This is a genomic window from Streptomyces marokkonensis, from assembly GCF_008312835.1.
Lineage (GTDB): Bacteria > Actinomycetota > Actinomycetes > Streptomycetales > Streptomycetaceae > Streptomyces > Streptomyces marokkonensis_A.
Genome location: NZ_VSKS01000018.1, coordinates 54,408 through 169,132 on the forward strand (window position 1 = coordinate 54,408; position 114,725 = coordinate 169,132).

Genomic DNA, 114,725 nt, shown 5'->3' on the forward strand with positions numbered 1-114,725 from the left:
ACGCGCCGACGTCGTCGGTGATTGCCGTGCGTGCTTCGCCTGAACGGGGGTAGACGCGAGTAGCCGGTGCCCGGAGCGGGGCCGATCGAAAGGGAGGGCTAACAGTGACGTCGACGATGGCACGGACGGACCGAGCTCGTAGCGTGACCGAGCTGCCGGAGGTCGCCGATCCCGGCCAGGTCGCGCCGCAGGACGCCCGGGAGCTGTCCAAGCAGTTCTTCCGCCGGCTGACGGAGCTGGAGGAGGGCACCCACGAGTACCAGTACGCGCGCAACACGCTGATCGAGATGAACATGTCCCTCGTCCGCTACGCGGCGGGCCGGTTCCGCAGCCGCGGTCCGGAGGAGATGGAGGACATCGTCCAGGTCGGCATGATCGGGCTGATCAAGGCGATCGACCGGTTCGAGCTCTCCCGTGAGGTGGAGTTCACCTCCTTCGCGATTCCCTACATCGTCGGCGAGATCAAGCGGTTCTTCCGGGACACCTCCTGGTCCGTGCATGTGCCGCGCCGCCTCCAGGAGGCCCGGGTGCAGCTCGCCCGCGCCACGGAGGAACTGCGCAGCCGGCTGGGCCGCACGCCCACGACCGCCGAGCTCGCGCAGCTGATGAGCCTGACCGAGGAAGAGGTCAACGAGGCCCGGATCGCGTCCAACGGCTACAACTCCGCGTCGCTCGACGCCGCCATCGGCAGCGAGCCGGACGGCGAGAGCGTGCTCGCGGACTTCATCGGCACCGAGGACGCCGCGCTGGGACTGGTCGAGGACTTCCACGCGCTCGCCCCGATGATCGCCGACCTCGACGAGCGCGAGCGCAAGATCGTGCACTGGCGGTTCGTGGAGGAGCTGACGCAGGCGGAGATCGGTGAGCGCCTCGGCTGCTCCCAGATGCACGTGTCGCGCCTGCTCTCCCGCACGCTGAAGCGGCTGCGGGCGGGCATGCTCAGCACGAACTGACGACGGGTTTCACGGCGGGTGAGGTGGTGCGGGGTGCGGCCGGGGGCCGCACCCCGCACGCGTGTCCGCTAGCAGATCGACTGGCTGCTGTTCACCAGACGGTTGTTGCGGAACGTGGTGTTCTCGCCGCAGGGGCTCTCGCGGATCGAGGAGTTCGTCACCGTGAGGTTCTGGACGGTGATGTCCCGGTTGTTCGGGAATTCCGAGCGCGCCGCGAGGCGGATCTCGCCGCCGCCCGTGACCGTGCCGCTCTGGGCGGCGAGGTTCACGTTGTAGCAGTTCTCGATGAGGATCGCGTTGTTGCCGGTGCCGGAGAGCGTGACCCTGTCGATCGTCGCGCCGCCGCTCTCGGAGACGCAGAACACACCCCGCCCGCCGCCGCGCGCGACGACCTCGCCCACGCGGATGTTGGTGGGGTAGGAGCTGCCGATCCGGCCGTTGCGGTTGGCCATGCGGAAGGCGGCGTACCCGGTGCCGGTGCCCGCGTTCTCCGCGTCCACCCGGGAGACGGTGGCGTTGACCGTCTGGTTCAGCAGCAGGCCGGACTCGCCGACGTTGCGGGCGGTCACCGTGCCGATGGTCAGGCCGTCGACGCCGTAGGTCTCCACGGCGTGGCTGGACGCGCCGGAGACGTACACGTTGTCGATGCGCACGTTGCGCGTCCACTGGCTGGTGTCGCCGCGGTTGTCGATGCGGACGCCGAGGCCGCGACTCAGGCGCATGTCGATCTGGCCGAGGACCACGTTCTGCACGTTGCGCAGGAAGACGCCGTACAGCGGGGAGCCGATGACGTTGAGGTGCTGCACCTCGACGTCCCGGGTGCCGCGGGAGTAGACCGGGGCCTGGTCGCCGGAACCGCTGCCGGTGACGTTGATGGTGCCGCACACGTCGAGCACCGTGTAGCTCGGCAGGGAGATGCGGGAACCGGCGGAGACCGAGCCCGAGCCGCGGACCACGACCCGCTCCTTGCTCGTGCGGCCGGAGGACAGGCTGCCGATCGCGGCCTGGACGGCCGCGCGCATGTCGGTGCCGGTGTACACGGTGCTGCTGCCGCGCCGGGCGGTCCAGGTGCTGCCGTTCAGTACCGCCTCGGCCTGGTACGAGCCGTCGCCGCAGGCGGCGGCTCGGGCGGGGGCCGGGGGCGCGGTCGTGGTGGCCGTGGCGGGGGCGGCGACGGCGGGGGCCGTGATGGTGCCCGCGGCGGTGAGGAGTGCGGTGGCGCCCGCTGCTGCGAGGAGTGCGGCTCTGCGTCCCATGGGTCCTCTGCTCCTGTTGTCATCTGTCGTCGAACCGATTCGACTGAATCGATTCATACGGTGGGGGGCGGAGAGTTTGGCAAGGGCATGGCAATGCGTCAAGCGGGCGGCCGCTCGGTTACGGGAACCGGCCCCGCCCGTACGGGAGACTCGGACGCATGCGGACTGCGTACAGCGTGGAGACGGTCAGGACGGCGGAGCGGGAACTGATGGCACGGCTGCCGGAGGGGGCGCTGATGCAACGCGCCGCCGCCGGACTCGCCGCGGCCTGCGCGGACGTGCTGGGGCGGGTGTACGGCAGCAGGGTCGTCCTGCTCGTCGGCAGCGGGGACAACGGCGGCGACGCCCTGTACGCCGGTGCCCGCCTGGCCCGGCGCGGCGCGGGCGTGAGCGCGGTGCTGCTGGCACCGGAACGCGCCCACGCGGGCGGGCTCGGGGCGCTGCGCCGGGCGGGCGGACGGGCGGTGGGGACGGACGGGGCCCGGGAGCTGATCGAACGGTCGGACCTCGTCGTCGACGGCATCGTCGGGATCGGCGGCACGGGCGGGCTGCGCCCGGAGGCGGTCCCGCTCGCCGAGGCCGCCGAGCGGGCGCGGGCGGCCGTGGTCGCCGTCGACCTGCCGAGCGGGGTCGACGCCGACACCGGGGAGGTGCGGGGGAGGGCGGTCCGCGCCGACCTCACGGTGACCTTCGGCACGCACAAACCGGGGCTGCTGATCGATCCGGCGCGGGAGTACGCGGGGACCGTGCGGCTGGTCGACATCGGGCTGTCGCTGCCCGAGGAGCCGGAGCTGGAGGCACTGCAGCACGCGGACGTGGCGCGCCTGCTGCCGGTGCCGCGCGCCGAGAGCGACAAGTACCGGCGGGGTGTCGTCGGCATCGCCGCCGGGTCCGCCCGCTATCCGGGCGCCGCGGTGCTCGCGGTGGCGGGGGCGCTGCGGGGCGGTGCGGGGGCGGTGCGGTACGTCGGTCCCGCCGGGGAGGCGGTGATCGCCCGCTTCCCGGAGACGCTGGTGTCGGACCGCGGGCCGAAGCACGCGGGCCGGGTGCAGGCGTGGGTGGTCGGACCCGGGGCCGGTGACGACGTGGCGACGGTCGCGGAGGTGCTGGCGGCGGACGTGCCCGTGCTGATCGACGCGGACGGGCTGCGGCTGGCGGAGGCGTCCGCGGTACGGGACCGCCGGGCGCCGACACTGATGACCCCGCACGCGGGGGAGGCCGCCGCGCTGCTCGGCGTCGAACGGGAGCAGGTCGAGGGCGGCCGGCTGTCCGCGGTGCGGGAACTCGCCGGGCTGTACGGGGCGACCGTGCTGTTGAAGGGGTCCACGACTCTGGTCGCGGGTGCGGGCGGCGGGCCCGTACGGGTGAACCCGACGGGGACGTCGTGGCTGGCCACGGCGGGCAGCGGTGACGTTCTGTCGGGGCTCGGGGGCTCGCTGCTGGCGGCGGGGCTTCCGGCGGTGGACGCGGCGAGCGCGGCGGCGTACCTGCACGGGCTGGCGGGGCGGTTCGCGGCGGACGGGGCGCCGGTGGGGGCGCGGGATGTGGCGGAGCGGATCGCGGGGGCGTGGCGGAGCGTGGTGCGGGGGTGAGGGGGCGGGGGGTGCGGGGCGGAGCCTGAGGGTCTTTCGCCCCGGCCGCCCCTTCCCTTCCCGTCCCGGGGGCCGCGCCCCGGACCCCCTTCGGCCCTGACGGGCCTCGTCCTCGAGCGCCGGACGGGCTGATCGGAGGGGGCGGCGGAGGGCTCTGAGACACTGGGGCGGATGAGAGAGACAGTTGCCCCGGGGGGCGCGGAGCTGCGGGCCCGCGCGGAGATCGACCTCGCTGCCGTGCGGGCCAATGTGCGGGCCCTGCGGGAGCGCGCGCCCGGCGCCGCCCTCATGGCCGTCGTCAAGGCCGACGGGTACGGGCACGGCGCGGCCGCCTGCGCCCGGGCGGCCGTCGAGGCCGGGGCGACCTGGCTGGGCACCGCCACCCCGCAGGAGGCCCTCGCGCTGCGCGCGCCCGGTGCCGGGGTGCCGGACCACGTACGGATCATGTGCTGGCTGTGGACGCCCGGCGGACCCTGGCGGGAGGCGGTCGAGGCCGGTCTCGACGTGTCCCTGAGCGGCACGTGGGCGCTGGACGAGGTGACCAGGGCCGCCCGTCTCGCCGGGCGGCCCGCGCGGGTGCAGCTCAAGGCCGACACCGGGCTCGGGCGCGGCGGCTGCCAGCCCGGCGACTGGGCGGAGCTGGTCGCGGGCGCGCTGCGCGCCGAGGCCGAGGGGCTGCTGCGGATCACGGGCCTGTGGTCCCACTTCGCCTGTGCCGACGAGCCGGGGCATCCCTCCGTCACCGCCCAGCTGACCCGCTTCCGGGAGATGGTGGCGTACGCGGAGGGGCAGGGCGTCGACCCCGAGGTGCGCCACATCGCCAACTCTCCCGCCACCCTCACCCTCCCCGAGAGCCACTTCGACCTCGTCCGTCCCGGCATCGCGATGTACGGCGTCTCACCCAGCCCCGAGATCGGCACCCCCGCCGACTTCGGACTGCGCCCGGTGATGACCCTGTCCGCCTCGCTCGCGCTGGTGAAGCGCGTTCCCGGGGGCCACGGCGTCGGCTACGGCCACCACTACGTCACGCCGGGCCCGACCACCCTCGGCCTGGTCCCGCTCGGCTACGCGGACGGCATCCCGCGCCACGCCTCCTCGACCGGGCCCGTCCTGGTCGAGGGCAAGTGGCGCACGGTCGCGGGGCGGGTGGCGATGGACCAGTTCGTCCTCGACCTGGGCGGCGACGACCCGGGCCCGGGCGCCGAGGCCGTCCTCTTCGGCCCCGGTGACCGCGGCGAGCCGACGGCCGAGGACTGGGCGCAGGCGGCCGGGACCATCGCGTACGAGATCGTCACCCGGATCGGAACGCGCGTTCCGCGCGTCCATGTGAACGAGGGGCCGGATCCGGACGGCGGCCCGGACAGGGGGAGCGGTACGTGAGCGAGACCATCGCGGAGGCCGCCGCCTCCGCAGCCGACGTGACCCGCGGGGGCTGGCGCCGGGCCACGGGCGTCGCGGGCCTCGCGATAGGCGTGCTCGCCACCGGAGCCGCCGCGGGCGTCGCCATAGAGCGGATGACGGTCGGCCGGGGCATGCGCAGGAAGGCCAGGCTCGTCCTCGACTCCGCGGGACCGTACGGCGGGCTGCGCGGCACACCCGGCAAGGCGTACGCCGACGACGGCACCGAGCTGTACTACGAGGTCGACGACCCCGACCCCGACCCGGAGGCGACGCCCGCGCGGCGGCGCCGGCTGTTCGGCCGCAGGTCCCCGGCTCAGGTGACCGTCGTCTTCAGCCACGGCTACTGCCTCAACCAGGACTCCTGGCACTTCCAGCGGGCCGCGCTCAGGGGCGTCGTGCGCACCGTCTACTGGGACCAGCGCAGCCACGGCCGCTCGGCGCGGGGCGCGGCGCAGACGGAGCGCGGCGAGCCGGTCACCATCGAGCAGCTGGGGCGCGATCTGAAGGCCGTCATCGACGCGGCGGCGCCCGAGGGGCCGGTCGTGCTGGTCGGTCACTCCATGGGCGGCATGACGGTGATGGCCTTCGCCGACCAGTACCCGGAGCTGATCCGGGAGCGGTGCGTGGGTGTCGCCCTGGTCGGCACGTCGTCGGGGCGGCTCGGGGAGGTCAACTTCGGGCTGCCGGTGGCCGGTGTCAACGCGGTGCGGCGGGTCCTGCCGGGGGTGCTGAAGGCGCTCGGGCAACGGGCCGAGCTCGTGGAGAAGGGGCGCCGGGCCACCGCCGACCTGTTCGCCTCGATCATCAAGCGGTACTCGTTCGCGACCCGGGACGTGGACCCGGCCGTCGCCCGGTTCGCCGAGCGCATGATCGAGGGCACGCCCATCGACGTGGTCGCCGAGTACTACCCGGCGTTCAACGACCACGACAAGACCGAGGCGATCGCCCACCTCGCCGGTCTGCCCGTGCTGGTGCTGGCCGGGGTGGAGGACCTGGTGACGCCCAGCGAGCACAGCGAGGCGATCGCCGATCTGCTCCCCGGCGCGGAACTGGTGCTGGTCCCGGACGCCGGGCACCTGGTGATGCTGGAGCACCCGGAGGTGGTCACCGACCGCCTCGCCGACCTGCTCGCCCGCGCCGGAGCGGTGCCCGCGGCGGCTACCGTTGGTGGCTATGGAAGCAGCAGCACCGCAGAACCCGGCTGAACCGCCACCGGCGGCGAACTCCGTCGAGCTGACCGTCACCTCCGCCGAGCAGATGCGCGAACTGGGGCGCAGGCTCGCCAAGCTGGTGCGGGCGGGCGACCTCCTCCTGCTCTCGGGCGAGCTGGGCGCCGGCAAGACGACCCTGACCCGGGGGCTCGGCGAAGGGCTCGGGGTACGGGGCGCGGTCACCTCACCGACGTTCGTGATCGCCCGCGTGCACCCGTCGCTGGGGGACGGCCCGCCGCTGGTCCACGTCGACGCGTACCGCCTCTCCGGCGGCCTGGAGGAGATGGAGGACCTGGACCTCGACGTCTCGCTGCCGGAGTCGGTGATCGCCGTGGAGTGGGGCGAGGGGAAGGTCGAGGAGCTGACCGACGACCGCCTCCGGATCGTCATCCACCGGGCGGTCGGCGACACCAGCGACGAGGTGCGGCGGGTGACCGTGACCGGTCTCGGGGAGCGCTGGGCGGGCACCGGCCTCAGCGCGCTGACCGCCTGACGCGCCGTTCCGTTTCCGGAGGGGGCACCGTCGCGCCGTGCTTTCCGACAGGACGTCGGCAAACTGTTGCGTTCGGGGTCTCCGGCGTGGTCACATGGTATCCAGTTCGTAGTTAGGTCTACCTAACTACGTCCGCCCCCGGCCCACAGGAGGCGCCCATGCCGGCCACCCAGAGCTCTGGTGAGTCCACGGCGCAGCCGCGGCAGCTCCCCGAGGTGCCCATGCGTGATCTGCTGGCCGCCTGCGCCGCGGCCGCGGCGGTCTCCACCCCGCCCCGCGCCCCCGAGCAGCCCCGGCACGCCGGGCGGGTGCGGGGCCACCGCGAGGCGGCGTAGCGCCTCACGGCACGACGACGACCGTCCGCCCGATCGTCGCGAACGTCCACATCGCCGCGCCGTCCGCGCGCGTCTCGCGGATGCCGCCCGTCCGCTCCCGCGGGTCGAGCGCCGGCGCCGAGCCGTCCACCGCCGCGCTGAACCCGATCGAGGTGCCGTCGACGGTGGCGAAGCGCACGACGTGCTCGACCGGAACGCCGTCCGATCCGGTGACCGCCCCGGACCGGGAGGTGACCCGGTAGGTGCCGGGAGCCGGGTCCACCGTGCTGGGGCTGACCCCGAAGGTGCGCCGCACCTCGCCGCTCTCCTCCACCAGCCACACCCGGTCGGCGTCCAGGGAGTACACGACCCGTGTGCCGAGTCCCGACCGGGCGGGCAGGGCCGTGCCGCGGTCCTTGTGCGGGGGCGTCCCACGCACGGCCCCCGCGGGCCCGGCGGCCGGGTGGCGAAGGTCGGCCGGGACGGTCACCGCCGCCCGGTGGCCGAGGAAGCCGACCGTCGCGAGGGCGGCCGCGGTCAGCCCCGCCACGATCACCGAGCTGGTGCCTGCCACCACCGTCACCTCTGTCCTGATCTGTACCGCTATACCCCGTCATGTGCGTACGTCGACGTGACCGTAGCAGTCCGTGACCGTCCGGCCCGTGCGGCCGTGGCCGGGGCGCGGGAGCCGTAGGCTGTTTGCGTGCTCTTGCTCGCTCTGGATACCGCCACCCCCGCCGTCACCGTCGCGCTGCACGACGGCCACGACGTCATCGCCTCGTCGAGCCAGGTGGACGCCCGCCGGCACGGCGAGCTGCTGCTCCCGGCGATCGACCGGGTCCTCGCCGAGGCAGGCCTGCGGCTGGACGCCGTCACCGGCATCGTCGTCGGCGTCGGCCCCGGCCCGTACACCGGGCTGCGGGTCGGCCTGATGACCGCGGACACCTTCGGGCTCGCGCTCGGCGTGCCCGTGCACGGTCTGTGCACGCTGGACGGCCTGGCCTACGCGGCCGACCTGGAGGGCCCCTTCGTCGTGGCGACCGACGCCCGCCGCAAGGAGGTCTACTGGGCCCGCTACGCCGACTCCCGCACCCGCCTCACCGAGCCCGCCGTGGACCGGCCCGCCGACATCGCCGGCCAGGTCGCGGGCCTGCCCGCGGTCGGCGCCGGCGCCCTGCTCTACCCGGACACCTTCCCCAAGGCCCACGAGCCCGAGCACGTGACCGCCGCCGCCCTGGCCCGGCTGGCCGCGGAGCGGCTCGCGGCGGGCCGGGAACTGCCCGCGCCGCGGCCGCTGTACCTGCGCCGGCCCGATGCCCAGGTCCCCAAGAACTACAAGGTGGTCACCCCCAAGTGACGGGAACCGAGACGGCCGTGCTGCGCGAGATGCGCTGGTGGGACATCGACTCCGTACTGGAGCTGGAGCGGGACCTGTTTCCCGAGGACGCCTGGTCGCGCGGGATGTTCTGGTCCGAGCTGGCCCACGCGCGCGGGCCCGGGGCCACCCGGCGCTACGTCGTCGCCGAGGAGGGCGACCGGATCGTCGGCTACGCGGGCCTGACCACCTCCGGCGCGGAGTCCGACGAGGGGCCCACCGCGAGCGCCGACATCCAGACCATCGCCGTCACCCGGGACCACTGGGGAACGGGCCTGGGCTCGCGGCTGCTGACCGAGCTGCTGCGGGCGGCGACCGCCTTCGAGTGCACCGACGTGATGCTGGAGTGCCGGGTGGACAACGTCCGCGCCCAGAAGCTCTACGAGCGCTTCGGCTTCGAGGTCATCGGTGTCAGGCGCGGCTACTACCAGCCGGGGAACGTGGACGCCCTGGTGATGCGGCTGACCGACCCGTCCACCTCTGTGAACCCGGGGACTTCCGGGAACGGCGTACAAGGAACCGAGATCCATGGCTGACGAACCCCTGGTACTGGGGATCGAGACCTCCTGCGACGAGACCGGTGTCGGCATCGTGCGCGGGACCACCCTGCTGGCGGACGCCGTCGCCTCCAGCGTCGACGAGCACGCCCGCTTCGGCGGCGTCGTCCCGGAGGTGGCGAGCCGCGCCCACCTGGAGGCGATGGTCCCCACCATCGAACGCGCGCTGAAGGAGGCGGGCGTGAGCGCCCGCGACCTCGACGGCATCGCCGTCACCGCCGGCCCAGGACTCGCCGGCGCCCTGCTGGTCGGCGTCACGGCGGCCAAGGCGTACGCCTACGCCCTCGGCAAGCCGCTCTACGGGGTCAACCACCTCGCCTCCCACATCTGCGTCGACCAGCTGGAGCACGGCGCCCTGCCCGAGCCGACGATGGCCCTCCTGGTCTCCGGCGGGCACTCCTCCCTCCTGCTGTCCACGGACATCACCTCCGACGTCCGCCCCCTCGGCGCGACCATCGACGACGCGGCCGGCGAGGCCTTCGACAAGATCGCGCGCGTGCTGAACCTGGGCTTCCCCGGCGGACCGGTCATCGACCGCTACGCCCGCGAGGGCGACCCGGACGCGATCGCGTTCCCGCGCGGACTGACCGGCCCCCGCGACCCGGCGTACGACTTCTCCTTCTCCGGGCTGAAGACGGCCGTGGCCCGCTGGATCGAGGCCAGGCGGGCGGCGGGCGAGGAGGTCCCGGTGCGCGACGTGTCGGCGTCCTTCCAGGAGGCGGTCGTGGACGTCCTCACCCGCAAGGCCGTACGGGCCTGCAAGGACGAGGGCGTCGACCATCTGATGATCGGCGGTGGGGTGGCCGCCAACTCCCGGCTGCGGGCCCTGGCCCAGGAGCGCTGCGAGGCGGCCGGCATCCGGTTGCGCGTGCCCCGCCCCAAGCTGTGCACGGACAACGGCGCGATGGTCGCCGCGCTGGGCGCGGAGATGGTCGCCCGGGGCCGCCCGGCCTCCGACTGGGACCTGTCGGCCGACTCCTCCCTCCCGGTCACCGACCCCCACGTCCCCGGCACCGCGCACTCCCACGCTCACGAGACCGCCGGGGGGAACCTGTACTCATGACGGTCGCGCTGATGTGGGAGGCCAGGGCGGTCCCCGGCGGGGGCGCGGACCTGCTGGCGTGGGCCGGGGAAGCCGTCCGCGAACTCCCCGGCCGCCCCCTGCGCCGCGAGACCTTCCGCGCCCCGCAGGACCGCGTCCTGGTCATCACCTGGTGGGACGCCCCGTACGACGCGGACCTGCCCGAACTCCCGGAACCGGACGGGGAGCTGATCACCCGTCCGGTACACCGGTGGCGGTTCGAGTCGCTCGGGAGCGTCTGACCTCACCCTGTCGACGGCGAATCTTTCGGGGGTTCAACCGAATCTTCCGGGATGCCGTGTGGCTCCGAGGTCTTCGTCAGGCGCTCCGGCGGGGATACGATCGCCGCCATGACTTCCCCGCAGCCCGCTGAAACCCGGACGCAAGGGCGCAGCGCGCAGACCGCGACGCTCGCCGAGATCGCCCGCGAGGCCGGCGTCTCCGCGCCGACTGTTTCGAAGGTCCTCAACGGTCGCGCCGATGTCGCTCCCGGCACCCGCAGCCGGGTCGAGGAGCTGCTGCGCGTCCACGGCTACCGGCGCCGCCGTGCCGAGGCCACCCGCTCGCCCCTGATCGACCTGGTGTTCCACGAACTGGAGAGCGCCTGGGCGATGGAGGTCATCCGGGGCGTGGAGAACGTGGCCAGGGACGCGGGGCTGAGCGTCGTGCTCTCCGAGAGCGCGGGGCGGCTCACGCCGGGACGGACCTGGGCCGACCAGGTCGCCGCCCGCCGCCCGCACGGCGTGATCCTCGTGCTGTCCGGCCTCGACGAGTCCGGGCGGGCCCTGCTGACCAGCCGTTCCATCCCGTTCGTGGTGATGGACCCGGCCGGCGACCCGGGCACCGACGTGCCCTCCATCGGCGCGACCAACTGGCAGGGCGGGCTCGCCGCCACCCGGCACCTGGTCGAGCTGGGCCACACCCGGATCGGCGCGATCAGCGGTCCCTCGCGGATGATGTGCAGCCGCGCCCGCGTCGACGGCTACCGGGCCGCCCTGGAGACCGCCGGACTCCCGGTGGACCCGGCACTGATCGTGACCGGCGACTTCCACCACGACGCCGGCTACCGGCAGGGCCTCGCCCTGCTGCGCCGCGAGGACCGGCCCACCGCCGTCTTCGCCGGCAACGACCTCCAGGCGCTCGGGCTGTACGAGGCCGCGCGCGAGCTGGGCCTGCGGATCCCGGAGGACCTGAGCGTGGTCGGGTTCGACGACCTGCCGGTGGCCCGCTGGGTGGGTCCGCCGCTGACGACCGTACGGCAGCCGCTGACGGAGATGGCGGAGGCGGCGGCCAGGCTGGTCCTCGACCTCGGCAAGGGCGCGGACGCGCCGGCGGCGACCCGCGTGGAGCTGGCGACGAGTCTGGTGGTGCGGAGCAGCACGGCCGCGCCGGCCGGGGCCTGAGGGGTCCGAAAGTTTCGGGCCTGAGGAAGGCCCTGGGGAAGGCCCTGGGAAGACCTGGGGAAGTCTTAGAATTTCACAAGAAAACTGTCCGGGAGTCGTTGCTCGTCATAATTCGGACTTATGTTCCTGCTCGTGACGGGACATCAGGACAGCGGCGGGGCAGGGGACGGCGGTACCGGGAACGACGGGGACGACGCCGGGGGCGCGGGCATACGCACCGGCCGGCGGACGCGGGTCCTGAAGATCACCGGGTTCTCGCTCGCGGGCCTGCTCGTGCTGGGCGCCGGAGCGGCCGGCTGGGCGTACTGGCAGCTCAACGACAACATCCGCGGCGTCGACATCAACAGCGCCCTGGGCGACGACCGTCCCGCCGGACCGGTGACCACCGAGGACCCGTCCGCCACCGCCCCGCCCCTGCCGGCCGGCTCCCTGAACATCCTGGTGCTCGGCTCGGACTCGCGCAGCGGCGAGGAGAACCAGGCGCTCGGCGGCGGGGAGAGCGGCGGCGCCCGCTCCGACACCGCCATGGTCGTCCACCTCGACGCCGGACGGACCGCCGCGACGGTGGTCAGCATCCCGCGCGACACGCTCGTCGACCGGCCCTCCTGCCCGCTGCCCGACGGGGGTTCGACGCGGCCGGTGTCCGGCGCGATGTTCAACAGCGCCTACGAGGTGGGCGGGCCGGTGTGCGCGGTGAAGACCGTCGAGTCGTTCACCGACGTCCGCATGGACCACTACATCGAGATCGACTTCTCCGGCTTCGCCCGCCTGGTCGACGCGCTCGGCGGCGTCACCGTCACCACGGAGGCGGACATCGACGACGACCGGAGCCACCTCACGCTGGAGGCCGGGACCCACCGCCTCGACGGCACGGACGCCCTCGCCCTGGCCCGCACCCGCTACGACGTCGGCGACGGCAGCGACCTCGGCCGGATCGAGCTCCAGCAGCACCTGGTGAAGGCACTCCTGGAGCAGATCGCGCGGCAGGACCTGCTGACGAGCCCCGCCAGGCTGTACGAGGTCGCCGACGCCCTCACCGGGAGCCTCACCACCGACACCGGACTGGACTCGCTCGGTGAGCTGACCCGTTTCGGCCGGAGCGTGCGGGGCCTGACGTCCGCCGGCGTCACGACCGTGACCATGCCGGTGCTGCCCGCGCCCTGGGACCCCAACCGCCTGGTGGCCGACGAGCCGGACGCGGAGGAGCTGTGGGCCTCGCTGAGGTGAGCGGTGGGCGCCGGACCGCGAGGGAGGAGAGACTCGGAAAGGATTCCGGCACCGGTGTCGATTCCCGTGTCTCCCGTTCGACGCAGGGGTGAGAGACCGGGAACGACCCGGTCCGCACGACCCGAGGAGCCACCATGCCGCGCTATCTCTCCATGATCCGGATCGATGAGAACAACGCCCCCGAAGGCGGCCCCAGCCCGGAGCTGATGCAGCGGATGGGCGAGCTGATCGAGGAGATGACCAAGGCCGGGGTCCTGCTGGACACCGGCGGGCTGACGCCGACCGCCCAGGGCACCCGCGTGCACTACGAGGGCGGCGAACTGTCCGTGACCGACGGGCCGTTCACCGAGTCCAAGGAGGTCATCGGCGGCTACGCCATGATGCAGGCCAAGGACCTGGCCGAGGCCGTCGAGTGGACCAAGCGGTTCCTGAAGGTGCACGAGCCGTACTGGACGGTGACCTGTGAGGTGCGGGAGGTCGTGCAGGGCTGACCGGCCCCCGCCCACCGGAGATCCTTCCTTGGTTCCGCCGCCGTACGGGTGTCTGATGGTGGGCTGTGACACCACAGCCCACCGCCGGACCCCGTGACACGGCCCGGACCGTCGAGACCGTCTTCCGCATGGAGTTCCCGCGGGTCATCGCAGGCGTCACCCGCATCGTGCGGGACGTCGGCATCGCCGAGGAACTCGCGCAGGACGCCCTCGTCGCCGCGCTGGAGCAGTGGCCGGAGCGCGGGGTGCCGGACAACCCGGGCGCCTGGCTCATGACCACCGCCCGCAACCGCGCCGTCGACCTCGTCCGCCGCCGCGAGACCTACGCCCGCAAGCTGGCCGAGATCGGCCGGGACCAGTCTGCGGTGGCGGCCCCGCCGGAGGAGCCCGCCGGCCCCGACGACATCGACGACGACCTCCTCCGCCTCGTCTTCACCACCTGCCACCCGGTGCTGTCCGCCGAGGCCCGGACCGCCCTCACCCTGCGTCTGCTCGGCGGCCTCACCACGGCCGAGATCGCCCGCGCCTTCCTCGTGCCCGAGGCGACGGTCGCGCAGCGGATCGTGCGCGCCAAACGCACCCTGGCGACCAGGAACGTCGCCTTCGAGGTGCCCTACGGCCCGGACCGCGGGGCCCGCCTCGGTTCGGTCCTCGACGTCATCTACCTGATCTTCAACGAGGGGTACTCCGCCACGGCCGGCGACGACTGGCTGCGCCCGGCCCTGTGCGAGGACGCGCTGCGGCTGGCCCGCGTCCTGTCCGGGCTGATGCCCAGGGAGCCCGAGGTGCACGGGCTCACCGCGCTGTTGGAGTTCCAGGCCTCCCGCGCCGCCGCCCGCACCGGTCCGGACGGCGAGCCGGTGCTGCTGAGGGACCAGAACCGCGCCCGCTGGAACCGCCTGCTCATCGCCCGCGGTGTCACCGCCCTCACCCGCGCCGAGGCCACCGCCGCCGGCGCCCCGGGCCCGTACGCGCTCCAGGCGGCCATCGCCGCCTGCCACGCCCACGCGTACCGCTACGAGGAGACCGACTGGCCCCGCATCGCCACCCTGTACTCCCTCCTCGCCGCCCGGGCCCCCTCCCCGGTCGTCGAACTCAACCGCGCGGTCGCCGTCTCCATGGCCGAGGGCCCCGCGGCGGCGCTGCCCCTCGTCGACGCCCTGACCGACGTGCCGGCGCTGCGGAACTACCACCTGCTGCCCAGCGTCCGCGGCGACCTGCTGGCCCGCCTCGGCCGCCGCGAGGAGGCCAGGGCGGAGTTCGAGCGGGCGGCGTCGCTGACCCGCAACGCACGCGAGAAGGAGCTGCTGCTGCGCCGCGCGGCCCGCGGCGGCGCCTGATCAGCGCACCGGGTGCCCCAGCAGCATCGTCGGCGCGCCGTCGGCACGGGTCAGGAACACCGTGACGGACCCGGCGCCGTGCGGCTTGGGCAGGACCCTGCGGCGCAGTTCCTCCGGCTCGACCGCCGATCCGCGCTTCTTGACGGTCAGGGTGCCGACCCCGCGCTCCCGCAGCAGCGCCTTCAGCTTCTTGACGTTGAAGGGGAGCGTGTCGGTGATCTCGTAGGCGGTGGCGTACGGCGTGCGGTGCGCCTCGTCGGAGGTGACGTAGGCGATGGTCGGGTCGATCAGCCCGCCGTCGACCTCCTCGGCCACCTCGGCGACCAGGTGGGCGCGGATGACGGCGCCGTCCGGCTCGTACAGGTACCTCCCGACCGGCCGGACCGCGGGGTCCGGGAGCATGGTGCCGGGGGTCACGTGGATGCCGGCCAGGGCGGGCAGCAGCGTCGCCCGCCGGGCCCCCGGCGTCACGTCCGGGCCGAACCACAGCACGGCCTCCTTCACGTCCCCGCCGTCCGAGACCCACTCGGCCGTCGCCTCGGCGGGGATCGCCTCGTGCGGGATGCCGGGAGCGATCTTCAGCAGGCCGAGCGGTGCCCCGAGTGCGGCGGACACGGCCCAGGACAGGGGAGGGGAGTAGGCCTCCGGGTCGAAGATCCGGCCGCGTCCGGAGGAACGCCGGGCGGGGTCGACGAACACGGCGTCGTGTCCGGCCGTGTCCACCTCCGTCACGTCGGCCTCGCGCACCTCGATCAGGTCGGCGAGACCGAGCGCGTCGGCGTTGGCGCGGGCCGCCTCGCAGGTCAGCGGATCCCGGTCGACGGCCAGCACCCGGATCCCGGCGCGGGCGAACGCGATCGCGTCGCCGCCGATCCCGCAGCACAGGTCGGCGACGGACCGCACCCCGGCCGCCCGGAGGCACTCGGCCCGGTACGTCGCCACGCTCGCGCGGGTCGACTGCTCCACCCCGTTAGGCGTGAAAAACATGCGTCGCGCGTCCTCGGCGCCGAACTTCGCCACCGCCCGCTGCCGCAGCCGCGCCTGGCCGAGCGCCGCCGACACCAGTGCGGCGGGGTGCTCGCGGCGCAGCCGGGTCGCGACGGCGAGTTCGTGCGCCGGGTCGGTGTCGCGCACCTCGTCGAGGAGGGCGCGGCCTTCGGGGGTCAGGAGCGGGGCGAGGTCGTTCACCGGGTCATTGTGGGCCAGTCGGTGGACGGTACGCCTCCGGCCGCGGTGTCGGGGCGGGTCAGGACCCTCCGGCTGCGAGGATGCGGCCCCATGCGAGAAGTAGGACAAAACGATAAAAAGCAGCCGCGGTGTGGTGTCCGGACCGGCCTCGCCGTACTCGCTCTCGCCACCATCGCCTCGGGCTGCGGACAGGGCGGCACGAAGGTCGAACCGGCAGGCGGCCAGCAGCCCCTCCAGGCGCCCCCGGCCCGCGCGCTCGACTCCTACGCCGACAAACTGCGCGCCGCGCACGCCGCGCGGGTCGCCGCCGCGAAACGCTGGGGCCTCAAGCGCGTGCCCCTGACCGCCCCGTCACCCCCCGGGAAGAAGCCGAGGATCACCACCCGCGACGGCTTCGAGGTCGACGGCCACCGCCGGCTGGGTCTCCCGCCGGTCTTCACCACCGTCCCGACCAAGGAGAAGGTCGTCTTCCTCACCATCGACGACGGCGAGGAGAAGGACCCGGCCTTCCTGCGGATGATGAGCGACCTGCGGATCCCCTACAGCGCCTTCCTCAGCGACTACCTGGTCAAGGAGGACTACGGCTACTTCGCGAGGATGCGGGACCAAGGCGTCGGCCTGCACAACCACACCCTCCACCACCCCTATCTGCCGGGCCTGTCCGGGGCCGGCCAGAGGCGCGAGATCTGCGGCATGCAGAAGGTCATCGAGAAGCGCTACGGCACGCGCCCCGCCCTCTTCCGCCCGCCCTACGGCAACTACGACGGGGACACCCTGCGCGCCGCGAAGTCCTGCGGGATCACCCACGTCCCCCTCTGGAACGAGGAGGTCTTCGTCGACCGCTGGGAGTACCGCGAGTGGGACCGCTCGCTGCACCCCGGGGACATCGTCCTCACCCACTTCCGCGGCCGCGGGGACTGGAAGGGCACGATGCCGGACATGGTCCGCCGCTTCCTGGACAAGGTCACGGCCGAGGGCTACGCGGTGGCGCGGCTGGAGGACTACCTGTGAGCCGCGGGAGGGCCCTGAGGACCCTCCTGACGAGCACCCTCCTGCTGGCCGTGATCACCGGGTGCGCCCCGCCGGACGGGACGGGGCGGCTGTCCGCACGTGCCGGGGCGACAGCGCCCGGCAGTGCCTCCGCGCCCCTGCCGCCCGTCGCCGACCACGTCCCGACCGGCGACAGGGTCGTCTTCCTCACCTACGACGACGGCGCCGAACGCGACCCCCGGTTCATCGACCTGGTGCGCGAGCGCCGGCTCCCCGTCAGCATGTTCCTCACGGACAGCGTCGTGGGCCCCGGATACGCCCACTTCGCCCGCCTGCGCGCGGTCGGCGCGAGCCTGCAGAACCACACCCTCGACCATCCGGCCCTGCGCGGTCTGCCGTACGCCGGTCAGCGCGCCGAGATCTGCGGCCAGCAGCGCAAACTCACGTCCCGCTTCGGCATCCGCCCCCGCCTCTTCCGCCCGCCCTACGGCACGTACGACACCACCACCCTGCGCGCCGCCGCCGACTGCGGCATCGCGGCGGTGATCCTGTGGCGGGCCACCCTGGAGCCCGACGGCCATCTCACCTACACCCGCGGCCCCCGCCGGCTGAACCCCGGCGACATCGTCTCCGTACCGTCGGGCGAGGCGCCGTCCCTGTCGCTGGCGGAACGGACGGCACGGCTGCTGGGGGAGCTGGAGGAGCGAGGGCTGAGGGTAGGGCGCCTGGAGGACTACGTCGGGCGCATCGGCCCGTCGGCGGCTCCCGGCGGGCACGGCCGCTCATTTTCCGGCCCGCCACCGGCTCCCGACGGACACCGGCGCTCACCTTCGAGCGCGTCAGTTCCTGATGGGCACGGCTCGCCTTCCACCCCGTCGAGGGCTCCTGGCGGGTACGGCTCGCCTCACAGCCCGTCGAGGACTCCTGGCGAGCACCGCTCACCTCACAGCCCGTCCGGCGTTTGAGGACGAGGCCCGTTCAGGGCCGAAGCGGGGGCCCGGGGGCGGCAGCCCCCGGAGACGGTCACCGCAACACCGCGAGCTGCACGGAACCGTGCTGAAAACCCACCCACCCCGCCGACGCGCCGCACGGCAATTGGCACTCAGCTTGACCGAGTGCTAATCGCGGTCATAGTCTCAGGTCTGGCACTCCCCCCTGGAGAGTGCCAACACACGCGACGGGCAGGTCCGGCACCCGCGACGACGGATCCACCTGGTCGCCACCTCAGACAGTTAACCCCGTGAGATCTCCGAAGGGGGAGGTCGGATCGTGACGACCGCCAGCTCCAAGGTTGCCATCAAGCCGCTCGAGGACCGCATCGTGGTCCAGCCGCTCGACGCCGAGCAGACCACGGCTTCGGGCCTGGTCATTCCGGACACCGCCAAGGAGAAGCCCCAGGAGGGCGTCGTCCTGGCCATCGGTCCGGGCCGCATCGAGGACGGCAAGCGCGTCGAGCTCGACGTGAAGGTCGGCGACGTCGTTCTGTACAGCAAGTACGGCGGCACCGAGGTCAAGTACAACGGCGAGGAGTACCTCGTCCTCTCGGCTCGCGACGTCCTCGCGATCATCGAGAAGTAAGGGGAACCCGGGGGGACACCCCGGACGACCCGGCCTCGAAGCAAGCACTTTTGCTCGAACACTGCGCCCCTGGCCCCAGCATCCGACAAGGAGCCGGGTGACCGGGGGCGCAGTGATTTCACCCCAGAATTCCGAGAGGGCTCCCGCTGCCATGGCGAAGATCCTGAAGTTCGACGAGGACGCCCGTCGCGCCCTCGAGCGCGGCGTCAACAAGCTTGCCGACACGGTGAAGGTGACGATCGGCCCGAAGGGCCGCAACGTCGTCATCGACAAGAAGTTCGGCGCCCCCACCATCACCAACGACGGTGTCACGATCGCCCGCGAGGTGGAGATCGAGGACCCGTACGAGAACCTCGGCGCCCAGCTGGTGAAGGAGGTGGCGACCAAGACCAACGACATCGCCGGTGACGGCACCACCACCGCCACCGTCCTGGCCCAGGCGCTGGTCCGCGAGGGCCTGAGGAACGTCGCCGCCGGTGCCTCCCCGGCCGCCCTGAAGAAGGGCATCGACGCCGCCGTCGCCGCGGTCTCCGAGGACCTGCTCGCCTCGGCCCGCCCGATCGACGAGAAGTCCGACATCGCCGCCGTCGCCGCGCTGTCCGCCCAGGACCAGCAGGTCGGCGAGCTCATCGCCGAGGCGATGGACAAGGTCGGCAAGGACGGTGTCATCACCGTCGAGGAGTCCAACACCTTCGGTCTGGAGCTGGACTTCACCGAGGGCATGGCCTTCGACAAGGGCTACCTGTCTCCGTACTTCGTGACGGACCAGGAGCGCATGGAGGCCGTCCTCGACGACCCGTACATCCTCATCACCCAGGGCAAGATCTCCGCGATCGCGGACCTGCTGCCGCTGCTGGAGAAGGTCATCCAGGCCAACTCCTCCAAGCCGCTGCTGATCATCGCCGAGGACGTCGAGGGCGAGGCCCTGTCGACCCTGGTCGTGAACAAGATCCGCGGCACCTTCAACGCGGTCGCGGTCAAGGCCCCGGGCTTCGGTGACCGCCGCAAGGCGATGCTGCAGGACATGGCCGTCCTCACCGGCGCCACGGTCGTCTCCGAGGAGGTCGGCCTCAAGCTCGACCAGGTCGGCCTGGACGTGCTCGGCTCCGCCCGCCGCGTCACCGTCACCAAGGACGACACCACGCTCGTCGACGGCGGCGGCAAGAAGGAGGACGTCGAGGGTCGCGTCGGCCAGATCAAGGCCGAGATCGAGACCACCGACTCCGACTGGGACCGCGAGAAGCTCCAGGAGCGACTCGCGAAGCTGGCCGGCGGCGTGTGCGTGATCAAGGTCGGCGCCGCCACCGAGGTGGAGCTGAAGGAGAAGAAGCACCGTCTGGAGGACGCCATCTCCGCGACCCGCGCCGCGGTCGAGGAGGGCATCGTCTCCGGTGGTGGCTCCGCGCTGGTCCACGCCGTCAAGGTCCTCGAGGGCAACCTCGGCAAGACCGGCGACGAGGCCACCGGTGTCGCCGTGGTCCGCAAGGCCGCCGTCGAGCCGCTGCGCTGGATCGCCGAGAACGCCGGCCTCGAGGGCTACGTCATCGTCTCCAAGGTCGCCGAGCTCGAGAAGGGCAGCGGCTACAACGCCGCCACCGGCGAGTACGGCGACCTGGTCAAGGCCGGCGTCATCGACCCGGTCAAGGTGACCCGCTCCGCCCTGGAGAACGCCGCCTCCATCGCCTCCCTCCTCCTGACGACCGAGACCCTGGTCGTCGAGAAGAAGGAAGAGGAAGAGCCGGCCGCCGCCGGTGGTCACGGCCACGGCCACGCCCACTGACGACGCCAGTCGCCGGAACCCGAGTGAGGGCCCGGCTCCCCGTCCGCCCGGACGGGGAGCCGGGCCCTCGCCGTGCGCAAGGACGTACGGTCGCTCAGGGAACCGCGCCGGGGCCGTCGAGGTCTCTCCACACGGCAGTCGCAGCAACAGGGGGTCGGGATGAATCAGGTGCTCTACGGGGAACGCTCCCGGAACCCGTTGGCGCGGACCGTGGAACTCACCGAGGGCGGGCTGCGCAGGGGCGGCAGAACCACCCCGCTCGACGAGCTGAACCTCGGCGCCATGGCCGAAGCGTTCCTGCGGGGCCGTTGGCTCGGCGGAGGCGGCAGCGAACGCCCCCTGTCCGCACTGCCCCAGGACCGCGGCGTCGTGCCGGTCACCCGTGCGACCGGAACCAGCACACCCGTGAAGACACGTCAGGCCGCGGAGTTCGCCCGCGCGCTGGGCGAACTGGCGGTCCGCAGATGCGGCGGACCCGAGCAGGTGGCCGCGCGCGCCGGGGTGGAGGGCGTACCGCTGTGGATCGCGCGCCGGTATGCACCCGGCCCCGCCGGACCGGTGACCGTCGCCGTGGACCGGCGCTCGGTGCGCGTGGACGTCTGGGGCCCGCACGCTCCGGCCGTCCGCCTCAGGGCACCGCACGGCTACCTCGCCGACTCCGCCGACCGGGCGCGCGGCCTGGTGCTGACCGTGGGTGACGTCACCGCACGGCTCGAGCTGCGGAGGAAGGTCCGCAAGTCCAAGAGCAAGGTCGAGATCAGCCTGCCCGACCGGCGGTGGACCCTGCGCCGCGGGAACGCGGTGAGCTCATGGCTCCTGCGCGACGACACCCGGGTCGCCCTGCTGACCCGTCCGCCCCGCAGACCGGCCCCCGCCCCCGGCACCGTGCTGCTGCCGCTGGCCGGCGTCCACCACGAGAGCCCCGACCCCCTGGACGCCGTGATGGCCCACGCGGTCGCCGTGTCCTTCGGCCTGGGCGACACCACGGGCCTGGCCAGGTTCCGCGCCGTCGGCTCCCGCCGGGACACCGGCGAGGTCATCTGGGACGCCCCCTGGTTCAGCAACCTCGGCAGGGGCCGCGACGACAACGAACCCGGCGGTGGCGACGGCTGGGGCAGCGACGGCGGCGACGGCGGCGACGGAGGCGGAGGCGGAGGGGGCGACGGAGGCGGCGGGGGCGACGGCGGCGGAGGCGGAGGCGGCGACTAGCCGCCCGGCATCCGCCCGCTCACCACGCCTTGCTGCGGTCGAACTCCGTGATGTTGATCTTCACGCCCGAGGTCTTGAGCGTGGTCATGGATCCGGGCCGCCCCGCAGCACCCAGGCGCGGTCGTCGAGCAGGGCGTACGCGGCGATGAGGAGGTTGCCGGTGAGCCGGTCGAGTCCGGCGTAGCCGAGGTCCTTGGTGATCCAGGTTCCGTCTTGTCGTGACGCCCCTTCTGCCGGCTGTTGATGCCGGGTGAAGCGGTATTCCGTATGCGTGGCAGGCGAAGGGCCGTACCAGATGCGGTTGCGAGCGGCTTGTTCAGTACCAGGCGGTTGAGGTTCGGCTCCCTACGGCTGGTGAGGGTGAGGCGGCCCGGTTGTCCTGCTCGGATGAGTCCCTTTCGCCCGGCGCCCCGCGAAGGAGCCGATGGTGGACGGTCCGGGACGGCGATGAGCCGAGGCAATGGCGACAGAGGGTTTCGTCGCCGGTCGGCCTGAAGAGGGTCGCCTGTACGTGGTCGCCCTCGCATTCGCGGAGGGCGGCGAGGCGGCTGGACGAGCGTGCGGGGGTGGACCGTTCGGCGGTCGGGGCGCCGTTGCCGGTCGGGGTGGACTCGGGCGGCACGTCGCGGAGGAGGTAGCGCAGGAGGCCGCCGGGGCGGTGGACGGGGGTGCCGTCGTCGGGGAGGCCGCGCAGGATGTGGGTGCGGACAGCGGCGGGGGTGTGGCCGACCGCGAGCCAGCGGGAGACGAGGCGGGCCAGTTCGTCGTGCATGCCCCGGGGGATGCGGCGCAGGTCGGGGGAGAGGTGAGGGAGGGCGGCGACGAGGGCGCGGGCGGCTTCGGGGGCCTCGGTCGTCTCCGGGTCGGGCTCGGGCTCCGGGGCCGGGTCCGGCTGCCGCTCCGGCTCGGCGGGACGGTGGGAGGTGTTTTCCCCGGGGTCTTTCCTCGGATGACCGTCGGTGAGCGGAGGGGTCGGAATGCCGACGGTCGGAATGCGGGGACTCGGAGCGACCTGCGGTGACGCGTCGGCGGAGGGTGTGTGGACGGGCAACCGGGCGAGGATCTTCGCGGCCTCGGTGGCGCTCAACGGCACGTTGGAGACGAGCTGTTGGGTCACCCAGTGACCGCCGGGCCCCTGGAGCCGCCGCTCGTGCACGAAGCCCTCCTCCTTGAGCTGCCGCTTGGCCCGCGTGAAGGCGCACGCCCCGATGCGGGCGCGCTCGGCGGTGCGCGACAACGACTCTCGCGCCCCGTCGGGGAGGGAGAGCTGCCAGGTCAGCAGCCGCACGGCATCGGAGGACAGCCGGGGGTGCCGAATGAGGTCGTGGGAGAACTGGGAGAAGGCGCGAGGGGGCGCGATATGGTGCCGGTAAATCACGGTGGGAGCCCTAACTTCCACTGGTGGTCCAGGCCCTCGCGGACGGTTGCACCCGTCGCGGGGGCCGATTTGTTGTGACGGTACCGCACGGAGCGTACGTGTGTGGACGCGTTGAGTGAAGAGATCGAAGCTCGCTGTTCGACCCGCCGAACCATGGCGGTCCAGCCAACTACTGCTGCGATCACGTCAATCCACCCTCCTGAAGCCCAATATCGATCATTTATTCGATAGATCTGGTGATCGACCCGGTGGCGGGCAACAGGCCCGGCACCGTCCGAGAACCGGGGGCTTGACCGAATGCAGCGGGAATCGTTCAGACGTACCGGCATACAGATGCTGGCCGTGACAGCGGCGGCCGCCGTCCTGCCGATGGCGGCGCCCTCCACGGCCGGCGCGGACACGAGGGCGGATCTGCGGGTGGAGTCCTACGTGCTGCCCGCCGGTGCGGCAATACCGTCACTGGAGGAACTGCAAAGCGCAGAGGGCAGGGAACGTCTTCGCCGAACGGCCACGGCGGCGGAGCCGGGGGCGGCGCTGGCGCAGGAGACGGTGGGCCCGGCGGCCTCGTCCGCCCCGCTGTCCCGACGCCCGTCCGGATCACCGCCGGCGGACGCCACCACAGGGGTACAGCAGCGCGCCGCCCTGGGTCCGACGGCCACGGCGCCGGAGCCCGCGCGGACGATGACGTACGACGAATGCGTCAAGGGCCTGGGCAGCGACAAGAAGTTCTACGTCAAGTCCCGCTTCGCGGTGTGCAACGGGGCGTCCTTCCTCCAGACGTGGACACGCAACGGCCAGCCGGTCGGCACCAGCATGTTCAACGTGCGTGCGGTCGGCACCATCGCCAAGAACAGCCGCACCATCACCTTCCAGTACTACTTCACCGACTTCACCACCGCGGGCACCACCGGCGCGGCCGCCATGCCGATCACGACGAAGGCCGACATCCCGCAGAGCTGGCCGTCCGGTGCGCGCTACACCCGCGGCGGGAGCATGCCGGGGACGAAGACGTTCACCCAGCTCAAGGCGCAGCGGACGTTCAAGGACACGGTGACCGCCAAGCCCGGACAGGGCAGCGGATCCGCCGACCTCCTCTTCGCGGTGTACGAACCGGCCATCAGCTACACCCCGCCCGCGCCCTGGAAGCTGAGCGGTGCTCTGGGCGGCAAGCTGTTCATGCTCGCCCCGCGCTGGGATGCCGCGTCGTACCTGGCCAACTCCACCGGCGGCGGCACTCCTGCCAAGAAGGGGGCGGCCACCTTCAGCTACGTGCCCACGCTCACCTACAGCGCCAAGGCGGGGGCCGAGGAGCGGGGCGTGGCCCAGCACATCAAGACGGCGTTCACCGTCCCGCAGGACACCAAGCCGTACATGTCGGCCAAGAAGGTGCCGGGCCAGAGTGCGAAGGATCCGTTGCACCGGCTGGTGAACAAGACCCGCAAGGACGACAACCGCAAGGCGGCGGTCAAGCAGTGCAAGCGCTACTGGGGCGCCAATTACACCCAGGGCGGCAAGCTCGAGTGCGACGAGTACCCCTTCGCCACCACCTACGAGGGTGCCGCGGAGGCGGACCACGACTCGGAAGCGAAGAAGTTCAACTTTTCTGTGAAGCCGATCCCCGCGGCTGAGAACCTGGCGGGCGGCAACATCCTGCGCAGCTTCTACGCGAAGAACCGCATCATCGACGGGATGGACGACGGGTTCCTCGTGAAGATCCGTTCCTGACCCCGACGGCGGGCGGACGGGCGGGACGGCATCCGGCCCGCCCCGTCCGTGCCGCGGTCACGGCTTGGCAGGCCAGAACTGCACGAGATACCTCTCCACGTCGTGCCCCGTGCCCTCACCCTCCGACAGGGCGGCGGCCTCGGCACGGCCGACGCAGTGCGCCCGCACGTGCCACGAACCCGGAGAGCCCAGCGCGAAGGTCTCCGTACGCCCCACGCTCCCCGACCAGACTGCCACCTCTCCGCTGGTCGACTCGAACTCGGCCTCGCCCTGTTCGTCCCAGGCCGAGGGGTCCTGCTCGGGAGGCGGTCCGTCCCACACCTCCACGATGAGCGTGGCGGTATGGGTGTGGCCACCGCTGTAGAAATCGAGGCGCCCGGGGAACCCGTTCAGGAACACGCCGGACTCGTAGTCGTCCGGAAACGGCATCGGCAGTTCACCGTCGTCGGACTCCTGAAGCGCGAAGGCGTGATACCCCACATCCGCGTTCACACGCTGCTGCCGGACAAGTTGCGCCACGAGCACCCCTTCGGGATTCCGGTGCCGGTTCCTTGCCGGAATGGTAGGCCGGGGGTTCACCCGTAAGCCGGAACTTGTCCGATGTCGGGGATGGTTGGAGTGCGTCCGTCCTACGGTGCGAGCACGGGTGACCGGTGGACGGATGCGCTGAGGGGGCGGGTGCGATGGAGTCGGGAGCGGACTCGGGCGCGGGCGTGGAGGGCGGCACGGGCGCCGACTCCAACGGGGAGTTCCTGCGCTGCTTCGGCCGCCAGATGAAGCTGCTGCGGGAGGCCGCGGGGCTGACGCAGGCGCAGTTGGGCGAGCGGGTCGGGTACGGCGAGGCGCAGATCGCGGCGGTGGAGCAGGGGCGGCGGATTCCCCGGCCGGAGCTGGTGGACGCGGTGGATCGGGAGGTGGGCGGTCGGGGGGTGTTGGTGGCCATGAAGGGGGAGGTGGCTAAGGCTCGGTATCCGGGGTTCTTCCGGCGGTACGCGGAGCTGGAGGGACAGGCGGTCGAGTTGCACGCCTACTCAGACCACGTGGTCAAGGGCATCTTGCAGACGGAGGAATACGCACGCGCGGTCTTCCGCATGTGGCGTCCGCTGTTGGACGAGGAGACGATCGAGCAGGGCGTGACGGCGCGGATGGAACGCCGAAACCTTTTCGCACGTCGGCCTGCTCCGTTGCTGAGCTTCGTCATCGAGGAGCATGTTCTGCAGCGACCTCTCGGAGGCCCGGAGGTGCTGCGGGGCCAACTGGAACAACTGCTGCTTACGGGCACGAGCGCAACGTGGAGTTGCAGGTCATGCCGACGCGGCGCGACGAGCACGCGGGACTGGCGGGCCCCTTCACATTGATCCATCTCGCCGGTCAGCGCAGGATGGCTTACATGGAGGTGCAGGACACAAGTGCCCTGTACGCGGACCCGAAGAAGGTCAGCCCGTTGGAGGCGACGTACAGAATCCTCGCGGCGCAGGCGTTGACTCCCCGGGAGTCGCTGGCCTTCATCCAGAAGCTGTTGGGAGAGCCATGAAGACAGGCAGCCCCGCACCTGCCGCTGGCGAACTGCGCTGGTTCAAGAGCAGCTACAGCGCGGGAAACGGCGGTGATTGCGTTGAGGTCGCGGACGCCGGTACGGCCGTACTGATCCGCGACTCCAAGTGCCCGGACGTGGCGGTCCTCAATGTGCCGTCCGCCCAGTGGACGGCGTTCGTGCGGATGGCCGCAGGCGTCTGAGTCGAACGAGGTGCGGTGGGAAGCCGTTTGCGCCGCTCCCCACCGCCCCTCACTCATGCCCGAAGGGCACGTCTTGCCCCCACGTGCCGGCGCGCACCGGACACGGGGTCCGTCGCGTATGCCACCTCGGCCGGAACGGCGTCACCGGTGGCACGAAGGGCGGTCGGCCCTGTCAGTGGGGCCCGATACCTTCTGCCCATGTCGATCACCGCACAACTGCGCGATTCGGTGAGGCTGCCGGGTGGACGCGCACTGGTCAACGGCTTCGCACTGGAGAGCCGTGGGGACGGTTCGTGCCGCGCCCTCCTCCGGAACGGGCACGAGCTGGAGGTCTACGACCTCCGCGGGCTGTTCGCGGGGGAGCGCGCGCCATCGGTCGTCTTCCCCCTTCCCTGGCCAGGGTGGGACTACGGCGTCCACTCGGTGAGCCCTGACGGCGCGTTCGCGGTGTTCTCGGGGCAGCGCGCGGTACGGGCCGTGGGCGCGGGCGGGGAGACGGTGTGGGAGTACCGGCACGGCTGCTGGGGCCCGGAGCTCGGTCATCCGCACACGGGGGACGAGCAGCAGGTGTGCCGGGGTCTGGAACACGGCTCCTGCCGGGTCTCGGACGACGGCCGGCTCGTGTGGGCGCACGTCGTCGCGGAACCGGCGCCGGGCGAATGGCAGGAGCGCTGGGTGGTCCTGGACGCCCGCGACGGACGGGAGTTGGCCTGGCTGCCGCTGGTGGACAGCGCGGCGGCCGGTTCGCACCACCTCTCCCACCCGGATGGTGTGCACATGGGACTGTGCATCGGCATGGGTCAGGACGGCATCCTGCTGCACTGGGCGCGCCGGGACGGCGAGAAGCTGACCGGCTGGGACGTGAACGAGGGCCTGGACCGCATCCTGACGGACGTCCACGCGGGACATCCCGGCTTCCTGACGGTCGAGCACTACGGAGCGGACCTGCGCCTGCACGCCCTGGACGGCACGGTGATCGCCGAGCAGGAGCCCGAGTCGGCCGACGAAGAGGACGAGACCTGCTGGGACTACGGCTGCGGCTTCGTCGACGCCGATACCGTCATCGCTTCGACGGTCGAGTCCGACGAGGAGCTGGAACGGGCCCGCCACTGGCTCCTCGACGCCCACACACTGCGCATACGCGGGGTGGTCACGTATCCGACGGGCCCCGTCGACAGCTACGTACGCCCGCTCGGCGACGGCACCTGGCTCACGTACGACGACGAGAGCGAGACGCTCAACCGCTGGGCGCAGACGGTGACGCCCGGGACTAGGTGACCCGCACCCTCACTCTTCCGGCGCAGCTCGGCATGGTCGCTGCACCGCGCGTTCCCGGACCCGATTCTGTGTTCTGCGGCTCCACCAGGCGTGCAGCTGTCGTCGGCTCGGCGGAATCAGCAAGTCCGTCGCCGCACAGGACGGGCCAGGAGACGACGGGCCCGAAAACCGACGGCTCCGCTCCAACTTGCGGTGCGCGTGCACATCGGCGGCGAGAACGCCTGGCGCGACCTCGACGACTGGCCGCCGGCCACCGCCGCCACCCCCTGGTATCCCACCGCGGACGGGCATCTCACCCGGCAGGCCGCCACGGACTCCGTGCCGCTCACGACGTTCCGCTACGACCCGGCCGACCCCACCCCGTCCCTCGGCGGTCCTCTGCTCTCCCGCGGCGCCGGCCCACGCGACAACGGCGCCCTGGAAGCCCGGGCCGACGTCCTGACGTTCACCGGCCCGCCACTGACCGAACCCGTGGACATCGTGGGCCCGGTCTCCGCGCGGCTGAGCATCTCGACGGACACCGGGCACGCCGACATCTTCGCCCGCCTGTGCGACGTGGACGCGGCGGGCCGCTCCGTCAACGTCTGCGACGGGCTGGGCCGGATCCGGACGGCCGGAGACGCACCCTCGCAGGTCACCGTGGAGATGAGCGCCACCGCCCACCGCTTCGCCGCCGGTCACCGCATACGCTGGCAGATCAGCGGAGGTGCCCATCCGCGCTACGCCCGCAACCCCGGCACCGGGGACCCGCCGGCGGACGCCACCATGTTCACACCGGTACGCATCACCCTTCACGCGGACTCGGCACTGACCCTCCCCCACAGCACCGTGCGCACGTAATTCACTGCGTGCGGGGCGTGAGGCGTCCTACTGTGGCGCCGTGACGACGCGGATGATCATCCTCAATGGCGGGTCCAGCTCCGGGAAGTCCGGGATCGTGCGGTGTCTGCAGTCCGTACTGCCGGATCCCTGGCTGGCGTTCGGGGTCGACTCGTTCGTCGACGCGCTCCCGGCGAGGCTGCGGGAGTCGGACGCCGGGCTCGGCGTCGCGGCGGACGGCACGGTGAGTGTCGGGGCGGAGTTCCGGGCACTGGAGGCGGCCTGGACGGAGGGCGTCGTGTCGATGGCCCGCGCGGGCGCCAGGATCGTCGTCGACGACGTGTTCCTCGGCGGGGCCGCCTCCCAGCAGCGGTGGCAGAAGGCTCTCGACGGGGTGGACGTGCTCTGGGTCGGCGTCAGGTGCGAGAGTTCGGTCGCCGCGGCCCGGGAGGTCGCGCGGGGGGACCGGGTGCGGGGGATGGCCGCGCTGCAGGCGGACGTGGTGCACGAGGGGGTGTTCTACGACCTGGAGGTGGACACCACACACACCGAGTCCCTGGTGTGTGCGCGCACCATCGCCGCCCGCGTCGGTTGACCGGCGGAGCCTCGACGGGTCAGAGGTCCGCGGGTTCCAGCGCACCCAGCCGCGCCATCAGCCCCAGCCGGTCGTACTCCCACCAGCCCTCGACGATCTTGCCGTTGTCGCCGAAGCGGAAGATGGTCGTGCCCGTCATGGAGACGTCCTTCCCCGTCGCCGGGATGCCGAGGAAGTCGGCCCTGTGGGTGGCCTTCCAGTTCCACCGGGTGCACACCCGGTCGCCCTCGGCGATCTGGTCCTCGACACGGAAGGTGAAGTCGAAGCCGCCGCGCCACTCGTCCAGGTCGCGCCGGAGGTGGTCCAGACCGAGCACGTCCTGCTCGTTGGCCGGATCGTGGCCGTGGTAGTGCTCCTCGACCAGGCCCGTCAGGGGGGACAGGTCGTCCGAGGTGACCGCCACCTCGAAGAAGCGCCGCGCCGTGTCCGTGTTCAGCTGCGCGTCGCGCACCACGTCCAGGTCCGTGAAGGTCGGCGTCTCCTCGCAGAGCGCCACCATGTCCCGGAAGATCCTGTCGGTCTCCGGGAGCCGCGAGTTCCGCATCGCCTCCTCGTACGACGGGAACTCCACGATCTCGACGACGTGCGACGCGTCCGAGCGGTCCTTGCCGACCACCGCGTGCGTCGCCGTCCGCTTCCCCTTGGTCTGCTCGACCCACCGGTCCATGAGCCGGTCCATCTCCTCGAACCGGCTCGTCCTGCAGTCGATGAGCTGTACGAAGGTCATGACGTCGCCTCCGGCCCCCCTGCGTCCGGGTTGGTCCTGTCAGCACCCATTTTCCTCCGGACGGCGGGCCACGTCCCGCTGTGGCCGCGCCTCCGCCCCCGCGCAGCTACCGGGTGGGGCCGTACTTCCGTCCCGTCCGCGACGAGAGCCCGCCCAGCAGCCCCCGCGGGACCAGCTTCGCCGCTCCCATCAGCGCCTTGTACCGGGGGTCCGGGATCGACACCGTCCTGCCCCGCGCCAGGTCCGCCAGCGCCGCCGAGGCGACCTTGTCCGCGTCCAGCCACATCCAGTTGGGGATGTTGTCCGTGCCCATCCCGGCCCGCTCGTGGAACTCGGTGCGCACGAAGCCGGGGCACAGCGCCATCAGGCGTACGCCGTGGCCCGCCAGGTCCACCGCCGCGCCCTGGGTGAACTGCACGACCCACGCCTTGGACGCCCCGTACGTCCCGCGCGGCACGAACGCGGCGGTCGAGGCGACGTTCACGACGCCTCCGCGCCCGCGCTCCCGCATCGCCTCCACCGCCGCGGACGTCAGCCGGAGCACCGCCTCGCAGTGCACCTTGAGCATCCTCAGTTCGTCGGCCATGGGGACCTCGAGGTAACGGCCCTTGTTGCCGAACCCGGCGTTGTTGATCAGCAGGTCGACGGGGTTCTTGCGGTCACCGAGGCGGTCGGCCACCGACTCGATGCCCTTGTCCTCCGCCAGGTCGGCGGTCAGCACCTCCGCCTCGATGCCGTGGCGGTCGTGCAACTCGGTGGCCTGTTCGTGCAGCCGGCGCGTGTCGCGGGCCACCAGCACCAGGTCATGTCCGTCGGCCGCCAGCCGCCGCGCGAACGCGGCACCGATCCCAGCCGTCGATCCCGTAATCAGAGCCGTTGTCATGACGCAAGAGTAGTTACCCGGAGGGGAGCCGTCCGCTCAGTGCCGGTCCCGTGCCGGTCCCGTGCCGGTCCGGTGCCGGTCCAGTGGCGGACCGTCAGGCCGTCGGCCGCGCTCCGTACTTCTCCACGTACGTCCGCGCGGCCGCGATCGCCTCCGGATGCAGTGCCTCCCCGGCCGCCAGGAGCCGGGGCAGCAGCGTCCGCTCGGTCGTCACCGCGCGGAACTGCAGCGCCACCGTCACCTCGTGGTCGGGCCGGTGCAGGATCCGTACCGCGTCGCCCGCGCGTATCTCACCGGGCCGGACCACGCGCAGGTACGCCCCCGGCGCGCCCCGCTCCGTGAACCGCTTCACCCAGCCCTTCTCACCCAGATGGCCCTGGAAGGTGCGGCAGGGAATGCGCCCGGAGGTGATCTCCAGGACCACCTCGGGCCCGACGGCCCAGCGCTCACCGATCAGCGCGCCGGACACGTCGATGCCCTCCGTGGTGAGGTTCTCGCCGAACGAGCCGTTCGCCAGCGGGCGCCCCAGGGCGCGCTCCCACTCGTCGAGGTCCTCGCGGGCCACGGCGTAGACCGCCTGGTCGTCCCCGCCGTGATGCCGCGTCTCGCACACGGCGTCCCCCTCCAGACCGCTCGCGCCGAGCCCCTTCGGCCCCGGCGCGGCCACCCGCACCGGTCCGTCGGCAGGCCGCTTGTCGATGCCGGTCACGCCCTCGCGCTGGTCCGTGTAGGGCACGGCCCTGGGCTGCCCCAGGTTCACAGACAGAAGCTTCATGCGTCGCACGGTAGGCGACCGGCATCAAAGCGTCGACGCATTTTCCCCCGGCCGATCAAAGGACGGCTTATCCCTGGTTATCCTGGAAGGGTGATAGAAGCCCGTCACCTCCGCGTGCTGCGCGCCGTCGCCACCACCGGTTCCTTCTCCGCGGCGGCCCGCGAACTGGGCTGCACCCAGCCGGCCGTCAGTCAGCAGATGAAGTCCCTGGAGGCGTCCGTCGGTACGCCCCTGCTCATCCGCACCGGGCGCGAGATGCGCCTGACCCAGGCGGGCGAGGCGCTGGTGCGGCACGCCGCGGGAATCATCGCCGGGCTCACCGCGGCCGAGGAGGAGGTCGCCGCGATCGCCGGGCTGCGCGCGGGCCGGGTCCGGCTCGTCTCCTTCCCCAGCGGCAGCTCCACGCTCGTCCCGACGGCCCTCGCCGCCCTGCGCGACGCCCACCCGGGCACCCGCGTCTCCCTGGAGGAGGCCGAACCGCCCCGGTCCGTGGAGATGCTGCGTGAGGGCGACTGCGACGTGGCCCTCGCCTTCCGGTACGAGGGGGCGGCCGGCGCCGAGGAATGGGACGACCTCGTCGTGCGGCCGCTGCTGTCGGACCGGCTGGTGGGGCTCGTGCCCGAACGGCACCGGCTGGCCCGCGCGGAGTCCGTCGCCATCGGCGAACTCGCCGACGAGCCCTGGATCGCCGGTTGCCCGCGCTGCAGGGGGCAGTTGGTGGAGGTGTGCGAGGCGGCCGGCTTCTCGCCGCGCATCGACTTCGCGACCGACGACTACCCTGCGGTCGCCGGTCTGGTGGGCGCCGGACTCGGGGTCGCGGTCCTGCCCCAGCTGGCCATCGAGTCCGTACGGCCCCGAGGTGTGCGCACCGTGGCACTGGAGCCCGCCGTGCGGCGGGAGATCGTCGCGCTCACCCTCCCGGACCTCGCTCAGGTGCCCGCGGTCACCGCGACGCTGGAGAAGCTGGCGGCTGCCGCGGCCCGGGGACAGAACACCCGGTGACAGAACAGGTGACAGAACACCTGGGCACAGAACAAGGGCACGCGTGCGTGCCCGATGTTTTTTGAAGAAACGTTCCTTCAGTTGTTCGAGGCGGTGGTGTGTCCGCCACCGGCCGATGCCGACACCAGCCGGTTGCGCGCCCGCCCCATCAGCTCTTCGCGCTCGTCCTCGGTCAGCCCGCCCCACACGCCGTACGGCTCGCGAACCGCCAGCGCGTGTGCGGCGCACTCGGCGCGCACCGGGCACCTCATGCAGACCTCTTTGGCCGAGTTCTCGCGAGCGCTTCGAGCCGCACCACGCTCACCCTCGGGGTGGAAGAAGAGCGAGCTGTCCACCCCGCGGCAGGCGGCCAGGAGCTGCCAGTCCCACAGGTCCGCGTTCGGTCCGGGAAGGCGGGAGAAATCTGCCATTGCGTGACCCCTTGTAGCCGTTCTGGGCGGATCCGGTGTCCACGACCGTACAACTACGATCCAAGGAGATGAAAATATGACTCATTGCGAATCTAGCCCCGGACACCATCAAAGGGGAAGAAAAGGGTCTGAATGGGGCATGGGTGTGGTGAAAGTTCGAAGGTCCGTCGCGCATGTCTGCACCGTGAACGCCTCCTCACGTAGAGTGCCGAAGACTGCAGACGGCCCCGTAACCCTTTCGAGTGACCGTCGTTGAGAGTGCGAGGCGGTTGAAAGAACAAGCGCTCGGGCCGGCGTCCGAGACGGTCGACCGCACAGGTGACGATTTCGTACCAGCCTGGAGGCTCAAGGTGACGCGCATCAGCTGCGGAGGGCGGCCATGACTTCCGTCCTCGTCTGCGACGACTCCCCGCTTGCCCGAGAGGCGCTCCGCCGCGCGGTCGCGACCGTGCCCGGCGTCGAGCGCGTGACGACGGCGGCCAACGGCGAGGAAGTCCTCCGCCGCTGGGGTGCCGACCGCTCGGATCTGATTCTGATGGACGTACGCATGCCCGGCCTGGGCGGCGTCGAGACGGTCCGCCGGCTGCTGTCCGCCGACCCGGGAGCGCGCATCATCATGCTCACCGTCGCCGAGGACCTCGACGGTGTGGCGCTCGCGGTGGCCGCCGGCGCGCGCGGCTATCTGCACAAGGACGCCTCGCGCGCGGAACTGCGCGCCACGGTCACGCAGGCGCTCGCCGACCCGACCTGGCGGCTGGCCCCGCGCCGGCTGCGCTCGGCCGAGATGGGCGCGGCGCCCACGCTCACGGCGCGTGAGATCCAGGTACTCGAAGGCATGAGCCACGGCCGCTCGAACGCCGAGATCGGCCGCGAGCTGTTCCTCTCCGAGGACACGGTCAAGACGCACGCGCGTCGGCTCTTCAAGAAGCTCGGCGCCTCGGACCGGGCCCACGCGGTGGCGCTCGGGTTCCGGTGGGGCCTCGTGCGCTAGGGCCCGTCCTTCGGACCGGGCCGGATGCGGCGTACGACATCGAGCGCGGGCCGGTGAACGGGGGCACACGGACGCCCCCGCCCGGGACCGCGTCACGAGGGGCGCCGGGAACGCGTGGGTGCCAGGGGCGCGCGGTGACGCGGGTGTTCTCCGCGCGGCGCGCCACGGTGCGGGTACATGCCGCGCGGCACCCGGCGACGCGTGTGCGCGGGTGCCGAGGCTCGGGTGGTGGCGCGGGCGCGTGGGTGTCGTGCGCGTGGGGCGGGGCGATGTGTGCTGCGGGTGCCCGGGGTCCACTCGGGCACGGCGGAGTGGACAACCGGATGCTGCCCCCGTTGCGCGCTGCGTATGCCCGGGTGGCTGCCGGTGCCCGGGTGGGTTTTCGTGAGCACGGTGACGGGAGTGCGGCGCCTCGCTCGCTGGGCGGCGCGAATGCGGGGCTGCCCCTGCCCTACGGCACGGTAGATGTCCCGGTGCCGCCCGCACGTGGCGCTTCCCACGCCGGCGACACGCGCGCGTGTCGCCATGGGGCCGGCGCCGCGGGTGTCCGGGCGACGTACGGGCACCCCGCGCGGTGCGGCGGGCGCGTCCGGTTTCCGGCAGCGCGGGGCGCCGGGCCCGCCGGCGGCGCCGTGCGGGGGCGGACGCCAGGTTCCGATGCCCGACGGGGACCTCGCGCGAACCGCACCGAAACCCCGGCCCACCAGGGCGTCCGCGGTGGCCGGAGGACGCCCGCTGCTTGTTTCGCCGCGGATGACGCATCCTTGAGGTGTGGAGTTCCTCGGGGACGAGTCGGTCGAGCGGAAGGGGAGGGCGCAGGGTATGAGTTCCGGCGCACCTGCTCATAACGCTTCGGTGCACAACCAGGGACACGGTGCCGCGGACCCGACGTCCGCAAGGCACCATGGACCGATGCGCGACGACGAGGCGGGCACTGCCCATGGGGCGATCGGTGCGCTCGTCCATCGCGCGGTCGACGGAGACGAGCAGGCCACGCACGATCTGCTCGCCCACGTCCACCCCCTGGCCCTGCGCTACTGCCGCACCCGTCTGTCCCGGCTGCCCGGCGACGCCCGGCACTTCGTCGAGGACCTCGCCCAGGAGGTCTGCGTCGCGGTGCTGCTCGCACTGCCCCGCTACAAGGACACCGGCCGGCCCTTCGAGGCGTTCATCTTCGCCATCGCCTCCCACAAGGTCGCCGACCTCCAGCGCGCGGCGATGCGGCACCCCGGTTCGACCGCCGTGCCCTCCGACGAGATGCCCGAGCGCCCCGACGACTCCCTCGGCCCCGAGGAGCGCGCCCTGCTCAGCAGCGATGCCGAATGGGCCAAGAAGCTGCTGGCCAGCCTGCCCGAGAACCAGCGGGAACTGATCCTGCTGCGCATCGCGGTGGGGCTCACGGCGGAGGAGACCGGTCAGATGTTGGGAATGTCACCCGGGGCCGTCCGGGTGGCCCAGCACCGCGCGCTGAGCCGGCTGCGTGCCCTGGCGGAGCAGTAACCCCCGCCGTCGCGCCGCCCCTTCGGCCCATGAACGGACGATCAGCCGTTCCCGTACGAACATACGAAGCCGGGAGCCGTGCGGAACCGTGGAATGAGACACCCGCGCTTCCCGTTAGCATGGACATCCGCACCGATCAAGGCCATTTGGGGAAGGTGTCATGACTGCCAACGTCGACGGAGTGCCCGGAAAATTCGCGACACTCGGGCTGACCTACGACGACGTGCTGCTGCTGCCGGGCCCGTCGGACATGGCACCCGACGAGATCGACACCGCCTCGTACGTCTCCCGGAACGTGCGGGTCAACATCCCGCTGCTGTCCGCCGCCATGGACAAGGTGACCGAGTCCCGCATGGCGATCGCGATGGCCCGTCAGGGCGGCGTCGGCGTCCTGCACCGCAACCTGTCCATCGAGGACCAGGCCAACCAGGTCGACCTGGTGAAGCGCTCCGAGTCCGGCATGGTCACCGACCCCATCACCATCCACCCGGACGCCACGCTCGCCGAGGCCGACGCCCTGTGCGCGAAGTTCCGCATCAGCGGCGTACCGGTCACCGACGGCAACAAGAAGCTGCTCGGCATCGTCACCAACCGTGACATGGCCTTCGAGACCGACCGCTCCCGCCAGGTGCGCGAGGTCATGACGCCGATGCCGCTGGTCACCGGCAAGGTCGGCATCTCCGGCCCGGACGCCATGCAGCTGCTGCGCCGCCACAAGATCGAGAAGCTTCCGCTGGTCGACGACCAGGGCATCCTCAAGGGCCTGATCACGGTCAAGGACTTCGTGAAGGCCGAGCAGTACCCCAACGCCGCCAAGGACGCCGAGGGGCGTCTCCTGGTCGGCGCCGCGGTCGGTGTCGCCGGTGACGCGTTCGAGCGCGCCCAGGCCCTGATCGAGGCGGGCGTCGACTTCATCGTCGTCGACACCGCGCACGGCCACTCCCGGCTGGTCGGCGACATGGTCGCCAAGATCAAGTCGAACTCCTCCGGCGTCGACGTCATCGGCGGCAACATCGCCACGCGCGACGGCGCCAAGGCCCTCGTCGACGCGGGCTGCGACGGCATCAAGGTCGGTGTCGGCCCCGGCTCCATCTGCACCACCCGTGTCGTCGCCGGCGTCGGCGTCCCGCAGGTCACGGCGATCTACGAGGCCGCGCTGGCCGCCAGGGAGGCCGGTGTCCCGGTCATCGGCGACGGCGGTCTGCAGTACTCCGGCGACATCGCCAAGGCCCTCGTGGCGGGCGCCGACACGGTGATGCTCGGCTCGCTGCTGGCCGGCTGCGAGGAGTCCCCGGGCGAGCTGATGTTCATCAACGGCAAGCAGTTCAAGTCGTACCGCGGCATGGGCTCGCTCGGTGCCATGCAGACTCGCGGCGACCGGAGGTCGTTCTCCAAGGACCGGTACTTCCAGGAGGGCGTCGCCTCCGACGAGCAGCTCGTTCCCGAGGGCATCGAGGGCCAGGTGCCCTACCGCGGCCCGCTCTCCTCGGTCGTCCACCAGCTGGTCGGCGGCCTGCGCCAGTCGATGTTCTACGTCGGCGGCCGCACCGTGCCCGAGCTCCAGGACAACGGGCGCTTCGTGCGGATCACCTCCGCGGGCCTCAAGGAGAGCCACCCGCACGACATCCAGATGACGGTCGAGGCACCGAACTACAGCCGCCAGTAGACGCGCGGGCTTCGGCGAGGGCGGCTCCGGACCATCCGGGGCCGCCCTCGCCGTACGTCCGGGGCGGTGGGCGCCGTGGTCGTCGGGGATACTGGGAGGCGCTGCAACGCATCAGGGAAAGGCCACAGACGTGACTGAGATCGAGATCGGGCGCGGCAAGCGCGGCCGCCGGGCGTACGCCTTCGACGACATCGCCGTCGTCCCCAGCCGCCGTACGCGGGACCCGAAGGAGGTCTCGATCGCCTGGCAGATCGACGCCTACCGCTTCGAGCTGCCGTTCCTGGCCGCTCCCATGGACTCGGTCGTCTCGCCGGCCACGGCGATCCGCATCGGTGAGCTCGGCGGCCTCGGCGTGCTGAACCTCGAGGGTCTGTGGACGCGCCACGAGGACCCGCAGCCGCTGCTGGACGAGATCGTGGGCCTGCCCGCCGAGGCGGCCACCCGTCGCCTCCAGGAGATCTACGCCGCTCCCATCAGGGAGGAGCTGATCGGGCAGCGCATCAAGGAGGTGCGCGACTCGGGCGTGGTCACCGCCGCCGCGCTCTCCCCGCAGCGCACCGCCCAGTTCTCCAAGGCCGTCGTCGACGCGGGTGTGGACATCTTCGTCATCCGCGGTACGACGGTCTCGGCGGAGCACGTCTCCGGCTCGCACGAGCCGCTGAACCTGAAGCAGTTCATCTACGAGCTCGACGTCCCGGTGATCGTCGGCGGCTGCGCCACCTACACGGCGGCCCTGCACCTCATGCGCACCGGCGCGGCGGGCGTCCTGGTCGGCTTCGGCGGCGGCGCCGCGCACACCACGCGCAACGTGCTGGGCATCCAGGTGCCGATGGCCACCGCGGTCGCCGACGTGGCCGCCGCCCGCCGGGACTACATGGACGAGTCCGGCGGCCGGTACGTGCACGTCATCGCGGACGGCGGTGTCGGCTGGTCCGGAGATCTGCCCAAGGCGATCGCCTGCGGCGCGGACGCGGTCATGATGGGCTCCCCGCTGGCCCGCGCGACGGACGGTCCGGGCCGGGGCAACCACTGGGGCATGGAGGCCGTCAACGAGGAGCTGCCGCGCGGGCAGAAGGTCGACCTCGGCACGGTGGGCACGCTGGAGGAGATCCTCACCGGCCCGTCCCACACGCCCGACGGCTCGATGAACCTCTTCGGCGCCCTGCGCCGCGCGATGGCCACCACCGGCTACAGCGAGCTGAAGGAGTTCCAGCGCGTCGAGGTGACGGTGGCGGACTCGCAGCACCGGCGGTAGGGCTCGCGGGCTTCTGTACGGCACGAAAGGGGCCGGTCACCTGGTGAGGTGACCGGCCCCTTTCGCATGTCCGGGGCGCGCGTGGTGCTCAGGGGGCGCGCGGTTGCCTTCGGGGTAAATCCGTGCCGACGGAGTGAATCCGGTCGGCAACGTCTGTGCCCGGCGACCCAGTTCTCTGGGGCGCCCCCTTCCAAGGAGATCGTTTCGGGACCCCGGCCCTCGGGGCCCGGCCCGAATTCCAGGCGGACCGCCTACCGGGCTGATGGCGGCATCGTGGAAGGGGGCGCGCCATGGGCCGTCACCGCAAGCCCACCGCCTGGGACCGGATCCGTCTGCGGATGGTGAAGTTCCGGAGGAGGTGCATCTTGTGGATTCACGGAAAGTGAGCGGCCACCCCCAGGAGAGCTAGGGGTGGACACTCCGTTCACTTTCAGGGGCCTGCCGCAGTACCCGCTGCGGCAGGCTCCGCCTGTTTTCTACCGTACCCGCGCAATGCCCCGCCCACCACCAACCCCTGTGGCATGGACGGCGCCCGCGCGCCCCCTCCTCACAACCGGTGCGCCGCCCCCGTGGGCGTCGCCCCCCGCGTGTCCAGCAGCAGCTGGGCCTTCACCGACAGGCCCTGGAGGTCGTAGGTGCGGTGCTGCTGGAGCAGGATCGTCAGGTCGGCCTCCGCGGCTGCCTCGTAGAGGGAGTCCGCGCGGGGGACGGGGCGGTCGAGGACGTTCCAGGACGGTACGTGCGGGTCGTGGTAGCTGACGGAGGCGCCCAGCTCCATCAGGCGGACCGCGATCTCGTGCGCGGGGCTGCCCTGCTGGTCGGCCAGGTCGGCCTTGTAGGTGACTCCGAGGAGCAGCACGCGTGCGCCGCGCGCGGACTTGCCGTGCTCGTTGAGGAGCGCGGCGGCGCGCTGCACGACGTAGCGCGGCATGCGGCTGTTGACCTCCTGGGCCAGTTCCGCCATGCGCAGCGTGCGGCCCGCGTGGGCGGTCAGGTCCTGGGGGACGGCGTGGCCGCCGACGCCGGGGCCGGGGCGGAAGGCGTGGAAGCCGAACGGTTTGGTCTCCGCGCAGCGCAGGACGTCCCACAGGTCGATGCCCAGGTCGTGGCAGAGGGCGGCCATCTCGTTGACGAGGGCGATGTTGACGTGCCGGAAGTTGGTCTCCAGGAGCTGCACGGTCTCGGCCTCGCGCGGGCCACGCGCGCGCACCACCTTGTCGGTGATCCGGCCGTAGAAGGCGGCGGCCGACTCCGTGCAGGCGGGGGTGAGGCCCCCGATGACCTTCGGGGTGTTGGCGGGGGTGAAGTCGCGGTTGCCGGGGTCGACGCGGCTGGGGGAGTGGGCGAGGTGGAAGTCGCGCCCCGCGCGCAGACCCGAACCCGACTCGAGCAGGCGCAGCAGGGGTCCCTCCGTCGTGCCCGGGGGCACGGGGGACTCCAGGATCACCGTGGTGCGCGGGCGCAGTCGCGCGGCGAGGGTGCGGGCGGCCGTCTCGACCTGGCCGAGATCCAGCCCGCCGTCCGCCCCGCGCGGGGTCGGGGCGCAGATGACGGCGGTGCGCACCCGGCCGAGCTCGGTGGGGTTGGTGGTCGTGCGGAAGCCCTGCGCGAGCATGCGGCGCTGTTCGGCGGCGCTGAGGGAGCCCGCCTCGGGGCCGGTCCGGTAACCGATGGTGGGGATACCGGCGGCGACGGCGGCCTGGGCCAGGGGCAGTCCGTACGGGCCGAGTCCGATGACGGCGAGATCTGCGGGCATGGCGTGGGCCGTCCTTCCCAATAACCGGAGTGCGACAGGTACGCAAGCGCTGTGGACTGGACAGGCGAGCGCAATGTCAGACTAGGAGTAAATATGACCGATATGCGGGATTGATCGGTTGATTTTCGGTGAGTCGTTCCGCAGGCGTTGTCCACAGGCTGGGGGCGCGTGTGGCTGAAGTCGGGCAAGCCGGTCAGAATTTGGGCATGAGGGTGGGAGACCGGGCTTCGCCCGACGGGTGCGGCCGATGCGACCGATGAGCGGGAGGCAGCGGTGAGGACAGCGACACTGGGACCGGCGCAGCGCGTCGAATCACTCGCATCCATGGCGGAGCACGAACTGGACGTGCTGGTGGTGGGCGGCGGCGTGGTCGGCGCGGGCACGGCCCTCGACGCCGTGACCCGCGGCCTGTCCACAGGCCTGGTCGAGGCGCGGGACTGGGCGTCGGGCACCTCCAGCCGGTCCAGCAAGCTGATCCACGGCGGCCTGCGCTATCTGGAGATGCTCGACTTCGCGCTCGTCCGGGAGGCGCTCAAGGAGCGCGGCCTGCTGCTGGAGAAGCTCGCCCCGCACCTCGTGCGGCCGGTGCCCTTCCTGTACCCGTTGCAGCACAAGGGCTGGGAGCGGCTGTACGCCGGAGCGGGGGTCGCGCTCTACGACACCATGGCCATGACCCACGGGCACGGACGGGGCCTGCCCGTGCACCGCCACCTGAGCCGCCGTCACGCCCTGCGCGTGGCCCCCTGCTTGAAGAAGGACGCGCTGACCGGAGCGCTGCAGTACTACGACGCCCAGATGGACGACGCCCGGTTCGTGGTGAACCTCGTCCGCACGGCCGCGGCGTACGGCGCGAGGACCGCCAACCGCGCCCGGGTGACGGGGTTCCTGCGCGAGGGCGAGCGCGTCGTCGGCGCCCGGGTGCGGGACGTGGAGGGCGGCGGCGAGTACGAGGTCCGCGCCAAGCAGGTCGTCAACGCCACCGGCGTGTGGACCGACGACACGCAGGCGATGGTCGGTGAGCGGGGGCAGTTCCACGTCAGGGCCTCCAAGGGCATCCACCTGGTCGTCCCCAAGGACCGCATCCACTCCACGACCGGGCTCATCCTGCGCACCGAGAAGTCCGTCCTGTTCGTCATACCCTGGGGCCGGCACTGGATCGTCGGCACCACGGACACCGACTGGGACCTCGACAAGGCCCACCCGGCCGCGTCCAGCGCGGACATCGACTACCTGCTCGAGCGGGTGAACTCGGTGCTCGCGGTGCCGCTGACGCGGGACGACGTGGAAGGCGTGTACGCCGGCCTTCGGCCGCTGCTCGCCGGCGAGTCCGACGCCACGAGCAAGCTGTCCCGCGAGCACACCGTGGCCCATCCCGTGCCGGGGCTGGTCGTGGTGGCGGGCGGCAAGTACACGACGTACCGGGTGATGGCCAAGGACGCGGTGGACGCGGCGGTGCACGGACTCGACATGCGCGTCGCCGACTGCGTCACCGAGGACACGCCGCTGGTGGGCGCCGAGGGCTACCACGCCCTGTGGAACGGGCGGGCGCGGACGGCCGCGCGCACGGGACTGCACCCGGTGCGGGTCGAGCACCTGCTGCAGCGGTACGGCGCGCTGGCGGAGGAGGTCCTGGACCTCATCGCCTCCGATTCCTCGCTGGGCGAGCCGTTGCAGGCGGCCGACGACTATCTGCGCGCCGAGATCACCTATGCCGCCTCGCACGAAGGGGCCCGGCACCTGGACGACGTGCTGACCCGGCGCACCCGCATCTCGATCGAGACCTTCGACCGGGGCACGCGCAGCGCACGGGAGGCCGCCGAGCTGATGGCGCCGGTGCTGGGCTGGGACAAGGGCCAGATCGAGCGCGAGGTGCAGCACTACGAGAAGCGGGTCGAGGCCGAACGGGAATCGCAGCGGCAGCCCGACGATCTGACGGCGGACGCGGCGCGGCTGGGCGCACCGGACATCGTGCCGCTGTAGCCGTCCCGAATCACTCGAACGGGGGGCGGAAGCCGGGATCTCCGTTCGGAGCCCGGCCGTTCTACCTGGTGCGAGGGCAGAACTCGGCCGCGAGCACCGCGGACTCGAGACCGGGATCCGCCACCGCGTCCGTGTTCACCCGGAGGGTGAGGACACGCCGGCCGTCGACAGTGGCTGCGGTGCGCACGTAGCTGCCGGCGATGCGCCCGTTGTGCCCCCACACCGTGGTGCCGCACGGAAGCGTCACGGGAAACAGGCCCATGCCGTACGAGCCGTGTGCGGTGCGGGTGTCGAGCATCTCGCGCAGCCGGCGCGGGGGCAGCAGTTCACCGCCGAGCAGGGCCGAGTAGAAGCGGTCCAGATCGGCGAGCGTGGTCACCAGTTCGCCCGCGGCACCGGCCACCCGCGGGTCGAGCCGGGTGACGTCGGTTCCGTCGGCGGCGTAGGAGCGGCCGTGCGGCCGGGGCAGAGAGGTGCGGGAGCCCGGGAAGGAGGTGCCCGTCAGACCCAGCGGAGTGATGACGCGGCGCTCGGTCTCGTCGGCGTAGGAGCGGCCGGTGACCTGTTCGACGATCAGGCCGAGCAGGACGTAGTTGGTGTTCGAGTAGGCGAAGCGGCCGCGGTCGGCCGGGGGATGGGTGAGTGCGATGCGTACGGCGTGAAGGGGCGTCACCGGGAGGGCGCCCCGGGTGTCCGCGGCGAAGTCGGGGAGTCCGCTGGTGTGGGTGAGCAGGGAACGCAGGGTCAGCGCGCGGCCGTGGTTGCCTGCTCCCCGTACCAGGCCGGGCAGATGTTCCTCCACGGTGTCGGACAGGGACAGGCGTTCCTCCTCGGCCAGTTGCAGGACGACCGTGGCGACGAACGTCTTCGTGATGCTGCCGGCGCGGAAGTGGTCGGCACGCTCGATGCCCGGGCCGGCATCGGCGTAGCGGAGGCCGGTTCCCTCCAGGGCCAGCAGGGCCGCTGAGGGAGCGCCACCCCGCGTGACCAGCAGCGGAAGGAGCGCGTCCGCGGACGGGGCCGCGGAGGTCGGGGAGGTGGCCGGCGCCAGGGCGAGCAGGGCCAGGGACACGGGAACGGCCAGTAGGGTTCGAAGCGGCGGCATCCCGGGTCCTCCCTCGTCGGGGGCCCATCATGCAAGGTGGCGGAACCCGGCCCTCACCCGGGTTCCGCGGGCGCCGGGCCCGGGGCGCGGCCAGAGGCACCCTGGGCGTCGAGCACTTGTCGGGTGAGGGACAATGAAGGCTCTGATAGGGCGGGTTGCATGAGGGGACGCATGTCGGAGGCGGAGCGGGCGGGGACATCCCGTCAGGACAAGAGCGCACGTCTCCTCGCCGGGCGGTACCGGCTGGGAGACGTGCTCGGCCGCGGCGGCATGGGGACGGTGTGGCGTGCCCAGGACGAGACCCTGGGAAGAACCGTCGCCGTCAAGGAGCTCCGTTTCCCGTCGAGCATCGACGAGGACGAGAAGCGGCGCCTCATCACGCGAACGCTGCGTGAGGCCAAGGCGATCGCGCGGATCCGCAACACCAGCGCCGTGACCGTCTACGACGTGGTGCAGGAGGACGACCGGCCCTGGATCGTGATGGAGCTCGTCGAGGGCAAGTCGCTCGCCGAGGCCATCCGGGAGGACGGTCTGCTGGAGCCGCGGCGAGCCGCCGAGGTCGGGCTCGCCGTCCTCGACGTGCTGCGTTCCGCGCACCGCGAGGGCATCCTGCACCGCGACGTGAAGCCGTCGAACGTGCTGATCGCCGAGGACGGCCGGGTCGTGCTCACCGACTTCGGCATCGCCCAGGTCGAGGGCGACCCGTCCATCACGTCGACCGGGATGCTGGTCGGCGCTCCCTCCTACATCTCCCCGGAGCGGGCGCGCGGGCACAAGCCCGGGCCGGCGGCCGACCTCTGGTCGCTCGGCGGGCTGCTGTACGCGGCGGTGGAGGGCACCCCGCCGTACGACAAGGGCTCCGCGATCGCGACGCTCACGGCGGTGATGACCGAACCGCTGGAGGAGCCGAAGAACGCGGGACCGCTCAGGGACGTCATCTACGGGCTGCTCACCAAGGATCCCGCGCAGCGGCTCGGCGACCGCGACGCCCGGGCCATGCTCAACGCGGTCGTCAACGCGCCCGAGCCCAAGGAGGCCGGCCCGGAGCCGGCGGACGCGACGAAGGTCGTGCCGCTGCCCGAGCAGCCCGGCGAGCATGACGCCAGGGGCAAGCGCGGCGAGGAGGCCGGCGAGAAGCTGCGGGGCGCGCTGCGTTCCGTGCGGAAGGCCGCGGTGGCGGCGGGATCGGCCGGTGCAGCGGCGGCGGCCCGCGCCAAGTCCGGCACCGGAAGCGACGCGTCTGCGCCGAGCGCTGCCGCCGACTCCTCGGGGACGGCGGCGGGGACGGCGGCAGGGACGTCCGGGGCACAGTCCGGCGCGGCGGCGCCCGCCTCCGCCAAGGGCCCCGCGTCGGCGTCCGGTGCGGGAGCACCGGGGAGCGCGCGGCAGGAGCCGGCCTCCGGCGGCCGCAGTTCGGGGTGGCCGGTGATGACGCCGCCGGACCTGCCGGCCCGGCCCGTGCCGCGGGCGTCGCTCACCGACGTGGTGCCGCGGCGGACGCTGGCCGTCATCGCGGTGGTCGTGGTCCTCGCCGTGCTCGGCACCGTACTGGCTCTGGTGCTCGGCGGTGACGACGAGGGCGGCCAAGGGGCCAAGGGCGGCGGCGGCGACCGTACCGTCGCCGGTCGGACCCCCAGCGCGGACCCCAAGAGCGACGAGAGCGACGGCACCCGCACCGACGGCAGGACGACCGGACCGGCGGAGAAGGAAACGGACTCGGGCCGGGCGACGAAGACCCCGGGCGCGGGGTCCGGCGGATCGGGGGACTCGGCCGGGAGCGGCGCGGGCGCGTCCGCGAAGGAGACGTACAAGGGGAACCAGGGGTATTCGATCGGACTGCCCGACGGGTGGAAGTTCCAGTCGTCGGGGGCCGCCGGTGACCGGTTCACCGGGCCCGACGGGCAGAAGCTGCTGATCGGCTGGACGACCACGCCGAAGGACGACCCGGTCGCGGACTGGAAGAACCAGGAGCGCGCCATGGTGCGCGCTCAGTACAAGCGGATCCGTATCGAGGCGGTGGAATACCGGGGCTGGAACACGGCCGACTGGGAGTTCACCTACGTGGAGGGCGGCACCACGTACCGGTCCATCGACCGGGGGACCGTCGTCGGCGACCGGCTCGGGTACGGACTGATGTACACGGCCAAGGCCGACAAGTGGGGCAGTGAGCAGCGCAAGGACACCTGGCGGACGCTGACCGGGACGTTCCGGCCGAAGTCCTGAGCATGAGCGGTTCCCGGAATGGGGAGTCAGATGTGGCATCCCCTCTCTGCGGGTTGCCTCCGGCACGTATCGTGAATGCTTGCGGACCGTACGCAGCCGGAACGGCCTGCTGCGCGAACGGAACTGACCGACCGTAGTGCCGGGGGAGGCAACGTGGACGACTATGCGGGACGGGTTCTCGCCGACCGCTACCGCCTGCCGCTGCCGCCCTCCGACGAGTACGAACTGACCGAGACCCGCGCCTTCGACACCTACAGCGGGCAGGAGGTCCTGGTCAGGCAGGTTCCGCTGCCGGAGGTCGTCGAGGCCGAAGTGCTCGACGCCGAGGGGCTGCCCGACGGCTTCACCGCCCGTGACGGTGGCGCGCGGCGTGGGAACACCCGGCCGGGAGCGGCGCGGACCGGCATGCGGCGGCCCACCGACCCGGTGGTGCGGCGCGCGGTCGAGGCCGCGCAGTCGGCGGCCGCCATCCCCGACCACCCGCGCCTTGACCAGGTGTTCGACGTGTTCGCGGAGGGCGGTTCGCTGTGGATAGTCAGTGAACTCGTCGCCGCGCGACCGCTGGCCGCACTGCTCGCCGAGGAGCCGCTGTCCCCGTACCGGGCCGCGGAGGTCGCCTCCGACGTCCTGACGGCCTTGCGGGTGCTGCACTCCCACGGCTGGGTGCACCGCAACATCACCACGCGCACGGTGCTCGTCTGCGACGACGGCCGGGTGATGCTGACCGGTCTCGCCGTCGGCGCCGCCGAGGAGGCGCTGTGCGGCTACGACCCGGTGCCGGAACAGGACACCGGACCGGGGCAGGACGCGGGAGCACCCGGGGCACCGGGACCGGCGGCGCAGGCGCCGCCGGGAACGCCCGGCCCGGGGCGCGGCCCCTCCTGGCCGCCCGGGTTCACCGCCGACACCGGCCCCGATCCCGACGCCGCGCGCCGGGCCGCCATCGAGGCACGGGCCGGCCGGCTGCCCGGCGCCGCGGCGGACACGGCGAACGGCCTCACCCCCGCCGCGGCCCCGAGGGCCCTCGACGGCGCGGGCGACGTGCGGGCGGCCCGTGCGGGGGCGATCGCCGCGTACCGGGCGGGCGCCCGTGCCGCCGCCCGGGTGCAGGAGGCCCAGCAGAGCGGCCGTACGGCCCTGCCCGGCGCCCTGCCCACCGCCGAGGGCGACGGACCGGCGCCCGGCGCGGTCCCGCCGGGACAGATAGCCGACCCCTACGGCGTCGGCGCCAGCGGCCGTCCCGGAACCACACCCTGGACCGCCACCGGCGGCGCACCGGCCGTCCCCGGCGGAAGCGGACGCACCGCCCCCACGGGACCCGGCGCCCTGGAGACACCCGGCGGTCCCGGCGCGGCCGCCCCGCCCGCGCGCTGGGACGACCTGGTGGCCCACACCCCCGCGCGCCGGGGCCCGACCACCGCGCTGGCCGCCGAGCGGGCGCGGCAGGCACGGATGGCCGTCGTCGGACCGGTGACCGAGCGATGGGCGCCCGAGCAGGCCGGTCCCGTGCACGAGAACTGGCAGCTGGCCGCGCCGATCGGGCCCGCCACCGACCTGTGGGCGCTGGGCTCGCTGCTGTTCCGCGCCGTGCAGGGGCACGCGCCCTACCCCGAGGAGTCGACGGCCGAACTGGTGCAGATGGTGTGCGCCGAGCCGCCCGCGTTCGCCGAGGAGTGCGGGCCGCTCCGGCCGGTCGTGGAGTCGCTGCTGCGTCAGGACCCCACCGAGCGGCCCGACTTCGAGGAACTGCGCGGCTGGCTGCGTTCGCTGGTGCGGTCGGCGCCCGAGCCCGAGGCCGGCGTGCACGTCATAGCGGCACCGCCCGCCACCGACACGAGCCGGCTGCCGGTCATACGCCGCCGGGGCGAGCTGGTGCGCAGGCGGCGCGCCGCGCTCCCGGCGCACCACGGACGGCACAAGCGGGCCAAACCGGAGACCGGGTCGCCGCGCAGGCTCGGCCGCACGCTGCTCCTGCTGGTACTGCTCGCCATGGCGGCGGCGATCGCCTACGCCATGCTGTTCATGCCGAAGTCCGGTGAGGAGAAGACCGGGGCGGCCGACCGCACCGGCGCCGCCGGCGAGGTCGGCGCCGCTCCGAGCGAGCCGGGAACGGACAAGGACGCGCCGGCGCCTGAGGACAGCCCCGGGGACGGCCCCGAGGAGTCCGCCCCCTCCAGCGAGACGCAGACCACCGGCCCCGAGGTCGCCGACGGCTTCACCCTGCGCAAGGACCCGGAGGGCTTCCGGGTCGCCGTCGCCGAGGACTGGCAGCGCACCGCGAAGAACGGCAGCGGCCAGGTCGTCTACGCCCGCGGTGACTTCGAGCTCATCGTCGTGCCGGGCCGGGACAGCGCCGGCCGGTTCGGCAGCGACCCCATGGCCTACCAGCGCGACGACGAGCCGGAGCTCCAGCCCTACCGCGACTCCAGCTGGGCCACCTCCACCGGCCTGAAGAGCATCGAGGTGGGCGGACGGACCATGGCCGAGGGTCAGTTCACCTGGACCGGCGACGCGGGCGAGCTGTACGTCCGCAATCTCGCCGCGCTGATCGACGGCCGTTACCACGTGGTGCAGGTGCGGGGACCGGAGGCCGAACGGGACGAGGTGACACGGGTCTTCGAGCAGGCGGCGGCGACCTACCGGTTCACGGGGTGAACCGCGGGCGCCGCCCGCCCCGCCGCGGTCCACCGGTACGCGCACGCAGGCGTTTTGGTTGACTCGCGGCCCCCACAGCGACATCCATCACAGTGCGGTCTCCATGGCACCCCGTCGGTTCCCAGGAAGGGCCGGGGTACTTACTCTGACCCTGTCAAGACCATTGCGGGGCAACGTGAATCAGATGCAGGGCTCGCTCGTCGCGGGCCGCTACCGGCTCGGCGACTCCATCGGGAGCGGTGGCATGGGCCGGGTGTGGCGCGCCCACGACGAGGTGCTGCACCGTTCCGTCGCCGTCAAGGAACTGACCGCGGCGCTCTACGTCTCCGACAGCGAAGGGGCCAGGCTGCTGGCGCGCACCCGCGCGGAGGCGCGGGCGGCCGCGCGGATCAACCACTCCGCCGTCGTCACGGTGCACGACGTGCTGGAGCACGACGGCCGTCCGTGGATCGTGATGGAGCTGGTCGAGGGCCACTCCCTCGCCGACGCGATGAAGGAGCGCGAACGCGTCGAGCCCCGCGAGGCCGCCCGTATCGGCCTGTGGGTGCTGCGCGCGCTGCGCGCCGCGCACACCGCCGGCGTGCTGCACCGCGACGTCAAACCCGGAAACGTTCTCCTCGCCCGCGACGGCCGGGTGCTGCTCACCGACTTCGGCATAGCGCAGATCGACGGCGACTCGGCCATCACCCGCACCGGCGAGGTCGTCGGCTCGGTCGACTACCTGGCGCCCGAACGGGTCCGCGGCCACGACCCCGGCCCCTCCTCCGACCTGTGGGCCCTCGGCGCGACGCTGTACACGGCCGTGGAGGGCCGCTCGCCGTTCCGCCGCACCTCGCCGCTGACCACCATGCAGGCCGTCGTCGAGGAGGAGGCCGACGAGCTGCGGCACGCCGGCCCGCTCGAACCCGTCATCAGCGCGCTCCTGCGCAAGGATCCGGCCGACCGGCCCGACGCGTCCCGGGCCGAGCAGATGCTCGCCGAGGCGGCGGAGGGGCGCCGGCCGCACGCGGCGCAGGAGTACGTGCCGACCCGGGCCGTCGACGCCCATGTGCCGCTGCCACCCCACACCGGTCCGCGGGCGGCCCCCACGGCCACGGGGGCTCCGCACCCGCGGTCCGGCGGTCCCACGGCCGTTCAACCACCGTACGGGCCGGCGGCCGTCGCGCCGCGCAGGAAAGCACGTGTGCGGGTGATCGCCCTCGTCGTCGCGCTGGCCGCGATCGTCGGCGGGGGAACCGCGGTCGTGCTCCAGCAGTGGGACCGCGGTCGCACCACGGCGGGCCCCTCCGGGACATCCGCGCCCGCTCCGGCACCCGGCGCGACGAAGACGGGCGGGACCGAGCCGACGGGCGGCCTCCCCGAGGGCTGGGTGCGCCGCACCGACCCCTTCGGCTTCACCGTCGTCCTGCCCGGCGAGGACTGGGAGCGCGTGGTCTTCGACGAGGAGACCCGGCAGGTCGACTACACGCCCGACGGCGGGAAGCACTTCCTGCGGATCGCGGCCGACGACTCTCCCGACTTCGACGACCCGTACGAGCACCTGAGCGATCTGGACCAGCAGATCGGCGGGCGTCTGGTCGACTACCGGCGGCTGGGCCTGCAGCGCCTGACCTACCGCGACCGCGACGGCGCGCGGCTCGAGTACGGCTGGACGGCGCTGGCCAAGGACACGGAGTTCCCGGGCCCGTACCGGGCGGTCGACCAGATGTACATCTCGCGCGACGGCGTCGAGTACGCCCTCTACATGGCCTCCCCGGCCGCCGACTGGGACACGACCCGCGAACAGTTCCGGACGATCCTGCAGGGGTGGCGCGAGCCCTGACGCCCGTGGCGTGGTCGTATGCGCTCCGCTTGGCCGAATCGCCGTACCGGAGGGGACACATCCGGTGGGGCATGATGGGCCCATGGTGACCGAGGGGGAGCCGGAGAACGGGGCCGAACGGCACAATGCCCGCGTCGTCGCGGGCCGTTACCGTCTGGAGTCGATGATCGGGCGCGGCGGCATGGGCGTGGTCTGGCGGGCCACCGACCAACTGCTCGGACGGGGCGTCGCCGTCAAGGAACTCCCGTTCGACGAGACGCTCTCCGCGGCCGAGGCCCGGCGGCAGCGTGACCGCACCCTGCGCGAGGCGCGCGCCCTGGCCCAGTTGAGCCACCCGAACATCATCGTCGTCCACGACGTCGTCGAGGACGACGAACGCCCGTACATCGTCCTGGAGCTGATCGAGGGGCCCTCGCTCGCCGACCGCATCGCCGCACGGGGCCCGGTCGACGCCGCGGAGGCCGCGCGGATCGGCGTCGACCTGCTCGGCGCGCTGCGCGCCGCGCACACGGCCGGTGTGCTGCACCGCGACCTCAAGCCCGCCAACGTCCTGCTGGAGGACGACACCGAGCGGGTCGTCCTCACCGACTTCGGCATCGCCCAGGTGTCCGGCTCGACCACGCTCACCGAGACCGGCTCCTTCGTGGGTTCCCCCGAATACACCGCGCCCGAGCGGATGTCCGGCGCCCGGACGGGACCGGAGGCCGACCTGTGGTCGCTGGGCGCGCTGCTGTGCACGGCGCTCAGCGGCGAGTCGCCGTTCCGGCGCGACTCCCTCAGCGGGATCCTGCACGCGGTCGTGGTCGACGAGATCCGGCCGCCCGCCGAGGCCGGGCCGATCCTTCCCGTGGTCCGCGGACTGCTGGAACGCGACCCGGACCGCCGGCTGGACGCGGACCGGGCCGAGCGGATGCTGAGCGCGTTCCTCGCGACGGGCCGCACGCCGGAGTCGGCGCCGCTGGAGCCGTTGCCGTCCGACCGGATCCCGCTGCGCCGCCGGTTCCCGGCACGGCGGACGGAGACGGTCGCGCCGGGCTCCGCCGGGGAGCGCCCCGTCCGGCGGCAGCCCACGAAGGGTGTGCTGGTGGCCGCGCTGGCGGTCGCCGCGATGGCGGGGGCGGGGGTGTCGGCCGCGGCGCTGCTGCTGCAGGACCGGGACGGCGACGGGGGCGGTACGCCGACCAGCTCGGCGCCGGAGACACCCGTCGGTGAGACGGCCCCCGGGCCCCGGCCGCCCGCGTCCGTCCCCACGACCACCAGCCCCCGGCGGACGCTGCCGTCGGACGCCCGCTCCACGGCGGCCACCCCGACGACGGCCACGCCCACGGTGTCGGGGTCCTCACCTGGGCCAAGCCTCGAAGAGCAGTGAAGCCGGGCCTCAAAGAGCAATAAAAGGGAGATAAGTGCCGGTGAGGGTCACGGGTCTGTGACCGGTGGGCGTTCGCAGTGGATACGCGAGGGTCCCGCGCGATATGGATGAACCATGAGCAGCAACGGGGGAGCCCGCAACGGGGCCGACGAACCGACCAGTTTTGGTCTGCAACCGCCGAACCCGCATCCCCCCGCCGGGGTGCCACACCCCGGCAACCCGTACGCGGCGCCGACCCGCGTGGTCCCGCAGCGGGCACCCGTGACGGACCCGGGCGCCGGGCGGCTGATCGCCGGACGCTACCGGCTGCTCGCCAAGCTCGGCCACGGCGGCATGGGCACGGTGTGGCGGGCCAAGGACGAGACGGTGGACCGCGAAGTCGCCGTCAAGGAGCCCCGCGTCCCGGACCACCTTCCCGAACGCGAACGTTCCAACGCCTTCGAGCGGATGCGTCGCGAGGCCCGCGCGGCCGCCCGGCTCGACCACCCCGCGGTGGTCGACGTCCATGACGTCGCGGTGGTCGACGGCCGGCCGTGGATCGTGATGGAGCTGGTCCAGGGCCGTTCGCTGGGCGCCGTGCTGCAGGACGAGGGCACCCTCTCCGCACGCGAGGCGGCCAGGGTCGGCCTGGAAGTGCTCGGCGCGCTGGAGGCCGCCCACGCTGCGGGCATCCTGCACCGGGACGTGAAGCCGGACAACGTGCTGCTCGGCCGGCACGACCGGGTCGTCCTCACCGACTTCGGCATCGCCCAGATCGAGGGCGAGACCAATCTGACCGACACCGGCGGCTTCGTCGGCTCGCCCGAGTACATCGCCCCGGAACGGGTGCTGGGCCAGCGCCCCGGCCCCGCCTCCGACCTGTGGTCGCTCGGCGTGGTGCTGTACGCGGCGACGGAGGGCGTCTCGCCGTTCCGCCGCAGCAACACCCCCGCCACCCTCCAGTCCGTGCTCAACGCGACGCCGGCGCCGCCCGCCTCCGCCCACGGACCGCTGGCCGACGTCATCACCGCCCTGCTGCAGAAGGACCCGGCGCGCCGGCCGAACGCCGCCCGGGTCCGCGCCGTACTGGAAGCGGCCGCCCACCCGCCCGCGCCGCAGCCCACGCAGGTGACCCGGTTCCCCGCCCCCGACCCCCGCGGCAAGGGCATCCGCGTCGGCCGCAGGACGCTGATCGGGCTGGGCGCCGCGGTGGTCGCGGCAGCGGTGGCGGCGTACCTCGTGGTCGCGGACCCCTTCGCGGGCCCCCTGCCCGACGGCTGGAAGAAGCACGACCTCGGGGACCGGCCGGGCGTGGCGCTCGCGGTGCCGGAGAACTTCGTGAAGGACAAACCCGCCGACGACTCGGACGGGACGGTCGTCTCCTTCACCGACCCGAGCGGGATGGTGCGTGTCGAGACCGACCGCGACCTCAAGGCCGAGGACGAGAACGGCGAACTCGAGGCCTCGGCGTCGGAGCGGGCGTTCGCACACTGGAACGAGCTCAAGGACGGCGAGTACGGCTGGGGCATCGCCGACTCGCCGGCGCCCCAGGGGCAGCCGCGCGAGACGACGTACAAGGAGCACGACGCGGCCACGAACACCATCGTCTACACGACGACCACCACCCCGGCGCTGGTGCGCGAGGCGCAGGTCATGTACTACCGGAACAAGGACGGCGACATGTACCGGCTGTGGGTCGTCTACCCGGGCAAGGGCTACTTCGCCGAGGACGGCCGGGAGATCGCCCGCACGGTCTTCGAGTCCTGGGACATCCACGAGCTCTGACCCGCGCCCATGGGGCCCGCCCCCGGCGGTGCTCCGGAGCGCCTGGGCCGACCCGAGACCGAACCGTGGCCGACTCGCGCCGGTCCGATCGTCAACGCCCTGATCAGGGGGTTTGTTGCCAGCGTTCACTGGCATTGTGTGAGCCGTGCGGGAATCTGTTACCGACGGGTACACAAAGTGTTCGCCCGGGCATACCCTGCGCCTCATGACGGACGCGCAGACCCGGGAATCCACCGGCACCAACCCCCTCGCCCCCGCCCCGGAGGGCGCCCGCACCGCCGCCGACGTGGTCACGCCGGAGCTGGTCGCCCAGCTCACCAAGGGCGTGGCCGGCTCCGGCCGGACCGCCAACCACACGCCGTTCACCGGGGAGAAGCTGGCCGACCTGCCCGAGTCGGCCCCCGAGGACGTGGCCCGGGCGTTCGAGGCGGCCCGCGCCGCCCAGGCCGTCTGGGCGCAGACCCCGGTACGGCAGCGCGCCGCCGTCCTGCTCCGCTTCCACGACCTGGTGCTGGAGCGCCAGGCCGAGGTGCTCGACCTGATCCAGCTGGAGACCGGCAAGGCCCGGCTGCACGCCCACGAGGAAGTACAGGCCGTCGCCGTCGCGGCCCGCCACTACGGCCGCCGGGCGGCCGCCTACCTGCGGCCCAAGCGGCACGCGGGCGCCATGCCGACCCTGACGAAGGTCACCGAGCTGCGCCACCCGCGCGGTGTCGTGGGCCAGATCGCGCCCTGGAACTACCCCCTCGAACTCTCCGTCGGAGACGCGCTCCCGGCGTTCGTCGCGGGCAACGCGGTCGTGATGAAGCCCGACACGGAGACCTGCCTGACCGCGCTGTGGGCCCGTGACCTGCTGATCGAGGCCGGACTGCCCGCCGACGTCTTCCAGGTCGTCCTCGGCGAGGGCCCGGTCGTCGGCCCCGAGGTCGTCCGGCACGCCGACTACGTCTCCTTCACCGGCTCCACCCGCACCGGCCGCGAGGTCGCCCAGGGCGCCGCCGCCCGGCTGGTCGGCGTCTCCCTCGAACTCGGCGGCAAGAACGCCATGCTGGTGCTGGAGGACGCCGACCTCGACAAGGCCGCCGCGGGCGCCGTCCGCGCCTGCTTCTCCAGCGCGGGCCAGCTGTGCATCTCCATCGAGCGGCTGTACGTCCACGAGTCGGTCGCCGACGCCTTCCTGGAGCGCTTCGCCGCCCGCACCAAGGCGCTCCGCCTCGGCACCTCCCTCGCCTACGGCGCCGACATGGGCTCGCTGGTCGGGCAGCGCCAGCTGGACGCCGTCACCCGGCACGTCGAGGACGCCGTCGCCAAGGGCGCCACCGTCCTCGCGGGCGGCACGGCCCGCCCGGACATCGGCCCCTACTTCTTCGAGCCGACCATCCTCGACGGGGTCGAGGCCCCCATGAGCGTCTGCTCCGAGGAGACCTTCGGCCCGGTCGTCTCCGTCTACCGCTTCTCGTCCGACGACGAGGCGGTCGAACGTGCCAACTCCACCCCGTACGGCCTGAACTCCTCCGTCTGGACGAAGGACGCCCGGCGAGGCCGCGAGATCGCCGCCCGGCTGCGCACCGGCACCGTGAACATCAACGAGGGGTACGCGCCCGCCTACGGCAGTGTCCAGTCGCCGATGGGCGGCATGAAGGACTCCGGTCTCGGCCGCCGGCACGGCTCCGAGGGCATCCTCAAGTACACCGAGGCCCAGACGGTCGCCCACCAGCGGTTGCTGCCGATGGCCCCCTCGCTGGGCATGGACGACGAGACGTACGCCCGTTTCATGAGCAGCAGCTTGCGCCTGATGAAGGCGTTCCGGTTCAGGTGACCGACTCAGGGGCGCGAGGAACCGCGCGAGAAACCACGGATCACCCGCACGCGAAACTCACAGAGGAGACACCCGTGCCTCAGGAGGAATACGACTACGACGTCCTCGTCGTCGGCTCCGGCTTCGGCGGCTCCGTCTCGGCGCTCCGCCTGACGGAGAAGGGATACACCGTCGGCGTCCTGGAGGCCGGCCGCCGCTTCACCCGCGAGACCCTGCCGAAGAACTCCTGGGACCTGAAGAACTACCTGTGGGCGCCGAGGCTCGGCATGTACGGCATCCAGCGCATCCACCTGCTGGGCAACGTCATGGTCCTGGCCGGCGCGGGTGTCGGCGGCGGCTCCCTCAACTACGCCAACACCCTCTACGTACCGCCCAAGCCGTTCTTCGACGACCCGCAGTGGGGGCACATCACCGACTGGCAGGAGGAGTTGAAGCCCTACTACGACCAGGCGCGGCGCATGCTCGGCGTGCGGCTCAACCCCACGATGACCCCCTCGGACGTGCATCTGAAGGCGGCGGCCGAACGGATGGGCGTGGGCGACACCTTCCACATGGCCCCGGTCGGTGTCTTCTTCGGCGACGGCGAGGACGCCGACGGCAAGGTGACCGCCGAGCCCGGGCAGGAGGTGCCCGACCCCTACTTCGGCGGGGCCGGTCCGTCGCGCCGGGCCTGTGCCGAGTGCGGCGAGTGCATGACCGGATGCCGGCACGGCGCGAAGAACACCCTCAACGAGAACTACCTCCACCTCGCCGAGAAGGCGGGCGCGGTCGTGCACCCCATGACGACGGCGGTGTCGGTGACGGAGGACGCGCAGGGCGGGTACGCCGTCGCCACGCTCCCCACCGACAACCGCCGCAAGGGCAGGGGCCGTACCTTCCGCGCCCGCCGGGTGGTGCTGGCCGCCGGCACCTACGGCACCCAGACGCTGCTGCACCGGATGCGGGCCGGCGGTCAGCTGCCGCACCTCTCGGACAGGCTGGGCGAGCTGACCCGGACCAACTCCGAGGCCCTCGTCGGCGCGCAGACCGACAACCGGCGCTACCGCAAGGCCACCGGTTCGCCGAAGGCCGACTTCACCCGCGGTGTGGCCATCACGTCCTCCATCCACCCCGACGAGAACACCCACATCGAGCCGGTCCGCTACGGCAGGGGCTCCAACTCGATGGGCGGGCTGTCCATCCTCCAGGTCCCGTACGCGGGCGGCGGTTCGGGTGCGGCACGCGTACTGGGCTGGCTGGGCAACGTGGCGCGGCATCCGTGGCTGCTGATGCGTTCGCTGTCCAACCGCCGCTGGTCGGAGCGGACCATCATCGGTCTGGTGATGCAGTCGCTGGACAACTCGCTGACGACGTACCTCAAGCCGTCCGGGGCCGGCCGCGGGCTGCTCACCGCACGGCAGGGCCACGGCGCCGCCAACCCCAAGCAGATCAAGGCGGCCACGGACGGCGCCTCCGCGCTGGCGGCCGAGATCAACGGCTTCGCGGGCTCGAACGTGGGCGAGCTGACGGGCATGCCGCTGACCGCCCACTTCCTGGGCGGCTGCCCGATCGGCGGCTCCCGCGAGACCGGCGTGATCGACCCGTACCACCGTCTGTACGGCCACCCCGGCATCTCGGTCGTCGACGGGGCGGCGGTCTCGGCGAACCTCGGCGTGAACCCCTCCCTGACCATCACGGCACAGGCCGAGCGGGCGATGTCGTACTGGCCCAACAAGGGCGAGGCCGATCCGCGTCCGCAGCAGGGCGAGTCGTACCGGCGGCTCCAGCCGGTGGAGCCGAAGTCCCCGGCGGTCCCGGCGGACGCGTTCGGCGCGCTGAGGCTGCCGTTCCTGGGGATTCCCGCGGTGCCGCCGAAGAAGTAGCCGGCGCGGGGAGGACAAGGGAACAGGGAAAGAGGAAGAAGAGGAAAAGGAAAAAGGACCTGTGCCCCCCTCCGAGCTCAGGTCCTTTTCCCTTGTCCTGGGTGCTGCCGCGCGGACGGCGCGGCGAGGCGGTGTTACGCCTGGGCACCGGCCTTGCGGCGGCGCACCACGAACACCGCACCGGCACCGGCCACGACGGCGGCACCGCCGACCAGGCCGATGATCGGCAGAGCGGAGCTCGAGCCGGTCTCGGCGAGGCTGCCGGTGACCTTCACGTCGCTGACCTCGTCGAGCTCGGCCATGCCGCCGGTCTGCGGCTTGGCGTCGTTCGGCTCACCGGCGTCGGAGCCGGCGGCCAGGATGTCGAAGAAGTAGATCCAGCCGTTGGGGTCGTCGGCGAGCCAGCAGCCGTCGGCGTCCGCGTACTCGGCGAGGCCGCCGGTGAGGCCGAGCGCGTCCGGCACCTTGCCGCTGACGCTGAGCCGCAGCTGGTACGAGACCGACTGGCCGGCGCCGAGCGAGAACGCGGCGAACGTGCCGCCCTCACCCGCGGTGTCCGCGAGCGTGGTCCACTTCCCGGAGGCCTTGTCGAACACCTGGACGGTGATCTGACCGGAGTAGTCCTTCTCGTTCCAGCCGATGGCCGCGACGCCGATCAGCGGCTTGATGTTCTTGATCTCCTCGTCGCCGTGGTTGGAGACGTTGAACGAGAACGCCTTCCAGCCGCTGCCGGCGACGATCGTGTCGGGCAGGCCCGCCAGACCGCTCTTCAGGTCGAAGCTGAGCTCGGCCGTGCTGTTGCCCTCCTCGTCGACGCAGAGCTCGGGGTCCTCCTCCGCCGGGGCGCTCTCACTGGCGCTCGGGGCGGGTGCGCTCGTCGACGGCGAGGTGGACGCGGACGGCGAGGCGGACGTGGACGGGGAGGACTCGCTCTCGGTGGAGCCGGGCTCGGTCTCCTTCGTCGGCTCGGTCTCCTTGGTCGGCTCGGCCGAACCGGTCGACTCGGTTGCGGACGGCGAGGGAGAGGTGCCGGTCGTGTCGTCACCGGTCGCGGACTCCGTCGCGGACACGGTGGGCGTGGGGTCGGTCGCGTACGCGGCCGGAGCCGAGAGCAGGGCGACCGGGGCTATCGCTGCCGTTGCGACCGCTGCGGCCATGGCACGGCGAAGCTTCATGAAGACCTCGGGAAGTCCGGTGTGCCGCGTGGCCGCGGCACCAACGAGTGCGGGAGGCCGCCGCGTGCGAGGACGCGGGTGTGGCCCTTGGTTCCGGTGGTTTGATCGATGAAGCCTGTGAATGGTTGTCCTGGATCTCACAGAATTTTTATGTGAGGTGGATCACTACTGGCGGGTGGTGGTGATCTCTGTCGTCCGCTCGGCCGCCGAAAGCCTGGACGGCCGCGCCTCGCGCCGCAGCCGCGTCCGGAGCGTGGTGGGAGCGCGGTGGGAGTCGGGTGCGGACGCCGTCCGGCTGCCCGAGGCCAAGGCCGTGGGTGGCGTCCCGGCCGCGCGGATCGGGGCGGCACCGGAGGGACGAAGGAGTTCCTGGTCGCCGCCGACTGCGGTGTCGTGACCAGCGTCCGAGCGGTCCGGTGCGGTCGGGGTCCGGTGCGGTCCCGCCGGGCCGGCCCCGGGCGTCCCCGGGGCCGGCCTTCTCGCGGGTGACCGGGCCGGCTGTCCCCTGCCGCCCGGTCACTTGCCCGGAGCGAGGTCCCACGACGTACGACGCGAGCCGTATGCCTCATCGCTCCGGTGAGCCACGCGTGGCCGGCACGGACACCGGTACCAACGAAGCGGCCGGGACTCCGGTCACGCGCCGGACGGGTGAGAGACGGCGCGTACGTCTGTACCGGGAACGCGGACTCAGATCCTGCCCCGGCACAGCTCCAGCAAGGTCATCGCCAGCGCGGTGCCGGGCCTGCCCAGGGCGTCCCGGTAGGTGGCGAGGATCTCCATCTCGCGGGAGAGGTTCACGCGCCGGCCGCCGGAGGCGATCCGTTCCTTCTGGATGACGGCCGACACGGCCATCCGTTCCTGCACGAGGCCGATGATCCGGTCGTCGAGCGCGTCGATCCGCTCGCGGGCGCCGGTGATCAGCTCGGCGGCCTCGGTCGTACGGGCGCCGGTCCTCTCGGTCGGCTCCGTGCTGGTCGGCTCCGTCGTGGTGGCGGTCATGCCGGGGCTCCTCGGTGAGTGAGTGGATGCGGTGCCCCGGAGCGGCGAGGTCCGGAAAAACGCCAGGCGCCCCGGACCTTGTCGGCCCGGGGCGCCTGGGAAGTCGCTTGTCAGTTGCTCAAGCAGCACGACCATGGCAGCCGGTGGGCCGGTTGCCATAGGTAAAGAGGAAGGCCGGGTGCGTGAGCATGGGCCCAGTATGCCCGGCCCGCCGCGGCTGTCCAATGCCGGCCGCATGGTGAGACGGCGGCGTCGCCGGTCGCTGTTCCCCGGCCCGGGACGTGCCCCGCCGCCACCTCGGTAGAATCGGGAGGCACAAGACCCCCGCCCCACCGCCGGAAGGCACCTCGTGTCATCAGCGACTCCCGCTGCCCACGCGCCCGACACCGTTCTGGTCGTCGACTTCGGCGCGCAGTACGCCCAGCTCATCGCCCGTCGCGTCCGCGAGGCGCGGGTCTACAGCGAGATCGTGCCGAGCACCATGCCGGTCGCGGAGATGCTCGCCAAGAACCCGGCGGCGATCATCCTCTCCGGCGGCCCCTCGTCCGTGTACGAGGAGGGCGCCCCCCGCCTCGACCGGCAGATCTTCGAGGCCGGCGTCCCCGTCTTCGGCATGTGCTACGGATTCCAGCTCATGGCCCAGAGCCTGGGCGGCCAGGTGGACAACACCGGGGCCCGTGAGTACGGCCGTACGGATCTGCACGTCTCCAGGAGCTCCTCCACCCTCTTCGAGGGCACCCCGGACGAGCAGGCCGTCTGGATGTCGCACGGCGACGCCTGCTCCGCCGCCCCCGAGGGCTTCACCGTCACGGCCTCCACGGACGTGGTCCCGGTCGCCGCGTTCGAGAACGACGACAAGAAGCTCTACGGCGTCCAGTACCACCCCGAGGTGATGCACTCCACGCACGGGCAGCAGGTGCTGGAGCACTTCCTGTACCGGGGCGCGGGCCTCACCCCGGACTGGACCACGGGCAACGTGATCGAGGAGCAGGTCGCCGCGATCCGCGAGCAGGTCGGCGACAGGCGCGCCATCTGCGGTCTGTCCGGCGGTGTGGACTCCGCGGTCGCCGCGGCCCTCGTACAGAAGGCCATCGGCTCCCAGCTGACCTGCGTGTACGTCGACCACGGCCTGATGCGCAAGGGCGAGACCGAGCAGGTCGAGAAGGACTTCGTCGCCGCGACCGGCGTCCAGCTGAAGGTCGTGGACGCGGAGGAGAGGTTCCTCACCGCGCTCAAGGGCGTCTCCGACCCCGAGGAGAAGCGGAAGATCATCGGCCGGGAGTTCATCCGGGTCTTCGAGCAGGCCCAGGCCGAGATCATCGCGGACGAGGGCCCGGCGGTGGAGTTCCTCGTCCAGGGCACCCTCTACCCGGACGTCGTCGAGTCCGGCGGTGGCACCGGCACCGCCAACATCAAGTCCCACCACAACGTGGGCGGGCTGCCCGAGGACCTCGAGTTCCAGCTCATCGAGCCGCTGCGCAAGCTGTTCAAGGACGAGGTCCGCATGGTCGGCCAGGAGCTCGGCCTGCCGGAGGAGATCGTCCAGCGCCAGCCGTTCCCCGGGCCCGGCCTCGGCATCCGGATCGTCGGCGAGGTCACCAAGGAGCGGCTCGACCTGCTCCGCGAGGCCGACGCCATCGCCCGTGAGGAGCTGACCGCCGCCGGGCTCGACCGGGACATCTGGCAGTGCCCGGTCGTCCTGCTCGCGGACGTGCGGTCCGTGGGTGTCCAGGGCGACGGCCGCACCTACGGTCACCCGATCGTGCTGCGCCCGGTCTCCAGCGAGGACGCCATGACCGCCGACTGGTCGCGGCTGCCGTACGACGTCCTCGCGAAGATCTCGACCCGCATCACCAACGAGGTGCGGGACGTCAACCGGGTCGTCCTCGACGTCACCTCGAAGCCGCCGGGGACCATCGAGTGGGAGTAGTCGCGTAAGTCCCGGCCGGTCACGTCCGCTTGAGCGTGCGCACCGGCTCTCCGGGCTTCCAGACCTGGACGACGAGGTACTTCTCGTCCTCGACGAAGGTCCGTACGACCTCCGTCAGCTCGGTGCGGAAGAGGTGGAACGGCTCCGGCGGTTCCACCTCTTCGGCGTACCTGGCGCGGGTTCCCTCGTCCTCGCCGGGGATCTCGACCGCCCGGCCGCTGATCCGGACGTCGCCGCCGCCCATGCCGGTCCCCTCGCCCGGGTTCGCCTGGAGCGCGAAGCGCGGGTCGCGGCGCAGGTCGAGCGCCTTGAGCGAGTCCGGCATCATGCCGAACCAGAGCTCCCCGTCGAGGAAGCGGACCTCCAGGCCGGTGGTGCGCGGTGAACCGTCCCTGCGCAGGGTGGCGAGGACGTGGTGGGTGTACGCGGCGAAGCGCTCCTCGACGGTCTTCGCCAGCTCGGGTTCGGCCGCGGTGAAAGCGCCCCAGTTCGTGCCGGTGTGTGTGCTCATGCGCACAGTGTGGCGCGGATACCGGACATGTTGTGTCGGGTATTCGCGCCGGGTACCGGACGGTGCCGGGTGCCTGTGCCGGGTACCTGGTCTGAGCCGGGCGCCTGTGCCGGGTAGCTGGTCTGTGCCGGGTGCCTGTGCCGGGTACCCGGACTGTGTCCGCTGTCCGGCGTTACGGAACAGAGCTGTCGTCCGGCGCGCCCCGCCGGTAACTTCCGCCCCGTACACAACCCCCCGCGGGAGGACTCATGCACGGGCCCACGCCGCCCCTGCCGCTGCCCACCGACAAGCTGCGCTTCGCCATGCCGCCCATGCACGAGTCGGTCGAGGACGAGCGCCGGCACCGCAAGGAACGGCTCGCGGGCGCGCTGCGGCTGTTCGGGCGGCTCGGCTTCGAGGACGGTGTCTCGGGGCACATCACCGCACGCGACCCGGAGTTCAGCGACTGCTTCTGGGTCAACCCGTTCGGCATGCCGTTCCGGCACGTCACCGTGAGCGACCTGGTCCTCGCCAACCGGGACGGCCAGGTCGTCGAGGGCGGCCACCACGTCAACCAGGCCGCGTTCACCGTGCACGCCCAGGTGCACGCGGCCCGGCCCGACGTCGTCGCCGTCGCCCACTGCCACTCCGTGCACGGGCGCGCCCTCGCCGCCCTCGGCGACCTGCTGGACCCCATTACGCAGGAGAGCTGCGCCTTCTACGAGGACCACGCCCTCTACGACGCCTACAGCGGCGTCACCGTCGACGCCGAGGAGGGGCGGCGGATCGCCGGGGTGCTCGGCTCCCGCAAGGCGCTGGTGCTGCGCAACCACGGGCTGCTCACCGTGGGGGACTCGGTCGACGCGGCGGCCTGGTGGTTCGTGACGATGGAGCGGTCCTGCCAGGTGCAGCTCGCCGCGAGGGCCGCGGGCAGGCCCGTCCTCATCGACCACCGGCAGGCGGTCGCCACGCGGGAGCAGCTCGGCGGCGACCTCGTGGCGTGGATCAACTACCAGCCGATGTGGCAGGAGATCACCCGGAGTGAGCCGGATCTGCTGAGCTGAGCGTGGGCGGTCAACTCGACGCCTTGGAATTCACCCGCACGGACCGGGCCTGCCGGACGGGAAGCGTGTGCGGTAGGGCACAATTCGCTGTCGTCACGGGGGGCTTGCGTGGGGGTCCTCGGCGGTGAACGTGGTGGTGTCGTGGTGGTTGACGGTGGGGAAGGCGGGCTGCGGGCGTGGCGGTGCAGGAGGCGAGACAGGGCGGCGCGCACGCGGGCCCGCACGAGGGCGGCTGCACCTGCGGGGACTGTCCGCACGGGGCGCGTGAGGGGCATCGGCGCGCGGTCGCCGCGTTCCTGCTGAAGCGCGACGAGTTCGCGGCCGGGCAGGGGGTGCCTGCCGCGGTGGCCCACTCCGCGTCCGCCTCCCGGCAGTGGGTGTCGGAGGAACTGACCCAGGCCGCGGAGGCCGTCGCCGAGCGGGGGCGGGCCGAGGGCGCGGCGTGGCTGGAACGCCTGTGGCAGCGGACCGCGGTGGTGGTCTGGGCGGCGGTGGTGCTGCTGCTCCTCGGTCAGGCGCTCACGGCGATCGGCGCGGGGTGGACCGTCGCGCGCACCGCCGGGCTGCTGGCCGCGCTGGTGGTGGCCGGGGCACTGACCGCCGCGTCGTGGTTCCACCGGACCCGTGGTGGTGCGCTGGCGCCGGTGATCGGGGAGGACAACCGGCTCTCCACGTCCCGTGCGGTGGCTGCGTGCTGGGTGCTGTTCCTGGCGTTCGCGGTGCTCGTTCTGGTGGGGCAGTTGGCGGCCGCCTCGGGGAACCGGGAGCGGGATGCGCTGATCGACGGGCTCGAACTGGCCCGCGCCGCGGGCGTGGTGACCGTGCTGGCCGTGGTCTGCGGGATCGCTGTACTGGTGCGGCGGGTCGTCGGGCTGCGAGTGCAGGGGCAGCGGCTGCAGAAGGTGCGTGCGCACCGGCCCAGGGCGGCGGATCTGCTGACCGACGATGCGGGGCGGGGGAGTTTCGCCGACATCCAGTACGTCGTGATCAGCGGTGTCGCTCTGGCGTTCGCGGCGGTGCGGCTGGCCCGGCGGCCGGATCAGTTGCCGGATCTGCCGTGGGGGCTGGCGGTGGTGGTGCTGGTGTCGGCGGGGACCTATCTCGCGGGGAAGTACGCGGAGGGCGGGCGTCCGGTGATCCTGTCGGTGGTGCGGGCGCGGGAGGCGGGCGATCTGGACGCGCCGATCCGCACCGGTGACGACATCGAGATCCGGGGGGCCGGGTTCGTGCCGGTGGGGGCGCAGGGGGCTGACCGGTTGTCGCGGATGGTGGTGCGGGTGGGGGCGGTGAACGTGCATGTGCCGCTGGTGCCGGTCACGGGCGGGTTCGACAACCCGACGGACGCGCTGCTGACGGTGCCGGTGCCGGCGGAGGTGGAGCCGGGCCGGGTGGATGTCCAGGTGGTCACGGCAGCGGGCGTGGAGACGAACCGGTACACGATCGACGTGACGGAGTAGGGCCGATGGCTGCGGCTGTCCCTGCGGTGGGAGTGCGCGTAGCGCCTACGGGTGGGGGGTGGGTCGGGGCCGGGTCGGGGGTGTACGTCCTCGGACTGGCGCGACCGGGCCTCTCGGTGGAGGTGCGGGGCGCCGACTCGCACCAGCCGCTGCGGGCGCACACCCCCGCCCCGTCCCCTCCGCGCCGTACGCGGCCACTGCCGCGCCGCCTTCCCGCGGGCAGTCGTGCCGCTCGGGCGGTGCTGCGCGCCGAACCCGCCGAAGAAAAGCCCGCGCACAGGGTTGAGCCCCGGCCAATCGTCGTACGTATGGTCTGTTGAGGAGGCCCCGGCACGGCAGTGAAGGGCGGCACACAGCGATGACCCACGGTATGCGCGCGCACACGCACTCCCCGCACCTCGACGGCGACAGGGACTGGCGGGACACCGCCACCCGCTACGCCCTCGTGCCCCTGCGGATCTTCCTCGGGATCACCTTCATCTACGCCGGCCTGGACAAACTCACGGACAGCGCCTTCATGAAGGACTCTGGTGCCGGTTCCATCGGCGACATGATGCGCGGAGTCCGGGACTCCTCCGCCATCCCCGCGCTGGTCGACATGGCGCTGGAAAGCCCCGTCGCCTTCGGTTACGCCATCGCCGTGGGGGAGTTGGCCGTCGGGATCGGTGTTTTGCTCGGTCTGCTCACCCGGCTGGCCGCCCTCGGCGGTGCGCTGATCTCCCTCAGCCTGTGGCTGACCGTGAGCTGGGCCGCCGATCCCTACTATTACGGCAACGACCTCCCGTACCTCATGGGCTGGATCCCCCTGGTGCTGGCGGGCGCTCCGCTGCTGTCCGTGGACGCCGCCCTTCGGGCACGGCGACGGCGGCGGACGGGGGAGTACCGGTAGGTTCTCGTCATGCCGTGGAGCGCGCCCTCTCGCGGCGGCCGCGTATGCGGCCGGTCAGGAAACCCACCGCGCCGGCCAGGCAGAGGCCGCCCATGACAACCGGGATCACCACGAACCACGGGGTTTCCCAGGCGCCGCCCGCGTCGCCGGCGTAGATCACCGCGGCGAGGGTGAGGAACGTGCCCGCGACCAGCCTGCCGGGCTGGAACTCATGACGTAGCACGGCTCACCTCCGCCTGTCCCGCCCCGACCTGGAGCTCGAGGTCGAGCGTGCCCGCCTCCTTGGCGCCGGGGGGCGGTTCCAGGGTCACCTCCTTGTGCTTGCCCGGGGCCACGTCCACGTCCTTCTGCTCGTCACCCGGCAACTGGATGTCGCCCACGCCCACGTCGATGCTCAGCTTCACGGTCACGTCCCGGGGCACGATCACGTGGATCCGGCCGAGGCCGACATCGGCCCGGGTCGAGACGGTGTCGTTCCCGGGGACGCGTATCGCGGACAGGTCCAGTTCGCCCTCGCCCGCGCCCAGGTCGTAGACCGGACGTAGCTGCGCGACCGAGGTGGGCTCCCACGTCGTGCGTGTCCAGTCGGTGCCGATGTCCTCGGGCACGGCCGTCGCGCCGGCGAGCAGGCCCGCCGTGATGACCGCCAGGATGATCGATCCCGCACCGGTGCGCCCGAGGAACGCGCTGACGGCCACGCCGATGCCGAAGACGGCGAGCGCGCAGGCGAGACCGGTCTGCAGGCTGGTGCCGAGAGGGTGTGCCTCCCACGTCAGACCGGTGCCGAGACCGGCCGCGAGCAGGGCAAGAAGGAAGATCCAGCCGCCTATCGCGCGGGGGCCGCGCGGCTTCGGCGGCCGCTGGAGGGGTGCGTACGTCCTGTCGCGGACGCCGGTGCGGGAGTCGAGGCTGATGTTGACGGCGGCGGCGATGTCCAGGTCGCGGGAGTCCCGGGGGCCCCACAGATAGCCCGTGCCGCCGACATGGGTGCCGTCCTTGACGATGGGGTCGCGCCACCAGGAGGGGAAGGCGGTGGGTGCGGGCGGCGCCTGCGGCTCGGGAGGTGCGTCGGCGACGGCCTGGGCGGCGATGTGGTCGGGGCTGGGGGTGCCGCGCCGCCGCGACCAGTACCCGGCGCCGGCGAGCAGCAGGGAGAGTATGACGGCGAAGCTCAGCACTCCGTCGTTGCTCAGCATGGTGAGGAAGACGCCGCAGCCGACCAGGGCGAACAGCACGGCCGTCAGGGTGTGGCCGTCGACCCGGCCGGTCAGCAGCCGGCGGATCTCGTTCTCCTCCTCGTCGTCGTAGGGGACGAAGAGCCAGGCGAAGCCGTAGAAGATGAGGCCGATGCCGCCGGTGGCGGACAGGACCGCGAGCGTGATCCGGAAGATCACCGGGTCCATGTCGCACTGCCGGCCGAGCCCCGCGCACACCCCGCCGAGCATCTGGTGCCGGCGGTCGCGCCGGAAGCGCTCGCCCGCCTCCGCGGGATCGGTGTCGCCGGTCGGCTTCGGCTGCGCGGCGGTCGCCCCCTCCTTCCCGGGCGCGCCCGGGCCGGAGCCGGGTCCCGGACCCGTCGCGGCGTGCTGGTGATCGGTCATGGGTCCATGGTGACGGGCGAGTCGCCGTGGCGGCAGTCAGCATGACCCTGGCCGGACCCTGATATCGGTCCCTGAGGGGGCCGGGGGAGCGTTCGAAAGGCCCGGGGCGTGGAGATCAGGGGAGTCTCCGGGCCCGACCCTGATGCTCCGGCAGTTCGGGCGTGTGACCATCGTTGGCATGTCGGAAGCCGCAGCAGCGCCACTCGCCGGGCCGCGGCCGCCGCGCAAGCTCTACCGCAGCAGTGACGGACGCTGGCTCGGTGGTGTGGCGCGGGGGCTGGCCGGACACCTCGGGCTGCCCGTGATCTGGGTACGTCTGGTCTTCGTCGGTCTGTTCATGGCCGACGGTCTCGGCGCCCTGCTGTACGCCGCGTTCTGGTTCTTCGTACCGCTCGGCGTCGGCGGCGTGGACGCGCAGAAGCCGCCCTCGCTGGTGACGACCGAGACCTCGCCGGACGGCCGGCGCCGGCTCGTGACCCGCAGACCGGACAAGGGGCAGATCGTCGCCCTGCTCCTCATGGTCGTGGTGGCCATGATCTTCGTGGGCAACGTGAACCTGAGCAACGGGACCCGGGCCTACCTCTGGCCGACCGTCCTGGTCGGTGCCGGTGTCGCCCTGGTGTGGCGGCAGGCGGACAACGCGCGCCGGGCCCGCTGGATGGAGGTCGGCCGGCGCCGCCGCACGGTCACGCTGCTGCGGGCCGTGGCCGGTGTGCTGCTGGTGACGGCGGGCGCCTCGGGCATCTTCGTCCTGCGGGGTTCCGGCAGCCACCTCGGGTCGGTGCTCCAGGCGGCCCTCGCGGTCCTCGTGGGCATAGCGCTCCTCGCCGGCCCCTACCTCGTCCGCATGACGCAGGACCTCTCCGAGGAGCGCCTGATGCGCATCCGGGCGCAGGAGCGCGCGGAGGTCGCCGCCCATGTCCACGACTCGGTGCTGCACACCCTCACCCTGATCCAGCGCAACGCGGACAACGCGGGCGAGGTGCGCCGGCTGGCCCGTGCCCAGGAGCGCGACCTGCGCGCCTGGCTCTACAAACCGGAGGGCAACGGCAAGGACGAGGACGAGGAGCCCACCACCCTCGCCGAGGCCGTGAAGCGCAATGCCGCCGAGGTCGAGGACAAGCACGGCGTCCCCCTCGAGGTCGTCGTCGTCGGCGACTGCCCGCTCGACGAGAGAATCGGCGCACAGATGCAGGCCGCGCGGGAAGCAATGGTCAACGCCGCCAAGTACGGTGGCGAGGGAGGCGCGGTTCAGGTCTACGCCGAAGTCGAGGGGAAGACGGTCTTCGTGTCCGTCCGGGACCGCGGTCCGGGCTTCGACCCGGACTCGATACCCGCCGACCGGATGGGCGTCAGGGAATCGATCATCGGCCGCATGGAGCGCAACGGCGGCACGGCGCGGCTGCGCGCGGTGCCGGACGGCGGCACGGAGGTCGAGCTGGAGATGGAGAGGGCGGAGAAGACGTCATGAGCGAGCCGACCGAGGCGAACGCAGCGGCGGGAGCGGCACAGGGGGCCCAGGCCGCGGAGCCGGCCGGCGGCACCGCCGGGCGGCATGTCCGGGTTGTTCTCGTCGACGACCACCGCATGTTCCGCACGGGGGTCCAGGCCGAGATCGGGCAGACCGAGCAGACGGGTGTCGAGGTGGTCGGCGAGGCCGCCGACGTCGACCAGGCGGTCACGGTCATCACCGCGACCCGGCCGGAGGTGGTCCTGCTCGACGTGCACCTGCCCGGTGGCGGAGGTGTGGAAGTGCTGCGCCGCTGCGCGCCGTTGATGGGCGACACCGAGCAGCCGGTCCGTTTCCTCGCCCTGTCCGTGTCGGACGCTGCGGAGGACGTGATCGGGGTGATCCGGGGAGGTGCCCGGGGCTACGTCACCAAGACGATCACCGGGACCGACCTGGTCGACTCGATCTTCCGGGTCCAGGAGGGCGACGCGGTCTTCTCGCCGCGACTGGCCGGCTTCGTGCTGGACGCCTTCGCCTCGACCGACGCCCCGCCGGTCGACGAGGACCTGGACCGCCTCACCCAGCGCGAGCGGGAGGTGCTGCGGCTGATCGCCCGCGGGTACGCGTACAAGGAGATAGCCAAGCAGCTGTTCATCTCGGTGAAGACGGTCGAGTCGCATGTCTCGGCGGTGCTGCGCAAGCTCCAGCTGTCCAACCGCCACGAACTGACCCGCTGGGCGACGGCGCGGCGACTGGTGTGACCTGCCCCGAGGGGGTACCGCTCAGCTCACCCGAGTCGCCCCCGCGAACGGCATCTCGTCGAGGGGGGCCAGGCGCACCGGTGCCGAGGGATTCGGGGCGTGGATCATCCGGCCGTCGCCGACGTAGATGCCGACGTGGCTGATGCCGGAGTAGAAGAAGACCAGGTCGCCGGGGAGCAGTGCGGAGCGGGCGACACGGCGGCCGGCGTTGATCTGGGCATAGGTCGTGCGCGGCAGGGAGACACCGGCGGAGCGGTAGGCGGCCTGGACGAGGCCCGAGCAGTCGAAGGCGTCCGGGCCGGTCGCGCCCCAGACGTAAGGGCTGCCGATCTTCCGGTAGGCGTAGGCGACGGCCTCAGCGGCGCGTGCGCCGGGGGCCCTGGAGGTGACGGAGGCGGGGGCCCCGGAGGGGCGTGGGGTGCCGGCGGCGCGGTCCGCGCGCTGCTCGGGTGTCAGACGGGACAGCAGGCGGCGGGCGGCCGTCAGCTTGCCGGTGACCGTCTTCTTGTGCCGTCGCATCTCGGCCCGGTGGGACGTCAGCGACTTCGCCTCGATGCGGGCCGCTCCGCGCAACTGCTCGATCTCCTGGAGCTGTGTCCGTACGCGCCCTACTTCCGCCTTGTGGCGGGTGCCCGCGCGTTCGGCGAGAGCGGTGCCGTCCAGATAGCCGTCCGGGTCCTCGGACAGGACGAGGCGCAGGGCGGGGTCCAGCCCGCCGCTGCGGTACTGCGCCGCCGCGACCGAACCAAGGGCGTCCCGGGCGGCGTTGAGCCGGGCCCTCCTGCGGGCCGACTCGTCCTGCAGGGAGCGCAGCCGCTGCTGGGCGGACTCCGCCTTCTCCTTCGCGCCGTTGTACTTCTCGGTGGCGGCCTCGGCCTGCCGGTGGAGCCTGTCGACATCGGCTCCGACCCGCTCCGGCGTCGGCCGGGGCTCGGCGTGCGCCGGCCCGTCGAAGCCGGTCGCGGTGGCCGCGCCGGCTAGGGCGATGGTGGCGGCCGTGCGGGCCGTGCGGCCCCAAACCGCGCGCTGTCGGGACCTGCGGTGCGCTGCCACCTGACTCCCGTCCTTGTCCACGACCGCCGCGAGCGGACTGCCGTCCGGGCGGTCCGGCGGCGGGTGCACAGGGGGAGCCGACCGCCGCCGGACCTCTTCGGCGGTGGTGTCCGGCCGCCGCCCCTGGCCCGGGCGGCGATGGAGAGCCGGTCACCTGGTGGAGGACGCTAGGGCGCGCCGCACGGCCCGGGTGACGGGTTGTGCGGAAGTGGCGTGGGCGGACCATCGGGTGACCGATGGTGACCGGCATCCCGTTCAGGCTTCGCCGTCTTCACTCCGGGTGATGACCGAAGCGAGGGATGAGGACAGGACGAGGGCGCCGGAATGCTACGAGGCGGGGGTGGCTAGGCTCCGGCCTCATGGACGTACTCATCCACATCTTCGTCGGTCTGCACATCATCGGAATCGCGTCGCTCCTCGGGGGCTTCCTCACCCAGATGAAGGCGATGGGCGCGGGCACCGCGCGTTTCGTCCCCGCGATGCTGCACGGTGCCCTGACGATGCTGGTCACCGGTGTGGTCCTGGTCGGCCTGAACCAGGCGCAGGACTACTCCGTCGACAACGTCAAGATCGGCGTGAAGCTGGCCCTGCTGATCGTGATCCTCGGTCTGGTCTACGTGAAGCGGGACGACGAGAAGGTGGACAAAGGCCTGTTCGGCCTGGTCGGCCTGCTGACCGTGACGAACATCTTCATCGCCGTGCTGTGGACCTGATCTCCGCTGAAGGACACGCCCGACGGCTCCGGCCGCCGGGCGGGTCAGGCGGGGCGCACCACGCTGTGGATCGAGGACTCGCCGTCGTAGAAGATCGACTCCTCGCGGACGTAGGTGCCGGGCTTCGGGGCGTGGATCATCATGCCGTTGCCGACGTAGATGCCCACATGCGTGACGTCGTCGTAGAAGAAGACCAGGTCACCGGGCTGGGCCTGGGAGACGGAGACCGTCGTGCCCGCGCCCACCTGGTCGTAGGTGGTGCGCGGGATGGTGACGCCGGCGGCCTTCCAGGCGGCCTGGGTGAGGCCGGAGCAGTCGTAGGAGCCCGGGCCGGTGGCGCCCCAGACGTACGGCTTTCCGATCTGCGCGCGGGCGAAGGCGAGGGCCTTCTCGGCCTTGGTGGCGTACGAGGAGTCCGTCGACGTCGACGGTGAGGTGACCGAACCGGAGGACTCGGTCGTGCCCGTGCTGCCGCTGTCCTGTTGCGCGGCCTCCTGTTGCGCGGCCTCCTGCTGGGCCGCCTCCCGGGCCGCCTCCTGCTCCGCCTGCTGCCGGGCGAGCTCGGCGGCCTTGCGGGCGGCCTCCTCCTGCTTCTCCTTCTCGATCGCCGCGAGCCGCGCCTTCTCCTCGGCGGTCAGCTTCGACATCAGCTCGCGCGCGTCGGCGAGCTTCTTCTGGACGGTGGCCTTGGCCGTCTTCAGGTCGCCCTGCGACTCGGTGAGCGTCTCGAGGCTCTCGGTGGCCTCCTGGCGCTTCTTCATCGTCTCGGACTGCTGGGTGACGTAGTCGTCGACCGCCACCTTCTGGCGGCCGGTCATCCGGTCCATCACCTGGCGCTGGTCGAAGACGTCCTGCGGTGTGTCCGCGAGCAGGAAGGTCGCGGTGTCGGGGACGCCCGCACCGGTCCGGTACTGCGCGGCGGCGAAGGAACCCAGCTCCTCGCGCGCGTCGTTGAGCTTCTGGGTGCGCTTGGCCACGTCGTCGAGGAGGGTGTCGACGCGCTTGCGCTGCTTGGCGGTCTTCTCCTTGGCGGCGTTGTACTTCTCGGTCGCCGACTCCGCCTGGCGGTAGAGGTCGCCGACCTTCTTCTCGACCTCCTCCAGGCTCGGCTTGTCGTCGTCCGTGGGGACGGCGCCCGCCGTCTGGGAGAGCAGGGCGACGGAGGTCAGGGCGGCCGTGGCGAGGGCCGGGGTCCGTATGCCTGCCACGCGGGTGCCGGGGGTGCGCGACTTGCGGTGCGACGCCAAGGGAGGCGACTCCTTCCAGTGCTCCGCCTACCGGGTTAGCTGTCGGGTTCGGGCGGGTGGTTCGGAAGGGTTGCCCTACGGCCGCTCCGTGAGGGAGTGGGCCGACTCACCCCAGGGATTCGGTGGGTCCCCGGCTCCGGCTGCCGCGGGGGCAGTGACGGACTCGGCGGGGGCCGCGCGGCCCGGCGACGTTCGCCGGTGGGGGTCGTGCGGCCCGCCCGCACCGTAGCCAACTGGTGTGGCCCCTGTGAAGGTTGATGGGCGATATGCCCGATACATTTTTGTGACCTTATGCAGTGGGTCACTCAGGGTGAGGCGGCGGTCCTGGAGGGTGCCCGTTCGTGCGGTGGCCGGGTCCCGGTGCCCGGGCGGGGCGGAAACCGGGGGATGTTCCCGGGGCGGGCCCGGGTTGTCGGTGGGGCACCCTAGACTCGGAGAGCGATGAGCAGCCTCTTTGACGACAGCTTCCTGGCGGACCTCCAGGCCCAGCGGGGCCCCGCGGACGAGCCCCCGCCGCCACCCGAGGACGATCATGCTCCGGAGACCGTTCCGGACGATCTGTTCGGCGGGAAGTTCGACGTGCCGCCGGAAAGGGACTCCTACTACCGCGACGGGGCACCGCGTCCGGTGATGGACGCCGCCGCGCTGCTGGAGGGGCTGAACGACAACCAGCGCGCCGCCGTCGTGCACTCCGGCTCCCCGCTGCTCATCGTGGCCGGCGCCGGTTCCGGCAAGACCCGCGTGCTCACCCACCGCATCGCCCACCTGCTGGCCGAGCGGAACGTCCACCCGGGCCAGATCCTCGCGATCACCTTCACCAACAAGGCCGCGGGTGAGATGAGGGAGCGCGTCGAGCAGCTCGTCGGCCCGCGCGCGGGCGCCATGTGGGTCATGACGTTCCACAGCGCGTGTGTGCGCATCCTGCGCCGCGAGAGCAAGAAGCTCGGCTTCACGTCGTCGTTCTCGATCTACGACGCCGCCGACTCCAAGCGCCTGATGGCCCTGGTCTGCCGCGACCTGGACCTCGACCCCAAGCGCTTCCCGCCGAAGTCCTTCAGCGCCAGGATCAGCAACCTGAAGAACGAGCTGATCGACGAGGAGGACTTCGCCGCCCAGGCATCCGACGGCTTCGAGAAGACCCTCGCCCAGGCCTACGCGCTGTACCAGTCCCGGCTGCGCGAGGCGAACGCGCTGGACTTCGACGACCTGATCATGACGACGGTCAATCTGCTCCGCGCCTTCCCGGACGTCGCCGAGCACTACCGCCGCCGCTTCCGGCACGTCCTGGTCGACGAGTACCAGGACACCAACCACGCTCAGTACGCCCTGGTCCGCGAGCTGGTCGGCACCGTCGAGCACCCCGTCGACGTACCGCCGGAGGCCGAGGTCCCACCCGCCGAGCTGTGCGTGGTGGGCGACGCCGACCAGTCGATCTACGCGTTCCGCGGCGCGACGATCCGCAACATCCTCCAGTTCGAGGAGGACTACCCGGACGCGACGACGATCCTGCTGGAGCAGAACTACCGCTCCACCCAGACCATTCTGAGCGCCGCCAACGCCGTCATCGAGCGCAACGAGTCGCGCCGCCCGAAGAACCTGTGGACCAACGCCGGCTCCGGCGCGCGGATCACCGGGTACGTCGCCGACACCGAGCACGACGAGGCGCAGTTCGTCGCCGACGAGATAGACCGCCTCACGGACGCGGGCGAGGCCAAGGCGGGCGATGTCGCCGTCTTCTACCGCACCAACGCCCAGTCCCGTGTCTTCGAGGAGATCTTCATCCGCGTCGGCCTGCCCTACAAGGTGGTCGGCGGCGTCCGCTTCTACGAGCGCAAGGAGGTCAGGGACGTCCTGGCCTATCTGCGGGTGCTCGCCAACCCCGAGGACGCGGTGCCGCTGCGCCGCATCCTCAACGTCCCGAAGCGGGGCATCGGCGACCGCGCGGAAGCCATGATCGACGCGCTCGCCCAGCGGGAGAAGATCAGCTTCCCGCAGGCGCTGAAGCGCGTCGACGAGGCGTACGGCATGGCCGCCCGCTCGTCGAACGCCGTGAAGCGGTTCAACACGCTGATGGAGGACCTCCGCACGGTCGTGGAGTCCGGAGCGGGCCCGGCGACGGTCCTCGAGGCGATCCTCGAACGCACCGGCTACCTGGCCGAGTTGCAGGCGTCCACCGACCCGCAGGACGAGACCCGCATCGAGAACCTCCAGGAACTCGCGGCCGTCGCCCTGGAGTTCGAGCAGGAGCGCGGCGACGGCGAGTCGGTCGCGCTGTCCGACTTCCTGGAGCAGGTCGCCCTGGTCGCCGACTCCGACCAGATCCCCGACGAGGAGGAGGACGGCTCCGGCGTCATCACCCTCATGACCCTGCACACCGCCAAGGGCCTGGAGTTCCCGGTCGTCTTCCTGACCGGCATGGAGGACGGCGTCTTCCCGCACATGCGCGCCCTCGGCCAGACCAAGGAGCTGGAGGAGGAGCGGCGACTGGCGTACGTCGGCATCACACGCGCGCGGGAGCGGCTGTACCTCACCCGGTCGACGCTGCGCAGCGCGTGGGGCCAGCCGTCGTACAACCCGCCCTCGCGGTTCCTGGAGGAGATCCCGGCCGCCCACCTGGAGTGGAAGCGGACGGGCTCGAGCGCGCCCGTGCCCTCCGGTCCGGCGTCGGGTGTGGCGGCCTCGCTGTCGTCGTCCCGCTCCCGCTCGTCGGCGTCGGGAGCCTCCGGCTTCGCCACCCGGCGGACGGCGGAGAAGCCCGTGGTGTCACTGGCGGTCGGGGACCGTGTCACGCACGACCAGTTCGGCCTCGGCACCGTGGTCGCCGTGAAGGGCACGGGGGCGAACGCGGAGGCGACGATCGACTTCGGGGACACCAAGCCCAAGCGGCTGCTGCTGCGGTACGCGCCGGTCGAGAAGCTGTAGTCGCGGGCCGCGACCCGTCGGGGGAGGTCCTACGACGGGTCGAGGCCGTGGCTGCGGAACCAGGCGAGCGGGTCGATCGCCGCGCCGCCGCCGGGGCGCACCTCGAAGTGCAGGTGCGGGCCGGTCGAGTTGCCCGAGTTCCCGGAGAACGCGATCTGGTCGCCGGCCTTCACGGTCGAACCGGCGGGGACCTGGTAGCTGGAGAGGTGGCAGTACCACGTCTCCGTGCCGTCCTTGGCCGTCACGATCATCATGTTGCCGTAGGCGGAGTTGTACTGCGTACGGACGGTGCCGTCGGTCGCGGCCAGCACCGGAGCGCCGTACGAGACGGGGAAGTCGATGCCGGTGTGGACGGACATCCAGTTGATGCCGGACTGGCCGTAGTAGGCGCTGAGTCCGTGCTGTGTGACGGGAAGGGCGAACTTGGGGCGCAGCCGCTCCTTGCGGGCCGCCTCCTCCGCCGCCCGCTTGCGCTCGGCCTCCTGCTGCGCCTTGAGGTCGATGCGCTCCTGGGTGCGGCTGGCCCGGTCGGCGAAGTCGTCGGCGCCGGCGGCGAGGCTCTCGAGCTGGGTGTCCAGCTTGACGTTGGCGGCGGACGGTTTCACCGGCTGGACGTCGGCCGCGGTCGTCGTGGTCTCCTGGCCGCCGTCCTCGGTCAGGTTGCCGACCGAGGCCGCGGCGATGCCGGCCACGCCCATCACACACGCGGAAGGAACGGCCACCGTCAGCAGCGCGGAGCGTTTGGGGGGCGTACGGCGGCGGGAGCGGGACCCGGCGCGCGAGGCCGCGCGGGGCGCCGGGACGGGGAGGACCTCCTCCTGGTCGTCGAGCAGGGAGACCGCGGGCAGTTCACCGGTGTCGGCCGGTTCGCCGTGGGCCGGCGCGTCGGCGGCGGGGGGCTCGTACGCCTCCTGGTCGTACGTGTCCTGCTCGTACGTGTCCTGGCCGGCGTAGGTGTCCTGGCCGAAGGACTCGGTCTGCGGCTCGTAACCGTCGGAGCCGGCGGACCCGGCCGCGGTGTCGCCGCCGTCGGAGTTCCACTGCGTGGCGTCGTAGGCACCGCTGTCGAAGGTCTGCGTGCCCCAGTCCCAGTGCTGCGTCCCGTCCGCGGGGCTCTCTGCCTGGTCGGGCTGGAGCCAGGCGCCGGCGTCCCACTGACCACTGGTCTCGGGCGAGGTGCCCTGCGTCGGGATCACCGTCATCGGCTGGTGGCCGGTGGTCCAGGCGGTCGCGTCGTAATCGCCGGTGTCGTACGGGGCGGGATGCTGGGCCGCGTACGCGTCGTACTGCCCGGTTTCCTGGCCGACCGTGGTCCACTGCCCGCTGTCGTACGCCCCCGTGTCCTGGCCGCCGCCCGGGAGGTCCCCGAAGAGGGGGTCGGTGGCGAAGGTTCCGGTGGTGGTGTGGCCGCCGGTGCCGTAGTGCGTGGCGGCAAAACCATTGGCGTCGTGGGCGCCGTACGTGGTGAAGTCGCCGTACGGGGCTTCCTGGGTGCCGTACGGCGCGTAGGGCGCCGAGGCGGCGTCGGAAGCCGGAGCCGGGGCCATGGTCCCCGACGGGTGACGGTCGTTCACCAACTTCTCTTTCGCCTCGACAACAGGGGCTGCCAGAGCAGTGCGGCGACTGTACCCGGCGGTACGCGGGCACGACAATCTTCCCCAGGTTTCGCGCGCGCAGGAAACGGGCATTCGGTCGTGTTTTGGGGGACGGCGGGCGCGGTCTTGGCTCTTTGTTCGAAGTCTGTTCGAGATTGTGGATGCGTCGGCGGCCGTAAGTCGGCCGTGTCGGACCGTTGTTGTTCGTATGTGGACGCCGTGATCGTCGTGCCACGGGGGACGGGTGCCGGGCGTGTCGTGCCGTGCCGCTCCTATGCCACCGTCAGGCCGTGCGCCCGGCCGGTGGACGGCTCCCCGGGGTGTGCCGTGTCCAGGGCCTGCCGTATGCCGGTCGCCACGGCCGGGTGCACGGGCAGGGCGAGGTGGCCGACGCCGCTCACCCGCACGTTCACCGCGGTCAGGTCCGGGTGCTCGATGCAGGCCGTCTCCAGCGGGTCCATGATGTGGTCGAGGTCGCTCCAGAAGGCGACGAAGTGGGTGCGGCAGCCGGGCGAGGGCAGCGCGAGCTCCTCGAGCACCGGTGAGCCGGGGCGCATCTGGCGCACGATGGGGTGCGCGTTGGCCAGGGGCGCGACGCGCGTACCGGAGTGCGGCGTGCCGAGCGTGACGAGCGTCCGCACGCGGGTGTCACCGCCCAGTCGCTGCACGTAGTACCGCGCGATCAGTCCCCCGAGGCTGTGCCCGACCACGTCCACCTGGCGGCTGCCCGTGCGTTCGCACACTTGCTCTATGTGCCGGCCGAGCAGTTCGGCGGCGATGCGGATGTCGCAGGTCAGCGGGGAGTAGTTCAGCGACTCGATCTGATGCCTGCCGTGCTGGGACAGGCTGCGGCGCAGCAGCACGAAGACCGAGCGGTTGTCGATGAAGCCGTGCAGCAGGACGACCGGGGGTTTGGCCTCCGCCGGAAGCTGTGCGGCGCCGTCCGGCGCGGGCAGCATGGGGCGGCACTGGTCTCGCCGCTCCTGGACGATCCCGGCCGGATAGAGCAGCAGGTGGCCCGCCAGGATCGCCAGCTCCAGGGCGGTCGCCTTCAGCAGGGCCACGGAGAGATCCGCCAGCCGCGTCGGCAGAAGACGCCGGCAGAGGGGCAGGAACGGAAGAGCTGCCTCGGTGACCTTCATGGCCGACCTCCTGTCGGCACGCGGAAGGACGGCCTCGTCCCCCGGGTGCCCTCATGGGATGTCGCTCCGAGAGCGGCCGACGGTACGCGCGTGCGGTGCGTGGAGGGGGCGCGGTGGTGCGTCGGCCTCGGTACGAATCCCTTATGCGCATGGTCCCACCGATGCACGTGTGTCGCACGAGCACGCGGTGTGCGGGCCCCGGGGCCCGGGAACGCTGCGCGGTGAACGTGTCCCACCGTGTGATTTCCCCCTCCCTGCGCACCGCGAAACTGCCGGTTGCGGGATGCTGGAGATAACGTTCGTTCACTTCTCGGGCCGGTCCGGGCCGGGGTGTCCGTGCGATGTGTGCGGTACTTGTCGATACGGATGGATGTAGTCGCTTCATGGAGGCAGTGATGGGTGTGGCAGCCGGTCCGATCCGCGTGGTGGTGGCCAAGCCGGGGCTCGACGGCCACGATCGCGGGGCCAAGGTGATCGCGCGGGCGCTGCGCGACGCCGGTATGGAGGTGATCTACACCGGGCTTCACCAGACCCCCGAGCAGATCGTCGACACCGCGATCCAGGAGGACGCCGACGCGATCGGTCTCTCCATCCTCTCCGGGGCGCACAACACGCTCTTCGCGGCGGTCATCGAGCTGCTCGAGCAGCGGGACGCCGCGGACATCCTGGTGTTCGGCGGCGGCATCATCCCCGAGGCGGACATCGCCCCGCTGAAGGAGAAGGGCGTCGCGGAGATCTTCACCCCGGGCGCGACCACGGCGTCGATCGTGGACTGGGTCCGCGCGAACGCCCGCCAGACCGCGGAGGCGTAACCGGCCGTTCTCGGCGGGCGGCCGGTCCGCCCCGACGCGCGGGGGCGGACCCGGGTCGGGGTGGTGAGGACGGCGGACGCCGCCGTCCGGGACCGCCACCGGCCCCGGACACGCGTCCCCGCGACACCCTGCCGGGCCGGCCCCCGCGGGCGTCCCGGCCGGGAGCCCGGGTCCCGAGTCGTCCACGGGCGGCGCGCCCCCGGCACCGGCGGGCGAGGCGGCGGGAGCGGACCGGGTCAGGGAGCGGGCGGGGACAGCTCCGCCAGCATGGCCGCGCGCAGGCGCAGTGTGGTGACCAGCCGCTGGAACGCCTCCGACCAGTAGCCCCCGGCGCCCGGTGAGGCGTTCTCCGGCTCGTCCGGTATCGCCAGGAGCGCGTCGAGGCGGCCGGCCTCGGACGGGTCCAGGCAGCGTTCGGCCAGGCCCATGACTCCGCTGAAACTCCATGGATAACTCCCTGCGTCACGCGCGATGTCGAGCGCGTCGACCACCGCCCGCCCGACCGGCGCAGCCCAGGGCACGGCGCACACCCCGAGCAGCTGGAACGCCTCGGACAGGCCGTGCGTGTCGATGAAACCGGCGACCCACTCCGCCCGTTCGGCGGCGTCCAGCGTGCCGAGCAGCCGGGCGCGTTCGGCGAGGGACACCGCCCCCGGACCGCCCGCCTCCGGTGCGGAGGGGTTCCCGAGCAGCGCCCGGGACCACGCCGCGTCCCGCTGCCGCACCGCCGCCCGGCACCAGGCCGCGTGCAGTTCGCCCTGCCAGTCGTCCGCCACCGGCAACGCCACGATCTCCTGCGGGGTGCGCCCGCCGAGCCGCCGCGACCAGCCGCCGAGGGGCGCCGCCTCCACCAACTGGCCCAGCCACCACGACCGTTCGCCCCGGCCCGCCGGGGCCTTGGCCACCACACCGTCGCGTTCCATGCCCGCGTCGCACTCGTGCGGTGCCTCCACGGCGATCGTCGGTACGTCCCGTGTGTGGTCCACGGCCACACAGGCACCGGCTCTGACCGCCATCCGTCCCGCCAGGGCGGAGCCGGGCAGCGCCGACAGCAACTCCGCCGCGGTCGCCCGTACGTTGCGGCTGCGGTCGGCCAGGGCCCGCTCCAGGAAGGACTCGTCGTCCGGGCTCAGACCGGTGCGCAGCGAGTCCAGGAACATCAGCCGGTCCTCGGCCCGCTCCGTGGCCCAGGTCGAATCGAGAAGACGGCGTGCGGCGGCGGGCTCGCGGGAGCGCAGGGCGGCGAGGAGAGCGACCCGCTCCGCGAAGAGGCCCTCCTCCCAGAGCCGCCGTGTCCCGTCCGTGTCGTGGAGGCCGGGCACGGCCGTCCCGCCGCCCGGTGCGGAACGCAGGGCGAACCGCCAGTCCGGGTTGAGCCGGGCCAGCCACAGGGCGCGCGGCCCGGCGAACCGCAGTGCCGCCGGTCGCAGGTCCGTGCGCCCCCGCGCGGCGTCGAGCAGGGCGGGCAGCACCGCGGGCGGCGGCGCGAAATCCCGGGCGTTCGCCGCGGCCAGCCACTGGGGCAGCAGCTCCATGAGATCCGGTGCCGTGCCCCGGCGTCCGCCGCCGGAGGTGCCGGGGCGGTCGGCGAGCAGCATCGCGAGCCGGCGCGCGGCCGCGGGCGGCAGCGGAGGGCGCGGGTCCTCGGGAGCGGGCGGCGGACGCTCCGCGGCCCGCGCGGGCCGCAGCCCGGCCCGTCGCCGTACCGTCGCCACGGCCACCGCGTCCAGCAGGGCCGACGGCGCCCGCGGACCGGGCGCGACCCCCGCCGGTGTGCGCCGGTCCGTGCCCAGCAGGGCCGTGGTCACCAGGTCCTCCCAGTCGGGGAGGGACGCGTCCACGGCGACGGTCGTCCTGCTCATGAGCTTCCTTTCCGACGGGTGTCCCGGAACGGCCGAAGACTCAGGTGCACCGAGTGTCCAGTGATGTCCGAAAGATTCATGGGGTGGGCGGGGGCGGCGGGGAACGCGCTGCTCAGCACAGCGCCACCGCCTCTCCGGGGCCCCGCGGCCATGCCGCCAAAGGGGTGAATCCCTGGTGGCCGCACTCGCCGAAGACCCTGACCGGGGCGCCGCCCGACAGGGCGACCAGGCGCCACAGACCGGGGCGGGCGCACGCGGCCGGGGTGAGCGGCAGGGCCGCGTCCTCGTCGGCGTCGGCCAGCTGCCAGCCGTCACCGGCCCGCGCCGGTATCACCCGCTCCAGCGTCACCGGCACCGAGTCCAGCCACGGGTCGTCGCGCAGCGCCTCGCCGTAGCGGGCGGCCGCCCGGCCCGTCGTCGAGCCCGGTGGGCGCACCGCCGTCGGCGCGGGCGGCGCGAACCGGTCCCCCAGGGCCACCCGCACCTGTGCCGCCCCCGGGTACGCGGACACCTCCGCGTCCAGGACCAGCCCGACCGGCAGCGCGAGCTCAGGCGCCCGGCCCGCAGCACCGTAGGACAGTAGCAGCGCCGTACGCCCCGAGCCGGTGCCGTACAGCCAGATGCGGCGGGTCGTCAGGCGGCTGTCCGCCGTGTCGTACTGGGCGAGGACGAGCCAGCGGTCCCGCACCGGCGGGCCCTCCGCCGGAGCGGACAGGCCGATCCGGGAACGGACCGTCGCGGCGAGCCCCTGCGGCAGCCGCTCCCGGCGCAGCCAGCCCCGGGCCAGGAGGTGCAGCAGCGCGCACTCCTCCAGCAGCCGCACCGGCCGGCCCGGCCCGGTGTCGGGGAGCGCCCCCAGCTCCCGCACCCGGGTGGCCAGCCCCTGCGCCTGGGCGTCCACCATGCGGGCCGCGGTCTCCTCCCACAGGCCGTACCCGGACTGCTCGGCCGACGCCAGGCCGCCGCGGAGCAGATCCGCCAGGCGCTGCTCCAGCTCCACCGCGCCCGCGGTGACCCGCTCGGCCCGGCGCTCCGCCCGGCGCCGCACCGCCTCCGGATCCGCCGGTGCCGGCGGGGAACCCGCGGCGTCCCCGGCCCCCTCCTCTTCCGCGGCCGTGCGCCGGCCCGCGATCCACCGCTCGGCCCACTCCGGCGCCTCCGCCCGCGGCACCGCATCCTCCCCGCCCGCCCAGAGCAGCAGCAGACCGAGCGCGTGCTCGCAGGGACCTCCACGGCCCGGACAACCGCACGTGTACGCGGGCCCGGAGGCCTCCGTGAGGTCGACGGCCGTCCGGTACGGCGTGCTCCCGCTGCCCCCGCACAGCCCCCACACCGTCCCCTCGCCGGAACTGCCGGCCTCCGACCACGGCCCGGCCGCGCCGAGTTTGCTCCCCGCTTTGCGTGACGCGGCGTCAGGCGCCAGTGCCAGCACCTGCTCCGCGGTCCAGCGCACCCCCTGCTGAGTCATGACACCGACAGTAGGTCCCGGCACTGACAATCGGCCCGGAGTGCCCGTTCGTGCAGGTCGGATCGATTGTCAGTGGTGTGGTGCACGGTTGGTGGCAGATCCGAACCGGCCGAGCTGGAGGGGGACTGAAGCCATGACTGTGTCTGTTGGACCGACGCCCGTCGACCCGATGCGGGACGGCTCCGCGCCCGCGAACACGACGACGGCCACGACGCAGACGCTGCGGCCGCACGCCGAGGACGCCTTCGCCGCCGAACTCGCCGCGCTGGCGGCGCGGGACGACCGTCCGCGCCCCGCCCGCTGGCGGCTGTCGCCGTGGGCCGTTGCCACCTACCTGCTCGGCGGCACCCTGCCGGACGGCACGGTGATCACGCCCAAGTACGTCGGTCCGCGCCGGATCGTCGAGGTCGCGGTGACCACCCTCGCCACCGACCGAGCCCTGCTGCTGCTCGGGGTGCCCGGCACGGCGAAGACCTGGGTCTCCGAGCACCTGGCCGCGGCGGTCAGCGGCGACTCGACGCTGCTGGTGCAGGGCACCGCCGGCACACCCGAAGAGGCCATCCGCTACGGCTGGAACTACGCACGGCTGCTCGCCCACGGCCCCAGCCGGGACGCCCTCGTGCCCAGCCCGGTGATGCGGGCGATGGCGGAGGGCATGACGGCCCGCGTGGAGGAGCTGACCCGCATCCCGGCCGACGTCCAGGACTCGCTGATCACGATCCTGTCGGAGAAGACACTGCCGATACCGGAGCTGGGCCAGGAGGTGCAGGCGGTCCGCGGCTTCAACCTGATCGCCACGGCCAACGACCGCGACCGCGGGGTCAACGACCTGTCCAGCGCCCTGCGCCGCAGGTTCAACACCGTGGTGCTGCCGCTCCCGGAGACCCCCGAGGCGGAGGTCGACATCGTCGCGCGCCGGGTCGACCAGATCGGCCGCTCCCTCGACCTTCCGGCCGTGCCCGACGGCATCGACGAGATCCGCCGGGTCGTCACCGTCTTCCGTGAACTGCGCGACGGGGTCACGGCCGACGGCCGGACCAGGCTCAAGTCGCCCAGCGGCACGCTGTCGACCGCCGAGGCGATCTCCGTCGTCACGGGCGGGCTGGCGCTGGCCGCCCACTTCGGCGACGGCGTGCTGCGGGCCGGGGACGTCGCAGCGGGCATCCTCGGCGCGGTCGTCCGCGACCCGGCGGCGGACCGTGTCGTCTGGCAGGAGTACCTGGAGACCGTCGTCCGCGAGCGCGACGGCTGGAAGGACTTCTACCGGGCCTGCCGGGAGGCCGGTGCGTGAGCGGGGTGAAGGGGGACGCGCCGGGTCCGCTGCTGCTCGGGGTGCGGCATCACGGGCCGGGGTCGGCGCGGGCGGTGCGGGCCGTGCTGGAGGACGCCCGGCCGGGCGTCGTGCTGATCGAGGGCCCGCCGGAGGCGGACGCGCTGATCCCGCTCGCCGGCGAGGAGGACATGCGGCCGCCGGTCGCGCTGCTCGCCCACGCGGTGGACGAGCCCGGCCGTTCGGCCTTCTGGCCGCTGGCCGAGTTCTCCCCGGAGTGGGTCGCGATCCGCTGGGCGCTGGAGCACGAGGTCCCGGCCCGCTTCATCGACCTGCCGGCCACGCACACGCTGGCCTGGGAGAGGGGGGACGGGGGCGACGGGGAAGGCGGTGAGGGGAGCGAGCCCGCGACCGGCTCGGCGGAGGGGGGCCGCGGCCCGGGAGCCGCGGCCCCGGGCACGCGGGACGAGCGCCCCGGCGCGGCGCCGGGTGAGGGAGCCGGGCCGGCGGGCGATGTGCGGGTCGATCCGCTGGGGGTGCTGGCCGGGGCCGCCGGGTACGACGATGCCGAGCGGTGGTGGGAGGACGTCGTCGAGCACCGGGGCGTCGGGAAGGGGGACCCGGTCGCGCCGTTCACCGCGCTCGAGGAGGCCATGACCGTGCTGCGGGAGGAGTACGGCAGCGGGGGGCACGAGCGGGACCTGGTGCGCGAGGCCCACATGCGGCTGCGGATCCGCGCGGCACAGCGGGAGTTCGGGGAGGGCGTGGCCGTGGTGTGCGGGGCCTGGCACGTGCCGGCGCTGCGGCGGAAGGCCACCGTCGCCGCCGACCGGGCCCTGCTGAAGGGGCTGCCCAGGGTGAGGACCGACATGACCTGGGTGCCCTGGACCAACCGCAGGCTCTCCCGGGTGAGCGGCTACGGCGCGGGCATCGACTCCCCGGGCTGGTACGGACATCTGTTCGATGCTCGGGACCGGCCGGTGGAGCGGTGGCTGACCAAGGTGGCGCGACTGCTGCGGGCCGAGGACAGGATCGTGTCGTCCGCGCACGTGATCGAGGCCGTGCGGCTGGCGGAGACCCTCGCGGCGATGCGCGGACGTCCGCTGCCCGGGCTGAGCGAGACGACCGACGCGGTGCGGGCGGTGATGTGCGAGGGCTCCGACGTGCCGCTGGCGCTGGTGCACGACCGGCTGGTCGTCGGTGACGTCCTGGGGGAGGTACCGGCCACGGCGCCCGCCGTGCCGTTGCAGCGTGACCTCGCGCGGATCCAGCGCCGGCTGCGGCTCAGACCGGAGGCGGCCGAGCGGGAGCTGGAGCTCGACCTGCGCAGGGAGACCGACGCGGAGCGCAGCCGACTGCTGCACCGGCTGCGGCTGCTCGGCATCGGGTGGGGCGAGCCGGCCGTGTCGCGCGGCAGCACGGGGACCTTCCGGGAGACCTGGCGGCTGCGCTGGGAGCCGGAGCTGTCCGTGCGGGTCGCCGAGGCCGGGGTGTGGGGGACGACCGTGCTCGCCGCCGCGACCGCCAGGGCGGAGGCGGACGCCGTCTCCGCGCGGGGCCTCGCCGAGGTCACCGGCCTCGCCGAGCACTGCCTGCTGGCCGGGCTGTCCGAGGCGCTGCCCGCGGTGATGCGGATCCTCGCCGACCGCGCGGCCCTCGACACGGACGTCGGCCACCTCGCCCAGGCCCTGCCCGCCCTGGTCCGCTCGCTGCGCTACGGCGACGTGCGCGGCACGGACACCGAGGCCCTGGCAGGTCTCGCCGCCGGTCTCGCCGAGCGGGTCTTCGTCGGACTGCCCCCGGCCTGCACCGCCCTCGACGCGGACGCCGCCGAGGAGATGCGGAGCCATGTCGACGCGGTGCACGGCGCGGTGGGTCTCCTCGGCGACGCCCCCGCGCCGGGCCACGGGCGGCTGCGCGCCCGCTGGCAGTCGGTGCTGCGGGCGCTGTCCGCCCGGGACACCGTGCCCGGCGTCCTACGGGGCCGGTCCGTGCGGCTGCTGCTGGACGACGGTGAGCTGGCGCGGGACGAGGCGGCGCGGCTCATGGGGCTCGTACTGTCGCCGGGCACACCCCCGGCGGACGCGGCCGCGTGGATCGAGGGGTTCGTCGGCCAGGGCTCCGGCGGCGGGCTGCTCCTGGTCCACGACGAGCGGCTGCTCGGGCTGGTCGACGCGTGGCTGACGGGTGTACCGGCGGAGGCGTTCACGGACGTACTGCCGCTGCTGCGGCGGACGTTCTCGGCCTACGAACCGGGGGTGCGGCGCACCCTCGGCGAGCTGGTCCGGCGCGGGCCCGGGACGCGCGGGAGCGCGGCGGTGGCCTCCGGCCTGCCCGGCTTCGCGTCCGGCCTCGACACCGCGCGCGCCGACGCCGTGCTGCCGGTCGTGCGGCTGCTGCTGGGGCCGGACGGGGACGACGACGAGGGAGCGGGCGTACCGGCGGGGGTGACGGGATGACGGACACGCGACCGCACGGGGAGGCACGCATGACCACCGCGACGACGGACCCGGCGCGGGAGCGGCTGCGCAGATGGCGCCTCGTGCTCGGCGGGGACGCGGCCGACGGGACGGGCCGCGCGCTGTCCGGGCGGGACGCCGCGATGGACGGGGCGCTCGCCGCGCTCTACGGCAAGGGGGACGGGCCGCGGCCGGGACGCGACCGCTCGGCGGGGCTCGGGGCGTCGGCGCCGTCGGTGGCCCGCTGGCTCGGGGACATCCGGACCTACTTCCCCTCCCCGGTCGTCCAGGTCATGCAGCGCGACGCCATCGACCGGCTCGGCCTCGCCACCCTCCTGCTGGAACCGGAGATGCTGGAGGCGGTCGAGGCCGACGTCCACCTCGTCGGCACCCTGCTGTCGCTGAACGAGGCGATGCCGGAGACGACCAAGCAGACGGCACGGGCCGTCGTGCGCAAGGTCGTCGAGGACCTGGAGAAGCGGCTCGCCACCCGCACCCGGGCCACCCTCACCGGCGCGCTCGACCGCAGCGCCCGCGTCAGCCGGCCGCGCCACCACGACATCGACTGGAACCGCACGATCGCGGCCAACCTCAAGCACTACCTCCCGGAGTACCGGACGGTCGTGCCCGAGCGGCTCGTCGGCTACGGGCACGCCTCGCAGTCGGTGAAGAAGGAGGTGGTCCTCTGCGTCGACCAGTCCGGGTCGATGGCGGCGTCCGTCGTCCACGCGTCGGTGTTCGGGGCGGTGCTCGCGTCGATGCGGTCGATCAGCACACGGCTCGTCGTGTTCGACACGGCGGTCGTCGACCTCACCGACCAGCTCGACGATCCCGTCGACGTGCTCTTCGGCACCCGGCTCGGCGGCGGCACGGACATCAACCGGGCGCTCGCGTACTGCCAGTCGCGGATCACCCGCCCGGCGGAGACGGTGGTGGTGCTGATCAGCGACCTCTACGAAGGGGGGATACGCGACGAGATGCTCAAGCGGGTGGCGGCGATGAAGGCGTCGGGGGTGCAGTTCGTGACGCTGCTCGCGCTGTCCGACGAGGGGGCGCCGGCCTACGACAGGGAGCACGCGGCGGCGCTTGCCGCCCTGGGCACGCCGGCGTTCGCCTGCACGCCCGATCTGTTCCCCGAGGTGATGGCGGCGGCGATCGAGAGGCGGCCGTTGCCGGTACCGGACGCGGGGTGACAGGGACGGATTCCGGCCGATGAGAACAGACATGACTGACCATCGGTAACAGCGGACTTGCGCACCCTCAGGAGTCGCGTGCGAGGATCGGCGCTGTTCGATTCGGATACGTACAGCGTCCCCACACGCCCCGCCGTCCGGGAGGAATCCCGTCGTGACCTGGTCCCCCGCCGTGTCCGGGGCCGCTCCGCGCGCGCTGCGCGCGGCGGCCGGGCGGCGTGCGGTCCAGCTGGCGCTGCTGGTGGGCGCGGTGTTCGTGCTCGGTGTGCTGTGCGGGGAGCGGGCGCAGGCGGCGGACGGCGTGCCGGTGCGGGAGAGCTCCGCCGCGGGGGCCCCGGTGGCGACCGGCCCGCGCACCCCGTCCGGGGGGAACGCTCCCGGGTCGCTCGTCGACGCCCTCACCGTGCCGCGCCCGGAGGCGGCCGACCCGGTCCGTCCGCTGACCGGGACCGCGGTCCGGTCCGTGGAGGAGCGGGTCGTGCGGCCGGCCGGGGAGCTGGTGGGCACGGTGACCGGCGGGCTGGACGAGGCATCCGGGGCACTGCCCGCGCTGCCTGCTCTCCCCGCCCCACCCGGCCCGGAGCAGCCCGTGCCGCTGCCGGACGTCCCGGTGCTGCCCGAGGCCCCGGCGCAGACCCTTCCCGAGCCGGCCGTCCCCGGCCCGGATCAGCCGTCCTCCCCGGCACCCGCCGTGCCCGCCGTGCCCACTCCGGGAGCCCCGGGAGCCCCGGGAGCCCCGAGTGCCGCGGAGGCCGCCGGTACCCCGGGCACCTCCTCCGGAGTCCCGGACGGCCCGGCCCGCGCCGCGGACCCCGCCCTGCACGGTCCGCGGCTCACCGGCGTCGGCAGCGGGACGCACGGCCGCCCCGGAGACCAGGGCGGCCGCGGACGCGGCGCCGTCGCCCGTGTCGACGTACCCGCCGGACCTGTCCTCGCTCCGTACGCGCCGGCCGGTGGCCGGCCGGACGGCGCCACGGGCACCGGCTCGGTGACGGACCACGGCACACCGCGGCACGGTGACGCGTGCGCCGTCCCCGCGTTTCACCGTCCCGCGCCCCGGCTCGTGCCCGGCCCCGCCGCGCCCGCCGAGACGGCCGGGACACGGGACCGTTGCCGGGACGTCCCGGTCTCACCCGCCTAGGGCGGCGCCCCGCCTCGCAGCGGACGTATGCGCGCGACGGCGGAGCGGGCGGGCCCGCGCGGACCCGTCCCTCCCGCCCCGGCGGGAACCGGCGCGGACCGCCCTCCACGACGTCCTCCATTGCGCGCACCCGCCTCCCCACCCGCTTCTGGCTCGCGGGTGACGAAGGACTCCGCGGGGCATCACGCCCCGGACAGCCGAAAGCCGTCGGCTCGTCCGGCCGCACCCTCGCGGAGGGGCGGCCGGCCCTCATTGGGGTGAGGGCCGGTCCACCCCGCAACCCAGGACCACAGGGCGTCCAGCGCCCTCCGGGTTGTTCGCACGGGCCTCACCGGGTCAACCCCAGCCCGGTGAGGCCCCTCACCCCAGGCACGCCGTGCCAGAGAACGCGGCATCATGTGACAGGTATCACCGCTCACGTGTGACCCGCGATTTAGAGAGGTCACCCATGCGGCGATAACCTGCGAGACGGACATGCCGCGCGCTCGGACACCGTGTGCGCCTCCCTTGTGACACAGCGGACGTCACGTTGCCCTTCGCGGCACGCCCACGCATCCAACGAACCGCGAGATCACTGATAGGGACGGAAGCGCGTGGACCTGTTCGAGTACCAGGCGAGGGACCTCTTCGCCAAGCACGATGTACCGGTGCTGGCCGGTGAAGTCATCGACACGCCTGAGGCGGCCCGCGCAGCCACCGAGCGTCTCGGTGGCAAGTCCGTCGTCAAGGCCCAGGTGAAGGTCGGTGGCCGCGGCAAGGCCGGCGGCGTCAAGCTCGCCGCGACCCCGGACGAGGCCGTCGCCCGCGCGACGGACATCCTCGGCATGGACATCAAGGGCCACACGGTCCACAAGGTGATGATCGCCGAGACGGCCCCGGAGATCCTGGAGGAGTACTACGTCTCCTTCCTCCTCGACCGTGCCAACCGCACCTTCCTCTCCATCGCCTCCGTCGAGGGCGGCGTGGAGATCGAGGAGGTGGCGGCCACCCGTCCGGAGGCCGTCGCCAAGACCCCGATCGACGCCAACGAGGGTGTGACCCCCGCCAAGGCGCGCGAGATCGTCGAGGCCGCGAACTTCCCGGCCGAGGTCGCCGACAAGGTCGCCGACATCCTGGTCACCCTGTGGAAGACCTTCGTCGCCGAGGACGCGCTCCTCGTCGAGGTCAACCCGCTGGCCAAGGTCGCCTCCGGTGACGTCATCGCCCTCGACGGCAAGGTGACCCTGGACGACAACGCCGAGTTCCGTCACCCCGACCACGAGGCCCTCCAGGACAAGGCCGCGGCCAACCCGCTCGAGGCCGCCGCCAAGGAGAAGAACCTCAACTACGTCAAGCTCGACGGCGAGGTCGGCATCATCGGCAACGGCGCGGGTCTCGTCATGAGCACCCTGGACGTCGTCGCCTACGCCGGTGAGGCGCACGGCGGCGTCAAGCCCGCCAACTTCCTCGACATCGGCGGCGGCGCCTCCGCCGCCGTCATGGCGAACGGCCTGGAGATCATCCTCGGCGACCCGGACGTCAAGTCCGTCTTCGTCAACGTCTTCGGCGGCATCACCGCCTGCGACGAGGTCGCCAACGGCATCGTGCAGGCGCTGCAGCTGCTCGCGGACAGGGGCGAGGAAGTCACCAAGCCCCTGGTCGTCCGTCTCGACGGCAACAACGCCGAGCTGGGTCGCAAGATCCTCTCCGACGCCAACCACCCGCTGGTGCAGCGCGTGGACACCATGGACGGCGCGGCCGACAAGGCCGCCGAGCTCGCGGCTGCGAAGTAAGGAAGAGGGACTCAGACAGCCATGGCTATCTTCCTCAACAAGGACTCCAAGGTCATCGTCCAGGGCATGACCGGTGCCACGGGCATGAAGCACACCAAGCTCATGCTGGCCGACGGCACGAACATCGTCGGTGGCGTGAACCCCCGCAAGGCGGGCACGTCGGTCGACATCGACGGCAACGAGATCCCGGTCTTCGGCACGGTCGCCGAGGCGATGGAGAAGACGGGCGCCAACGTGTCCGTCCTCTTCGTGCCGCCGGCCTTCGCCAAGGCCGCCGTCGTCGAGGCCATCGACGCCGAGATCCCGCTCGCGGTCGTCATCACCGAGGGCATCGCGGTGCACGACTCCGCCGCCTTCTACGCGTACGCCGTGGAGAAGGGCAACAAGACCCGGATCATCGGCCCCAACTGCCCGGGTCTGATCAGCCCCGGCCAGTCGAACGCCGGCATCATCCCGGGCGACATCACCAAGCCGGGCCGCATCGGCCTGGTCTCGAAGTCCGGCACGCTGACGTACCAGATGATGTACGAGCTGCGTGACATCGGCTTCTCCTCCGCCGTGGGCATCGGCGGCGACCCGGTCATCGGCACCACGCACATCGACGCGCTCGCCGCGTTCGAGGCCGACCCCGACACCGACCTGATCGTGATGATCGGTGAGATCGGCGGCGACGCCGAGGAGCGGGCCGCGGCCTACATCAAGGAGAACGTGAAGAAGCCGGTCGTCGGCTACGTCGCGGGCTTCACCGCGCCCGAGGGCAAGACCATGGGCCACGCCGGCGCCATCGTCTCCGGTTCCTCCGGCACGGCCGCCGCGAAGAAGGAGGCCCTCGAGGCCGCCGGCGTCAAGGTCGGCAAGACGCCGACCGAGACGGCGAAGCTGGCGCGCGCGATCCTCGCCGGCTGAGTCACTCGCACGGAGCACGGCACGGGTGGGCCCGTTCCCCGCAAGGGGGGACGGGCCCACCGTCGTCGCCGCGCCGGGTCACCGCGCCTGCGGCAGCAGCCGTTCCGTTCCCCCCGGCAGCTCCTCCCGCAGACGGGCGCGCAGCTCCCGCTCGTCCTCCGACAGGGGGCCGGGCGCCATCCGCGGCGGTACACCCCGCACCGTCCCGCCCGGCGGCACCGGCGGCTCGTAGCGGGTGGGCGCCGTGTGCAGGGTGAGGCCCGTGGTGCCGATCAGGGCGACCGTGAAGGCGATGGCCGCCCGGGTCCGGAAACGCGCCCGGCGCTCGCTGCCGCCGCGCACCGCCGGCGGCTCGGCCGCCCGCAGCCGTCCGGTGGACGCCAGCTCGGCGAGCCGCTGGTGCAGCTCCCGCGGATCCGACAGCTCCGGCAGCCGGGCGGCGACGGTCTCCCGCGCGTGCGTCAGCCGGCCGGCCGTCGCCCGGGTGCTGGCCTCCGTCTCCGCGGCCGTCTCCGGCAGGTCGAGGCCGACCCCGTCGTACAGCAGAAGCGTGCGGCGGTACGGCGGCGGCAGACGCAGCAGCGTCTCCAGGAGCGCGCGGTCCTCCTCGTCGGGGGGCGGCGGTTCGGGCTGCCGGTGGCGGCGGCGGAACCGGTGCCACGGGGACAGCGCCCACTCGTACGCCGCCGCGCGCACCCACCCGGCCGGGTCCGGGTCCCGGGCCACCTCGGGCCAGCGGTCCCAGGCCAGCTGGAAGGCGCGCTCCACGGACTCGCGGGCGAGGTCGCGGCGGCCGCTGAGCAGATACGTCTGCCGGACGAGCGCCGGGGCGCAGAAGGAGTACAGGGCGTCGAAGGCCTGAGCGGGCGTCAGGCCGGGGCTCTCCTCGGCGGCCGGCGGGGGCGCCTGCGCGAACGCGGAGGGTTCCGGCGCGACCGCCGCGGGGTCGCCCGGCCCGTCCGGACACACCGTCACCACCGCGGCGTCCTCCTCCTGCCGACGACCGAGTACGGATGCCCCGGCGGCCTTCCCCACGGGCTCGGCCAGACCGGCCAGCAGCCTCGCGTACGCCTCCCGGTTCCGGCCGCGCGGCGTGCTGCGGCCGCACTCCCACGCACGCACGGTCCCGGGCCGTACGCCGACCCGCTCGGCGAGCTGAGCCCGCGTCAGCGAGCCCGCCTCGCGCAGGCGTCGGCGTTCCTTGGGCGGAGGAAGCGGGGTGGCAGGGCTCCGCGTCACCGGGCGCCCCTCCGTACAGAAAAGTACATAAACGTATATTGAGCGACACAGCCGGGCTTCGCGCGTTACACCGGGAAAGCGCGTGTCGTTGGGAGCATGGCGGGCGTGATCCAGATGACCGCTCGCCGTTCGACGCCGTCCGCCCTGCTCACCCGGATGCGTGACCGCTCGCCCGGGCTGGCCTCCGGCTTCCTCGGCGGCGCCCTCGCGGCCGGGCTCGGACTCGCGGCGTTCACCGTGCTCGTGATGCTGCTGTGGATCAGCTCGCCCTACCCCGACAGCGGACCCGGCGGCGCCCTGCACATCGCGGCCGCGATGTGGCTGCTGGCGCACGGCGCCGAACTGGTCCGCGCCGACACCCTCTCCGGCGTCCCCGCCCCGATGGGCGTCCCCCCGCTGCTGCTGCTCGCGCTGCCGGTCTGGCTGCTGCACCGCGCGGCCCGCGACGCGGCCGACGCGGACGCGGGTGACGAGGCCCCGCTGGTCCCCGGCCGGACGGCGCTGGCGGGCGTCGTCCTCGGCTACCTCGCCGTCGGCGCGCCCACCGCGCTCTACGCCGCCGGCGGTGCGCTGCGGCCCGCGTGGGGGTGGACGGGGGTGTGCGTGCCGCTGCTCGCCGTGCTGGCCGCGGGGACGGGAGTGTGGTCGGCGTACGGCCGTCCGAGCGGCCCCCTGGAGCGGGTGCTGGGCCGGGTGCTGCCGAGGGGCCTGCGCCATCTGGTCCTCGGGCCGGACGGCCGGCCCGGGGTCGCGGCGCGGGCCGCGACGGCCGGGGCGACGGTCCTGGTGGGCGGCGGGGCGCTGCTCCTCGCGGTGTCACTGGGGTGGCACGGCGGGGAGACCCGGGCGGCGCTCCTGCGACTGACCGAGGGCTGGTCGGGCTGGGTGGCCGTGCTGCTGCTCTGCGTCGCGCTGGCGCCGAACGCCGCGGTGTGGGCGGCGGCCTACGCCCTCGGCCCCGGCTTCCTGCTCGGCGACGCCACCCCGGTGACTCCGCTCGCCTCCGCGCCGGCCCCACCACTGCCGCCGTTCCCCCTGCTCGCGGCGGTACCGGACGCGGGAGAGGGTACGCCGGTGAACTGGGCGGCCGCGGCGGTTCCGGTGGCGGCCGGGGTGGTGGCGGGGTGGTACGTGGGCCGGGGCGCCACGATCAGCGGGCGGGCGCCGGCCCCCGTCTGGACGCCCGGCCGGACCGCGGGCGCGGCGGTGCTGGCGGCCGTGCTGTGCGGGGCCCTGCTGTCGGTGCTCGCCGCGCTCGCGGGCGGTCCGCTGGGAGTGGCGGCGCTCTCCCGGTTCGGCCCGGTGTGGTGGCAGGTGGGGGCGGCGACACTGGTGTGGCTCGCGTTCACGGCGGTCGCGACGTCGCTGGCGGTACGGGCCTGGCGGGCCCGCCCGCTGGCCGGCGCCCCGCCGGCACGGATCCCGGGACCCGGCAGCCCGGGCCCACGACTTCCGCGCGCCGGCCACCCGGGCGGCCGGCGGTCCCGTTCCTTCCGCTTCGGCGCGGGGGGCGGCCGGGGGACAACGGCCGCCGGACGCGCGCGACGGCAACCGGCGCCCGCGATCCCGGAGGACGACCCGGGCGAGCCGTACCTGCTCCTCGACCACGACATCCTGGACGTCGCCCGCGACGGAGCTCCGCACCGGAGCCCCGCCCCGTCCGCCGAACCCGGGCCACCGGCGACGGCACCCGGGGTGCCCGCCGCGTCCGGGGCCGGCGAGCCGTACCCGCTCCCCGGCGGCGACGACCTGGACCACGTCCGTGATCGCGCCGACGAGCGCTAGGCCGGCACGGACCGGGTCTGCACGGCCACTACCCCTCGTCCAGCAGGCCGCGGAGCTCCTCCGGCAGGAGGTCGCTGCAGCCCTGGCGCGCCTCCTGGGTGAGGGCGTCGTTGGTGCAGGTGTAGTAGTCGCTGTACACGAGCTGGGCGGCGAAGGACGCGGCGACCAGCGCGAGCGCCAGGGACGCGGTGACCAGACCGCTCACCGCTGCCGTGGTCTGCGGGCGGCCCTTCTGCTCGGGCGCCGGGGAGTCCGGGTCCTGCGCACGGGGCTTGGCGCGCAGGGCGCTGATGCCCCAGTACAGGGCGAGCGCACCCAGCAGCAGCGCGACGTACGGCCAGCTGAACAGGGCGAAGAAGAAGGCCCACATGCCGGACAGCAGGGCGTACCGCGCCCTGCGCTGGGCCGGGTCCGTGGGGTCCCAGCGCGGTCCGGGGCTCTGGGAGCCGCCGCCCTGCCCCTCGGGGCCGCGCGGGCGCTCGCCGAAGCCGCCGGGGGAGCGGCCGGGCTGGCGGTCGCTCCAGTTCCGGCCCCAGGGAGAGCGGCCGCCCTCCCCGCCCGAGGGGTGCCTCGGCTGCCACGGCCGGTCGGGAGTCCCCTCCGGCGGCGGTGCGAACGGGTTGTCGTCCTGGGAGCCCTGCGTACCCCCGGAGCCCTCCGAGTCGCGGCGCCGGTCGTCGCCGCTGCCCCGGCCCTGGGGCGCGTCGGGCGGGGAGGAGGGGCGCTCCCGCAGCAGCACGGCGCCACGCTCCCCTCCCTGGGCCGACTGCTGGGGGAACGTGAGGAGTCGCAGGCTGCGGTACGGCGTCAAGTGAGCGTCTTCCCCTTAATGAAGCACGGCGTGGTCCGGCGCAACCGCCTCGCACGACGTATCGACTACGACTGAGCTGTGAGCTGGTGCGTTCCCGTCAGCTCTCCAGGCCCGGGTCCGTCATCCTGTGAACGCTCGGTGCGCGGGCGGCGTTCCCACGCGCCCCCAGCGTTCCCGGACCGGCTTTCGGGGACCGGCTCGTCCCAGACGCTACCTTCCGGCCACGCCCCCGTCCCCCGGGGGCCGCCCGGTGTGCCGGTATCGTTGCTGACGGTCGGCCGCTTCGTAGGCTTCCCCGTATCCGGGACCACGAAGCATTCGTATGAATGTACAAGCGCTGTGCCGCCGACCGTACAGACGCTCCCGAGAAAGGGCCCCACCGTGGCCGCCAAGCCCGTGGCCGAGCGCGCCAGGCGTCTCGTCGTGCTGGTCTCCGGATCCGGCACCAATCTGCAGGCGCTCCTCGACGAGATCGCCGCCACCGGCGCCGAGGCGTACGGCGCCGAGATCGTGGCCGTCGGCGCCGACCGCGAGGGCATCGAGGGACTGGCCCGCGCCGAGCGCGCCGGGCTGCCGACCTTCGTGTGCAGGGTCAAGGACCACCCGACCCGCGAGGCGTGGGACGCGGCGCTCGCCGAGGCCGTCGCCGCCCACGAGCCCGACCTCGTGGTGTCCGCCGGGTTCATGAAGATCGTGGGGAAGGAGTTCCTCGCGCGCTTCGGCGGGCGGTTCGTCAACACCCACCCCGCCCTGCTGCCCAGTTTCCCCGGGGCCCACGGCGTACGGGACGCGCTCGCGTACGGCGCCAGGGTCACCGGCTGCACCGTCCACTTCGTCGACGACGGCGTCGACACCGGGCCGATCATCGCGCAGGGCGTGGTGGAGGTACGGGACGAGGACGACGAGAGCGCTCTGCACGAGCGCATCAAGGAAGTCGAGCGAAGGCTGCTCGTCGAGGTCGTGGGGCGGCTCGCCCGCAACGGCTATCGCATTGAGGGACGAAAGGTAGTTATCCAGTGACCGCCGAGAGCAACAAGCGGGCCATCCGACGGGCGCTCGTCAGCGTCTACGACAAGACCGGCCTCGAGGACCTCGCGCGCGGCCTGCACGAGGCCGGCGTGGAGCTCGTCTCCACCGGGTCCACCGCCGCGAAGATCGCCGCCGCGGGCGTCCCCGTCACCAAGGTCGAGGAGCTCACCGGCTTCCCCGAGTGCCTGGACGGCCGCGTCAAGACCCTGCACCCGAAGGTCCACGCCGGCATCCTCGCCGACCTGCGCCTGGAGGACCACCGGCAGCAGCTGACCGAGCTGGGTGTGGAGCCGTTCGACCTCGTCGTCGTCAACCTCTACCCGTTCCGCGAGACCGTCGCCTCCGGCGCCACGCCCGACGAGTGCGTGGAGCAGATCGACATCGGTGGCCCCTCCATGGTGCGCGCCGCCGCCAAGAACCACCCGTCCGTCGCGGTCGTCACCAGCCCGGCGCGGTACGCCGACGTCCTTGCGGCCGTCCGCGACGGCGGCTTCGACCTGACCACCCGCAAGCGCCTCGCCGCGGAGGCCTTCCAGCACACGGCCACGTACGACGTGGCGGTCGCCTCGTGGTTCGCCTCGTCCTACGCGCCGGTGGACGCTGCGGCCGACAGCGGCTCCGCCGCGGGGCGGTTCCCGGACTTCCTCGGCGCGACCTGGGAGCGCAAGAACACCCTCCGCTACGGCGAGAACCCGCACCAGCCGGCCGCCCTGTACGTGTCGGGGACGGGCGGCCTCGCCGAGGCCGAGCAGCTGCACGGCAAGGAGATGTCGTACAACAACTACACCGACACGGACGCCGCCCTGCGTGCCGCGTACGACCACGACGCCCCGGCCGTCGCGATCATCAAGCACGCCAACCCGTGCGGCATCGCGGTCGGCGCGGACGTCGCGGAGGCGCACCGCAAGGCGCACGCCTGCGACCCGCTGTCGGCGTTCGGCGGTGTCATCGCGGTCAACCGTCCGGTGTCCAGGGAGATGGCCGAGCAGGTCGCGGAGATCTTCACCGAGGTCATCGTCGCGCCGGACTACGAGGAGGGGGCCCTCGACGCCCTCACCAAGAAGAAGAACATCCGCGTCCTGCGCGCCCCCGAGGCCCCGTCCGCCCCGGTCGAGGTCAAGCCGATCGACGGTGGCGCCCTCCTCCAGGTCACCGACCGCCTCCAGGCCGAGGGCGACGACCCGGCGACCTGGACGCTGGCCACCGGCGAGGCCCTCTCCGAGGCGGAGCTGGCCGACCTCGCCTTCGCCTGGAGGGCCTGCCGCGCGGTGAAGTCCAACGCCATCCTGCTCGCCAAGGACGGCGCCTCCGTCGGCGTCGGCATGGGCCAGGTCAACCGCGTCGACTCCGCGAAGCTGGCGGTGGAGCGCGCCGGCGCCGAGCGCGCGCGAGGGTCCTACGCCGCCTCCGACGCGTTCTTCCCGTTCCCCGACGGCCTGGAGATCCTCACCGGGGCCGGGGTGAAGGCCGTGGTCCAGCCCGGCGGTTCGGTCCGCGACGAACTCGTCGTCGAGGCCGCGAAGAAGGCGGGCGTGACGATGTACTTCACGGGCACGCGCCACTTCTTCCACTGACCGCTGACCGCTGACCGCTGACGGCTGGCGGTTGTCGGCTGACGTCACGCCCAGGGGCCGTGTCCCACCACCGAAGGTGGGACACGGCCCCTGGGCGTGAGACGGCGCGGACGTCCAGCGGTTCCGCGCCGGTGATTCAGTACCGCGGTCGCCTGAACCATTCCGCGCTGGTCCGCTTCGCCGCGAAGACGATCACCAGGATCGAGACGATCATGATGACCAGGCCGAGGCCGTAGAGGGCCAGCGAGAAGATGCCGCTGACGATCGCGAACGAGGCGTACACGATCGAGCAGACGCGGACGCCGTTGCCGCCCTTGGCGTACTGCAGCAGCAGCACCAGGCCGAGGATCGCGAACACGGCGGCCAGGCCGAGGAAGAAGACGACGACGCCCTTGCCCAGGTCGGCGTAGCGCTCGGCCTCGGCGTCACCGGTGATGCCGGCCTCGAGCATCGTCATGTCCCAGTCGGCGAGCGCCTTGCCGTACGCCGCCGCGATGATGACGTGCGCCACGGCGATGACCGCGAGCAGGATCTGCGCGGCACGCGTGAGGCCGGGCATCTGCGTGGGGGCGTAACCGCCGCCGTACGGCTGGGACACCGGCGGGGCCGCGGGGTAGCCGTAGCCCTGCTGCGGGACGCCGGGCTGCTGGGGGTAGCCGTAGCCGGGTCCGGCCGGGGGCTGCTGGGGCGGCTGCCCGTAGGGGTTGTTCGGGTCGCCGAAACTCATGGCGGTTCTTCCTCCGTTGCGCTTCAGGTGCGGGGACGACGCGAGGGCCGGCGCGGAGGAAGGTTCACAGATGCGGTCCGTCCCCCCGGTTCTGCCCGCGGCACTGTGCCACTCATCGTTCTTGACCGTTCCTTTCCTTGTCCAGCCGTACGCCGTATGTGTTGTGCAAGTGCAACATCACTGATCTTGGGCGGATTCGGGTGGAAGAGGTCCGGCCGCGGGCCGCGGGCCCCGCGACGGACCGGAATGCGGGCGGATTGGAACAGGGGACCGGTCATCCGCGAGGATGGGGCCATGACCGCCCAGATTCTCGATGGCAAGGCCACCGCAGCCGAGATCAAGTCCGATCTGACCGCCCGCGTGGCGGCGCTGAAGGAGAAGGGCGTCACGCCCGGCCTCGGCACGATCCTCGTCGGGGACGACCCCGGCAGCCAGAAGTACGTCGCAGGCAAGCACCGTGACTGTGCCCAGGTGGGCATCGCCTCCATCCAGCGTGAACTGCCGGGCACGGCCACGCAGGAGGAGATCGAGGCGGTCGTCCGGGAGCTCAACGAGGACCCCGCCTGCACCGGTTACATCGTCCAGCTCCCGCTGCCCAAGGGCATCGACGAGAACCGCATCCTCGAACTGATGGACCCGGAGAAGGACGCCGACGGCCTCCACCCGATGAACCTCGGCCGCCTCGTGCTCAACGAGCCGGCCCCCCTGCCCTGCACCCCCAACGGCATCATCACCCTGCTGCGCCGCCACGGCGTGGAGATCAAGGGCGCCGAGGTCGTGGTCGTCGGGCGCGGAGTGACCATCGGCCGCCCGATGCCGCTGCTGCTGACCCGGCGCAGCGAGAACGCCACCGTGACCCAGTGCCACACCGGCACGCGTGATCTGCCGGCCCATCTCCGTCGCGCGGACATCATCGTGGCGGCCGCGGGCAGCGCCCATCTGATCCGCCCCGAGGACGTCAAGCCGGGCGCGGCCGTCCTCGACGTCGGTGTCTCGCGCAGCGCCGAGGGCAAGATCGTGGGCGACGTCCACCCGGGCGTGGCCGAGGTGGCGGGCTGGGTCGCTCCGAACCCCGGCGGTGTCGGGCCGATGACGCGGGCCCAGCTCCTGGTCAACGTGGTCGAGGCGGCGGAGCGCAGTGTCGGCTGAGCGGAACGTCTCCGACGCCCCGGCGGCGCGGGAGCGGCCCGAGGACATCACGGTCCGTGATCCCGTCAGCGCGCCCGACGCCGAAGGCCGGCCGCGGCGCGCCACCCGCAGGTTCCCGCTGTTCACCCGGGACACCGCGCGTCCCGAGGGCGGGGGCAGGGCGGCGCCCGGTGACGCGCCCGCGCCCGCCCGCCAGTGGCCGATCCTCGCCGTGCTGCTCACGGTCGGGCTGGGGCTGCTGGTGACCGCGCTGGACCAGTTCCGGCTCGGCACGCTCCTGGTGGGCGTGGCCCTGGTGGCCGGGGCCCTGCTGCGCTGGCTGGTGCCGGACGTGGGCATGCTCGCGGTGCGCTCCCGCTTCACGGACATCGTCACGTACTCCGGGCTGGGCCTGGGCATCGTGATGCTGGCGCTGATGGTCCAGCCGGAGCCGAAGCTGAAGATCCCGTTCCTGGCGGACCTGCTGCACTTCACGATCAGCGGTTGAGCCGGAGGGGAAGCACCGTGAGCGGAGGCCCGTCCACACCCCCGTGAGAGGACGGGCCGCCGCCGCGCACCACACTCCTGCACGGAGAAGCGCCTGATCAACGGCTGTCCTGCCGCTGTGGCACGGAAGTGACCGTTCCGCTACGTGCTCCGGAATCCCCGTACAAGCCCGCGATGCGACCGCGACGTGTCCGCGACAAATGTGTGTCGGTCTCTGTCGATGTATTGACAAGTTCGGGGATGTACGACGAAGTGGTGGGACGGCGGGACCGGTGTGGACAATCAGGACGCCGCGGGATGTTCCGCTCACTTGTTCCGGGTTCTGTTCGGTCGAGGGGGCGACCGATGGGACACTGGAGCGCGAGCAGGCAGGCGTGCGACGTTGCGCGCCTGCGGCCCTGATGCTCCCGTGCGCCCCCACCCCGGGAACTGAGACCCTGCCTGGTGGCATCCCTGTGGGTAGCCAGAACGGGGACTCGGCAGAGGGCACCATGCGCGAGGGAAGAACCAGCACGAACCGGGGGGAAGAGGGGGGAAGCAATGCCTCGTTGGAAGGCCTTGCCCGAGGAACTCGATCCGCAGATCAGGGAGTTCACGAGCCAGCTCAGGCGGGTCGTGGACCGCAGCGGCCTGAGCGTCGCGTCGGTCTCCGACCGCACGGGCTACAGCAAGACGTCCTGGGAGCGTTACCTGAACGGCCGGCTGCTCGCGCCCAAGGGCGCGATCGTGGCGCTGGCCGAGGTCACCGGGACCAACCCGACGCACCTCACCACCATGTGGGAGCTCGCCGAGCGCGCCTGGAGCCGTTCGGAGATGCGTCACGACATGACGATGGAGGCGATCCGGATCTCGCAGGCGCGTGCCGCGCTCAGCGAGCTGTCCGGGCCGTCGTCGGGCGGCAGGTCCCGTAAGGGCGGGGCCGCGGTCCGTCCCGGTGTCGCGGGGCCGGCCGGTGTCGCGCCGAGCGTGCCGCCGCAGCCGACCGCCTCGGACGTGCGCGACGCCATCGACGGCGTACGGGAGGGCGACGGGCGGACCGGCTCGTCCGGCGGGAACTCCTGGGGGGTCTCCGGGCCCGGGTCGCCGGAGTCCGGCCGGCGCGGCCCCGGTGCCGCGGCACCGGCCGCCGGCGGGCACACGCCCGGCGCGCACGGCGCACCGCCCCGGGGCGCGTCCGGTCACGGCCGCTCGGGCGGCGGCTCCGGCCGGTCCGGGGGCAAGCGGCGGACGTCGACGTTCGTCGCGGGCGCGGTGGGGGCGCTGGTGGTGGTCGCCGCCGCGTTCTACGTCACCGGGACCGAGGGCGACAAGAAGGACGAGACGCAGAAGTCCCCGTCGCCCACCGTCACCACCGACGCGAACCTGCCCCCGGGCGTGGAGTGCAGCGGCGAGAGCTGTGACGGCAAGGACGCGGAGGTCATGGGGTGCAGCGGCGACCTCGTCACCACGGCGGAGACCGCGACCGTCGGCACCACCACGGTGGAGGTCCGCTACAGCAAGACCTGCGGCGCCGCCTGGGGCCGCATCACCCAGGCCACCCAGGGCGACACGGTCGAGATCACCTCGGGGACGTCGAAGCAGAACGACACCATCTCCGCGGCGGGCGACACGGTCACCTACACCATGATGGTGCCGGTCAAGAGCGCGGCGGACGTCAAGGCCTGCGTGACCCTGGCCGCGTCCGGCGAGAAGGGCTGCACCGAGTAGGACGCCCCCGCCGCTCCGGCCGGAACGCCGCTCCTGTGGGCCGTACGGGCGCATGTGTGTGGGGGTTTCGTGGGGACGTGAATGGGGGCGGGAAAGACGGGCAGGCGAAAAGTACCCCCCACGGGAGCCCGGCACGGTCGGTCCCCGACGGCGGCCGCCCCGCCCCAACCTCTCCCGGACGGAGCGGCCGCCCCCTTCCCGCCCTCCCGGACACCGCCTCCCGGATGTCCGAGTACGCGCACGGTCACTCTGTGGGGCGGGCCACAGGGAGCCCGGCGATCCGCGGTCGCGGATGCGCGATAGCCTGACCGCTGGATCTCTCTTGACGCCAAGAGATCGATCATGCGAACCGGTGATCGATCATCGTGGTGGACGCCGGTCACGAGCCGGAGCGGGATCCCGCACCCCGGGGCAGGGACCGCCCCACCGCCAGCTGTCATACGGAGAACGCCATGACCCGCACTCCCGTGAACGTCACCGTCACCGGCGCGGCCGGCCAGATCGGTTACGCCCTGCTCTTCCGCATCGCCTCCGGCCAGCTGCTCGGCGCGGACGTGCCGGTCAAGCTGCGCCTGCTGGAGATCACCCCGGCGCTGAAGGCCGCCGAGGGCACGGCCATGGAGCTGGACGACTGCGCGTTCCCGCTCCTGCAGGGCATCGACATCACGGACGACCCGAACGTGGCGTTCGACGGCGCCAACGTCGGCCTCCTCGTGGGCGCCCGCCCGCGTACCAAGGGCATGGAGCGCGGTGACCTCCTCGAGGCCAACGGCGGCATCTTCAAGCCGCAGGGCCAGGCCATCAACGCCCACGCCGCGGACGACATCCGCGTCCTGGTCGTCGGCAACCCGGCCAACACCAACGCCCTGATCGCCCAGGCCGCCGCGCCGGACGTACCCGCCGAGCGGTTCACCGCCATGACGCGCCTGGACCACAACCGCGCGCTGACCCAGCTGTCGAAGAAGACCGGCGTCCCGGTCTCCGAGATCAAGAAGCTGACGATCTGGGGCAACCACTCCGCCACCCAGTACCCGGACATCTTCCACGCCACCGTCGCCGGCAAGAACGCCGCCGAGGTCGTGGGCGACGAGAAGTGGCTGGCCGAGGACTTCATCCCGACCGTCGCCAAGCGCGGCGCCGCGATCATCGAGGCCCGTGGCGCCTCGTCGGCCGCCTCCGCCGCCAACGCCGCCATCGACCACGTGCACACCTGGGTCAACGGCACCGACGAGGGCGACTGGGTCTCCATGGGCATCCCGTCGGACGGCTCCTACGGCGTCCCGGAGGGCCTGATCTCCTCCTTCCCGGTCACCGTGAAGGACGGCGCGTACGAGATCGTGCAGGGTCTGGAGATCAACGACTTCTCCCGCGCCCGGATCGACGCCTCCGTCAAGGAGCTCGAGGAGGAGCGCGAGGCGGTCCGCGGACTCGGCCTCATCTGATCCCGCGAACGCAGGCCCACGGGCCCCGTACCGGTTCCGCCGGTGCGGGGTCCGCCGCGTTCAGCGGGACAGCCGCTTCTCGAACCAGTGATCGGCGTACACGTGCTCGGCGTAGGCCGGGATCTCGGTGTACCCCGCCGCCCGGTACATCGCCTGTGCCTCGGTGAGCGCCGCGTGCGTGTCGAGTCGTACGACGGTCCAGTCGCGGCGCAGCGCCTCCGCCTCCAGCGCGTCGAGGACGCGGCGCGCCAGGCCGAGGCGGCGGGCGTCGGCGTGGACCCAGACGTGCCGGATCTCGCCGATCCCTGCGGCGTGCCGCCGCAGCGCCCCGCAGCCCACCGGGCGGCCCTCCTCGTACGCGACGAAGAACGCCCCCGCGTCCCCCGACACCTCCTCGGGATCCACCAGGTCCGCCCGGTCGAAGCCCTCGGGGAAGCGCGCGTCGAGATCGTCGGCGTAGGCGTCGAGGCAGGCACGGGCGTCCGGGGCGTGTCCGTCGACGTGCTCGACGGTGATCGCCGCCAGCCGCAGCAGGCGCCGGGCGGTCGCCAGCGCCTCGGTGAGCCGCGACCGCTGCTCCGTGTCCAGTCCCTCCAGCACTCCGGCGGCGAGTGAGTCGGCGCGGCGGTTCTGCTCCGCGACCTCGACGCGCCCGGCCGGGGTCAGCCGGACCGTGCGCAGCCGGTTGTCCCCCGGGTGCACGCTCAGCCGGACCATGCCCTGGGTCTGCAGGGTCTTCGTCATCCGGCTCAGGTACCCGGCGTCCAGACCGAGCCGGCCCCTCAGTTCGCGCAAGGACACACCGTCCGGGCCTTCGTGCTCCGCGATCTCGAACAGCAGCCGGGCCTCGCCGAGCGGCCGGTCCTGGCCGAGGTAGTGGTCGTTGAGGGCGCCGATGCGGCGCGTGAAGTAGCGGTTGAAGCGGCGGAAGTCCGCCACCTGCTCCGTCGGCACTGGCTCCATAGTTCTTTGACCTTAGTCAAAGGATGGCCGTCTGTCATCGGTGCCGATCGCGACGGCCCGCACACCGCGTGGCCGCTCGCCGACAGGTTGGACGATTTCTCCCGCTTTCTCCTTGGATTCAGTGACTCGGCGCACTTCAGGCCATGGATTGGGCATGCATCAGGGGCGCCAGGGCAGGAGCACCCGGTCCCGTGGATGACACATGTGTGATGCACGGAATGAACAGGAACGGAAGGCAATCACCGATCATGGCGGACAGCACAGAACTTCGGGCGCGCGGCACCATCCACGCGGACGGCGCATGGCGGGCCGCCGTCTCCGGCGCCACCCGCGAGATCCTCGACCCCGCGGACGCCCTGCCGTTCGCCCTGGTCGCGGAGGGCGACGAGAAGGACACCGACCTCGCGGTTGCCGCCGCCCGCCGGGCCTTCGACGAGGGCCCGTGGCCGCACACGCCCGTCGCCGAACGGGCCGCGCTGCTGCGCCGCGTCGCCGGACTGCTGCTGCGGGACCGGGAGGAGCTCGGTCTGCTGGAGAGCCGGGACGCGGGCAAGACCCTCGAGGAGGGCCGCGTCGACATCGACTGCGTCGCCGACGCCTTCCGCTACTTCGCCGACCTGGTCGCCGGGGAGGCGCCCGGACGGGTCGTCGACGCGGGCTCGCCCGACATCCACAGCGTCGTCGTGCACGAGCCCGTCGGCGTCTGCGCCCTGATCACCCCCTGGAACTACCCGCTGCTGCAGGCCAGCTGGAAGATCGCCCCGGCCCTCGCGGCCGGCAACACCTTCGTGGTCAAGCCCAGCGAGATCACCCCGCTCACCACCGTCGCCCTCATCGACCTGCTGACCGAGGCCGGACTGCCCGCCGGGGTCGCCAACATCGTCACCGGCCCCGGCCACACCGTCGGCGCCCGGCTGGCCGAGCACCCCGACGTCGACCTGGTCTCCTTCACCGGCGGCCTGGTCAGCGGCACGAAGGTCGCCCAGGCCGCCGCGCCGGGCGTGAAGAAGGTGGCCCTCGAACTCGGCGGCAAGAACCCCAACGTCGTCTTCGCCGACGCCTGTGCCACCGACGAGAGCTTCGACACCGCCGTCGACCAGGCCCTCAACGCGGCCTTCATCCACAGCGGCCAGGTCTGTTCCGCGGGCGCGCGGCTCATCGTCGAGGAGTCGGTCCGGGACCGCTTCGTCGCCGAACTCGCCCGCCGCGCCGAGCGGATCAGGCTCGGCCGGGGCACCGAGGACGGCGTCGAGTGCGGGCCGCTGGTCTCCGCACAGCAGCGCGCGAAGGTCGAGGCGTACGTCGAGTCCGCGCTCAGGGAGGGCGCGGTGCTGCGCTCCGGCGGCAAGCGGCCCGAGCCGTCCGCCGAGCGTCCCGAGGGCGGCTACTTCTACGAGCCGACCGTCCTCGACCGCTGCCACCGCGAGATGCGCGTGGTGCGCGAGGAGGTCTTCGGACCGGTCCTCACCGTCGAGACGTTCCGCACCGAGGACGAGGCCGTCGCCCTCGCCAACGACACCGAGTACGGGCTGGCCGGCGCCGTGTGGACGGCCGACGCGGGCCGCGCCCGGCGCGTGGCCGGACGGCTGCGCCACGGCACCGTGTGGATCAACGACTTCCACCCCTACCTCCCGCAGGCGGAGTGGGGCGGCTTCGGCCGGAGCGGAGTGGGCCGCGAGCTCGGCCCGGCCGGTCTCGCCGAGTACCGCGAGACCAAGCACGTCTACCAGAACCTGGCGCCCAAGCCGGTGCGCTGGTTCGCGGGCTGAGCCGCAGACCGCCGGGCGGTGTCCCCCGCACCGCCGCTCCCGTCGTCGCACCGCGAACCACCCACCTGTCCCGAGTCCCCGGAGGAGTACCACCCAGATGACCCCTCACACCCCCGAACGCACACCCGAATTCGACTACGTCGTCATAGGCGGCGGCACGGCCGGATCCGTCATCGCCTCCCGGCTGTCGGAGAACCCGGACGTGACCGTCGCCGTCATCGAGGGCGGCCCCAGCGACGTCGGCCGCGACGACGTGCTGACCCTGCGCCGCTGGATGGGCCTGCTCGGCGGCGAACTGGACTACGACTACCCCACCACCGAGCAGCCGCGCGGCAATTCGCACATCCGGCACAGCCGCGCCCGTGTCCTCGGCGGCTGCTCCTCGCACAACACGCTCATCGCCTTCAAGCCGCTGCCGTCCGACTGGGACGAGTGGGAGGCGGCCGGCGCCGAGGGCTGGGGCGCGGTGCGGATGGAGGCGTACTACGCCCGCCTCAGGAACAACATCGTCCCGGTCGACGAGAAGGACCGGAACGCCATCGCCCGCGACTTCGTCGACGCCGCGCAGGCGGCCCTCGACGTCCCGCGGGTCGAGGGCTTCAACAGGAAGCCGTTCTCCGAGGGCGTCGGCTTCTTCGACCTGGCCTACCACCCCGAGGACAACAAGCGTTCGTCGGCGTCGGTGGCCTACCTCCACCCGGTGATGGACGAGCGCCCCAACCTCACGCTCATGCTGGAGACCTGGGCGTACCGGCTGGAGCTGAACGGCACCCGCGCCGAGGGCGTCCGCGTGCGCACCAAGGACGGCGAGGAGCTCCTGGTCAGGGCCCGGAACGAGGTCGTGCTGTGCGCCGGCGCCGTCGACTCGCCCCGGCTGCTGCTGCACTCCGGCATCGGTCCCGGGGCCGACCTCGAGGCGCTCGGCATCCCCGTGGCGCTCGACCTGCCGGGCGTCGGCGAGAACCTGCTCGACCACCCCGAGTCGGTGATCGTCTGGGAGACGCACGGACCCATCCCGGAGAACTCCGCGATGGACTCCGACGCCGGACTGTTCGTGCGCCGCGACCCCGGCCACGCGGGCCCGGACCTGATGTTCCACTTCTACCAGATCCCGTTCACGGACAATCCGGAGCGACTGGGCTACCAACGGCCGGAGTTCGGCGTCTCCATGACCCCGAACATCCCCAAGCCGAAGAGCCGCGGCCGGCTCTACCTCACCAGCGCCGACCCGGAGGTCAAGCCCGCCCTCGACTTCCGCTACTTCACCGACGAGGACGACTACGACGGCCGCACCCTCGTCGACGGCATCCGCATCGCCCGCGAGATCGCGAAGACCGAGCCGCTCGCCCACTGGCTCAAGCGCGAGGTGGCCCCCGGCCCGGACGTCACCGGTGACGAGGAGCTCAGCGAGTACGCCCGCAGGGCCGCCCACACCGTCTACCACCCGGCGGGCACCTGCAGGATGGGCGCCGCCGGCGACGAACAGGCCGTCGTCGATCCCGAGTTGCGCGTCCGGGGCCTGGAGGGCATCCGGATCGCGGACGCCTCCGTCTTCCCGACCATGACCGCCGTCAACCCGATGATCGGCGTCCTCATGGTCGGCGAGCGGGCCGCCGACCTGATCGGCGGTGCCGCGTGATGACCGGCGCCACCGGCACTCCCGCCACCGACACCCCCGTCTTCTCCGTCGACGGGCTGTGGAAGGTCTTCGGCCCCAAGGCCGACCGCGTCCCCGGCGACCCGGACCTCGCCGCCCTCGACCCGGCCGGACTGCGCTCCCGCACCGGCTGCACGGCCGCCGTGCGCGATGTGAGCTTCGACGTCCGCAAGGGCGAGGTCTTCGTCGTCATGGGCCTGTCCGGCTCCGGCAAGTCCACGCTGGTGCGCTGCCTGACCCGGCTGATCGAGCCGACCGCCGGCACCATCGTCATCGACGGCGAGGACGTCCGCGCCATGGACAGGGCACGGCTGCGCGAACTGCGCCGGCACCGCGCCGCCATGGTCTTCCAGCACTTCGGCCTGCTGCCGCACCGCACCGTCCTCGACAACGTCGCCTACGGCCTGGAGATCCAGGGCATGGGCAAGGCGGAACGCCGCGAGCGGGCCGCCGAGGTCGTCGCCAAGGTCGGCCTGGAGGGCCTGGAGCAGCGCCGGCCCGCGCAGCTCTCCGGCGGTCAGCGCCAGCGCGTCGGACTGGCCCGCGCACTCGCCGTCGACCCCGAGGTCCTGCTCTTCGACGAGCCGTTCAGCGCGCTGGACCCGCTGATCCGGCGCGACATGCAGGAGGAGGTGATCCGGCTGCACCGCGAGGAGGGCCGCACGATGGTCTTCATCACCCACGACCTCCAGGAAGCCCTGAAGCTCGGCGACCGGATCGCCCTGATGCGCGACGGCCGCGTGGTCCAGCTGGGCACGCCCGAGGAGATCGTGGGCTCACCCGCCGACGACTACGTCCGCGCGTTCGTCCGCGACGTCCCGCGCGAACAGGTCATGACCGTTCGCCGCGCGATGCGCCCCGGTGACTGCGGCGGCCCCGACCACCCGGGGGCCCTCGCCCCCGGCACCGTCGTCTCCGGCGCCATCGAGGTCGTCGCCCGCACGGGCCGGGCCGCCTGCGTCGTGGAGGACGGCCGCTGTCTGGGACGGGTCGACCACGCCGACCTCCTGCGGGTCGTCGCCGGAATCGACGCCGGCCCGGTGAAGGAGGCCGCCCGATGAGCGCCGACGTCGAGAGCCACGCCACGGTAGCGCTCACCGGGAACGGACGGGGGCGGAGCACATGAGCGCCGTCACCACCCCGGCTCCGCCCTCCCCGCCCACGCAGCCGGCCAAGCGGCAGGCGCCGGGACCGGCCCGCTCGCGGCCGGCGCACCCGCTGCTGCGCCGACTCCTTCCGCTGGTCGTCGTCGCCGTCGTGCTCGTCCCGGTCGCCGCAGCCCTGTGGGGCAGCGGGGCCTGGCCGTCCGCACTGACCGCCGACGTCAAGACGCCGCTGGACGACGCCTACGGCTGGGTTGTGCGCAACCGGGACACCAACCCGGTCTTCCTCTACTTCCTGCTCCATCTGAGCAACTGGTCCGACAGCTCCGTCAGCTGGATGACGAGCCTGCTGGTGGACCTCGGCTGGTTCCCCGTGACGCTGGGCGCGCTCCTGCTCTCCTGGCGCGTCGGCGGCCTGCAGAGCCGGCGCGGACTCACGCTCGCCGGCGTCACGCTGGGTGCTTTCGCCGCGTGCGGCATGCTCGGCATGTGGGAAGCCACCATGGAGACTCTCGCCCTCATGGCGGTCGCGGTCACCGTGTCCGCGGTCATCGGGGGCCTGCTCGGCCTGGGCGGCGGCCTGTCGGACCGCTTCCAGAGGATCCTGCGCCCGGTGCTGGACACCATGCAGATCATGCCGGCGTTCGCCTACCTGCTGCCGCTGGTGCTGCTCTTCGGCATCGGCGTGCCCTCCGCCCTGATCGCCACGATCATCTACGCCGCCCCGCCCATGGCCCGGCTCACCGCGCTCGGCCTGCGCGGCGCCGACCCCGGCGCGATGGAGGCCGCCCAGTCGCTGGGCGCGACCGGATGGCAGCGTCTGCTGACAGCACGTCTGCCGTTGGCCCGCAAGGAGATCCTGCTCGGCCTCAACCAGACGATCATGATGGCCCTGTCCATGGTCACCATCGCCTCCGTGATCGGCGCCGGCGGCCTCGGCGAGGAGGTCTTCCAGGCCCTGTCCACCGTCGACGTCGGCAAGGCCCTCGCCGCCGGCATCCCGATCGTGCTGCTGGCCGTCTGGCTGGACCGCACCACCGCCGCCGCCGGTGACCGCCTCGGCGAGGGCTCCGGCTCCTCCGCCGTCCGGCTGCTGCACGGCCGGCGCGGCTGGAGCCTGACGGCCGGCGTGTGGGCAGTGGTGTCCGCGGTGGGCGCCGCGCTGCTCATCGAGGAGTGGCCCGAGCCGTGGACCGTGGACATCTCCCAGCCGGTCAACGAGGCCGTGGACTGGTTCACCAGCCACCTGGCCGCGGGCGTGCCCGTCCTGGGCGGCACCCGCACCTGGGCCGACGGCTTCACCATGTGGGTGCTCGACCCGCTCCGTGACGGCCTGACGGCCACCCCCTGGTGGCTCCTGGTGCTGGTCGCCGCCGTCCTCGGCCTGCTCGCGGGCGGCTGGGGCGCGATGGTCACGGCCGCCGCGGCCATGGCCGGTGTCGGCGTCATCGACGTGTGGAACGCCTCTCTCGACACCCTGTCCCAGGCCATCGCGGGCGTCGTCGTCACCCTCCTCCTCGGCTTTCTCATCGGCGTGGTCGCAGCCCGGGTGCCGGTGGTGGAACGCCTGCTGCGGCCCTTGCTGGACACCATGCAGACCCTGCCGCAGTTCATCTACCTGATTCCGGTGGTGGCCCTGTTCAACGTGGGCCGCTCCGCCGCCGTCGCCGCAGCCGTGCTCTACGCGCTGCCCGCCGTCGTCCGGATCACCGTGCAGGGCCTGCGCCAGGTGGACCCCGCGGCGCTGGAGGCGTCCCGCTCCCTGGGCGCGAGCACGTTTCAGCAGATTTACCAGGTCCAGGTGCCGCTGGCCCGCCCCGCGCTGATGCTCGCCCTCAACCAGGGCGTCGTCCTGGTCCTCGCCATGGTCATCGTCGGCGGCTTCGTCGGCTCCGGCGCCCTCGGCTACGACGTCGTCTACGGCCTCCAGAAGAGCGCTCTGGGCACCGGCCTGACCGCGGGCGTGGCGATCGTGTTCCTCGGCCTCGTCCTGGACCGCACGACCCAGCGCACCCAGGCGAAAGCCGGCCCGGGCTGACGCCGGCCCCGGCGCCCGCGCGGGGCCGCGGCCCCGCCCCCACACCCGACCGCAGCCAACACCCGCACAACCGAAACGAGAGAATCCGCAATGCGCCTGATGAACCCGAAGCCCCGCAGCAGCAGAAAGCACCTCTCCCGTGCCGCCGCCGTCGTCGTCCTCGGCATCACCGGCCTGAGCGCCTGCGGCGCCGCCGACACCGGCTCGTCGTCGTCGAAGGGCTCCTCCGACTCGGTCACCATCGCCGTACCGTCGTGGGTCGGCGCGGAGGCCAACGCCGCCGTCGCCAAGTACATCCTCGAGAAGGAACTGGACACCGAGGCCGAGCTCACCCAGCTCGACGAGTCGGTCGCCTTCGACGCCCTCAACAGCGGCAAGGTCGACGCCATCCTGGAGGACTGGGGCGGCGCGCCCAAGAAGGTCGACCTGTACGTCGAGGACAAGAAGTCCGTCGTCGCGGGCGGCGACCTCGGCGTCGTCGGCCACATCGGCTGGTTCGTGCCCAAGTACCTGGCCGACAAGCACCCGGACATCACGGACTGGAAGAACCTCAACAAGTACAAGGACCTCTTCAAGACCGCCGAGAGCGGCGACAAGGGCCAGCTCCTGGAGGGTTCGCCGTCGTACACCACCAACGACGACGCGATCATCAAGAACCTCGACCTGGACTACAAGACGGTCTACGCGGGCTCCGAGGCCGCCCAGATCACCCAGATGAAGGAGGACTACAAGGCCAAGAAGCCCTTCATCACCTACTGGTGGACGCCGCAGTGGCTGAACGCCCAGCTCGACCTGGTCGAGGTGAAGCTGCCCGAGTACAAGGAGGGCTGCGACGCCGAACCCGAGAAGGTCGACTGCGCCTACGCCCAGACCCCGCTGCAGAAGTACTTCAACGCGGAGTTCGCCAAGGACGGCGGCGACGCGGCCAAGTTCCTGAAGAACTTCAACTGGACCGCCGAGCAGCAGAACGAGGTCGCCGCGATGATCGCGGACGAGAAGATGAGCTCGGAGGCGGCGGCCAAGAAGTGGGTCGAGGCCAACCAGGACGTCTGGCAGAAGTGGCTGCCCTGACCCACGGCCCCGTCACCGCGGGCCGGCGCTCTCCGCCGGCGCCCCGGGCGCGCGCTGCCGGAGTCCCGGCCCGCGTGTGACCCGGGGCCCCGAGCTCGCCGAGCCGGGCGGGCGAGGGGCCCCGGCCAACGTGTCCTCGACCCGGCTGACGGCCGGTCGGCGGACTCGCCCCGGGGCCACCGCACACCCGCACACCACCCGCGGCGCGGTGCGGACACCGGCGTCGGGACGGGTCATGCGAGCCGCGTCACCCGCGCTGTCCCGGCTGGTAGTGGCCCGGGGTCCGGCGGCACGTCACACCGAACCGGTTCCAGGCGTTGATCACCGTGATCGCGGCGATCAGCTGGGACAGCTCCGCCTCGTCGAACCGCTTGGCGGCACGCTCGTACACCTCGTCGGGCACGAACCCGTCCGTCAGCACGGTGACGGCCTCCGTCAGCTCGAGCGCCGCGAGCTCCTTCTCCGTGTAGAAGTGCCGTGACTCCTCCCAGGCACTGAGCTGCACGATCCGCTCGACGCTCTCGCCCGCCGCGAGCGCGTCCCTGGTGTGCATGTCCAGGCAGAAGGCACAGTGGTTGATCTGGGAGGCGCGGATCTTCACCAGCTCGAAGAGCTTGGGGTCCAGGCCCTTCCTGGCGGCGGAGTCCAGCCGGACCATCGCCTTGTAGACCTCGGGGGCGTGCAGGGCCCAGTCCAGCCGGACGGGCAGCTCGGCGGCGTACGTCGTGGTCGTCTCGATGTCGCTCATGCCTCGACCCTAGGAGCGGGGCAGCCCAGGAGTATGGTCCATTTCCATGGCGGAACGCTGGGCCACTTCACGAGGCGACCTGCAGGGCATCGACCTCCATCTCGACCCGGCCGGCCCCGGCCTGCGCCGCGGTCTGACCGACGCCCTGCGCGAGGCCGTCCGCACCGGCCGGCTCTCCGCGGGCACCCGGCTGCCCTCCTCCCGCACCCTCGCCGCGGACCTGGGCATCGCCCGCAACACCGTCGCCGACGCGTACGCCGACCTGGTCGCCGAGGGCTGGCTCACCGCCCGGCAGGGCTCCGGCACCCGCGTCGCCGACCGCGCGGTCCCCGGCCCGCCGGCCGCCCCTTCCACTCCCCGCAGGGTCCCGGGCCGGCTCCCGTACAGCCTCGTCCCCGGCACGCCCGACCTCGCCTCCTTCCCCCGCGCCGAATGGCTCAAGGCCACCCGCCGCGCCCTCGCCACCGCCCCGCACGACGCCTTCGGCTACGGCGACCCGCGTGGCCGCCCCGAACTGCGCGTCGCGCTCGCGGACTACCTGGCGCGTGTCCGGGGCGTGCGCGCCGACCCCGAACGCCTCGTCGTGTGCGCCGGCTTCTCCCACGGCCTGCACCTCCTCTGCGAGATCCTGCGGGCCCGCGGCGCCCGGACCCTCGCCGTGGAGTCCCACGGCCTGGACGTCCACTGGGACCTGGCGACCCGTGCCGGGCTGCGGACCACGCCGCTCCCCTTCGACTCCTCCGGCACCCGCGCCCAGGACCCGGGCGACGCGGACGCGGTGCTGCTCAGCCCCGCCCACCAGTTCCCCCTGGGCGGGGCCCTGCGCCCCGAGCGCCGTGCCGCCGTGGTCGACTGGGCCCGCCGCACGGGCGGACTGATCCTGGAGGACGACTACGACGGCGAGTTCCGCTACGACCGCCAGCCCGTCGGCGCGCTCCAGGACCTCGACCCCGACCACGTCGTCTACCTGGGCACGGCCAGCAAGTCCCTCGCCCCGGGCCTCCGCCTGGGCTGGATGGTCGTGCCGCCCTCGCTGGTCGCGGACGTCGTCGACGTGGGCGGTGGCCGCCCGGTCGGCGTCGTCGAACAGCTCGCCCTCGCCGAGTTCCTCACCTCCGGCGCCTACGACCGTCACGTCCGCGCCGCCCGCCTGCGCTACCGCCGCCGCCGCGACGCCCTCGTGCGGGCCCTCGCCGAACGGGCACCGGACGTCCGCGTGACCGGCATCGCGGCCGGCCTGCACGCCGTCCTGCGACTCCCGCCCGGCACCGAGCAGTCCGTGGTGCAGGCCGCCACCTGGCAGGGCCTCGCCGTCCTCGGCCTCTCCCGCTTCCGCCATCCAGCCGCCGACCCGACCCCGGGGGACGCCCTGGTGGTCGGCTACGCGACCCCGCCGGACCACGCCTGGACGGGCACCCTCGAGGCGCTGTGCAGGGCGCTGCCGTAGGACGCGGCCGCGGGACGCCGGAAAGAACTTCCGGGCCACTGTCGATCCGGCCGCGTCCCGTTCGACGCCCTTGTGTGGAGCGCGTCGCACGCGAGGGACGCGCCAGGGTCCGATGAGGAGGAGAGATGGATCAGCTCCTGAGAGTCATGAACTTCTGCGTCTCGAGTGACGGGATCGGTGCCGGTGAGCACCAGAGCCTGGAGAGCCCGTTCGGCCACGTCCGTCCCGAAAGGCTGTTCGCCTGGGCCGGCGCCACCGCGAGCTGGCCCATGCGCACCGACCCCGGAGGCAGCCGCGGTCTCGACGACTACTTCACCCGGGACTTCGCACGCAACATCGGTGCCGAGATCATGGGCCGCAACAAGTTCGGCCCCCAGCGCGGGCCCTGGCGCGACCACGAGTGGCGCGGCTGGTGGGGTGACGAGCCCCCGTTCCACACGCCCGTGTTCGTGATGACCCACCACCCGCGCCCCCCGATCACGCTCTCCGACACCACGTTCCACTTCGTCGACGGCAGCCCGGCCGCCGTCCTGGAACGGGCGCGGGAGGCGGCGGGCGGCAAGGACGTCCGGCTCGGCGGCGGGGTCACGACCGTCCGGCAGTTCCTCGACGCCGACCTGGTCGACACGATGCACGTGGCGGTCTCGCCGGTGGAGCTCGGCTCCGGTCTCCGCCTCTGGGAGTCGCCCGACGAACTGCTCGACCGGTTCCACCTCGAGGTCGTGCCGAGCCCGAGCGGCATGACGCACCACCTGTTCTGGCGGAGATGAGACGAGGACCGGCGGCGGCGCCCCGGGACCGCGCGGCGGGTCCGCCCGCGACGACCCGCGGAAGCGGTCCAGACGCCCTGAAAGGGGGCGAAACGGCGGCGGGCCGGAACGCGGGAGCGGGGGGCTCCTGTGCGTGCCGTCCGGCCGGTCTCTAGGCTGTCCGCCGCGAGCCGGGGAGTGAACCGAGGGCCCGGCGGACAGTGGAAGCGGCACGAGGGGGAGTCATGGCGGAGTCACGGCGGCGGGTGCGGTCCAGCACGGTGGTACTGGGCGGCATGGGGGTTCTCGCGGCGGCGCTGACCTCGTGCGGGTCGGATCCGGACCGGCGGTGCGTGGACCGGGACAGCTACGACTACCTCAACGGCTACAAGGTCGTCGCCGACAAGAACTGCACGTCCTCGTCCTCCGGCTCCCGCGGCAAGGGCGGCGCGTCCCGTACCGGCGACGCCGACTGGTACTACGACGCCGACGTCCGCGCCGGTTACGCCGAGGACGGCACCTTCAGCCGCAGCGAGGCCGTCGACCGGGGCGGCTTCGGCTGCTCGGGCTCCGGCAGCGGCGGCGGCTGAGCGGCTCATGGAACGGCGCACCATCGAGCCCCGCCCCGGCTGGCAGGAGACGGTCGAGGAACAGGGGCTCATCTACCCCCTCACCCGCTACCCCGACGGCTCCCTGCGCCCCTACTGGGACGAGAGCGCCTACTACGTCTTCGGCCTGGACGAGGTCGAGGCGCTGGAGGAGGTCGTCGAGGAACTGCACCGCATGTGCCTCGCGGCGGCCGAGCACATCGTCACCGCCGACCGGTTCGCCGACCTCGGCATCACCGACCCGCGGATCGCCCGCGCGGTCGCCGAGGCCTGGCGCCGGCGCGCCGAACTCCCCTCCGTCTACGGCCGCTTCGACCTCCGCTACGACGGGACGGGGCCCGCGAAGCTGCTGGAGTACAACGCCGACACTCCCACGTCCCTGGTCGAGGCCGCCTCGCCCCAGTGGTTCTGGATGGAGGAGCGCTTCCCCGGCGCCGACCAGTGGAACTCCCTCCACGAACGCCTCATCGACGCGTGGCGGAAGCAGGCCGCCCTCCTCCCGCCGGGCAGCCCCCTGTACTTCGCCCATTCCTCCGCCGACGAACTCGGCGAGGACCTCATGACCGTCGCCTACCTCAAGGAGACCGCCGAGCAGGCCGGCCTGGAGACCGACTGGATCTCCATGGAGGAGATCGGCTGGGACCGCCTCTCCCGCCGCTTCGTCGACAACAGGCTCCGGTTCATCCGCAGCATCTTCAAGCTGTACCCCTGGGAGTG

The 114,725-nt window shown here is 72.8% G+C and carries 95 protein-coding genes, 3 pseudogenes and 1 riboswitch (2 of these 99 cut by a window edge); of the genes and pseudogenes, 71 read left to right on the plus strand and 27 right to left on the minus strand.

The window, feature by feature from the left end; all coding sequences use genetic code 11:
• A protein-coding gene (locus F1615_RS36895) for a hypothetical protein (protein WP_280118909.1) crosses the window boundary here: on the plus strand, positions 1-21 show its 3' end. The gene continues 111 nt to the left of window position 1, outside the view; only the last 21 of its 132 coding nucleotides appear in the window; its start codon lies beyond the left edge, outside the window; the stop codon is at positions 19-21.
• A 95-nt stretch (positions 22-116) separates the two neighbouring features.
• On the plus strand, positions 117-953 hold the full coding sequence (locus F1615_RS26800) for an RNA polymerase sigma factor SigF (protein ID WP_167533866.1): 837 nt from the start codon (positions 117-119) through the stop codon (positions 951-953).
• 68 nt (positions 954-1,021) lie between these two features.
• On the opposite strand, the gene F1615_RS26805 is transcribed toward F1615_RS26800, so the two are convergent.
• The gene (locus tag F1615_RS26805) at positions 1,022-2,209 is read right to left on the minus strand and encodes a hypothetical protein (RefSeq protein ID WP_149551616.1); all 1,188 of its coding nucleotides are present in this window, start codon (positions 2,207-2,209) and stop codon (positions 1,022-1,024) included.
• A 158-nt stretch (positions 2,210-2,367) separates the two neighbouring features.
• Between F1615_RS26805 and F1615_RS26810 the strand changes: the two genes are divergently transcribed.
• The 5 genes from F1615_RS26810 (at position 2,368) to F1615_RS35740 (ending at position 7,241) form a co-directional block, all read left to right on the plus strand.
• Positions 2,368-3,801, plus strand: a complete 1,434-nt coding sequence (locus F1615_RS26810; protein ID WP_149551617.1) for an NAD(P)H-hydrate dehydratase — start codon at positions 2,368-2,370, stop codon at positions 3,799-3,801.
• 171 nt (positions 3,802-3,972) lie between these two features.
• Positions 3,973-5,181 carry an alanine racemase gene (gene alr, locus F1615_RS26815; RefSeq protein ID WP_149551618.1) on the plus strand — a complete coding sequence of 403 codons (1,209 nt, stop codon included), beginning with the start codon at positions 3,973-3,975 and terminating at the stop codon, positions 5,179-5,181.
• Entirely contained in the window at positions 5,178-6,407 is a 1,230-nt protein-coding gene (locus tag F1615_RS26820; RefSeq protein WP_149551619.1) for an alpha/beta fold hydrolase, read from the plus strand. Before alr ends, F1615_RS26820 begins: the two co-directional genes overlap by 4 nt.
• Positions 6,376-6,906 (plus strand): tRNA (adenosine(37)-N6)-threonylcarbamoyltransferase complex ATPase subunit type 1 TsaE, encoded by a 531-nt coding sequence (gene tsaE / locus F1615_RS26825; protein WP_149551620.1) that lies wholly within the window; start codon positions 6,376-6,378, stop codon positions 6,904-6,906. Before F1615_RS26820 ends, tsaE begins: the two co-directional genes overlap by 32 nt.
• 158 nt (positions 6,907-7,064) lie before the next feature.
• Positions 7,065-7,241: a hypothetical protein gene (locus tag F1615_RS35740; protein WP_167533867.1), complete on the plus strand. Its 177-nt coding sequence runs from the start codon at positions 7,065-7,067 to the stop codon at positions 7,239-7,241.
• 4 nt (positions 7,242-7,245) lie between these two features.
• Here the strand turns inward: F1615_RS35740 and F1615_RS26830 are convergent, their stop codons facing one another.
• Positions 7,246-7,794: a hypothetical protein gene (locus F1615_RS26830; RefSeq protein ID WP_149551621.1), complete on the minus strand. Its 549-nt coding sequence runs from the start codon at positions 7,792-7,794 to the stop codon at positions 7,246-7,248.
• A gap of 129 nt (positions 7,795-7,923) precedes the next feature.
• On the opposite strand from F1615_RS26830, the gene tsaB reads away from it, so the two are divergent.
• The 8 genes from tsaB to F1615_RS26870 all read left to right on the plus strand — a co-directional run bounded on the left by tsaB (position 7,924) and on the right by F1615_RS26870 (position 14,694).
• On the plus strand, positions 7,924-8,577 hold the full coding sequence (gene tsaB / locus F1615_RS26835) for a tRNA (adenosine(37)-N6)-threonylcarbamoyltransferase complex dimerization subunit type 1 TsaB (protein ID WP_149551622.1): 654 nt from the start codon (positions 7,924-7,926) through the stop codon (positions 8,575-8,577).
• Complete coding sequence (gene rimI / locus F1615_RS26840) at positions 8,574-9,131, plus strand: ribosomal protein S18-alanine N-acetyltransferase (protein WP_208818419.1); 558 nt, start codon at positions 8,574-8,576, stop codon at positions 9,129-9,131. The genes tsaB and rimI overlap by 4 nt, the downstream gene beginning before the upstream one ends.
• On the plus strand, positions 9,124-10,215 hold the full coding sequence (gene tsaD / locus F1615_RS26845) for a tRNA (adenosine(37)-N6)-threonylcarbamoyltransferase complex transferase subunit TsaD (RefSeq protein WP_149551623.1): 1,092 nt from the start codon (positions 9,124-9,126) through the stop codon (positions 10,213-10,215). The genes rimI and tsaD overlap by 8 nt, the downstream gene beginning before the upstream one ends.
• Positions 10,212-10,475, plus strand: coding sequence for a hypothetical protein (locus tag F1615_RS26850; RefSeq protein WP_149551624.1), 264 nt, complete (start codon positions 10,212-10,214; stop codon positions 10,473-10,475). Before tsaD ends, F1615_RS26850 begins: the two co-directional genes overlap by 4 nt.
• Positions 10,476-10,583: 108 nt before the next feature.
• Positions 10,584-11,636, plus strand: a complete 1,053-nt coding sequence (locus F1615_RS26855) for a LacI family DNA-binding transcriptional regulator (RefSeq protein WP_149551625.1) — start codon at positions 10,584-10,586, stop codon at positions 11,634-11,636.
• 120 nt (positions 11,637-11,756) lie between these two features.
• Positions 11,757-12,863: an LCP family protein gene (locus F1615_RS26860; protein WP_149551626.1), complete on the plus strand. Its 1,107-nt coding sequence runs from the start codon at positions 11,757-11,759 to the stop codon at positions 12,861-12,863.
• 134 nt (positions 12,864-12,997) lie between these two features.
• Complete coding sequence (locus tag F1615_RS26865; protein WP_149551627.1) at positions 12,998-13,354, plus strand: YciI family protein; 357 nt, start codon at positions 12,998-13,000, stop codon at positions 13,352-13,354.
• A gap of 65 nt (positions 13,355-13,419) precedes the next feature.
• Positions 13,420-14,694: an RNA polymerase sigma factor gene (locus tag F1615_RS26870; RefSeq protein ID WP_149551628.1), complete on the plus strand. Its 1,275-nt coding sequence runs from the start codon at positions 13,420-13,422 to the stop codon at positions 14,692-14,694.
• Here F1615_RS26870 and F1615_RS26875 read toward each other — a convergent pair whose 3' ends face one another.
• Complete coding sequence (locus F1615_RS26875) at positions 14,695-15,882, minus strand: THUMP-like domain-containing protein (RefSeq protein ID WP_149551629.1); 1,188 nt, start codon at positions 15,880-15,882, stop codon at positions 14,695-14,697.
• 90 nt (positions 15,883-15,972) lie between these two features.
• Here F1615_RS26875 and F1615_RS26880 point away from each other — a divergent pair, with 90 nt between their 5' ends.
• The 5 genes and pseudogenes from F1615_RS26880 to F1615_RS26900 all read left to right on the plus strand — a co-directional run bounded on the left by F1615_RS26880 (position 15,973) and on the right by F1615_RS26900 (position 21,439).
• Positions 15,973-16,893: a polysaccharide deacetylase family protein gene (locus F1615_RS26880; RefSeq protein WP_149551630.1), complete on the plus strand. Its 921-nt coding sequence runs from the start codon at positions 15,973-15,975 to the stop codon at positions 16,891-16,893.
• Positions 16,890-17,612, plus strand: a pseudogene (locus tag F1615_RS26885) (polysaccharide deacetylase family protein); the annotation flags it as partial. The gene F1615_RS26880 and the pseudogene F1615_RS26885, both read left to right, overlap by 4 nt.
• A gap of 529 nt (positions 17,613-18,141) precedes the next feature.
• Positions 18,142-18,450, plus strand: a complete 309-nt coding sequence (groES, locus tag F1615_RS26890) for a co-chaperone GroES (protein ID WP_037939482.1) — start codon at positions 18,142-18,144, stop codon at positions 18,448-18,450.
• Positions 18,451-18,601: 151 nt separating this feature from the next.
• The gene (groL, locus tag F1615_RS26895) at positions 18,602-20,230 is read left to right on the plus strand and encodes a chaperonin GroEL (protein ID WP_149551631.1); all 1,629 of its coding nucleotides are present in this window, start codon (positions 18,602-18,604) and stop codon (positions 20,228-20,230) included.
• Positions 20,231-20,389: 159 nt separating this feature from the next.
• The gene (locus tag F1615_RS26900; RefSeq protein ID WP_149551632.1) at positions 20,390-21,439 is read left to right on the plus strand and encodes a hypothetical protein; all 1,050 of its coding nucleotides are present in this window, start codon (positions 20,390-20,392) and stop codon (positions 21,437-21,439) included.
• 316 nt (positions 21,440-21,755) lie between these two features.
• Here the strand turns inward: F1615_RS26900 and F1615_RS26905 are convergent, their stop codons facing one another.
• Positions 21,756-22,817, minus strand: coding sequence for a hypothetical protein (locus F1615_RS26905; RefSeq protein ID WP_244328868.1), 1,062 nt, complete (start codon positions 22,815-22,817; stop codon positions 21,756-21,758).
• Positions 22,818-23,150: 333 nt separating this feature from the next.
• Between F1615_RS26905 and F1615_RS36515 the strand changes: the two genes are divergently transcribed.
• Positions 23,151-24,542, plus strand: coding sequence for a NucA/NucB deoxyribonuclease domain-containing protein (locus F1615_RS36515; RefSeq protein ID WP_244328869.1), 1,392 nt, complete (start codon positions 23,151-23,153; stop codon positions 24,540-24,542).
• 57 nt (positions 24,543-24,599) lie between these two features.
• Here F1615_RS36515 and F1615_RS26915 read toward each other — a convergent pair whose 3' ends face one another.
• Positions 24,600-25,061 carry a hypothetical protein gene (locus F1615_RS26915; RefSeq protein ID WP_149551633.1) on the minus strand — a complete coding sequence of 154 codons (462 nt, stop codon included), beginning with the start codon at positions 25,059-25,061 and terminating at the stop codon, positions 24,600-24,602.
• 164 nt (positions 25,062-25,225) lie between these two features.
• On the opposite strand from F1615_RS26915, the pseudogene F1615_RS26920 reads away from it, so the two are divergent.
• The 5 genes and pseudogenes from F1615_RS26920 (at position 25,226) to cpt (ending at position 28,971) form a co-directional block, all read left to right on the plus strand.
• Positions 25,226-26,076, plus strand: a pseudogene (locus F1615_RS26920) (helix-turn-helix domain-containing protein).
• A complete protein-coding gene (locus tag F1615_RS26925; RefSeq protein WP_149551634.1) occupies positions 26,073-26,279 on the plus strand; it encodes a DUF397 domain-containing protein in 207 nt (68 codons plus the stop codon). The pseudogene F1615_RS26920 and the gene F1615_RS26925 overlap by 4 nt, the downstream one beginning before the upstream one ends.
• 198 nt (positions 26,280-26,477) lie before the next feature.
• Positions 26,478-27,557 (plus strand): hypothetical protein, encoded by a 1,080-nt coding sequence (locus F1615_RS26930; RefSeq protein ID WP_149551635.1) that lies wholly within the window; start codon positions 26,478-26,480, stop codon positions 27,555-27,557.
• A gap of 192 nt (positions 27,558-27,749) precedes the next feature.
• Positions 27,750-28,397: pseudogene (locus tag F1615_RS26935) on the plus strand (CocE/NonD family hydrolase); the annotation flags it as partial.
• A gap of 52 nt (positions 28,398-28,449) precedes the next feature.
• The gene (cpt, locus tag F1615_RS26940; protein WP_149551699.1) at positions 28,450-28,971 is read left to right on the plus strand and encodes a chloramphenicol phosphotransferase CPT; all 522 of its coding nucleotides are present in this window, start codon (positions 28,450-28,452) and stop codon (positions 28,969-28,971) included.
• A gap of 19 nt (positions 28,972-28,990) precedes the next feature.
• On the opposite strand, the gene F1615_RS26945 is transcribed toward cpt, so the two are convergent.
• The 3 genes from F1615_RS26945 to F1615_RS26955 all read right to left on the minus strand — a co-directional run bounded on the left by F1615_RS26945 (position 28,991) and on the right by F1615_RS26955 (position 31,356).
• Entirely contained in the window at positions 28,991-29,698 is a 708-nt protein-coding gene (locus F1615_RS26945; protein WP_149551637.1) for an ester cyclase, read from the minus strand.
• Between the two features lie 106 nt (positions 29,699-29,804).
• On the minus strand, positions 29,805-30,581 hold the full coding sequence (locus F1615_RS26950) for an SDR family NAD(P)-dependent oxidoreductase (RefSeq protein ID WP_149551638.1): 777 nt from the start codon (positions 30,579-30,581) through the stop codon (positions 29,805-29,807).
• Between the two features lie 94 nt (positions 30,582-30,675).
• A complete protein-coding gene (locus F1615_RS26955; RefSeq protein WP_149551639.1) occupies positions 30,676-31,356 on the minus strand; it encodes an MOSC domain-containing protein in 681 nt (226 codons plus the stop codon).
• A gap of 90 nt (positions 31,357-31,446) precedes the next feature.
• On the opposite strand from F1615_RS26955, the gene F1615_RS26960 reads away from it, so the two are divergent.
• Positions 31,447-32,358, plus strand: a complete 912-nt coding sequence (locus tag F1615_RS26960) for a LysR family transcriptional regulator (protein WP_149551640.1) — start codon at positions 31,447-31,449, stop codon at positions 32,356-32,358.
• 77 nt (positions 32,359-32,435) lie between these two features.
• Here F1615_RS26960 and F1615_RS26965 read toward each other — a convergent pair whose 3' ends face one another.
• On the minus strand, positions 32,436-32,768 hold the full coding sequence (locus F1615_RS26965) for a WhiB family transcriptional regulator (RefSeq protein WP_037939537.1): 333 nt from the start codon (positions 32,766-32,768) through the stop codon (positions 32,436-32,438).
• 379 nt (positions 32,769-33,147) lie between these two features.
• Here F1615_RS26965 and F1615_RS26970 point away from each other — a divergent pair, with 379 nt between their 5' ends.
• The 4 genes from F1615_RS26970 to F1615_RS26985 all read left to right on the plus strand — a co-directional run bounded on the left by F1615_RS26970 (position 33,148) and on the right by F1615_RS26985 (position 38,180).
• Entirely contained in the window at positions 33,148-33,759 is a 612-nt protein-coding gene (locus tag F1615_RS26970; RefSeq protein WP_003948568.1) for a response regulator transcription factor, read from the plus strand.
• Positions 33,760-34,671: 912 nt separating this feature from the next.
• Positions 34,672-35,259, plus strand: coding sequence for a sigma-70 family RNA polymerase sigma factor (locus F1615_RS26975; RefSeq protein WP_093767456.1), 588 nt, complete (start codon positions 34,672-34,674; stop codon positions 35,257-35,259).
• A gap of 160 nt (positions 35,260-35,419) precedes the next feature.
• Entirely contained in the window at positions 35,420-36,925 is a 1,506-nt protein-coding gene (gene guaB, locus F1615_RS26980; RefSeq protein ID WP_149551641.1) for an IMP dehydrogenase, read from the plus strand.
• Positions 36,926-37,055: 130 nt separating this feature from the next.
• Entirely contained in the window at positions 37,056-38,180 is a 1,125-nt protein-coding gene (locus F1615_RS26985; RefSeq protein ID WP_149551642.1) for a GuaB3 family IMP dehydrogenase-related protein, read from the plus strand.
• A 547-nt stretch (positions 38,181-38,727) separates the two neighbouring features.
• Here F1615_RS26985 and F1615_RS26990 read toward each other — a convergent pair.
• Entirely contained in the window at positions 38,728-39,936 is a 1,209-nt protein-coding gene (locus tag F1615_RS26990; RefSeq protein ID WP_149551643.1) for a nucleotide sugar dehydrogenase, read from the minus strand.
• A gap of 273 nt (positions 39,937-40,209) precedes the next feature.
• Here F1615_RS26990 and F1615_RS26995 point away from each other — a divergent pair, with 273 nt between their 5' ends.
• Complete coding sequence (locus F1615_RS26995; RefSeq protein WP_149551644.1) at positions 40,210-41,916, plus strand: glycerol-3-phosphate dehydrogenase/oxidase; 1,707 nt, start codon at positions 40,210-40,212, stop codon at positions 41,914-41,916.
• Positions 41,917-41,977: 61 nt separating this feature from the next.
• Here F1615_RS26995 and F1615_RS27000 read toward each other — a convergent pair whose 3' ends face one another.
• Entirely contained in the window at positions 41,978-43,021 is a 1,044-nt protein-coding gene (locus F1615_RS27000; protein WP_149551645.1) for a serine hydrolase domain-containing protein, read from the minus strand.
• 171 nt (positions 43,022-43,192) lie between these two features.
• Between F1615_RS27000 and F1615_RS27005 the strand changes: the two genes are divergently transcribed.
• The 7 genes from F1615_RS27005 (at position 43,193) to F1615_RS27035 (ending at position 56,535) form a co-directional block, all read left to right on the plus strand.
• Positions 43,193-45,244 carry a serine/threonine-protein kinase gene (locus tag F1615_RS27005; RefSeq protein ID WP_149551700.1) on the plus strand — a complete coding sequence of 684 codons (2,052 nt, stop codon included), beginning with the start codon at positions 43,193-43,195 and terminating at the stop codon, positions 45,242-45,244.
• Between the two features lie 153 nt (positions 45,245-45,397).
• Positions 45,398-47,899: a protein kinase gene (locus F1615_RS27010; protein ID WP_149551646.1), complete on the plus strand. Its 2,502-nt coding sequence runs from the start codon at positions 45,398-45,400 to the stop codon at positions 47,897-47,899.
• A 184-nt stretch (positions 47,900-48,083) separates the two neighbouring features.
• Entirely contained in the window at positions 48,084-49,721 is a 1,638-nt protein-coding gene (locus F1615_RS27015) for a serine/threonine-protein kinase (RefSeq protein ID WP_149551647.1), read from the plus strand.
• 82 nt (positions 49,722-49,803) lie between these two features.
• Positions 49,804-51,090 carry a serine/threonine-protein kinase gene (locus F1615_RS27020; RefSeq protein WP_149551648.1) on the plus strand — a complete coding sequence of 429 codons (1,287 nt, stop codon included), beginning with the start codon at positions 49,804-49,806 and terminating at the stop codon, positions 51,088-51,090.
• Positions 51,091-51,204: 114 nt separating this feature from the next.
• Complete coding sequence (locus F1615_RS27025) at positions 51,205-52,854, plus strand: serine/threonine-protein kinase (protein ID WP_149551649.1); 1,650 nt, start codon at positions 51,205-51,207, stop codon at positions 52,852-52,854.
• A gap of 205 nt (positions 52,855-53,059) precedes the next feature.
• Complete coding sequence (locus F1615_RS27030; protein WP_149551650.1) at positions 53,060-54,673, plus strand: succinic semialdehyde dehydrogenase; 1,614 nt, start codon at positions 53,060-53,062, stop codon at positions 54,671-54,673.
• 74 nt (positions 54,674-54,747) lie between these two features.
• Positions 54,748-56,535, plus strand: coding sequence for a GMC family oxidoreductase N-terminal domain-containing protein (locus tag F1615_RS27035; protein ID WP_149551651.1), 1,788 nt, complete (start codon positions 54,748-54,750; stop codon positions 56,533-56,535).
• 134 nt (positions 56,536-56,669) lie between these two features.
• Here the strand turns inward: F1615_RS27035 and F1615_RS27040 are convergent, their stop codons facing one another.
• Positions 56,670-57,710, minus strand: a complete 1,041-nt coding sequence (locus F1615_RS27040; protein WP_149551652.1) for an LAETG motif-containing sortase-dependent surface protein — start codon at positions 57,708-57,710, stop codon at positions 56,670-56,672.
• 157 nt (positions 57,711-57,867) lie between these two features.
• On the opposite strand from F1615_RS27040, the gene F1615_RS35745 reads away from it, so the two are divergent.
• Positions 57,868-58,107 (plus strand): hypothetical protein, encoded by a 240-nt coding sequence (locus tag F1615_RS35745; RefSeq protein ID WP_167533864.1) that lies wholly within the window; start codon positions 57,868-57,870, stop codon positions 58,105-58,107.
• A gap of 290 nt (positions 58,108-58,397) precedes the next feature.
• Here F1615_RS35745 and F1615_RS27045 read toward each other — a convergent pair whose 3' ends face one another.
• Positions 58,398-58,709: a chorismate mutase gene (locus tag F1615_RS27045; protein WP_149551653.1), complete on the minus strand. Its 312-nt coding sequence runs from the start codon at positions 58,707-58,709 to the stop codon at positions 58,398-58,400.
• A gap of 349 nt (positions 58,710-59,058) precedes the next feature.
• Here F1615_RS27045 and guaA point away from each other — a divergent pair, with 349 nt between their 5' ends.
• The gene (gene guaA / locus F1615_RS27050) at positions 59,059-60,639 is read left to right on the plus strand and encodes a glutamine-hydrolyzing GMP synthase (protein WP_149551654.1); all 1,581 of its coding nucleotides are present in this window, start codon (positions 59,059-59,061) and stop codon (positions 60,637-60,639) included.
• A gap of 19 nt (positions 60,640-60,658) precedes the next feature.
• Here guaA and F1615_RS27055 read toward each other — a convergent pair whose 3' ends face one another.
• Positions 60,659-61,150 carry a pyridoxamine 5'-phosphate oxidase family protein gene (locus F1615_RS27055; protein ID WP_149551655.1) on the minus strand — a complete coding sequence of 164 codons (492 nt, stop codon included), beginning with the start codon at positions 61,148-61,150 and terminating at the stop codon, positions 60,659-60,661.
• Between the two features lie 248 nt (positions 61,151-61,398).
• On the opposite strand from F1615_RS27055, the gene F1615_RS27060 reads away from it, so the two are divergent.
• The 3 genes from F1615_RS27060 to F1615_RS27070 all read left to right on the plus strand — a co-directional run bounded on the left by F1615_RS27060 (position 61,399) and on the right by F1615_RS27070 (position 64,539).
• On the plus strand, positions 61,399-62,193 hold the full coding sequence (locus F1615_RS27060) for a class II aldolase/adducin family protein (RefSeq protein WP_149551656.1): 795 nt from the start codon (positions 61,399-61,401) through the stop codon (positions 62,191-62,193).
• A 176-nt stretch (positions 62,194-62,369) separates the two neighbouring features.
• Positions 62,370-63,650 carry a hypothetical protein gene (locus F1615_RS27065; RefSeq protein ID WP_149551657.1) on the plus strand — a complete coding sequence of 427 codons (1,281 nt, stop codon included), beginning with the start codon at positions 62,370-62,372 and terminating at the stop codon, positions 63,648-63,650.
• Between the two features lie 358 nt (positions 63,651-64,008).
• The gene (locus F1615_RS27070; RefSeq protein ID WP_149551658.1) at positions 64,009-64,539 is read left to right on the plus strand and encodes a DoxX family protein; all 531 of its coding nucleotides are present in this window, start codon (positions 64,009-64,011) and stop codon (positions 64,537-64,539) included.
• Positions 64,540-64,546: 7 nt separating this feature from the next.
• Here F1615_RS27070 and F1615_RS27075 read toward each other — a convergent pair whose 3' ends face one another.
• Both F1615_RS27075 and F1615_RS27080 read right to left on the minus strand, forming a co-directional pair.
• Entirely contained in the window at positions 64,547-64,762 is a 216-nt protein-coding gene (locus tag F1615_RS27075; protein WP_149551659.1) for a hypothetical protein, read from the minus strand.
• Complete coding sequence (locus F1615_RS27080) at positions 64,749-66,140, minus strand: PspC domain-containing protein (protein WP_149551660.1); 1,392 nt, start codon at positions 66,138-66,140, stop codon at positions 64,749-64,751. The genes F1615_RS27075 and F1615_RS27080 overlap by 14 nt, the downstream gene beginning before the upstream one ends.
• 178 nt (positions 66,141-66,318) lie before the next feature.
• Between F1615_RS27080 and F1615_RS27085 the strand changes: the two genes are divergently transcribed.
• Positions 66,319-67,611 carry an ATP-binding protein gene (locus tag F1615_RS27085; protein ID WP_149551661.1) on the plus strand — a complete coding sequence of 431 codons (1,293 nt, stop codon included), beginning with the start codon at positions 66,319-66,321 and terminating at the stop codon, positions 67,609-67,611.
• Positions 67,608-68,351: a LuxR C-terminal-related transcriptional regulator gene (locus F1615_RS27090; protein WP_149551662.1), complete on the plus strand. Its 744-nt coding sequence runs from the start codon at positions 67,608-67,610 to the stop codon at positions 68,349-68,351. The genes F1615_RS27085 and F1615_RS27090 overlap by 4 nt, the downstream gene beginning before the upstream one ends.
• Before the next feature lie 21 nt (positions 68,352-68,372).
• Here the strand turns inward: F1615_RS27090 and F1615_RS27095 are convergent, their stop codons facing one another.
• On the minus strand, positions 68,373-69,404 hold the full coding sequence (locus tag F1615_RS27095; protein WP_149551663.1) for a C40 family peptidase: 1,032 nt from the start codon (positions 69,402-69,404) through the stop codon (positions 68,373-68,375).
• Between the two features lie 359 nt (positions 69,405-69,763).
• Here F1615_RS27095 and F1615_RS27100 point away from each other — a divergent pair, with 359 nt between their 5' ends.
• Positions 69,764-70,117: a hypothetical protein gene (locus F1615_RS27100; protein ID WP_149551664.1), complete on the plus strand. Its 354-nt coding sequence runs from the start codon at positions 69,764-69,766 to the stop codon at positions 70,115-70,117.
• 44 nt (positions 70,118-70,161) lie between these two features.
• Here F1615_RS27100 and F1615_RS27105 read toward each other — a convergent pair whose 3' ends face one another.
• Entirely contained in the window at positions 70,162-71,364 is a 1,203-nt protein-coding gene (locus tag F1615_RS27105) for an NlpC/P60 family protein (RefSeq protein WP_149551665.1), read from the minus strand.
• A gap of 7 nt (positions 71,365-71,371) precedes the next feature.
• Positions 71,372-71,522, minus strand: a riboswitch (cyclic di-AMP (ydaO/yuaA leader).
• 283 nt (positions 71,523-71,805) lie between these two features.
• On the opposite strand from F1615_RS27105, the gene pcrA reads away from it, so the two are divergent.
• Positions 71,806-74,286, plus strand: coding sequence for a DNA helicase PcrA (gene pcrA, locus F1615_RS27110; RefSeq protein ID WP_149551666.1), 2,481 nt, complete (start codon positions 71,806-71,808; stop codon positions 74,284-74,286).
• 29 nt (positions 74,287-74,315) lie between these two features.
• Here pcrA and F1615_RS27115 read toward each other — a convergent pair whose 3' ends face one another.
• Positions 74,316-75,974: a M23 family metallopeptidase gene (locus F1615_RS27115; RefSeq protein ID WP_149551667.1), complete on the minus strand. Its 1,659-nt coding sequence runs from the start codon at positions 75,972-75,974 to the stop codon at positions 74,316-74,318.
• Positions 75,975-76,153: 179 nt separating this feature from the next.
• Entirely contained in the window at positions 76,154-77,023 is an 870-nt protein-coding gene (locus tag F1615_RS27120; protein ID WP_149551668.1) for an esterase/lipase family protein, read from the minus strand.
• A 395-nt stretch (positions 77,024-77,418) separates the two neighbouring features.
• Between F1615_RS27120 and F1615_RS27125 the strand changes: the two genes are divergently transcribed.
• Entirely contained in the window at positions 77,419-77,835 is a 417-nt protein-coding gene (locus tag F1615_RS27125) for a cobalamin B12-binding domain-containing protein (RefSeq protein WP_037939613.1), read from the plus strand.
• Positions 77,836-78,071: 236 nt separating this feature from the next.
• Here F1615_RS27125 and F1615_RS27130 read toward each other — a convergent pair whose 3' ends face one another.
• On the minus strand, positions 78,072-79,697 hold the full coding sequence (locus F1615_RS27130) for a DUF5691 domain-containing protein (protein ID WP_149551669.1): 1,626 nt from the start codon (positions 79,695-79,697) through the stop codon (positions 78,072-78,074).
• 112 nt (positions 79,698-79,809) lie between these two features.
• A complete protein-coding gene (locus tag F1615_RS27135) occupies positions 79,810-81,165 on the minus strand; it encodes an SWIM zinc finger family protein (protein WP_149551670.1) in 1,356 nt (451 codons plus the stop codon).
• 133 nt (positions 81,166-81,298) lie between these two features.
• Between F1615_RS27135 and F1615_RS27140 the strand changes: the two genes are divergently transcribed.
• From F1615_RS27140 to sucD, 6 genes are all read left to right on the plus strand, one after another.
• On the plus strand, positions 81,299-82,456 hold the full coding sequence (locus F1615_RS27140) for an ATP-binding protein (protein ID WP_149551671.1): 1,158 nt from the start codon (positions 81,299-81,301) through the stop codon (positions 82,454-82,456).
• Positions 82,453-84,894 (plus strand): DUF5682 family protein, encoded by a 2,442-nt coding sequence (locus F1615_RS27145; RefSeq protein ID WP_149551672.1) that lies wholly within the window; start codon positions 82,453-82,455, stop codon positions 84,892-84,894. The genes F1615_RS27140 and F1615_RS27145 overlap by 4 nt, the downstream gene beginning before the upstream one ends.
• Before the next feature lie 29 nt (positions 84,895-84,923).
• A complete protein-coding gene (locus tag F1615_RS27150) occupies positions 84,924-86,087 on the plus strand; it encodes a vWA domain-containing protein (RefSeq protein WP_149551673.1) in 1,164 nt (387 codons plus the stop codon).
• Positions 86,088-86,241: 154 nt separating this feature from the next.
• The gene (locus tag F1615_RS27155; protein ID WP_149551674.1) at positions 86,242-87,228 is read left to right on the plus strand and encodes a hypothetical protein; all 987 of its coding nucleotides are present in this window, start codon (positions 86,242-86,244) and stop codon (positions 87,226-87,228) included.
• 593 nt (positions 87,229-87,821) lie between these two features.
• Positions 87,822-89,000 carry an ADP-forming succinate--CoA ligase subunit beta gene (sucC, locus tag F1615_RS27160; protein WP_149551675.1) on the plus strand — a complete coding sequence of 393 codons (1,179 nt, stop codon included), beginning with the start codon at positions 87,822-87,824 and terminating at the stop codon, positions 88,998-89,000.
• Positions 89,001-89,021: 21 nt separating this feature from the next.
• Positions 89,022-89,906 (plus strand): succinate--CoA ligase subunit alpha, encoded by an 885-nt coding sequence (sucD, locus tag F1615_RS27165; RefSeq protein ID WP_037932967.1) that lies wholly within the window; start codon positions 89,022-89,024, stop codon positions 89,904-89,906.
• Between the two features lie 78 nt (positions 89,907-89,984).
• On the opposite strand, the gene F1615_RS27170 is transcribed toward sucD, so the two are convergent.
• A complete protein-coding gene (locus tag F1615_RS27170) occupies positions 89,985-91,145 on the minus strand; it encodes a helix-turn-helix domain-containing protein (RefSeq protein WP_149551676.1) in 1,161 nt (386 codons plus the stop codon).
• 96 nt (positions 91,146-91,241) lie between these two features.
• On the opposite strand from F1615_RS27170, the gene F1615_RS27175 reads away from it, so the two are divergent.
• Positions 91,242-92,930 carry a DUF6350 family protein gene (locus F1615_RS27175; protein ID WP_244328870.1) on the plus strand — a complete coding sequence of 563 codons (1,689 nt, stop codon included), beginning with the start codon at positions 91,242-91,244 and terminating at the stop codon, positions 92,928-92,930.
• A gap of 28 nt (positions 92,931-92,958) precedes the next feature.
• Here the strand turns inward: F1615_RS27175 and F1615_RS27180 are convergent, their stop codons facing one another.
• On the minus strand, positions 92,959-93,741 hold the full coding sequence (locus F1615_RS27180; RefSeq protein WP_149551677.1) for a hypothetical protein: 783 nt from the start codon (positions 93,739-93,741) through the stop codon (positions 92,959-92,961).
• Between the two features lie 381 nt (positions 93,742-94,122).
• Here F1615_RS27180 and purN point away from each other — a divergent pair, with 381 nt between their 5' ends.
• Positions 94,123-94,761, plus strand: a complete 639-nt coding sequence (gene purN / locus F1615_RS27185) for a phosphoribosylglycinamide formyltransferase (RefSeq protein WP_149551678.1) — start codon at positions 94,123-94,125, stop codon at positions 94,759-94,761.
• Positions 94,758-96,344 carry a bifunctional phosphoribosylaminoimidazolecarboxamide formyltransferase/IMP cyclohydrolase gene (purH, locus tag F1615_RS27190; protein ID WP_149551679.1) on the plus strand — a complete coding sequence of 529 codons (1,587 nt, stop codon included), beginning with the start codon at positions 94,758-94,760 and terminating at the stop codon, positions 96,342-96,344. The genes purN and purH overlap by 4 nt, the downstream gene beginning before the upstream one ends.
• 136 nt (positions 96,345-96,480) lie before the next feature.
• On the opposite strand, the gene F1615_RS27195 is transcribed toward purH, so the two are convergent.
• The gene (locus tag F1615_RS27195; RefSeq protein ID WP_149551680.1) at positions 96,481-97,071 is read right to left on the minus strand and encodes a hypothetical protein; all 591 of its coding nucleotides are present in this window, start codon (positions 97,069-97,071) and stop codon (positions 96,481-96,483) included.
• Between the two features lie 294 nt (positions 97,072-97,365).
• Between F1615_RS27195 and F1615_RS27200 the strand changes: the two genes are divergently transcribed.
• From F1615_RS27200 to F1615_RS27215, 4 genes are all read left to right on the plus strand, one after another.
• Positions 97,366-98,220, plus strand: coding sequence for a bifunctional methylenetetrahydrofolate dehydrogenase/methenyltetrahydrofolate cyclohydrolase (locus F1615_RS27200; protein WP_149551681.1), 855 nt, complete (start codon positions 97,366-97,368; stop codon positions 98,218-98,220).
• On the plus strand, positions 98,210-98,707 hold the full coding sequence (locus tag F1615_RS27205; protein WP_149551682.1) for a DUF3017 domain-containing protein: 498 nt from the start codon (positions 98,210-98,212) through the stop codon (positions 98,705-98,707). Before F1615_RS27200 ends, F1615_RS27205 begins: the two co-directional genes overlap by 11 nt.
• Before the next feature lie 539 nt (positions 98,708-99,246).
• Entirely contained in the window at positions 99,247-100,413 is a 1,167-nt protein-coding gene (locus F1615_RS27210; RefSeq protein WP_149551683.1) for a helix-turn-helix domain-containing protein, read from the plus strand.
• Between the two features lie 452 nt (positions 100,414-100,865).
• Positions 100,866-101,855 carry a malate dehydrogenase gene (locus F1615_RS27215; RefSeq protein WP_149551684.1) on the plus strand — a complete coding sequence of 330 codons (990 nt, stop codon included), beginning with the start codon at positions 100,866-100,868 and terminating at the stop codon, positions 101,853-101,855.
• A 60-nt stretch (positions 101,856-101,915) separates the two neighbouring features.
• Here the strand turns inward: F1615_RS27215 and F1615_RS27220 are convergent, their stop codons facing one another.
• On the minus strand, positions 101,916-102,818 hold the full coding sequence (locus tag F1615_RS27220; protein ID WP_149551685.1) for a bifunctional helix-turn-helix transcriptional regulator/GNAT family N-acetyltransferase: 903 nt from the start codon (positions 102,816-102,818) through the stop codon (positions 101,916-101,918).
• A 248-nt stretch (positions 102,819-103,066) separates the two neighbouring features.
• On the opposite strand from F1615_RS27220, the gene F1615_RS27225 reads away from it, so the two are divergent.
• From F1615_RS27225 to F1615_RS27245, 5 genes are all read left to right on the plus strand, one after another.
• A complete protein-coding gene (locus F1615_RS27225; protein ID WP_149551686.1) occupies positions 103,067-104,587 on the plus strand; it encodes an aldehyde dehydrogenase family protein in 1,521 nt (506 codons plus the stop codon).
• A 97-nt stretch (positions 104,588-104,684) separates the two neighbouring features.
• On the plus strand, positions 104,685-106,226 hold the full coding sequence (locus tag F1615_RS27230; RefSeq protein WP_149551687.1) for a GMC family oxidoreductase: 1,542 nt from the start codon (positions 104,685-104,687) through the stop codon (positions 106,224-106,226).
• On the plus strand, positions 106,226-107,305 hold the full coding sequence (locus F1615_RS27235) for a quaternary amine ABC transporter ATP-binding protein (RefSeq protein WP_149551688.1): 1,080 nt from the start codon (positions 106,226-106,228) through the stop codon (positions 107,303-107,305). The genes F1615_RS27230 and F1615_RS27235 overlap by 1 nt, the downstream gene beginning before the upstream one ends.
• A gap of 61 nt (positions 107,306-107,366) precedes the next feature.
• Positions 107,367-109,385 (plus strand): ABC transporter permease, encoded by a 2,019-nt coding sequence (locus tag F1615_RS27240; protein ID WP_149551689.1) that lies wholly within the window; start codon positions 107,367-107,369, stop codon positions 109,383-109,385.
• A 90-nt stretch (positions 109,386-109,475) separates the two neighbouring features.
• Entirely contained in the window at positions 109,476-110,456 is a 981-nt protein-coding gene (locus F1615_RS27245; protein ID WP_149551690.1) for an ABC transporter substrate-binding protein, read from the plus strand.
• A gap of 247 nt (positions 110,457-110,703) precedes the next feature.
• Here F1615_RS27245 and F1615_RS27250 read toward each other — a convergent pair whose 3' ends face one another.
• Entirely contained in the window at positions 110,704-111,204 is a 501-nt protein-coding gene (locus F1615_RS27250) for a carboxymuconolactone decarboxylase family protein (RefSeq protein WP_149551691.1), read from the minus strand.
• Between the two features lie 46 nt (positions 111,205-111,250).
• On the opposite strand from F1615_RS27250, the gene F1615_RS27255 reads away from it, so the two are divergent.
• The 4 genes from F1615_RS27255 to F1615_RS27270 all read left to right on the plus strand — a co-directional run.
• Positions 111,251-112,651 (plus strand): PLP-dependent aminotransferase family protein, encoded by a 1,401-nt coding sequence (locus F1615_RS27255; RefSeq protein ID WP_149551692.1) that lies wholly within the window; start codon positions 111,251-111,253, stop codon positions 112,649-112,651.
• A 125-nt stretch (positions 112,652-112,776) separates the two neighbouring features.
• On the plus strand, positions 112,777-113,421 hold the full coding sequence (locus tag F1615_RS27260; protein WP_149551693.1) for a dihydrofolate reductase family protein: 645 nt from the start codon (positions 112,777-112,779) through the stop codon (positions 113,419-113,421).
• Positions 113,422-113,645: 224 nt separating this feature from the next.
• Positions 113,646-113,990, plus strand: coding sequence for a hypothetical protein (locus F1615_RS27265; RefSeq protein WP_149551694.1), 345 nt, complete (start codon positions 113,646-113,648; stop codon positions 113,988-113,990).
• Between the two features lie 7 nt (positions 113,991-113,997).
• Positions 113,998-114,725, plus strand: the 5' portion of a protein-coding gene (locus tag F1615_RS27270; protein ID WP_149551695.1) for a glutathionylspermidine synthase family protein. It continues 457 nt past the right edge of the window; only the first 728 of its 1,185 coding nucleotides appear in the window; it begins with the start codon at positions 113,998-114,000; the stop codon falls past the right edge of the window.

What these genes read in the sequence shown, in the direction of transcription:
- F1615_RS27265 (WP_149551694.1), top strand. Translation starts at nt 113,646, where the DNA reads ATGGCGGAGTCACGGCGGCGGGTGCGGTCCAGCACGGTGGTACTGGGC.
- F1615_RS26865 (WP_149551627.1), top strand. Translation starts at nt 12,998, where the DNA reads ATGCCGCGCTATCTCTCCATGATCCGGATCGATGAGAACAACGCCCCC.
- F1615_RS27115 (WP_149551667.1), bottom strand. Translation starts at nt 75,974, where the DNA reads ATGCCCGTTTCCTGCGCGCGCGAAACCTGGGGAAGATTGTCGTGCCCG.
- F1615_RS27005 (WP_149551700.1), top strand. Translation starts at nt 43,193, where the DNA reads ATGTCGGAGGCGGAGCGGGCGGGGACATCCCGTCAGGACAAGAGCGCA.
- groL (WP_149551631.1), top strand. Translation starts at nt 18,602, where the DNA reads ATGGCGAAGATCCTGAAGTTCGACGAGGACGCCCGTCGCGCCCTCGAG.
- F1615_RS27210 (WP_149551683.1), top strand. Translation starts at nt 99,247, where the DNA reads ATGCCTCGTTGGAAGGCCTTGCCCGAGGAACTCGATCCGCAGATCAGG.
- F1615_RS27045 (WP_149551653.1), bottom strand. Translation starts at nt 58,709, where the DNA reads ATGACCGCCACCACGACGGAGCCGACCAGCACGGAGCCGACCGAGAGG.
- alr (WP_149551618.1), top strand. Translation starts at nt 3,973, where the DNA reads ATGAGAGAGACAGTTGCCCCGGGGGGCGCGGAGCTGCGGGCCCGCGCG.
- F1615_RS27015 (WP_149551647.1), top strand. Translation starts at nt 48,084, where the DNA reads ATGCAGGGCTCGCTCGTCGCGGGCCGCTACCGGCTCGGCGACTCCATC.
- F1615_RS27055 (WP_149551655.1), bottom strand. Translation starts at nt 61,150, where the DNA reads ATGAGCACACACACCGGCACGAACTGGGGCGCTTTCACCGCGGCCGAA.
- F1615_RS27000 (WP_149551645.1), bottom strand. Translation starts at nt 43,021, where the DNA reads ATGCCGCCGCTTCGAACCCTACTGGCCGTTCCCGTGTCCCTGGCCCTG.
- pcrA (WP_149551666.1), top strand. Translation starts at nt 71,806, where the DNA reads ATGAGCAGCCTCTTTGACGACAGCTTCCTGGCGGACCTCCAGGCCCAG.
- F1615_RS27220 (WP_149551685.1), bottom strand. Translation starts at nt 102,818, where the DNA reads ATGGAGCCAGTGCCGACGGAGCAGGTGGCGGACTTCCGCCGCTTCAAC.
- F1615_RS27240 (WP_149551689.1), top strand. Translation starts at nt 107,367, where the DNA reads ATGAGCGCCGTCACCACCCCGGCTCCGCCCTCCCCGCCCACGCAGCCG.
- F1615_RS26800 (WP_167533866.1), top strand. Translation starts at nt 117, where the DNA reads ATGGCACGGACGGACCGAGCTCGTAGCGTGACCGAGCTGCCGGAGGTC.
- F1615_RS27150 (WP_149551673.1), top strand. Translation starts at nt 84,924, where the DNA reads ATGACCACCGCGACGACGGACCCGGCGCGGGAGCGGCTGCGCAGATGG.
- F1615_RS26955 (WP_149551639.1), bottom strand. Translation starts at nt 31,356, where the DNA reads ATGAAGCTTCTGTCTGTGAACCTGGGGCAGCCCAGGGCCGTGCCCTAC.
- tsaD (WP_149551623.1), top strand. Translation starts at nt 9,124, where the DNA reads ATGGCTGACGAACCCCTGGTACTGGGGATCGAGACCTCCTGCGACGAG.
- guaB (WP_149551641.1), top strand. Translation starts at nt 35,420, where the DNA reads ATGACTGCCAACGTCGACGGAGTGCCCGGAAAATTCGCGACACTCGGG.
- F1615_RS27060 (WP_149551656.1), top strand. Translation starts at nt 61,399, where the DNA reads ATGCACGGGCCCACGCCGCCCCTGCCGCTGCCCACCGACAAGCTGCGC.
- F1615_RS27250 (WP_149551691.1), bottom strand. Translation starts at nt 111,204, where the DNA reads ATGAGCGACATCGAGACGACCACGACGTACGCCGCCGAGCTGCCCGTC.
- F1615_RS27130 (WP_149551669.1), bottom strand. Translation starts at nt 79,697, where the DNA reads ATGAGCAGGACGACCGTCGCCGTGGACGCGTCCCTCCCCGACTGGGAG.
- F1615_RS27215 (WP_149551684.1), top strand. Translation starts at nt 100,866, where the DNA reads ATGACCCGCACTCCCGTGAACGTCACCGTCACCGGCGCGGCCGGCCAG.
- F1615_RS26975 (WP_093767456.1), top strand. Translation starts at nt 34,672, where the DNA reads ATGCGCGACGACGAGGCGGGCACTGCCCATGGGGCGATCGGTGCGCTC.
- F1615_RS26965 (WP_037939537.1), bottom strand. Translation starts at nt 32,768, where the DNA reads ATGGCAGATTTCTCCCGCCTTCCCGGACCGAACGCGGACCTGTGGGAC.
- F1615_RS27100 (WP_149551664.1), top strand. Translation starts at nt 69,764, where the DNA reads ATGGACGTACTCATCCACATCTTCGTCGGTCTGCACATCATCGGAATC.
- F1615_RS35740 (WP_167533867.1), top strand. Translation starts at nt 7,065, where the DNA reads ATGCCGGCCACCCAGAGCTCTGGTGAGTCCACGGCGCAGCCGCGGCAG.
- F1615_RS27235 (WP_149551688.1), top strand. Translation starts at nt 106,226, where the DNA reads ATGACCGGCGCCACCGGCACTCCCGCCACCGACACCCCCGTCTTCTCC.
- F1615_RS26855 (WP_149551625.1), top strand. Translation starts at nt 10,584, where the DNA reads ATGACTTCCCCGCAGCCCGCTGAAACCCGGACGCAAGGGCGCAGCGCG.
- F1615_RS27085 (WP_149551661.1), top strand. Translation starts at nt 66,319, where the DNA reads ATGTCGGAAGCCGCAGCAGCGCCACTCGCCGGGCCGCGGCCGCCGCGC.
- F1615_RS27255 (WP_149551692.1), top strand. Translation starts at nt 111,251, where the DNA reads ATGGCGGAACGCTGGGCCACTTCACGAGGCGACCTGCAGGGCATCGAC.
- F1615_RS27125 (WP_037939613.1), top strand. Translation starts at nt 77,419, where the DNA reads ATGGGTGTGGCAGCCGGTCCGATCCGCGTGGTGGTGGCCAAGCCGGGG.
- cpt (WP_149551699.1), top strand. Translation starts at nt 28,450, where the DNA reads ATGATCATCCTCAATGGCGGGTCCAGCTCCGGGAAGTCCGGGATCGTG.
- F1615_RS27025 (WP_149551649.1), top strand. Translation starts at nt 51,205, where the DNA reads ATGAGCAGCAACGGGGGAGCCCGCAACGGGGCCGACGAACCGACCAGT.
- F1615_RS27120 (WP_149551668.1), bottom strand. Translation starts at nt 77,023, where the DNA reads ATGAAGGTCACCGAGGCAGCTCTTCCGTTCCTGCCCCTCTGCCGGCGT.
- F1615_RS27195 (WP_149551680.1), bottom strand. Translation starts at nt 97,071, where the DNA reads ATGAGTTTCGGCGACCCGAACAACCCCTACGGGCAGCCGCCCCAGCAG.
- F1615_RS36515 (WP_244328869.1), top strand. Translation starts at nt 23,151, where the DNA reads ATGCTGGCCGTGACAGCGGCGGCCGCCGTCCTGCCGATGGCGGCGCCC.
- F1615_RS26900 (WP_149551632.1), top strand. Translation starts at nt 20,390, where the DNA reads ATGAATCAGGTGCTCTACGGGGAACGCTCCCGGAACCCGTTGGCGCGG.
- F1615_RS27080 (WP_149551660.1), bottom strand. Translation starts at nt 66,140, where the DNA reads ATGACCGATCACCAGCACGCCGCGACGGGTCCGGGACCCGGCTCCGGC.
- tsaE (WP_149551620.1), top strand. Translation starts at nt 6,376, where the DNA reads ATGGAAGCAGCAGCACCGCAGAACCCGGCTGAACCGCCACCGGCGGCG.
- F1615_RS27030 (WP_149551650.1), top strand. Translation starts at nt 53,060, where the DNA reads ATGACGGACGCGCAGACCCGGGAATCCACCGGCACCAACCCCCTCGCC.
- F1615_RS27040 (WP_149551652.1), bottom strand. Translation starts at nt 57,710, where the DNA reads ATGAAGCTTCGCCGTGCCATGGCCGCAGCGGTCGCAACGGCAGCGATA.
- F1615_RS26930 (WP_149551635.1), top strand. Translation starts at nt 26,478, where the DNA reads ATGTCGATCACCGCACAACTGCGCGATTCGGTGAGGCTGCCGGGTGGA.
- F1615_RS27230 (WP_149551687.1), top strand. Translation starts at nt 104,685, where the DNA reads ATGACCCCTCACACCCCCGAACGCACACCCGAATTCGACTACGTCGTC.
- F1615_RS27090 (WP_149551662.1), top strand. Translation starts at nt 67,608, where the DNA reads ATGAGCGAGCCGACCGAGGCGAACGCAGCGGCGGGAGCGGCACAGGGG.
- F1615_RS26925 (WP_149551634.1), top strand. Translation starts at nt 26,073, where the DNA reads ATGAAGACAGGCAGCCCCGCACCTGCCGCTGGCGAACTGCGCTGGTTC.
- F1615_RS26945 (WP_149551637.1), bottom strand. Translation starts at nt 29,698, where the DNA reads ATGACCTTCGTACAGCTCATCGACTGCAGGACGAGCCGGTTCGAGGAG.
- F1615_RS26860 (WP_149551626.1), top strand. Translation starts at nt 11,757, where the DNA reads ATGTTCCTGCTCGTGACGGGACATCAGGACAGCGGCGGGGCAGGGGAC.
- F1615_RS26810 (WP_149551617.1), top strand. Translation starts at nt 2,368, where the DNA reads ATGCGGACTGCGTACAGCGTGGAGACGGTCAGGACGGCGGAGCGGGAA.
- sucD (WP_037932967.1), top strand. Translation starts at nt 89,022, where the DNA reads ATGGCTATCTTCCTCAACAAGGACTCCAAGGTCATCGTCCAGGGCATG.
- F1615_RS27175 (WP_244328870.1), top strand. Translation starts at nt 91,242, where the DNA reads ATGGCGGGCGTGATCCAGATGACCGCTCGCCGTTCGACGCCGTCCGCC.
- F1615_RS26970 (WP_003948568.1), top strand. Translation starts at nt 33,148, where the DNA reads ATGACTTCCGTCCTCGTCTGCGACGACTCCCCGCTTGCCCGAGAGGCG.
- F1615_RS26805 (WP_149551616.1), bottom strand. Translation starts at nt 2,209, where the DNA reads ATGGGACGCAGAGCCGCACTCCTCGCAGCAGCGGGCGCCACCGCACTC.
- F1615_RS27245 (WP_149551690.1), top strand. Translation starts at nt 109,476, where the DNA reads ATGCGCCTGATGAACCCGAAGCCCCGCAGCAGCAGAAAGCACCTCTCC.
- F1615_RS26850 (WP_149551624.1), top strand. Translation starts at nt 10,212, where the DNA reads ATGACGGTCGCGCTGATGTGGGAGGCCAGGGCGGTCCCCGGCGGGGGC.
- F1615_RS27200 (WP_149551681.1), top strand. Translation starts at nt 97,366, where the DNA reads ATGACCGCCCAGATTCTCGATGGCAAGGCCACCGCAGCCGAGATCAAG.
- F1615_RS27260 (WP_149551693.1), top strand. Translation starts at nt 112,777, where the DNA reads ATGGATCAGCTCCTGAGAGTCATGAACTTCTGCGTCTCGAGTGACGGG.
- F1615_RS27135 (WP_149551670.1), bottom strand. Translation starts at nt 81,165, where the DNA reads ATGACTCAGCAGGGGGTGCGCTGGACCGCGGAGCAGGTGCTGGCACTG.
- F1615_RS26950 (WP_149551638.1), bottom strand. Translation starts at nt 30,581, where the DNA reads ATGACAACGGCTCTGATTACGGGATCGACGGCTGGGATCGGTGCCGCG.
- F1615_RS27225 (WP_149551686.1), top strand. Translation starts at nt 103,067, where the DNA reads ATGGCGGACAGCACAGAACTTCGGGCGCGCGGCACCATCCACGCGGAC.
- F1615_RS27070 (WP_149551658.1), top strand. Translation starts at nt 64,009, where the DNA reads ATGACCCACGGTATGCGCGCGCACACGCACTCCCCGCACCTCGACGGC.
- F1615_RS26880 (WP_149551630.1), top strand. Translation starts at nt 15,973, where the DNA reads ATGCGAGAAGTAGGACAAAACGATAAAAAGCAGCCGCGGTGTGGTGTC.
- F1615_RS27140 (WP_149551671.1), top strand. Translation starts at nt 81,299, where the DNA reads ATGACTGTGTCTGTTGGACCGACGCCCGTCGACCCGATGCGGGACGGC.
- F1615_RS26990 (WP_149551643.1), bottom strand. Translation starts at nt 39,936, where the DNA reads ATGCCCGCAGATCTCGCCGTCATCGGACTCGGCCCGTACGGACTGCCC.
- F1615_RS27020 (WP_149551648.1), top strand. Translation starts at nt 49,804, where the DNA reads ATGGTGACCGAGGGGGAGCCGGAGAACGGGGCCGAACGGCACAATGCC.